Consider the following 89,408-nt stretch of genomic DNA (forward strand, 5'->3'; position numbering starts at 1 on the left):
AACTACCACTCGGCCGCCGAACTGCTGCTCTACGGCGTCGGCTGGCAGGTCTCCACCCCCACCCCCGACGACATCCTCTACAAGTCCCTCGCCGGCACCCCGGAGAAGTCCGCGATTCCCGGCTACCACCCGCAGGTCTCCTCCGAGCTGTACACCACCAACGGCGAGGCCGACGGCCACGCGGCCAACGTCAACGGGATGATGATGTTCACCCCGGAGATGTCGACCTGTCAGACGGCCTCCGCCGTCGACCCCGACGACGCCTGGCTGCCCGGTGACTGCGAGTCCATCTTCACCTTCCCGGACGACAAAAAGCTCATCCAGGAAGAGTTCGCCAAGAACATCCCGTTCGCGCTCGCCGTCGCCGAGACCGCCGAACACCCCGACCGGCCCAACTCCCCGGTCGGCATCGACGCCCCCGACTTCACCCCGGACGCCTTCACCACCTCCTACGCCCGCGGCGCCGGCCAGGAGGTCTCGGTGACCGCCCGCAAGAGCGTGCGCGGCAAGCAGCTCAACTACCGCGTCGACGGCGGCCGCACCCGCACCGCCCAGCTGGGGCCCTGGAAGGGCGGCGAGACCTACGGCGGCGAGGACAACATCCGCTTCGACCAGTACCGCGCCACGGTCAAGGGCGCGGACGCCGGCGACAAGGTGGAGGTCTGGTTCAGCGGCCGCACCGCCAAGGGCGAGCCGACCGCCAGCAAGCCCTTCACCTACCGCGTCGCCGAGCGGCCGCGCGCCGACACCCTGGTGATCGCCGACGAGGGCGGCACCACCGCGGCCCGGCACACCGCCGCGTACACCAAGGCGCTCGCCGACAACGGCCGCAAGTCCGCCGTATGGGACGTCGCCACCCAGGGCGCGCCGCACGCACTCGGGGTGTTGAGCCACTTCAAGACCGTGTACTGGTACACCGGCGCCCAGCGGCCCGGCGGCGCGACCCTGCTCGCGGTGCGCGACTTCCTCAATGAGGGCGGCAAGCTCATCACCAGCGGAGAGCGGGCAGGCGGCAGTTCCGTGGTCGGCCCGGCCGACACCGACGACTTCAGCCAGTACTACCTGGGCGCCGACCGCCGTCTGTCGCTGACGTCCCCGCCGGGCTTCCGGGGCGCCGGCGCCCTCGCGGGCACCGCGGCCACCCTCGCGGACGCCGCGGACAACCCCCTGGACGCGGCGGGCGGGTACACCGTCACCTCCGACGCGCTGCCGCCGGAGCAGTTCCCGCAGTTCCGCAGCGCGGCCGCGGGCGACTACCCGGGCGCGCGCAGCCCGTTCCAGCCGTACGACGGGGAGTGGATGGCGGCGGCGCTGCACCGGGACCGCTCCTGGATGCGGCTGTCCCGCACCGTCGACCTGACCGGGGACACCGCGGCCGACAAGCCGAGTCTGCGGTTCCGGCTCAGCTATGACACCGAACCCGGTTACGACTATGCGATTGTCGAGGCGCACACCGTGGGCCAGGACGACTGGACCACCCTGCCCGACACCAATGGCGCCACCTCCGCTACCGCCCCGGACGACTGCTATCTGACCCTGCACCCGTTCCTGGCGCACTACCTGACCCGTGGCGCGAACGCCTGTGAGGCGGGCGGGACCACGGGCAAGTGGAACGCCTTCAACGGCTCCTCGGAGGGCTGGCGGCCCGTCTCCGTGGACCTGAGCGGCTACGCGGGCAAGAAGGTCGAGCTGTCCATCTCGTATGTGACCGACTCCGGTACGGGCGGGCTCGGCGTCCTGGCCGACAGCACCGCGCTCGTCGTCGGCGGCGCCGAGCGGGACCAGGAGGGCTTCGAGACGGCGCTCGGCCCCTGGGCGGTGCCCGGCGCGCCGGCCGGCAGCCCGGCGAACTCCGCCGACTGGACCCGGTCGCGGGAGCTGTTCCACACCTCGGCCGCCGTCACCACCCAGGACACCGTGCTCCTCGGCTTCGGCCTGGAACACATCCCCAGCGCCGCCGAACGGACGCGACTCGTGGGGGCCGCGCTGCGTGCGCTGCGACGTTGACCATTCGTGACAGAAAGTGACTAACGGGTAAACCGAGGCCGTCGGTCCGTACCACTTTTCAGTGGTCGCGGGCCGACGGTGCCAATGTCACGTACGTCCCGTGATAGCGGTAGGGTCGGATGCGGTCGGGGACATCCAATAAGGCTCGCCGGCGTCCATACCGGCACACCAACGAGGAGATCGGTTCGTGACGATCCGCGTAGGCATCAACGGCTTCGGCCGCATCGGCCGCAACTACTTCCGCGCGCTCCTGGACCAGGGTGCGGACATCGAGATCGTCGGTGTCAACGACCTGACCGACAACGCCACTCTGGTCCACCTGCTCAAGTACGACACCATCCTGGGTCGGCTGAAGCAGGCGGTCAGCCACACCGACGACACCATCACCGTCGGCAACCAGACGTTCAAGACGTTCGCCGAGCGGGACCCGGCCAAGCTGCCCTGGGGCGAGCTCGGCGCCGACATCGTCATCGAGTCGACGGGCATCTTCACCAAGCGCGACGACGCCGCGAAGCACCTGGCCGCCGGCGCCAGGAAGGTCCTGATCTCCGCGCCCGCCAAGGGTGAGGACATCACCATCGTCATGGGCGTCAACCAGGACAAGTACGACGCCGCCAACCACCACGTCATCTCCAACGCGTCCTGCACCACCAACTGTGTCGCCCCGATGGCCAAGGTCCTCGACGAGGCCTTCGGCATCACCAAGGGTCTGATGACCACGGTGCACGCGTACACCAACGACCAGCGCATCCTGGACTTCCCGCACAAGGACCTGCGTCGCGCGCGGGCCGCCGCGGAGAACATCATCCCGACCTCGACCGGTGCGGCGAAGGCCACCGCCCTGGTGCTCCCGCAGCTCAAGGGCAAGCTGGACGGCATCGCCATGCGCGTCCCGGTGCCCACCGGCTCGGTCACCGACCTGGTCGTCGAGCTGGACCGCGAGGTCACCAGGGACGAGGTCAACACCGCCTTCCAGAAGGCCGCCGAGGGCCAGCTCAAGGGCATCCTCGAGTACACCGAGGACGAGATCGTCTCCTCGGACATCGTCAACTGGCCGGCCTCCTGCACCTTCGACTCCTCGCTGACCATGGCCCAGGGCAAGCAGGTCAAGGTCATCGGTTGGTACGACAATGAGTGGGGCTACTCCAACCGCCTCGTCGACCTGACCGTCTTCGTCGGCAACCAGCTCTGACCGCTGCCGAGATGAGCCAGGACAGGGCCCGGTACGACGCTGTCGTACGGGCCCTGTCCCATGAACTAGGAGTCCTCTGTGAAGACGATTGACGATCTTCAGGTCGCCGGGAAGCGGGTCTTCGTCCGCGCCGATCTGAACGTTCCGCTCGACGGCGAGACGATCACCGACGACGGCCGTATCCGCGCCGCCGTGCCGACCATCGCCAAGCTCACCGAGTCGGGCGCCAAGGTGATCGTCGCCTCCCACCTGGGCCGGCCCAAGGGCGCGCCCGAGCCCCGCTTCTCGCTCGCCCCGGTCGCCCGGCGGCTCGGCGAACTCCTCGGCAAGCAGGTCGCGTTCGCGACCGACATGGTCGGGGACAGCGCCCGCGAGGCGGTGGCCGGGCTCGGCGAGGGCGATGTGGTGCTGCTGGAGAACCTGCGCTTCAACGCCGGTGAGACCAGCAAGGACGACGCCGAGCGCGGCGCCTTCGCCGACCAGCTCGCCGCCCTCGCGGACCTGTACGTGGGCGACGGCTTCGGCGCGGTGCACCGCAAGCACGCCTCCGTGTACGACCTCCCGGCGCGGCTGCCGCACGCCGCGGGCGATCTGATCGCCGCCGAGCTGAACGTCCTGCGGCAGCTCACCGAGGACGTGAAGCGCCCGTACGCGGTGGTCCTCGGCGGCGCCAAGGTGTCCGACAAGCTCGGCGTCATCGACCATCTCCTGGAGCGGGCCGACCGCATCCTCATCGGCGGCGGCATGGCGTACACCTTCCTCAAGGCCCAGGGGCACGAGATCGGCACCTCGCTGCTCCAGGACGACCAGATCGAGGCCGTCCAGGAGTACCTGGCGCGCGCCAAGGAGCGCGGCGTGGAGTTCGTGCTCCCCGTCGACGTCCTGGTGGGCCCCGAGTTCCCGGACCTGAAGACGAAGGCCCCGGCCCACCCCCAGGCCGTCTCCGTCGCGGAGATCCCGGCCGACCGGATGGGTCTGGACATCGGCCCGGAGACCTGCGAGCTGTACGCCTCGAAGCTGGCCGACGCCGCCACCGTCTTCTGGAACGGCCCGATGGGCGTCTTCGAGCACCCCGACTTCGCCGCGGGCACCAAGGCCGTCGCCCAGGCGCTGGTCGAGAGCCCGGCCTTCACTGTGGTGGGCGGCGGCGACTCCGCGGCCGCCGTGCGGATCCTGGGCTTCGACGAGAATGCTTTCGGCCACATCTCGACCGGCGGCGGAGCGAGCCTCGAATACCTCGAGGGCAAGACGCTCCCCGGCCTGGCAGCACTGGAGGACTGAACACCGTGAGTGACCGCACCCCGCTGATCGCGGGCAACTGGAAGATGAACCTCAACCACCTCGAGGCCATCGCCCACGTCCAGAAGATCACTTTTTCGCTCACCGACAAGGACTACGAGGCCGTCGAGGTCGCGGTCCTGCCGCCGTTCACGGACCTCAGGACGCTGCAGACCCTGGTCGAGCACGACAAGCTGAAGCTCAAGTACGGCGCCCAGGACATCTCGGCGCACGACTCCGGCGCGTACACCGGGGAGATCTCCGGGGCGATGCTCGCCAAGCTGCGGTGCTCCTATGTGGCGGTCGGCCACTCCGAGCGGCGCCAGTACCACGGCGAGACCGACGAGCTGTGCAACGCCAAGGTCAAGGCGGCCTTCAAGAACGACGTCACCCCCATCCTGTGCGTCGGCGAGGGCCTGGAGGTGCGCAAGGCGGGCAACCAGGTCGCGCACACGCTCGCGCAGCTCGACGGGGGCCTGAAGGACGTCCCGGCCGAGCAGGCCGAGCGGATCGTGATCGCGTACGAGCCGGTCTGGGCCATCGGCACCGGTGAGGTGGCCACCCCCGAGGACGCCCAGGAGGTCTGCGGGGCCATCCGGGCCCGCCTGGCCGAGCTCTACGGCCAGGAGCTGGCCGACAAGGTCCGGATCCAGTACGGCGGCTCGGTGAAGCCCGGGAACGTGGCCGCGATCATGGCGCAGCCCGACGTGGACGGCGCTCTGGTCGGCGGCGCCTGCCTGGACGCGGACGACTTCGTCAAGATCGTCCGGTTCCGCGACCAGTGAGCAGACCGGTGAGTAGGCCGTAGCAGGTCACTCGTCGTACCCTGGCGGGGGTCGAGGTGGTGCGGAAGGCACTGCCCGGCCCCCGCTCCTTACCGTTCTTCACCGTCCCGTCCAAGCCCGAGAGAGTTGGTTCCAGCCGTGGTCATGGGGTTCTCGATCGCCCTCATTATTTTCAGCGTTCTGCTGATGATGCTGGTGCTCATGCACAAGGGGAAGGGCGGAGGTCTGTCCGACATGTTCGGTGGCGGTATGCAGTCCTCCGTGGGCGGCTCCTCGGTCGCCGAGCGCAACCTGGACCGGATCACCGTCGTCATCGGCCTGCTGTGGTTCGTCTGCATCGTGGTGCTCGGCCTGCTGATCAAGCTCGATTGAGCCGATAGCTGACACACCGTCGCGAGCGCGGCTTATCATGGGCTTGCGTCCTGGGGGGTACCTCCCGGCCGAAGGCCGGGGGAGGGTGTAACTCCTCTTACTGGACGCGCGTTGGGCCTTACGTAGACTGGGGCGCCCGGCAGCGGAGCTGCCTACCAATGCTTCGCGGCACCATCACGCAGGGAGTTACGACCGTGGCAAGTGGCAACGCGATCCGTGGAAGTCGGGTCGGAGCGGGGCCGATGGGAGAAGCGGAGCGAGGCGAATCGGCGCCTCGCCTGCGTATTTCCTTCTGGTGCTCGAACGGGCACGAGACCGTGCCGAGCTTCGCCAGCGACGCGCAGATCCCGGACACTTGGGACTGCCCCCGCTGCGGCTTCCCGGCCGGCAAGGACCGGGACAACCCGCCGGACCCGCCGCGTACCGAGCCGTACAAGACGCATCTGGCGTATGTGCGGGAGCGGCGGAGCGACGCCGACGGCGAGGCGATCCTCGCCGAGGCTCTCGCCAAGCTCCGCGGCGAGATCTGAGCGGCAGGCGGGACGACGCACAGTACGACGGCCCGGCCGGGCACCTCTGACGGGGGTGCGCGGCCGGGCCGTTGTCAGTGGTGGGGGCTACGGTCGTGACGTGGGGTGCCGTGCGGTTCGGGAGGGGGCGTCATGGCCACGGTGGAGGCCGGTGAGCAGGGTGCTGAGCGGGCTGTGTCGCTTGCGTGGCGGGGTGGTTTCGGGCGGCTGTGGGGGGCCGCGGTGGTGTCCCGGTTCGGGGACGCGCTGCGCGGGGCGGCGCTTCCGCTGCTGGCCGTCTCGCTGACCGACTCCCCGGTGCTGGTCTCGCTGGTGACCGCGTGCGGCTTTCTGCCGTGGCTGCTGTTCGGGCTGCTGGGCGGGGCCATCGCCGACCGGGTGGACCAGCGGCGGGCGATGTGGGCGGTGGATGTGGCGCGGGGCGTGCTGATGGCCGCCTTCGCCGTCGCCGTATGGCTGGGACATGCCACGATCGGCCTGCTGCTCGCCCTCGCCTTCGCGCTCACCACCCTGCAGACCCTCTTCGACAACGCCGCCACGGCCCTGCTGCCGTCCGTGGTGGCGCCGGATGGCCTGAGCCGGGCCAACGCACGCCTGATGACCGGGCAGGAGGTCATGGGCCGGTTCGTGGGCGCGCCGCTGGTGCCGGTGGCCCTGGGCCTTGGCGCCGCCGTGCCGTACGCGGCCGACGCGGCCACCTATCTCGCCGCCGCCGCGCTGGTCGCGTCGTTGGGCCCTGTCTCCCCGATCCCTGTGACGGTGACATCAGCGGCTGACGCCGCGGGGCCCGCGGCGTCTGATGCGTGCGATCGCAAGGCGGAGGGTCGCCCTCCGGGGGCACCTCCCGGCCGAAGGCTGTGGGCGGGCCTACTCGGGCGGGCCCGACAACGCAGCGCGGGGGCACCTCCCAGCGGTAGCTGGGGGCGCGTGCCAGGCGTCGCGGGCCCGCAGGGATCGGGGAGACAGGGCCCGAGCGGGCGGGCGCAGGCGCCGAGGCGGGAGCCCCGGGCGCCGGGGCGCACGATACGGAAGGACATGGCCGAGGGCATCGGGGTGCTGTGGCGGGACCGGCTGCTGCGGGCGCTGTGTGTGTCCACCACGCTGTGCAATGTGGGCATCGGCGCCCTCATCGCCACGCTGGTGCTGCATGTCACCGGATGGCTGGGCGCCGGGGACACGGGCTATGCGGCCGTCATCACGGTCTACGGGATCGGCAGTGTGGCCGGCGGGCTGGTGGCCGCGCGGGTGGCGGAGCGGCTGGGGCGCGGTCCCACGATCATGGTGTGCGGTATCGCGCAGATAGCCGCCCTCCTCGCCCTGGGCACCATCCGCGAGCTGCCGGCCGCCGCTGCGGCCTTCGGCGTCTTCGGCTTCGCCGGGATCATCTGGAACGTCACGGAGGTGACGATGATGCAGCAGCGCAGCCCGGCCGAGATGCTGGGCCGGGTCAGTGCCGCCTTCCGTACGCTGTCGACCGCCGGCGCCCCGCTCGGCGCCCTGCTCGGCGGGGTCACAGCCGGGGCATGGGGGCTGAACGCACCGGCGCTGGCGGCCGCCGCGCTCTTCGCCGGCGGACTGGTGGCCCTCGTCCCCGGTATGCGCTCCCCGATCAACTAGGTTGGGGCCACGGGGGCCAGGCACCGACGAGAAGTGGGCTGATTCCGAGATGAACGCAGATGGCCGCAGCAGGCTCGACCAGCTGCCGGAGTGGAACGCACTGGCCGCACACCGCCAGGAGCTGGGTGACGCACGGCTGCGCGAGCTGTTCGCCCAGGACCCCGAGCGCGCGGAGCGGTTCACCGTGTCGGTCGGCGACCTTCACCTGGACTACTCCAAGCATCTGGTGACCGACGAGACCCTGCGCCTGCTGCGGGAGCTGGCCCAGGCGACCGGGGTGGCCGAGCTGCGGGACGCCATGTTCCGGGGCGAGAAGATCAACACCACCGAGGACCGGTCGGTGCTCCATGTCGCCCTGCGCGCGCCCCACTCCGCGGTCATCGAGGCCGACGGCAAGGACGTCATCCCCGAAGTGCACGCGGTGCTCACCAAGATGGGCCCGTTCGTCGACCGGATCCACTCGGGGGAGTGGACCGGCCACACCGGCAAGCGCATCAAGAACATCGTCAACATCGGCATCGGCGGCTCCGACCTGGGCCCGGCGATGGCCTTCGAGGCGCTGCGCGCCTACACCCACCGCGAGTTGGAGTTCCGCTTCGTCTCCAATGTCGACGGGGCGGATCTGCATGAGGCGCTGCGCGGGCTCGACCCGGCCGAGACGCTGTTCATCGTCGCCTCCAAGACCTTCACCACCATCGAGACCATCACCAACGCCACCTCCGCCCGCCGCTGGCTGCTGAGGGGTCTCGAGGCGGGCCAGGAGGCAGTCGCCAAGCACTTCGTGGCGCTGTCGACCAACGCGGAGAAAGTCGCCGAGTTCGGTATCAACACCGACAACATGTTCGAGTTCTGGGACTGGGTCGGCGGGCGCTACTCCTTCGATTCGGCCATCGGCCTGTCCCTGATGATCGCCATCGGCCAGGAGCACTTCCGCGAGATACTGGCCGGCTTCCACCTCGTCGACGAGCACTTCCGCTGTGCCCCGCCCGAGGAGAACGCGCCGATGCTGCTCGGGCTGCTGGGCGTCTGGTACGGGCAGTTCTTCGACGCGCAGGCGCATGCCGTGCTGCCGTACTCGCACTATCTGTCGAAGTTCACCGCGTATCTGCAGCAGCTGGACATGGAGTCCAACGGCAAGTCGGTGGACCGTGAGGGCAATCCGGTCGACTGGCAGACCGGTCCGGTGGTCTGGGGTACCCCCGGCACCAACGGTCAGCACGCCTACTACCAGCTGCTCCACCAGGGCACCAAGATGATCCCGGCCGATCTGATCGGCTTCGCCAACCCCGTGGCCGACCTGCCCCCGATCCTTGCCGGCCACCATGACCTGCTGATGGCCAACCTCTTCGCCCAGGGCCAGGCGCTGGCGTTCGGCAAGACGGCGGAGGAGGTGGCCGCCGAGGGGGTGGCGCCGGAGCTGGTGCCGCACAAGACCTTCCCCGGCAACCGCCCCACCACCACGATCCTGGCCGCCGAGCTGAGTCCTTCGGTGCTCGGCCAGCTGATCGCGCTCTACGAGCACAAGGTGTTCGTCCAGGGCGCCGTCTGGAACATCGACTCGTTCGACCAGTGGGGGGTCGAGCTCGGCAAGGTCCTCGCCAAGCGCGTCGAGCCCGCCCTCACCGAGGGCGCCGAGGTGCCGGGGCTCGACGCCTCCACGGCGCGGCTGGTCGCCACGTACCGCTCGCTGCGCGGTCGCTGAGGCCCCATAAGACGCCGTACGGGCCGACTGGGTTTCCGCCCAGTCGGCCCGTACGGCTGTGTCTCGCGCCCCGTCAGGGCGACGCCGGGGGATACAGCTCGCGCGGCAGCCCCGACGCGGCGGCCCGGTCCAGCAGCCACAGCGTGCGGCGGCGGCCGTACGCGCCCGCGGCGGGGGCCTGGATCTCCCCGGCCCCCGACAGCGCGATCGTCACCGCCTTGGCCTTGTCCTCGCCCGCCGCCAGCAGCCAGACCTCCTGCGCCGCGCGGATCGCGGGCAGGGTCAGGGAGACCCGGGTGGGCGGGGGCTTGGGCGCACCGCGCACCGCCACCACCGTCCGCTCGGCCTCCCGTACGGCGGGCAGCTCCGGGAAGAGCGAGGCCACATGGGTGTCCGGGCCGACGCCCAGCAGCAGCACGTCGAAGGACGGCACCGCGCCGTGGTTCTCCGGCCGCGCGGCCCGGTCCAGCTCCTCGGCGTACGCCTCCGCGGCGGCCTCCACCTCGCTGCCCCACGGGCCGTCGGAGGCCGGCATCGGGTGCACCCGGGCCGGGTCCAGACCCACCGCGTCCAGCAGTGCCTCCCGCGCCTGGGTGACATTGCGGTCCGGGTGGCCCTCCGGCAGGAACCGCTCGTCGCCCCACCACAGGTCGAGCCGCGACCAGTCCACGGCGTCCCGAGCGGGCGCCTCGGCGAGCGCGGCCAGCAGGCCGTTGCCGTTGCGCCCGCCGGTCAGCACGACCGAGGCCGAGCCGCGGGCGGACTGGGCGTCCACGATCTTGGTGATCAGCCGGGCCGCCGCGGCCTGTGCCATCAGTTCCTTGTCGCGGTGGACCACGACTTGCGGAGCGGTCACGACGCCGCCTTGCCGACCGCGCCGCCCGTCCCCGCGTCACCGGCACCACCGGCCGTATGGGCCGGGGCCCCGGCCGCCTTGTGCGCAGGCTCCGGACGGGCCCCGCCACCGGCCTTACCGCTACTCCCGCTCGCAGCGGCACCGCCCCCGGAAGCGCCGCCCGCGGCACCGGCCCGCGCCGCGGGCTGTTCGGCCGCGCCGCTGATGCCCTTGCCGAGCCTGCTCACCCCGAACTTCACCGCCGAGGCGTACATCTCGTCCGGGTCCAGGCGCCGCAGCTCCTCCGCGATCAGCTCCGACTTGTCCCGCCGCTGAAGCGCGACATGCCGGTCCGGCTGCCCCGGCATCGCCAGTTCGGCCAGCGATCCGTTCGCCCGGTCCAGGCAGATCGTTCCGTCGGCCGTCTCCAGCCGCACCGCGGTCAGCCCCGGACCCTCCGAGACCTGCCGCTGCACCGGGACCCGCAGCCGCTCAGCCAGCCACAGGGCCAGCAGTTCACCGCTGGGGTTGTACGCCTCGCCCTCGACCACCGCGGAGGTGATCGCCGAGTGCTTCTGGTCGAGCGCCGCGGCCAGCACACTGCGCCACGGCGTGATACGGGTCCAGGCCAGATCGGTGTCGCCCGGGGTGTATGTCCTGGCCCGCAGCGCGAGCGTGGCCACCGGGTCCTCGGTGGCCTGGGCGTCGGTGATCCGGCGGGCGGCCAGCCGGCCCAGCAGGTCCTCGCTGGGGTGCTCCGGCGCGTCGTCCGGCCACCACAGCACCACCGGGGCGTCCGGCAGCAGCAGCGGCAGCACCACCGACTGGGCGTGGCCCGCGAGCTCGCCGTGCAGCCGCAGCAGCACCGTCTCGCCGGTGCCGCTCTCACCGGCGATCCGCACCTCCGCGTCCAGCCGGGCCATCTTGCGGTCGCGCGGCGAGCGCCCCGGCCGCTTGATGACGACCAGGATGCGCGAGGGGTGCTCCTTGGACGCCTCGCTCGCGGCCTTCAGCGCGTCGTAGTGATTGCCCTCGTCGGTGACGATGACAAGGGTGAGCACCATGCCCACGGCCGGTATCCCCGCCGCCCTCCGCGCCTGCACCAGAGCAGCGTTGATCTGGCTGGACGTGGTGTCGGTGAGATCGATGTTCATGGCCGACGCCAGCTCCGTCCGTCTCGTGCGAGCATCTCGTCCGCCGCCTTCGGCCCCCAGGTGCCCGCCGTGTACTGCTCGGGCTTGCCGTGCCCGTCCCAGTAGGCCTCGACGGGGTCGAGGATCCGCCAGGACTCCTCCACCTCCTGGTGACGGGGGAACAGGTTGGCGTCGCCGAGCAGAACGTCGAGCAGCAGCCGCTCATATGCCTCGGGGCTGGACTCGGTGAAGGACTCGCCGTAGGCGAAGTCCATCGTCACGTCCCGGATCTCCATGGAGGTGCCGGGCACCTTGGAGCCGAACCTGATGGTGATGCCCTCGTCCGGCTGCACCCGGATGACCAGGGCGTTCTCCCCGAGCTCCTGGGTGTCGGTGGTGTCGAAGGGAGAGTGCGGGGCGCGCTGGAAGACCACCGCGATCTCGGTGACCCGCCGCCCGAGCCGCTTGCCCGCGCGCAGGTAGAAGGGGACGCCCGCCCAGCGGCGGTTGTCGATCTCCAGCTTGATCGCGGCATAGGTGTCGGTCTTGGAGTTGGGGTCGATGCCCTCCTCCTCCAGATAGCCCAGCACCTCTTCGCCGCCCTGCCAGCCGTGGGCGTACTGGCCGCGCACGGTGTGCTTGCCCAGCTCTCTCGGCAGCTTGACGGCCTTGAGCGCCTTGAGCTTCTCGGTGACCAGCGCGGTGGCGTCGAAGGAGGAGGGCTCCTCCATGGCGGTCAGCGCGAGGAGCTGCAGCAGGTGGTTCTGGATGACGTCGCGCGCGGCGCCGATGCCGTCGTAGTAGCCGGCCCGGCCGCCGATGCCGATGTCCTCGGCCATGGTGATCTGTACGTGGTCGACGTACGACCGGTTCCACAGCGGCTCGAACATGGTGTTGGCGAAGCGCAGCGCCAGGATGTTCTGGACCGTCTCCTTGCCCAGGTAGTGGTCGATCCGGAAGACGTCGCTCGGCCGGAAGACCTCGTGGACGACCTGGTTGAGCTCCTGGGCGCTGGTCAGGTCGTGGCCGAATGGCTTCTCGATGACGGCGCGCCGCCAGGAGTCGCCGGGCCCGGAGGACAGGCCGTGCTTCTTGAGCTGCTGGACGACGGAGGGGAAGAACTTCGGCGGGACCGACAGATAGAAGGCGAAGTTGCCCCCCGTGCCGCGCGCCTTGTCCAGCTCGTCGACCGTCTCCCGCAACTTCTCGAACGCCTCGTCGTCGGAGAACTCGCCGGGCACGAAGCGGAAACCCTCGGCGAGCTGCTGCCAGACCTCCTCGCGGAAGGGGGTCCTGGCGTGTTCCTTGACCGCCTCGTGCACGACCTGGGCGAAGTCCTCGTTCTCCCAGTCGCGGCGGGCGAAGCCGATGAGCGAGAAGCCCGGCGGCAGCAGGCCGCGATTGGCCAGGTCGTAGACGGCCGGCATCAGCTTCTTGCGGGACAAGTCGCCCGTGACGCCGAAGATGACCAGGCCGGACGGCCCCGCGATGCGCGGAAGCCGCCGGTCCCGGGGGTCACGCAGCGGATTGGCTCCGCTCGTGGAAAGTGACAAGGTCTCTCACGCCTCCGAAGGAGCGAGGCGGCCCAGCTCCGCCTCAGTGGACTTCAGCAGGTCGTTCCAGGACGTCTCGAACTTCTCGACGCCCTCGTCCTCGAGGAGCTGTACAACGTCATCGTACGAGATTCCGACCCCGGCGAGCGCGTCGAGATCGGCCTTGGCCTGCTCGTATGTACCGCGCACCGTGTCACCGATGATCTGGCCGTGGTCGGCGACGGCCTCCAGGGTGGCCTCCGGCATGGTGTTGACCGTGCCCGGGGCGACCAGGTCGTCCACGTAGAGGGTGTCCTTGTAGGCCGGGTCCTTGACGCCGGTGGAGGCCCACAGCGGACGCTGCTTGTTGGCGTTGGCCCGGTCCAGGGCGGCCCAGCGCTCCGACGGCGGCGTCGACTTGTCGTGCGAGCCGAACACCTCCTCGTACGCCTGGTAGGCGAGTCGGGCGTTGGCCAGGGCGGCCTTGCCGCGCAGCGCCTTGGCCTCGTCGGTGCCCAGCTTGTCGAGGCGCTTGTCGATCTCGGTGTCCACGCGGGACACGAAGAAGGACGCCACGGAGTGGATCTTCTGCAGGTCGAGCCCCGCAGCCTTGGCCTTCTCCAGACCGGCCAGGAAGGCGTCCATGACCTCGCGGTAGCGCTCCAGCGAGAAGATCAGCGTGACGTTGACGCTGATGCCGAGCCCGATCACCTCGGTGATCGCGGGCAGGCCCGCCCTGGTGGCCGGGATCTTGATGAAGGTGTTGGGCCGGTCCACCAGCCAGGCCAGCTGCTTGGCCTCGGCGATGGTGGCCGCCGTGTTGTGCGCCAGGCGCGGGTCCACCTCGATGGAGACCCGGCCGTCCTGGCCGCCGGTCGCGTCGTAGACCGGGCGCAGGATGTCGGCGGCGTCCCGGACGTCCGCCGTGGTGATCATGCGAACGGCCTCGTCGACGGTGACCTTGCGGGTGGCGAGATCGGCTACCTGCTGCTGGTAGCCGTCAGCGCCGGCGATCGCCTTCTGGAAGATCGACGGGTTGGTGGTCACGCCCACCACATGGCTCTCGTCGATCAGCTCGGCGAGGTTGCCGGATGTGATGCGCTTGCGCGAAAGGTCGTCGAGCCAGACCGCGACGCCTGCGTCGGCCAGCCGCTTGAGTGCGTCTGTCATCGGGATTGCATCTCCTACTCGTCGCTACAAGGTCGTATACGGCGTCAGCGCCCGGCGGTCTCAAGCGACTCGCGGGCGGCGGCGGCGACGGCGTCCGCGGTCAGGCCGAACTCCCGGTAGAGCACCTTGTAGTCGGCGGAGGCGCCGAAGTGCTCGAGGGAGACGATGCGGCCGGCCTCGCCCACAAAGCGGTGCCAGGTCAGGCCGATGCCCGCCTCGACCGCCACCCGGGCCTTCACCGACGGCGGCAGCACGCTGTCCCGGTACGCCTGGTCCTGCTCCTCGAACCACTCGACCGAGGGCATCGAGACCACGCGGGTCGGGATCCCGGCGGTCTGCAGCTGCTCGCGCGCCTCGACGGCGAGCTGCACCTCGGACCCGGTGCCGATGAGGATCACCTGCGGGGCGCCGCCTTCAGCCTCCGCCAGGACATAGCCGCCCCTGGCCGCGTCCTCGTTGGGCTCGTACGTCGGCACGTTCTGCCGGGTCAGCGCGATGCCGTGCGGGGCCGGCTGGTCGCTGTGGCGGCGGGTGATCTCGCGCCAGGCGATGGCGGTCTCGTTGGCGTCGGCCGGGCGGACGATGTTCAGGCCCGGGATGGCGCGCAGCACGGACAGGTGCTCGACGGGCTGGTGGGTCGGGCCGTCCTCGCCCAGACCGATGGAGTCGTGCGTCCACACATAGGTGACGGGGAGCTTCATCAGCGCGGCGAGCCGGACGGCGGGGCGCATGTAGTCGGAGAAGACCAGGAAGGTGCCGCCGTAGATACGGGTGTTGCCGTGCAGCGCCACACCGTTCATGGTCGAGCCCATGGCGTGCTCGCGGATGCCGAAGTGCACCGTGCGGCCGTACGGGTCGGCCTCGGGAAGCGGGTTGTCCTTGGGGAGGAAGGACGAGGACGCGTCAATGGTGGTGAGGTTCGAGCCCGCGAGGTCGGCGGAGCCGCCCCACAGCTCGGGGAGCACCCCGCCGAGCGCCTTGAGGACCTGGCCGGAGGCCTTACGGGTGGCCACGTCCTTGCCCGGCTCGAAGACCGGGATCGCCTTGTCCCAGCCCGCGGGCAGCTCACCGGCGGAGATCCGGTCGAACTCGGCGGCGCGCTCCGGGTTGTTGTTCCGCCAGTCCTGGAGCTTCTTGTCCCAGGCGGCGCGGGCCTCGCGGCCGCGGTCGGCCAGCGAGCGGGTGTGGGCGATGACCGAGTCCTCGACCTCGAAGCTCTTCTCGGGGTCGAAGCCCATGACGCGCTTGGTCGCCGCGACCTCGTCGGCGCCGAGCGCCGAGCCGTGGGCGGCCTCGGTGTTCTGCGCGTTCGGCGCGGGCCAGGCGATGATCGTACGGGCGGCGATGATCGAGGGGCGCTCGGTCTCGGCCTGCGCCGCCTTGAGCGCCGCGTACAACGCGTGGATGTCGAAGTCGCCGTTCTCCGCCTGCTCGATGCGCTGGACGTGCCAGCCGTACGCCTCGTAGCGCTTCAGCACATCCTCGGAGAAGGCGGTCGCGGTGTCGCCCTCGATCGAGATGTGGTTGTCGTCGTACAGCGCGATCAGATTGCCGAGCTTCTGGTGGCCGGCCAGCGAGGATGCCTCAGCGGAGATGCCCTCCTCCAGGTCGCCGTCGGAGACGATCGCCCAGATGGTGTGGTCGAAGGGGGAGGTGCCCTCGGGCGCCTCCGGGTCGAACAGACCGCGCTCGTAACGGGCGGCCATCGCCATGCCGACCGCGTTGGCGACGCCCTGGCCCAGCGGGCCGGTGGTGGTCTCGACGCCGACCGTGTGACCGTGCTCCGGGTGGCCCGGGGTCAGCGAGCCCCAGGTACGGAACGACTTCAGGTCCTCCAGCTCCAGGCCGAACCCGCCCAGGTACAGCTGGACGTAGAGGGTCAGCGAGGTGTGGCCGGGGGAGAGCACGAACCGGTCGCGGCCCACCCATCCGGCGTCGGAGGGGTCATGCCGCATCAGCTTCTGGAAGAACAGATACGCGGCAGGGGCCAGGCTCATCGCGGTGCCGGGGTGGCCGTTGCCGACCTTCTGCACGGCATCCGCGGCCAGGACACGCGCCGTGTCCACGGCGCGCTGGTCCACATCGGTCCACTCGAGGTCTGTGGTAGTCGGCTTCGTGCTCACCCTGAGTCAGGGCTCCTCTCCACAATGTCTATATCCCGGCGACGATGCGCACACCGGCGTTGTCGAGCCTACCCCTGGAAGAACGCTCATCTTTTCGAGCGAGTACCCGACATCCCGGGAACGAATGCCGGAGATGCGCCATTCCCCCGAGGGCCGTGAGCTCGGCGAACACGAGCCGACCCCGGCGGCGGGCGGCGTATCCGCAACGTCTAGAGTGGCGTGGTACGCGCAAGTCTTTACCGGCTCTTCATGTCCGGTGCTTGCTGGTTCTTGCTTCTACCAGGGGTGTGCGTGACGGCCGTCGATTCCCGTCCTGCGGGGGTGCTCGATACGAGCCGGAGCCACCGGCCGCTCGGTGCCCGCGTCAAGGCTTTCGTGGCACTGACCAAGCCGCGTGTCATCGAGCTGCTGCTGATGACGACGGTGCCGGTGATGTTCCTGGCCGCCGAGGGCGTCCCGGATCTATGGCTGGTGCTTGCCACCTGCGTCGGCGGCTATTTGTCGGCCGGCGGCGCGGGCGCGTTCAATATGTATTACGACCGCGACATCGACGCGCTGATGGACCGCACCTCGCAGCGTCCACTGGTGACCGGGATGGTCTCGCCGGCCGAGTGCCTGGTCTTCGCCTTCGCGCTCGCGATCGGGTCGACGGCCTGGTTCTGGTTCCTGGTCAATCCGCTGTCCGCGATTTTGTCGCTCGGCGCGTTGGTTTTCTACGTCGTCGTCTACACGATGTGGCTCAAACGGCGTACCGCGCAGAACATCGTGTGGGGCGGCATCGCCGGCTGTATGCCCGTGTTCATCGGCTGGTCCGCCGTCACCAATACGGTCTCCTGGGCCGCGCTGATTCTGTTCCTTGTCATCTTCTTCTGGACGCCGCCGCACTACTGGCCCCTGTCCATGAAGGTGAAGGAGGACTACGCGCGCGTGGGCGTGCCGATGATGCCGGTGGTCGCGGGCAACAAGGCGGTCGCCCGGCAGATCGTCCTCTACAGCTGGGTCATGGTCATCGTCTCGCTGCTGCTCTGGCCGCTCGGTTACACCGGCTGGTTCTACCCCGCCGTGGCCGCGGTGCTGGGCGCGTTCTGGCTCAAGGAGGCGCACGGGCTCCAGGCGCGCGCCAAGGCCGGGATCACGGGGGCGAAGCTCAAGGAGATGCGGCTGTTCCACTGGTCCATCACCTATGCCTCGCTGCTGTTCGCCGCCGTCGCCGTGGACCCCTTCCTGCGCTGATTACCAGCCGGTAGCATCGGCCTTATGGGAGACATCACGCAGACGGCCCCGGAAGGCCCGTCGGACGAGTCCGCACCGGGCAAGTCCGCGTCGAGCAAGTCCGCATCGGCCAAGGCCGAGAAGCGGGCCAAGCGGCTCGCGCACCAGATGACGGCCTTCGCGCAGTCCCACGGCGGCAGCGCCGAGGGCCAGCTCGCCCATATCGGCCGGGGCACCGTCCGCGTCGCCCTCATCGGCGCCAACGGTGACTGGGGCAACCTGGTCGCCCCGTCGTACGAGACCGCCCGCGGCGCCGCGGAGACCGCGGGGATCACCCTGCACGACGACTTCGACGGCGAACTCGCCGCGAAGGTCCGCACCGGCCCGTACGAGTGGACTCGCATGGCCGGCATCCAACTCGGCGGCCCGAGCAACGCGTAGCCGGATCGCCGCGCGGCCTTTCCCCACCCCTTCCCGAACGCGGGGGCCCGCTGGGCCCCGGCCGGGCCCGCCCCTCGTCCTCCGTGCCCCAGCCGGGAGCTTCGCCCCGGCCGAGCATGCGGCGCGGCCTGCCACCCCGACCCCTTGCCCCACCGCTGGGCCCCGCCGGGTCCCCCATCCTCGCGCCCGTCAGGGGCGCTCTTGCCGAGGGCGGGCGGCGCGGGCCACGCTCGGGGGCGGGCCCGGCGACACCTCCTAACCGTTTCGCCCGTTAAGCCCTTCGATGCCCGACGGCGAGGAGGCGGCGGCGATGGACGAGGCGACGGGCACTTCGGCCGACCCGGCCCCCTCGGACGCCGCCAGTGAGTCCGTTCTGGACACGGCGGCCGTCCTGGAGACAGCGGCCGTCCTGGACACGGCGGACAGACCCTCCGCCTGGGCGAGAGCGCTGCCGCCGCTCATCGACCAGCACAGCCACGGCGCCCTCCACGGTGAGCTCGGCCTCGGCTCGTTCGAAGCCCATCTCGCCGCCGCCGCGGGCTCCCGCACCGCCGCCCCGGCGGGCACCACCTTCTTCGACAGCTGGACCGGTCTGGCCGTACGCCGCTGGTGCCCACCGCTGCTCGGCCTGGAGGCCCACTGCGCCCCCGTCCGCTATCTCGCCCGCCGCCGCGAGCTGGGCGCCTACCGCGCCGGGCGGCTGCTGTTGCGCGGCGCGGGCATCGGCGCCTTCCTGCTGGAGTCGGGGTCGCCGGGCGAGCTCACCTCGGCCGACGAGCTGGCCGCGGCCGCGGACGGCCCGGTCCACGAGGTCATCCGCCTGGAGCCGCTGGCCGAAGAGGTCGCGGACACCTCGGGCTCGGTCGACTCCTTCATCGGCAACACCGCGGAGGCCCTGTACGCCGCGGCCCAGCACGTCACCGCCTTCGCCGTGGGCGTCACCTTCTGCGACGAGACCCCGCCGGACCCCCGGGAGGTGCGGCGGGCGGCGGACCGCTGGCTCGGCGGGCGCACCCCGCGCGCCCGCCCCGCCGATCCGGCGCTGCTCCAGCATCTGCTGTGGAGCGCCGTGGCGACCGGACTGCCCGTACAGCTGCACTGCGCCGATCCACAGCCGCTCGCGGGCTTTCTGCGCGCCACCGCGGGCGCCGGAACCGACCTGGTGCTGCTGCCTTGCCGGCCGCACCACCGCCGCGCCGCCCAGCTGGCCGCCGCCTTCGCGCACGTATACGCGGACGCGGGGCCCCGGCCGGGGGAGACCCTTGGCGAGGCGCCGTTCGGCAAGCTGCTGTTCTCGACCGGGGCGCGGGCGCTGCCCGAGCTGTATGTGACCGGCGCCCGGCTGTTCGTACGGTCCATGGCGCGGCTGGCGGCCGAGTGGGTCGCCGACGGCTTCTGCACCCGGCCCGAGGCGCGGCGCATCGCCGCGCTCGTCGCGGCCGGAACCGCGCGCCGGGTCTACCGGCTGGACGCGGCGGCCTCGGCCACGGGCTGAGCGGCGGGCGCGGGGGCGGCGACCGGCGCGGGGAGCTCGGCCCGCTCGCGCTGGGAGAGCAGGACTCGCAGCGCCGCGATCCACACCAGGCAGGAGCCGAACATGTGGATGCCGACGACCACCTCGGGCAGATGCGTGAAGTACTGGACGTAGCCGACCACGCCCTGGAGGAGCAGTACCGCGAGCAGCTCCGACACGGTCCGGCGCGTGGCGGCCGGGGCCTTCACGGCCCGCAGGGTGAACCACAGGGCGGCGCTCAGGCCCAGCACGATGTAGACGAAGTCCACGTGCAGCTGGGTGATCTCCTGCCAGTCCAGCGGGATGCGGTGCACCTTGTTGGCGTCGCCCGCGTGCGGGCCCGCGCCGGTGACCACGGTGCCGATCACGATCAGCGCACCGGTGGCGCCGACCAGCAGCCAGGTCAGCTGCCGCACCGGCCGGGCGACGAGGTCGCGCGGCTCGGCGTCGCCCTCGCGGACGCGCCACCAGGTCAGCACCGCGACCGTCAACAGCGCGGTGGACAGCAGGAAGTGCGCGCTGACGATGTACGGGTTGAGGCCGGTGAGGACCGTGATGCCGCCGACCACGGCATTGCCCATGACGATCCAGAACTGGGCCCAGCCGAGCTTGGTGAGCGAGCGGCGCATCGGAGTGCGGGAGCGAGCCGCGATGATCAGCAGGCCCACGACCGCGCACAGCACATACGTCAGCATGCGGTTGCCGAACTCGATGGCTCCGTTGATGCCCATCGCGTGCGTGGGCGTCAGGCTGTCCTCCGTGCAGGTCGGCCAGGTCGGGCAGCCGAGTCCGGACTGGGTGAGCCGAACCGCGCCGCCGGTGACGACGATGACGACGGCCATCACCACGGCGGCGAGCGCGGCGCGCTCCACGAACCGCGCGGACGGCTGCCAGCGGCGGGCGATCTGCTCGAGGGGGTTCAGCGAAGAGGGCACGTCGCCCATCGTAGGCGGGCGCTTGTGCAGCAATTCACGAGGGGGGTCTGGGGGGAGTCGCTCCCCCGTGAAGACGCAGTACGAGGGGGGTCTGGGGGGAGTCGCTCCCCCGTGAAGACGCAGTACGAGGGTCCCACTACTCCCAGCGGAACCAGCGCGCCGCCGCCCCCAGCCCCAGCACCGCCCACACCGCCAGGATCCCCAGGTCGCCCCACGGCACCCCCGCCCCGTCCCGCAGCACGTCCCGCAGCCCGTCCGACAGGGCCGAGATCGGCAGCAGCTGCAGCACACCGCGCACCGCGTCCGGGAACTTGTCCAGCGACACGATCACACCGCCGCCGACGAGCAGCAGCAGGAAGACGAGGTTGGCGGCCGCGAGGGTCGCCTCGGCCTTGAGGGTGCCCGCCATCAGCAGGCCGAGGCCGGAGAACGCGGCCGTGCCGAGGAGCAGCAGCAGCGCGACGGTGAGCGGGTTGCCGTGCGGGGACCAGCCGAGGGCGAGGGCGATCACGGTCAGCAGCGCGATCTGCAGCACCTCGGTGACCAGCACCGAGCAGGTCTTGGCGGTCATCAGGGCCCAGCGCGGCAGCGGGGAGGCGCCGAGCCGCTTGAGGACGCCGTAGCGCCGCTCGAAGCCGGTCGCGATGGCCTGTCCGGTGAAGGCCGTGGACAGTACGGCGAGCGCGAGGACGCCGGGGGCGAGGAAGTCCACGGTCTTGCCGTCCGAGCCCGTGTCGACGATGTCGACGCTGCTGAACAGCACCAGCAGCAGGGACGGGATGATCACGGTCAGCAGCAGCTGCTCGCCGTTGCGCAGCAGCATCCGGGTCTCCAGGGTGGCCTGGGCGCGGATCATGCGCGGCAGCGGGGCCGGGCCCGGCTGTGGGGTGAAGGTTCCCGGGGCGGTCACGCGCGCAGCTCCTTGCCGGTCAGCTCGAGGAAGACGTCCTCCAGGGTGTGCCGCTCGACCGAGATCCGGTCCGGCATGACGCCGTTCTGGGCGCACCAGGAGGCGACGGTGGCCAGCAGCTGCGGGTCGATCTTGCCGGTGACGCGGTACGAGCCGGGGGTCAGCTCGTCGGCCGTGGAGTCGGCGGGCAGCGCCTTGAGCAGCGAGGCCAGGTCGAGCGCGGGGCGGCCGCTGAAGCGCAGCGTGTTCTCTGCTCCGCCGCGGCACAGCTGCTCCGGGCTGCCCTGGGCGATGACCTTGCCGCCGTCGACGATCGCGACGTCGTCGGCGAGCTCTTCGGCCTCGTCCATGTAGTGCGTGGTCAGCACGACGGTCACGCCGTCCCGGCGCAGATCGCGGACGAGGTCCCAGGTGGCGCGCCGGGCCTGCGGGTCGAGGCCGGCGGTGGGCTCGTCGAGGAAGACCAGTTCGGGGCGGCCGACGACGGCCATGGCGAGCGCCAGGCGCTGCTGCTGGCCGCCGGAGAGCCGGCGGTAGGTCGTACGGCCGCAGGACCCGAGGCCGAGCCATTCTATGAGGTGGTCGACGTCGAGGGGGTGGGCGTACAGGCCCGCGGTGTGGCGCAGCATCTCTTCTGCGCGCGCCCCGGAGTAAACCCCTCCGGACTGCAGCATCACGCCGATCCGGGGGCGCAGCGCGGCAGCCTGGGTGACCGGGTCGAGGCCGAGGACGCGGACCGTACCGGCGTCCGGCCGCCGGTATCCCTCGCAGGTCTCGACGGTGGTCGTTTTGCCTGCCCCGTTGGGGCCGAGCACGGCGGTCACGGTGGACCGCGCGATGGACAGGTCGAGCCCGTCCACGGCGGTCTTCGAGCCGTACCGCTTGACGAGGCCGAGGATGTCGACCGCGGGCTCTTCTCGCATGCCCGGCAGTCTACGAATCACCCGGGGGGAGTCGGCGGGCAGGGCGGGGACGGACCTTGTTTCCGCAGGCAGGCCGGGGCATCGCGGTTAGGTGTGCCTTAGTGACGCACTCCACCGGACCGCCGCCGGGACCTCGCTTGTACCTCCCCGGGGAATTAAGCAACAATGGCGTTGTGAAATACGCGAGCGAAGCTCCGGCGGGACGCGCGGTCGAGGCGGCCGCGCGATCTGCCGTGCCCGTGCCCGCGCCCGATGAGCAGCACGGCACCCGTAACAAGGTCGCCCGCTCCATCCTCGACCATGGCCCGTCCACCGCGGCCGAGCTCGCCCTGCGGCTCGAGCTGACCCAGGCGGCCGTGCGCCGCCACCTCGACACCCTCGTCGCCGACGGCGTCGTCGAGCCCCGCGAGAAGAGGGTGTACGGGGCGCGGAGCCGCGGCCGCCCGGCCAAGGTCTTCGCGCTCACCGACTGCGGGCGCGACGCCTTCGACCAGGCGTACGACGAGCTGGCCGTGGACGCCCTGCGCTGGATCGAGCAGAGCGCCGGCGGTGGCGAGGCGGGCCGGGCCGCGGTCGCCGCGTTCGCGCGCGCCAGGCTCGCCGCCCAGGCCGTGGCGTACCGCCAGGCCATCGAGGCCGCGGAGCCCCACAGCCGCGCCCAAGCCCTCGCCCGCGCACTGTCCGCGGACGGGTACGCTGCTACGGCGCGCAGCGCACCGGTCGGCGAGCAGCTCTGCCAGCACCACTGCCCGGTCGCCCATGCGGCCGAGCGGTATCCGCAGCTGTGCGAGGCGGAGACCGAGGCCTTCTCCCAGCTCCTCGGGACCCATGTGCAGCGTCTGGCCACCATCGCCCATGGCGACGGGGTGTGCACGACCTACATTCCCGGGACCGGCAAGGCCGAGAAGGCCGCCCCCAGTAAGACATCCAGCAAATCCAGCAAGACCCCCAGCAAGACCAAGACCACCACAGCATCTGCCAGCACGGCCGGGAGGAACCCCGAATGACTCTCCCCACGGAGACTGCTCACCCCGAGCTCGAGGGGCTGGGCACTTACGAGTACGGCTGGGCCGACTCCGATGTGGCCGGTGCCTCCGCCAAGCGCGGCCTTTCCGAAGCGGTCGTCCGCGACATCTCGGCGAAGAAGTCCGAGCCGGAGTGGATGCTGAAGCTCCGGCTGAAGGGCCTCAGGCTCTTCGAGAAGAAGCCCATGCCCACCTGGGGCTCGGACCTCTCCGGTATCGACTTCGACAACATCAAGTACTTCGTGCGCTCGACGGAGCAGCAGGCCACCTCCTGGGAAGAGCTGCCCGAGGACATCAAGAACACGTACGACAAGCTGGGCATCCCGGAGGCCGAGAAGCAGCGCCTCGTCGCGGGTGTCGCCGCGCAGTACGAGTCTGAGGTCGTCTACCACAAGATCCGTGAGGACCTCGAGGAGCAGGGCGTCATCTTCCTGGACACCGACACCGGTCTCAAGGAGCACCCGGAGCTCTTCCAGGAGTACTTCGGCTCGGTGATCCCGGTCGGCGACAACAAGTTCGCCTCGCTGAACTCGGCGGTGTGGTCCGGCGGCTCGTTCATCTACGTGCCGAAGGGCGTGCACGTGGAGATCCCGCTCCAGGCCTACTTCCGGATCAACACGGAGAACATGGGCCAGTTCGAGCGGACGCTGATCATCGTCGACGAGGACGCCTACGTCCACTACGTCGAGGGCTGCACCGCGCCGATCTACAAGTCGGACTCGCTGCACTCCGCGGTGGTCGAGATCATCGTCAAGAAGGGCGCCCGCTGCCGCTACACGACCATCCAGAACTGGTCGAACAACGTGTACAACCTGGTCACCAAGCGCGCCGTGGCCTACGAGGGCGCGACCATGGAGTGGGTCGACGGAAACATCGGCTCCAAGGTGACCATGAAGTACCCGGCCGTCTATCTGATGGGTGAGCACGCCAAGGGCGAGACCCTGTCCATCGCCTTCGCGGGCGAGGGCCAGCACCAGGACGCCGGCGCCAAGATGGTCCACATGGCGCCCCGCACCTCGTCCAACATCATCTCCAAGTCGGTGGCGCGCGGCGGCGGCCGCACCTCCTACCGCGGTCTGATCGAGATCGGCGAGGGCGCCGAGGGCTCCAAGTCCAATGTGCTGTGCGACGCGCTCCTGGTCGACACCATCTCCCGCTCGGACACCTACCCGTATGTGGACGTCCGCGAGGACGACGTGTCCATGGGCCACGAGGCGACCGTCTCCAAGGTCAGCGACGACCAGCTCTTCTACCTGATGAGCCGCGGCCTGTCCGAGGACGAGGCCATGGCGATGATCGTGCGCGGCTTCGTCGAGCCGATCGCGCGCGAGCTTCCCATGGAGTACGCGCTGGAGCTCAACCGGCTGATCGAGCTGCAGATGGAAGGCGCGGTCGGCTGACGCCGGACCCTTCCCCGAAACCCGCGGCGGCCCGTCCTGAGGGAGGGCCGAGGTACGTCACCAGAAAGCGAGCTGTACAGCTGCCATGGCTGCTGAAACCATTCCGGCCGGATCCACCACGGACGGTGCCATCCAGGTCGGCCAGCCCACCGATGCGAGGCTCGGCGCCATCGCGTCGTACGACGTGGCCGACTTCCCGGTGCCGCATGGCCGTGAGGAGGAGTGGCGGTTCACTCCTCTGGAGCGGCTGCGCGGTCTGCACGACGGCACGGCCGAGGCCACCGGCGGGCTGCGGGTCGAGGTGAGCGCCCCCGAGGGCGTCACCGTCGAGACCGTGGACCGTACGGACCCGCGCCTGGGCAAGGCCGGCAAGCCCGTCGACCGGATCGCGGCCCAGGCGTACAGCTCCTTCGAGAAGGCCTCGGTGGTCTCGGTCGCCAAGGAGACCGTGCTCACCGAGCCCGTGCGGATCTCCGTGCACGGCGAGGGCGGCACCGCCTACGGCCACCAGGTCGTGGAGGTCGGCGCCTTCGCCGAGGCCGTCGTGGTCATCGACCACACCGGCGACGCCACCCTCGCGGCCAATGTGGAGTTCCTGGTCGGCGACGGCGCCAAGCTCACCGTCGTCTCGATCCAGGACTGGGCCGACACCGCCGTCCACGCCGCGCAGCACACCGCGCTCGTCGGCCGCGACGCCACGTTCAAGTCCGTGGTCGTCACCTTCGGCGGCGACGTGGTGCGCCTCCACCCGCGGGTCATCTACGGCGCCCCGGGCGGTGAGGCCGAGCTCTACGGCCTGTACTTCACCGACAACGGCCAGCACCAGGAGCACCGGCTCTTCATCGACCACGACACCCCGCACTGCCGGAGCAACGTGGCGTACAAGGGCGCGCTCCAGGGCAAGGACGCCCACGCGGTCTGGATCGGCGATGTGCTGATCCGCGCCGCGGCCGAGGGCACCGACACCTACGAGCTCAACCGCAACCTCGTGCTGACCGACGGCGCGCGCGTCGACTCGGTGCCGAACCTGGAGATCGAGACCGGCGAGATCGTCGGCGCCGGCCACGCCAGCGCGACCGGCCGCTTCGAGGACGAGCAGCTGTTCTACTTGATGGCGCGCGGCATCCCGGCCGACGAGGCCCGCCGTCTTGTCGTCCGCGGCTTCTTCGCCGAGCTCGTCCAGCAGATCGGCATCCCCGAGCTGGAGGAGCGCCTGATCGCCAAGATCGAGGCCGAGCTGGAGGCGTCCGTCGCATGAGCCAGACCTTTGTACGCGCCTGCGCGCTGAGCGAGCTGGAAGACGACACCCCCAAGCGGGTGGAGCTCGACGGCGTGCCCGTGTCGCTCGTGCGCACCGAGGGCGAGGTCTTCGCGATCAACGACATCTGTTCGCATGCGAACGTCTCGCTGTCCGAGGGCGAGGTGGAGGACTGCCAGATCGAGTGCTGGCTGCACGGCTCCAGCTTCGACCTGCGCACCGGCAAGCCGTCCGGCCTCCCCGCGACGCGCCCCGTCCCCGTATACCCCGTAAAGATCGAAGGGGACGACGTGCTCGTCTCCGTCACCCAGGAGTCCTGAGGCACCCATGGCAACGCTTGAGATCCACGACCTGCACGTCTCCGTCGAGGCCGAAGGCGGCCCCCGCGAGATCCTGCGCGGTGTCGACCTGACCGTGAAGCAGGGCGAGACCCACGCCATCATGGGCCCCAACGGCTCCGGCAAGTCCACGCTGGCGTATTCGCTCGCCGGTCACCCCAAGTACCAGGTCACCGGCGGCACGGTGACCCTGGACGGCGAGGACGTGCTGGCCATGTCCGTCGACGAGCGGGCCCGCGCGGGCGTCTTCCTCGCCATGCAGTACCCGGTGGAGGTCCCCGGGGTCTCCGTCTCCAACTTCCTGCGCACCTCGGCCACCGCCATCCGCGGTGAGGCGCCGAAGCTGCGCACCTGGGTGAAGGAGGTCAAGGAGGCCATGGAGCGCCTTTCGATCGACCCCGCCTTCGCCGAGCGCAACGTCAACGAGGGCTTCTCCGGCGGTGAGAAGAAGCGCCACGAGATCCTCCAGCTCGAGCTGCTGAAGCCCCGCATCGCGATCCTCGACGAGACGGACTCCGGCCTGGACGTCGACGCGCTGCGCGTGGTCTCCGAGGGCGTCAACCGCGTCCGCGAGACCGGTGAGGTCGGCACCCTGCTGATCACCCACTACACGCGCATCCTGCGGTACATCAAGCCCGACCACGTCCATGTCTTCGCGGCCGGCCGGATCGCCGAGTCCGGTGGCCCGGAGCTCGCGGACAAGCTGGAGGAAGAGGGCTACGAGGCTTATGTGAAGGGCGGCGCGACGAGTGAGTGACGACGACAGGGGCCGTTTCGGCGGCCAGGGGTTCGGCGACGTATACGGAGGCGCAGGGACATGACACAGCTGCCGGGCCTCCTCGACACCGAGGCGATCCGCAAGGACTTCCCGATCCTGGACCGGCTGGTCCACGACGGCAAGAAGCTCGTGTACCTGGACAACGCGGCGACGTCGCAGACGCCGCGTCAGGTGCTCGACGTACTCAGCGAGTACTACGAGGTGCACAACGCCAATGTGCACCGCGGAGTGCATGTGCTCGCCGAGGAGGCCACGGCGCTGTACGAAGGCGCCCGGGACAAGGTGGCCGCCTTCATCAACGCGCCGAGCCGGGACGAGGTGATCTTCACCAAGAACGCCTCGGAATCGCTCAACCTCGTCGCCAACATGCTGGGTTGGGCCGATGAACCCTACCGCGTGGACAGCGACACCGAGATCGTCATCACGGAGATGGAGCACCACTCCAACATCGTCCCCTGGCAGCTGCTTTCGCAGCGCACGGGCGCGAAGCTGAAGTGGTTCGGCCTCACCGACGACGGCCGGCTCGACCTGTCGAACATAGAGGAGATCATCACCGAGAAGACCAAGGTCGTCTCGTTCGTGCTGGTCTCCAACATCCTGGGCACGGTCAACCCGGTCGAGGCGATCGTCCGCCGGGCACAGCAGGTCGGCGCCCTCGTCGTCATCGACGCCTCGCAGGCCGCCCCGCATATGACGATGGATGTGCAGGCGCTGCAGGCCGACTTCGTGGCCTTCACCGGCCACAAGATGTGCGGCCCGACGGGCATCGGTGTGCTGTGGGGCCGTCAGGAGCTGCTGGAGGACCTGCCCCCGTTCCTCGGCGGCGGCGAGATGATCGAGACCGTCTCGATGCACTCCTCCACCTACGCCCCGGCCCCCCACAAGTTCGAGGCCGGTACGCCCCCGATCGCCCAGGCCGTCGGCCTCGGCGCGGCCGTGGACTATCTGACCTCGATCGGCATGGACAACATCGCCCGCCATGAGCACGCGGTCACCGAGTACGCGGTGCGCAGGCTCCTGGACGTCCCCGACCTGCGCATCATCGGCCCGACCACGGCCGAGGACCGCGGCGCGGCGATCTCCTTCACGCTCGGCGACATCCACCCCCACGACGTGGGTCAGGTGCTCGACGAGCAGGGCATCGCGGTCCGGGTCGGCCACCACTGCGCCCGGCCGGTCTGCCTCAGGTACGGAATTCCCGCGACCACGCGAGCGTCGTTCTATCTGTACTCCACCCCGGCCGAGGTCGACGCCTTGGTCGAGGGCCTGGAGCACGTTCGGAACTTCTTCGGGTAGGGGCGTGCTGCGTGAAGCTTGATTCGATGTATCAGGACGTGATCCTCGACCACTACAAGCACCCGCACGGGCGGGGCCTGAGGGACGGGGACGCCGAGGTACACCACACCAATCCGACCTGCGGGGACGAGATCACCCTCCGGGTCCGTCTCGACGGCGAGACCATCGAGGATGTGAGCTACGACGGCCAGGGCTGTTCCATCAGCCAGGCCAGCGCCTCCGTGCTCAATGAGCTGCTGGTCGGCAAGGAGATCGGCGAGGCGCGCAGGATCCAGGAAACGTTTCTGGAGCTGATGCAGTCCAAGGGCAAGACCCAGCCGGACGACGCGATGGAGGAGGTGCTGGAGGACGCGGTCGCGTTCGCCGGCGTCTCCAAGTACCCGGCCCGGGTGAAGTGTGCCCTGCTGAGCTGGATGGCGTGGAAGGACGCGACCGCCCAGGCGCTGGGCGAGCGTGCCGAAGGGAAGATCGCATGAGTGACAGCGTGGAAACGGCCGTCAAGCCGGCCGGCGAGGAAGAGGTCCGCGAGGCCCTGTACGACGTCGTGGACCCCGAGCTGGGCATCGACGTGGTCAACCTGGGTCTCGTCTACGGCATCCACATCGACGACGCCAATATCGCCACCCTCGATATGACGCTGACGTCCGCGGCCTGTCCGCTGACCGATGTCATCGAGGACCAGGCGAAGTCGGCCACCGAAGGCATCGTCAACGAGCTGCGCATCAACTGGGTCTGGATGCCGCCGTGGGGCCCCGACAAGATCACCGACGACGGCCGTGAGCAGCTTCGCGCCCTCGGTTTCAACGTCTGACCGCAGCAGCACGCCTGAACAGCCCCCGCGCCTCGGCGCGGGGGCTGTTCGCGTATTCCGGGTGTTCTCGGGTGTCGGTTGCGTACGGTCGTACGCATCGTTGTGTACACTCGTACGCATGGGGTATCTGACGCTCGCCGGAGCGATTACCGCCGAGATCCTGGCCACCACCTCGATGAAGTACAGCGAAGGCTTCAGCAGGCTCTGGCCCTCACTGGCCACCGTGGCCGGCTATGTGGTCGCCTTCGCGCTGCTCGCGCAGACCCTCAAGACGGTCTCGATGGGCACCGCGTACGCCATATGGGCCGGGGCCGGGACCGCCGTCATCGCGGCCATCGGCATGGTCTTCCTCGGGGAGGCCGCCACCGCCGCGAAGGTGGCCGGGGTGCTGCTGGTGATCGCCGGGGTGATCCTGCTCAACCTCGGCGGGGCCCACTGATGGCCCGCCGCTACGACCCGGAGCGGCGGCAGCGCATCATCGACGCCGCGGCCGCCGTGGTCCGCGAGCGCGGTATCGCGGGGCTCAGCCACCGGACCGTGGCCGCCGCGGCCGATGTGCCGCTGGGCTCGACGACGTACCACTTCGCCACCCTCGACGATCTGCTGATCGCGGCGCTCCGGCAGATCAACGCGGAGTGGCTGGCGGAGGTGGAGCGCTGGGCGGAGGGCGTCGATCCGGCCGCGCCGCCCGCCGACGAGCTGGCCCGGTGGCTGGAGGAGCAGTTCGCGGGCGACCGGGCGCGGTTGGAGCTGGAGTATGAGCTGTACTTCGCCGCGCTGCGCCATGAGGGGCTGCGGCCGCTCGCCGCCGAGTGCCTGGACGAGATGGCCCGGATGCTGACGCGACTGGTGCCCGACGCCGCCGCGGCGCGCGCGGTGGTGGCTCTGATCGACGGGCTGACCTTGCAAGTGCTGCTGGCGGACCGCCCGTACGACCGGGAGGGCACCCGCGCGGTGCTGGCGCGGATCATGGCCGCGGACGGGGATGGCGGGCTGCCCGAGACCGCGCACTGAGACCGCGGGACGCCGGTGGACCGGCCGCCCGGGACCGCTCGCTGAGACCGGTTCGCCTCCCGGGCCCGGCTCCGGTTAGCGTTCTGACCATGACCGACGCAGCCATCACCACCAGCACCACCCACACCGGCGCAGCCGCCGCCGGTCTTGCCACCCTCGCCGAGGACGGCACCGTCCTCGACACCTGGTTCCCGGCCCCCGAGCTGGTCGCCGAGCCCGGCCCGGCCGGGACCGAGCGGCTGAGCGACGAGCGCGCCGCCGAGCTGCTGGGCGACACCGCCCGGGGGGCTCTCGGGCCGGACCCGCGCCGCGGGGTCGAGGTCGTGGCCGTCCGTACGGTCATCGGCTCCCTCGACGACAAGCCGCTCGACGCGCACGACGTGTATCTGCGGCTGCATCTGCTCAGCCACCGCCTGGTCAAGCCGCACGGCCTGAGCCTGGACGGCATGTTCGGCCTGCTGGCCAACGTGGCCTGGACCTCGCTCGGCCCCGTCCCCGTCGACCAGGTCGAGCGGACCCGCCTCGCGGCCCGCGCCGAGGGGCTGCAGCTGTCGGTGACCAGCGTGGACAAGTTCCCGCGGATGACCGACTACGTGGTCCCGGCCGGGGTGCGCATCGGCGACGCGGACCGGGTACGGCTCGGCGCCCATCTGGCCTCCGGGACCACCGTCATGCACGAGGGCTTCGTCAACTTCAACGCCGGGACGCTGGGCACCTCCATGGTCGAGGGCCGGATCAGCGCGGGCGTCGTGGTCGGCGACGGTTCGGACATCGGCGGCGGCGCGTCGATCATGGGGACGCTTTCGGGCGGCGGCAAGCAGACGATCTCCATCGGTGAGCGCTGCCTGCTGGGCGCCGAGGCGGGCATCGGCATCTCGCTCGGCGACGACTGCATCGTCGAGGCGGGCCTGTATGTGACCGCGGGCACCCGGGTCGCCCTGCCGGACGGCACGATCCACAAGGCGCTGGAGCTGTCCGGCGTCAACAACCTCCTCTTCCGCCGCAACTCCACCACCGGCGCGGTCGAGGCGCTGCCGCGCAGCGGCTCGTGGGGCGGCCTCAACGAGGCGCTGCACAGCCACAACTGAGCCAACTGTGGGGGCGGGCGGCCTGGGGTCAGCGGCCGCCCGCCACCTCACCGCCCGTCACCTCGCCATACACGGCCAGCAGTCCGTCGGTCAGCTCCTGGCCGCCGGGGAGCAGCGGGGCCCGGACCGGGCCCGCGGGCAGCCCGAGCGCGCCGAGCAGCGCCTTGGCGGTGACCACCCCCGGCGTGCCGGCGGCCATCATCCGCTCGATGAGCGGGGTGAGAGCCAGATGGCGCCGGGCGGCCTCGCCCGGATCCCCCGCGTCGTATGCGTCGAGCACCGCGCGTACCTGCTGACCTGCGACGTTGGCCACGACGCTGACGTAGCCGGCGCCGCCGATGGCCCGCAGCGGCAGATTCAGCTCGTCGCAGCCGGAGAAGTAGGCCAGGTCGGTGGCGGCCATCACCTTCGCCGCCTTCAGCAGGTTGTACGCGCTGTCCTTGACGGCCGTGATGCGCGGATGTTCGGCGAGCCGCAGCAGGGTGTCGGCGTCGAGCTCGGTGCCGGTGCGGGCGGGGATGTCGTACAGCATCACGGGCAGCCCGACGGCGTCCGCGACCGTACGGAAGTGCTCCGCCACGGCGTCCTGGGGCGGGCGGCTGTAGTACGGGGTGACGACGAGGAGGCCGTGCGCCCCGGCCTTTTCGGCCGAGCGGGCCAGCTCGACGGTGTGCCGGGTGTCGCTGGTGCCCACCCCCGCGGTGATCCGGGCCCGGTCGCCGACGGCTTCCACGACGGCCCGCAGCAGCGCCTCCTTCTCGGCGTCGGAGGTGGTCGGGGACTCGCCGGTGGTGCCGCTGACCACGATTCCGTCGCAGCCGCCCCGGTCCACCAGATGGGCGGCCAGGCGCTGGGCGCCGTCGAGGTCGAGGGCGCCGTCCTCGTCGAACGGGGTGATCATGGCGGCGGCGGTACGGCCGAAGGGGCCCAGGGACATGTGTGAACGCTCCGTGCGGCAGGAGGACGGGACAAGGGGTGTTTCCTGCGCTGGATTCTGGGCCCCTTCGGGGTACAGGTCTATTTAATTGTGCTGGCCCGACAGTTCAGTACTGCTACGGCTTCACCCGGACGATCTGCGGGTCGTGGTCGCTGGACTGGTCCGCGAACTCCGCGTTGATGTGCACGATGTCGTAGTCCGGGCGGCGCACGGCGTGGCTGGTCAGGATGTGGTCCAGCACCTGCGAATTGCCGTTGTGGACATAGCCGTAGCGCTCGTCCTTCGGCTCCCCGGTGACCAGGTCGGTGAGCACCCTGCCGTTGGTGAGATCGGCCAGCGCGGGCGAGAACTGGTAGTCGTTGAGGTCACCCGCGACGACGACCCGCGACTGCGGGTCCACGGTCAGCAGCTTCTTGACGAAGGCGTTGACCGCTTCGGCCTGCCCGGTGCGCTGGGTCTCCGAGCTGCGGGCCGGGGGCTGGAAGCGGCTGTCCAGGCCCTGGTCGCCGCCCTTGGAGTTGAAGTGGTTGGCGATCACGAAGACCGGGCGGCCCCGGAAGGAGAACTGCCCGACCAGCGGCTTGCGGCTGTCCTTCCAGACCGGGTTCTCGGGGTCGATACGGCCGGGGGAGGCCGACAGGCCCGCCTTGCCGCCGTCGTCCGTCACCCGCACCGCGGTGGTGGCGTCCCCGCCCGCGACATCGGTGAAGGAGACCCGCTCGGGGTTGAAGAGGAAGGCGACACGGATGTTGCCGCCCGGCTGGCCGCCGTCCTGGTCGTCGGCCGGGTCGATCTGCCGCCACTCGTACGCGGGGCCGCCGGCCGCCTTGATCGCGTCGGTGAGCTTCTTGAGCGTGGCTCCGGCGCTGGTGACCGCGTCGTTCGTCGGGCCGTTGTCGTCCTGGACCTCCTCCAGGGCGACGATGTCGGGCGAGGCGAGGTTGTCCACGAGGCCCGAGGCGAGCCGGTCGAACTTCGCCTGCGCGGTCTTGGGGGACAGGTTCTCCACGTTGTACGTGGCGATGGACAGCTCGTCGGCCCTCTGCTTACGGGTGGTCTCCCGGGTCAGGTTTCCGTCCGCGAGCTCGCCGAGCGCGGTGGCCTGGATCTCGTAGCCGCCGAAGTTGTCGTAGTCCAGCGGTCCCGCGGTGGTGCCGGTCAGCCGGTCGCCGACATCGGCGACGGGGAAGGGGCGCTGGGCGAACGGGATGAGGGAGGCGACCTTGACCCGGCCGGCGTTCGGGTCGCGGTAGGAGCTGTAGAGCGCGCCGCCGCGGACGGTACGGGCGTGGCCGGGCTCGGCGGTCACCCACAGCTCGTTGTACTGGGTGGTCGCGCCCACGACCGGGGCGTCCTTGACCGAGGCGCGCATGCCCTCCAGGGACTCATAGCGGTCCAGGGCGTAGGAGTTCGGGCGCAGCCGCAACCCTTCAATATTGCCGCCATTGCCGCCATTGCCGCCCGACGCGTCGGGGGCGTAGCGGTCGGGGACGGTGGAGGGGCCCAGCGCGTAGGCGGCGGGCAGCGCGTTGCCCGAGGACTCGACCGTCCAGGTCGCCTTGGTGAGCTCGGTGACCGACTGCAGCCCGGCGTCCGCCCCGCCCGGGTAGTACTCGCTGACCGTGCCGGAGACCCGCACCGCGTCCCCGACGGCGACCGGCGGGGTCGTCGAACCGGTGTAGACGAAGATCGCCTCGCTGGTGGCCCGGTCCCGGTCGGGGTGGGGGTCCTGGAACCAGAAGCCGCGCGAGGAGCCGAAGGCTCGGATCGCCGTGACCGTACCGGGGACCTCGGACACTTGCTTGCCCGCGAACGGGGATATTCGGGTGCTGCCCTGGATGTCATGGATCCGGATCTCGGCGGCGGCCGCCGGCTGTGGGGCGGCGAGCAGCCCGGCCGCGAGCGCGGAGGCGACGACGGCGGTGACGGTGGCGGGACCGCGCAGGGGGCGTGGGGCGCGTGGGGGCATGGTGGGGCCTCCGATGAGGGAGCGACGAGACGTTTACCAGGGGCGCACAAGCGTCTACGCGCGTCAATGTCCTTCTTTACCAGGGCAGTTGTCAAGGGATGGCTGGAGTACGGGCGGGGTCGGGGGCGTGAACCGGGGTACGGCGTGGGGGTGGGGCGCGCTCCGGCGCCCGTGGGGTCGGCCGCTCATGTCGTATGCCGGGTCGATGGCCGAATTCGCAGGCCGACGTCCCCTTGACGGCACATCGGGACGAAACAGCCCCACCTTCCGTCTAGGCTGGGACCGGTCGCGCCCCTAGCGCCGCGGCCCCTCCCGAGCACGATCCATCCCAAGAGTTCCATCACGCGCTCAACCGTTTCAATCGTTCCAGCCGTTTCAACCGCTCCGTCCGCTCCATCCGCTCCCGAGGAGATGAATCCGCCGATGCCCGGAGACCGCCCCACCCTGCCGCCCGTGCGGCTTCGCTCCGAGGCCGAACTCGCCCGGGACGCGCTCAGCGCCCCCCTGCTGGCCCGTGCGGTACGGCTCGCCCGCTGGGCCGGGCCGCAGCGGCCGGTCGCGGCGGGCGGCGTGCTCACCGAGCCCGATCTGCGGGCGGCGGCCGAGCACCTGGGCCTCGGCGCCGACGAGGACGGGCCGGGGTACGCGGCGGAGGCCTGGCAGCTGGCCGTCGACACCGGGCTGATCGAGGTCCAGGAGCCCGCGCCGGCGGCTGAGGCCGCGGCGGCCGACGGGGATGTCGACGAGGACGGAACCACGGGGATCGCCACCCCCGGCGAGGAGCTGCGGCTGATCACCGAGGGCAGCCCGCGGGACGTCCTGGACATCTGGCTCGGCGGCTTCGAGACCGTACTCGCCGATGCGGCGGCCCCCGACCTCGCCGAGATCGTCGACCAGATCGGCGACGACGGCGAGATCGACCTCGACGAGATCGACTGGAACCCCGAGGAGGAGGCCGAGTTCCTGGACGGGGTGCTGGGCAATCTGTATCTGCTGACCGCCCTGGACGAGGAGGACGCCGGCCGCGCCGTGCCGCTCCCCGCGCTCGCCGCCGCCATGATCGTCCCCGAGGACATGGAGGAGCCCACCGACGACATCCTCGAGGAGATCTCCGAGGCGATGGTCCGCCTCGACGACCAGTTCCGGATGCTGGAGCCGACCGGCCTGGTCGAGTACCAGCCCGTGGACGAGGCGCTGATCGAGGAGGTCGACGGCGAGGGCCGCTTCCCCGAGACCGCCGGATCGCCCCTCGGCTCCGACCCCCTCGGCCCCGACGAGGACGACTTCTCCCGCTACGGCATGGTCAGGCTCACCCCGCTCGGCGTCTTCGGCGTGCGCAACCGGATGCTGGACGCCGGTATCGACGCCCCGGCCGTCGGCGACCTGGCCGACAAGGGCGCGGAGGTCCTGCTGGACGCCCTGCCCGGACACCCGGAGACCGCCGCGCGCGCCGAGGCCGAGCAGTGGCTGGCCCGCCGTACGCCCGACGCGGCCGCCCGCGAGCTGCTGGCCGCCGCGCGCGGCGACGACACGAGCGCGCCGCTGCGCCGTCTGGCCTGCCAGCAGACGCTCTCGCTGGTCGGGGACGCGGCCGAGCCCGCGCTGCGCGAGGTGCTGGACGACCGGCACCTGGGCGGCCTGGCCCGGGTATGGCTGGCCGAGCACGCGATGCCCGACGTCCCGGAGCCGTCCGAGGAGATGGTGTTCTGGCTGACGGTGGACACCATCGCGGCCCAGCTCGCCGCCGAAGGCGACTCCGCCGAGCTGCGGGAGCTGGTGCGCGGTCTCGTCGAGCAGTCCGGGAGCTTCTTCGACTCGGCGTGGCGGGTGGACCACCCGGCGACCGCCGAGGTGCTGGAGGCGATGGGGCGGCTGCACCCGGACAAGAAGACCGCCAAGGAAGCGCGGAAGGCGGCCTTCAAGGCGCGCTCACGCGCCTGACACTCCACCGTCACGCGCCTGACGCTCCCGCGGGAGCCTGGCGCTGGTTCGGACTGCCCGCGTCAATCGAACCGTCGATGTCGCGTCCAGTTCAACTGTTGTTCGGCCAGGGACGGGAGCGTAGGCGCGCAGTCGGTGGACAGATCTGGCCATTCAGGAGATGAAGATGCCGCTCACCCGCAGAGACTTCGCGAAGAGTTCCGCGTATACCGGTGTCGCCCTCGTCGGCAGCGCCGGGGTGCTCGCCACCGCCCCCGGCGCGCTCGCCGCGGAGCCGTCCGAGGATCTGACCACCACCGACGCGGCCGAGCGGGGCGGTGCCCGGTTCGGCTACGGCCCGCTCGTCGCCGACCCCAAGGGCCTCCTCGCGCTCCCCGCCGGCTTCAGCTACCGGGTCATCACCCGCACCGGCCAGACCAAGCTGGAGTCCGGCGAGTCCACCCCCTCCAACCACGACGGCACCGCCACCTTCGAGGGCACCCGCGGTGCCACGCTGCTCGTCAACAACCACGAGCTGAAGGGCCCGCGGGCCGACTGGCCGCACCCCGTGCCGCTGACCGAGGGCCTGGTCTACGACCCGGCGGCCTCAGGAGGCTGCACCGTCGTCGAGGTCTCGAAGCACGGCGACCATGTCACCGAGTGGGTCGGCATCGCGGGCACCTCCACCAACTGCGCGGGCGGATCCACCCCGTGGGGCACCTGGCTGACCTGCGAGGAGACCGAGGACAAGGCCGGCAAGAACGGCATGACCAAGGACCACGGCTATGTCTTCGAGGTGGACCCGCACGACCGCCGGGCCAACCGCGACCCCGAGCCGATCAAGGCGCTGGGGCGATACGCCCATGAGGCGGTCGTCGTCGACTCCAAGCGCGGCCACCTCTACCTGACCGAGGACGCCTCCGGCCCGAACGGCCTCTTCTACCGCTGGGTCCCGCCGCGCGGCTTCGAGCACGGGCGCGGCAAGCTGCGCACCCTCGCCGATGACGCGGGTGTGCTGCAGGCCCCCAAGTGCTTCGACTCCGGCGGCAACTTCGTCGACGACCTGTCGCGCGCGACCAAGACCGGCACGGTCTACGGCGTGGACTGGGTGGACGTGCCCGACCGCGATGCGAAGTCGGTCCCGGTGCGCAAGCAGTTCGACGTCGGCCAGGTCACCCGGGCCCGCAAGCTGGAGGGCATGTGGTGGGGCGACGGTGGCGCGTACATCGTCTCCTCGTACGCCCGTGAGGAGAGCCCGGTCGCGCACGACGGCCAGGTCTGGTTCTACGACCCGAAGCGGCGCACCCTGACCCTGAAGGTGCTGCTCGGCGTCAACCCCGACCCGTCCAAGGACGGCGCCTTCGACGGCCCCGACAACATCACCGTCTCGCCGTACGGCGGTCTGGTCATCGCCGAGGACGGCGAGGGCGTCCAGCACCTCTTCGGCGCCACGGACGACGGCCGTACGTACCCGATCGCGCGCAACGAACTCAACATTGGCACCGCGGCGAAGCCGGAGTACAGCGAGTTCACGGGCGTCTGCTTCTCGCCCGACGGCCGCACCCTCTACGCCAACATCCAGACTCCCGGCATCATGCTGGCCATCACCGGCCCCTGGCGCCGCCAGCGCCCCCGCGGCTGATCACCCCTCAGCTCCGGGCCGTCCCCGTGCACCGGCGGGGGCGGCCCGTACTTTCTGCGACACCGCTGCGACACCTCTGCCCGCTCCGCTCGTTGTACGGGCTACGGGACGGCCCGGGCCGGAGCGCCGACCTTCCTCCCTCTTCGGCGGTCCGGCCTGGGCCCCCGGTGCCGGGCCCGTCCTGTATCAGCTGCTCAGTCGGCCCGGTCGGTTCAGCCGACCGAGCCGACTCAGAGCGCCTTGCCGGCGGGCTTGACCATCCCGCGGACCGTACGGGAGTCCACGTACTCGCCCATCGCGGTCATCTCCCACTCACCCGAGAACTGCTTGATGAACTTGGCCATCATCACGCCCGTACGCGGCTCGGAGTGGGTCAGATCGAAGCGGACCAGCTCCTCGCCCGTCCCCGCGTCCAGCAGGCGGCAGTAGGCCTTCGCGACATCGGTGAACTTCTGGCCGGAGAAGGAGTTGACCGTGAAGACCAGACCGGTGACCTCCGGCGGCAGCCCGCCGAGATGGACCGTGATGGTCTCGTCGTCGCCACCGCCCTCACCGGTGAGGTTGTCGCCGGAGTGCTGGATCGCGCCATTGAGAATCGAGAGCTTGCCGAAGAAGCAGGCGTCGATTTTCTTGCGGTCCACGCCGAAGGCGATCACGGACGCGTCGAGGTCGATGTCCTTGCTGCGGTAGGCGGGCTCCCAGCCCAGGCCCATCTTGACCGAACTCTGCAGCGGTCGGCCGCCCTTGACCAGCGACACCGTCTGGTTCTTCTGGAGATTGACGCGGCCCTTGTCGAGGTTGATCTTCCCGGCGCCGGGCGCCGCGGCCGCGGCTGCCGGGGGAGCGGGCGGCGGGGCGGCGGGCATCGGCGGAGGCTGGAAACCGGCGGGCGGACCGGCGGGCGGCGGCGCCTGGACGGCCGCGGGGGCGGGGGCCGCGGGCGCGGCGGGCTCCTCCACCGACACACCGAAGTCGGTGGCGATGCCCGCCAGCCCGTTCGCATACCCCTGCCCGACCGCGCGCACCTTCCACGCGCCATTGCGCCGGTACACCTCGACGACCACGAGCGCGGTCTCGGCGCCCAGCTGGGGCGGGGTGAAGGTCGCGATCACGGCGCCGTCGTCCGCGCCGCGCACGGTGGCAGTCGGCTCGGTGCCCGAGAACGTCGCCCCGGGCGCGTCCAGGCTCGCGGTCACCACGATCTTCTCGATGTCGCCCGGCACGGCGGCGGTGTCGACGGTGATCGTGTCACCCGCCCCGCCCGCCCCGGCGCGGTGGGTCACGCCGGGCCCGGCGGGCTGGTTGTAGAAGACGAAGTCGTCGTCGGAGCGCACTTTGCCATTGGCGGTGAGGAGCAGGCCCGACACGTCCAGCCGCACCGGGGCGGTGACATCCACTGCCACGCGCGCGACGGACAGGGGGAGGTTCGAGCCGGGAGTCATAGCGGTCATGCCCGGGGTAACGAACGTGCCCGCTTTACGGTTCCTTGACCTGCCTCTCGTTCCCAAGGCTCGGCCCCAAAGGGTGAACGGCCCCGTGGCGGCCACCTCACTCGTCCACCGCGTCCCGCACGATCCGGGCCCGGTCCCCCGCTTCTTCCTCCGGCCATGACGCGACGAGCTCGCGCAGCAGCTCCCGGTGCTGATCGATCAGGTGGTCGTAGGTGAGGCCGATGGCCCCCTCCACCTGGATCGACAAGTCGACAGAATGGGCGGCGCGCACCAGCACGGCGGTGACCCGCGGGTCGTCCAGACCGAAGAGCGCGTTGACCGCGTCGGCGCGCAGCTCCATGTCCGCCGACCCGTCGAAGATCAGCTCCTCGAGCGAGGCGACGACCTGCTCGTCCGGCGCCTCCCACCGTTCGAGGCACCAGCTCGCCGCGGCCACGGCACAGTCATGGACCACGTCCGGAGCGGTGTCCGCCCGCAGCGCGGCCACGATCGCTGCCGCGTCCTCGGGCTCGCCCAGTTCGTTCAGGACGTTCAGCGCGCCGGCGTGGCTCGCGCCGAACCCCGTCTCCGGGCTCAGCTCGGCCGGGGACGGCGGCTGCCGCAGGACCGCGCGAGCGACCGCGAGCACTTCCGCGGCGTGCTCGGCGTCATCGAGGCCGAAGCGGGCGATCCCCTCGGCGAGGCGGAAGTGGTCGAGCGCGATCCCCACCGCCACCGGCGACGCGCTGTGCAGCATGGTGCGCAGCGCCGACCGGTGCGCGGCCTCCCCGGTGGGGGACCGCAGCTCGCGATGCGCGTCGCGCAGCTCCGCGCTCGGCGGTTCGGCCCCTTCCCAGTACAGGCTGTGCGGACCCTCGGCGAGCGCGTCGCGGACCTCATCCGCCGCGGTGGACCGCTGGTCGGCCGACCAGCTCCGAACCAGGCGTTCCAGCAGGGGGCGGTGTGCGTAGAAGCGCGTCCCCGCCGCCAGCGCCGCGGCGGCCTCCTGCTGGACCCGCCACTCGGCGTCATCGGTCGCACGGACAAGGGACTCGGTCGCCTCCGCTCCCGGGGTTTCGCGCAGCGCGGCGACGGCCGCGACACGATCGCGGCATGCCTCCACCCGGGCGATCAGCGCGACGAGCCGTGGATCGGGAGCCCAGCCGTCTTCCTGCTCGGCTTCTTCCTCCTCGACTCCTTCCTCCGCATCTCCTTCCTCCGCGTCTCCCCGCTCCTCTTCCTGCTCGGCCTCTTCCTCCTCGTACTCTTCCTCCTCGTCCACGAGGAGGTGCGCGGCATCGAGGGCGCGCTCCAGCAGGTTCACTTCCGGCATCCGTGCCAGGATCTCGGCGATCGCGTCCGCGTCCCGGTCCTCCAGGCCACCGCGCACCAGGGCGGCCAGCGCGCTCGCGTGGTTGGCGCCCTCCTTGGCGATCGCGTCCCCGGGCCTCGGCGGCTGCGCGAGCAGCCGACGGGCGACCGCGAACACCTCCTCCGCGTGCGGCTCCAGCGGGTTGCCTCCCACATACCGGCTCGTCATCTCCGCACGGTCGTAGAAGTCCAGCGCGATGCCGCAGGCGACCGTGTCGCCGCTGCGCAGCAGCGTCAGAAAGCCCTGCTCGAACGCCTCCGGGGTGGTCGGATCATTCGTCGCCGCAAACGCGTCCCGCAGCTCTTCGTCGCGGAACTTGCGCTTCCAGTACCACGATTGGAACTCCAGCAGAAAGACGGTGAGATACACCCCGGGAGTAGACCATTCGCGCCACGCACACGCCACCGCGGCCTGGATCCGGCCCCCGGGTGGCGCCCCGCGGTTCGGCGCGGCAGAATTCGATCTTCCCGTCACAGCGGCCCGTTCCGAGGGATCACTCATGTCCGAGTACGACGAACCGTTCGAGATGGACGACGACGATGATTCGTTCGCCCTGGAGGACGCGGAAGAACTCATCGCCCAGGTCATCGACGACGGCGATACATCCCTGGAGCTCGGTCATCTGTCGCTGCCCGTCGTCCCCGCCTCGCTGGCCGAGGCCACCGCGCTGACCCGGCTGGACCTCAGCGACGGCACGTTCACCGAGGTGCCCGGCTTCCTGGGCGCCCTCACGGGGCTCACCCACCTCTCCCTCAGCGACAACCGGCTGGAGGAACTACCGGCGTCGCTGGGTAACCTCGGCGCGCTCACCGAGTTCGTGCTGAACGGAAACCGGCTCGCGGAGATACCCATATGGGTGCGGCAGCTGACCGAACTCACCGACCTCGCCCTTCGTGACAACAGGCTCACCGAACTCCCCGAGTTCCTGGGCGGCCTGAAAAAGCTCACCTGCCTCGACGTCGGCAGCAACCGCATCTCCGCCGTGCCGACCTCATTGGGCGATCTCGCCGCCCTCAGCGAGCTCGATCTGTCCGGCAACCGGCTCGTCGAGATTCCCCGGACACTCGGGAACCTGACCGCCCTCACCGAACTCAACCTGGACTTCAACCGCCTCGCCGAACTGCCCGCGTCGCTCGGGGAGCTGGCCGGCCTCACCCATCTGCTGCTGGGCAGCAACCGACTCACCCGGCTGCCCGCGGAGCTGAGCGGGCTCACCGCCCTGCGATGGCTGAACCTGGACCGCAACGAGCTGACCGAGCTGCCCCCATGGGTCGGGGGTTTCACCGGGCTGACCGGCATCAACCTCGGTTTCAACCGGCTCACCGCGCTGCCCGGAACGCTGGGCGGCCTCACCGCGCTGACGAGTCTCAGCCTCCGCGGCAACCGGCTCACCGAACTTCCGGCGTCGATGGCCGGCCTCACCGCGCTCACCAGCCTTGACCTGGGCGACAACGAACTCACCGACCTGCCCGCATGGGTGGCCGACCTCCCGGCCCTCACCTCGCTCCGGCTGGACGGCAACAGGCTCAGCCGCGCGCCGAGGTGGCTGGCAGACCACGAACGCCTCGTCGTTCACCTCGGCGAAGGCCGTGTCCTGCGAAACGATCCATGATGTGCTGCCGCGGGCGCCACGCCCTCCCGGTACGTCGGCCCGAACGCCCCCCGGTACGTCGGCCCGTACGTCCGACTGTCGGACCCGCCCGCCATCATGACCCCTATGACCACCGCACCTGACCCGCTGCACGCCCTGGCCCGCACCCATCTGCCGCCCGACCTCGCCGACCGCTGGATCGCGCTGCTGCGCCCGGCCGCCCACCTCCGGAAGGCCGAGCCCGCCGATCCGGTCGTCGGCCGGCTCGGCGGACTGCCCCGGCTGCCCGAGGGCGTGGACTGGCCGGTGTGGGAGGGGCACGGGCCGTTGCCGTTCGTGGCGGAGGTCGACTGCGCGGCGCTGCCCGGGGAGCAGTTGGACATACCGCTGCCCGCGGACGGCCGGCTCGCCTTCTTCTACTACGGCGACGACGAGGACGTCGACGCGCTGGTCGACACCGCCGACCCGGACACCTGGGCCGGTGCCCGCGTCCTCCACCTCCCGCCCGAGTCCGCCACCGCACCCGAGCGGCCCGCGCCGACGGGCCTCACCCCGTTTCCGGAGGTGCCGCTGACCGTCCGTACGGGCCCGAGCGCGCCCGACTTCGACTCGCTCGCGTTGACCGCCGCGTTCGGCGAGGACGAGCTCCCGGACGCGTTCAAGCGGGCGGTGTGGACTCACCAAAGCGGTGCCGCGCATCAGATCGGCGGCCATGCCCAGTCCATCCAGACCGCCGTGGAGATCGTGGTGGCCCATGGCGCGCTGGGCGGCGGCGACCTGTCGTGGGAGGACCCGCGGATCGAGAAGGAGGCGGAGGGCTGGGTGCTGCTCGCGCAGCTCGACTCCGACGAGGACGTGGACATGATGTGGGGCGACGGCGGCGCGCTCTACTGGCTGATCCGCCCGGACGACCTGGCCGAGGGCCGTTTCGAGAGGGCCATGTTCACCTGGCAGTGCTGCTGACCTCCGCGGCCCCTGGGCCGGATGTCACCAGTTCGGCATCATTCCCTCGGGATAGCGGGAGCCGGCCGCGCCGCGCGGCAGGATCTCCCGGATGCGGGCCAGGTCCTGGGGCGTGAGGGTGACGTGTGCGGCGGCCACGTTCTCCGCCAGGCGGTGCGGGCTGCGGGTGCCCGGGATCGGCACGATGTCCTCGCCCTGGGCCAGCAGCCAGGCCAGCGCCAGCTGGGTGACGGCGATGCCCTTGGCGTTGGCGAGGGCGGTGAGCTCCCGGACGGCGGCCAGGTTCTTCTCGTAGTTGCCGGGCTGCCAGCGCTCGTCCCAGCTGCGCATGTCGTCCGCCGGGTACTCGGCGGCGGGCTTCACCGCGCTGGTGAGGAAGCCGCGGCCCAGCGGCGAGTACGGCACGAAGCCGATCCCCAGCTCGCGTACCACCGGCAGCACGTCGACCTCAACGGCCCGCTCGAACACCGAGTACTCGGTCTGCAGCACCGACACCGGGTGCACGGCGTGGGCGCGCCGGATGATGTCGGGGCCCGCCTCGCTCAGTCCGAAGTAGCGCACCTTGCCTTCGGCGATCAGCTCGCCGACCGTGCCGGCCACGTCCTCGATGGGTACGTTCGGGTCGACCCGGTGCTGGTACAGCACATCGATGCGGTCGGTGCCGAGGTAGCGCAGGCTGTTCTCGGTGACCGCGCGGATGTGTTCCGGGCGGCTGTCCATGGCGTGTCCGACCTTGCTGGGATCGGTCAGGTCGAAGCCGAACTTGGTGGCGATGACGACCTCGTCGCGGAAGCCCTTCACGGCCCGGCCGAGCAGCTGCTCATTGCTGCCGGTACCCATTCCGTACAGCTCGGCGGTGTCGAAGAGGGTGACGCCGAGTTCATGGGCGCGGTGGATGGTGGCGATGCCGTCCTGCTCGTCCCCGGCCCCGTACGCCATCGTCATGCCCATGGTGCCCAGGCCGATCGCCCCGACTTCCAGGCCCTGGGTGCCGAGCCTCCGGTGCGGGAGGTCGGCGGGGCCGGTGGGGTTCGTGGGGTTGGTGTTGCGCTCTGTCATGCCGTCCACGTTAGGAACGCGGCTGCGGAGCGTCATGGGCCACAGGTCGCATAGGATTGCCTGATCCTCTCACGCAAAGGGTGTGTCCCATGCTCGACGAGCTCGCCGCGGCCATCGACCGACACAGTCGGGGAATGGGGTCCGAGACCGCGGTGCCCCGGCTTCTGCTGGTCGCGCTCGACGAGCCCATGGACCCCATCGATGTGCAGTACGAGCCGATGATCTGCTTCATCGCCGACGGCGCCAAGCGCTCCGTCGTCGGAGACCGCAGCCAGGTCGTTCCGTCCGGGGAGATGCTTCTGAACACGCTCGACCTGCCCGTCACCGCCGTGTTCGAGAAGGTGCCGTACCGGTCCGCGATCATGCGGCTCGACGGTGCGGTGCTCGCCGAACTGCTGCTGGAGCTCGACGGGGCCGGGCCGGGGGTGGCCGGGCCAGGGGCGGCCGGGCCGGGCGCCGCCTCGCCTGCGACCGTCGGCGGGCAGATCACCGCGCCGATGGCCCCGGAACTCGTCGACGCGGTCACCCGCTGGGTCCGGCTCCTCGAAACCCCCGACGACATCCGCCCCCTGGCCGCCCGTATCGAGAGCGAGATCCTTTACAGGCTGCTGCGCAGCCCGCTCGGCCCCGTCCTGCGCCAGTGGTCAGTGGCCGACTCCGCCGCGTCCCGGGTGCGCGCGACGGCCGCATGGATCTTCGCCCACTACACCGAACCGCTCAGCATCGACGAGATCGCCGCCGTGGCCCATATGAGCCCCGCCACCCTGCACCGGCACTTCAAAGCCGCCACTGGCATGAGCCCGCTCAAGTTCCAGAAACACCTGCGGCTGCGGGAGGCGCGACGGCGCCTGGTCGCGGGCAACACGACGGCGGCCCAGGCCGCCGAGGCGGTCGGGTACGTCAGCGCGACCCAGTTCAACCGCGAATACCGCAGCGTCTACGGACTGCCCCCCGGCCAGGACGCGGCCCGGCTACGCGCCTCGGTACAGTCCTAGCCCGCCACCGCGTCGAAGGAAGATGCATGGACCTGCCGCCGGTACCCGCCAGTGTCACCAGCGTGATCATCTCCGGAAAGCTGCCGTCGGAATTCACCGCATTCTTCACCCCTGCCGGAGAGCTGACCGACGAGACGTACTGGTCCGATGTCGCGTCAGCCGTGGCGGTGTACCTGGCGACCGCGGGCGTGGACGAGAGCGTACGAGGTGCCCTGGCGCTCGCCGGCGCGTACGGCTGGCTGGACTCCCAGGAAGACGCCACGGACCCCGACCAGATGGACGAGGACAGCGATCGGGCCATAGCACTGCTACGGGAAGCCGAAGCCCACGGCATCGACGAGGACGAGACCGAGGAGCTGTGGCGATATGCCGAACACATAGGGAGCCGCGCAGCCGAGCACCGCGACTACCTCGCGGAAATGGAAGCCTATGTGGCCAAGCACGGGGCGACCCCGCGGGGGCGGCTGGATGCGAAGTTGGGGCAGGCGCATGAGCTCTACTCCGCCGGCGAGCGGGCCGCTGCGATCGTGTTGTTCCGCGAGGTCGCCGAAATCGATCCCTGGGGCGGTGAGTTCAGCGGCTGTTTCGACCGCATCGACATCGGCTGGTGCCGTCTGCTGCACGACGCGGCCCATGTCGAGGGCCCGGAGGCGGCGCGGAAGATATGGCAGGAAGCCAGGAAGCATCACCGGGCGGCGAGGTTTCCCGTCACGATGCACGCCTGGCCGTTGGTGGAGATGCTGTTGGGCACGGGGGTGCCGGACATCATCGAGGTGATCATCCACGAGTGGCTGGACGCCGCGATAGAGGGCGGGAGGGGGGAGGAGCCGGTGACCGAGGATGAGCACCGTGTCTATGAGCTTGCCCTGGCCGAACTCGAAGGGGGCCCAGCTCCCGAGGCGGTCGCCCGCCGAAGTTCGACGAGGACCGCTGGGGCAGACCGCCGCAGCGACTATCTGAACAGCCTGAAGTGAACGGTCATTTACGGAAGCGGGCCACTCCGCGGACTCCCGGAGAGGAGATTCACTGATGAGCACCAAGCTGAGCATCGGCGTCTACGCCTACGAGCACACCGAGGCACTGCTCGACGGCCGGGTCACGGTCGACGGAGTGGACGCGACGTTCGAGACGGCACCACTCGTGTCGGACATCTTCCGCCGCGCCGTCGAGGGACACTACGACCTCGCCGAGTTCGGTCTCACCTACTTCCTGCGCACCTTCGACCTCGACGACGCGCCGTTCCTGGCCCTGCCGATCCTGCCGATCCTGCCGAACCGCAACTTCCGCCACTCGGCGATCTTTGTGAACACCGCCGGCGGGATCGTGAAGCCGCAGGACCTGGCCGGTAGGACCGTCGGCGAGTTCGCTCTCTACGGCCACGACGCCGGGATCTGGCCGAAGGGCATCCTGGCCGACGAGTACGGCGTGACCCCCGACCAGTGCCGCTGGGTCATCGGCGGCACCAACCACCCCATCCCCGCCTTCGACTGGGTCCCGCAGCCCGTCCCGGACGGCGTCGACGTGCGCCACGCGGAGGACGGCCAGACCCTGGGCGCCATGCTCGAATCCGGCGAGATCGACGCACTGATCTCCGTCGACGTGCCGCAGGCGGTGCTGGACGGCTCCCCGAAGGTCGCCCGCCTGTTCCCCGACCACGAGGCCGTGGAGCGTGACTACTACCGCCGCACCGGGATCTTCCCTCCTATGCACATCATCGCGATCCGCAGGGAACTGGCACATCGGCCGGGCCTCGCACGGGCCGTGTACGACGCCTTCACGCAAGCCAAGGTGCTCGCCGAGCGCAAGTACCTCGACGACGCCACGAAGCAGCACATGAGCGTCATCACGCCGTGGTTCAGCACGCTGTTCGAGGAGAACCGTCGGCTGCTCGGCGACGACTGGTGGCCCTACGGCGTCGCCGCGAACCGCAAGGCCATCGACACCTTCTTGCGCTACCACCACGAGCAGGGCCTGTCGAAGCGAAAGCTGACGTGCGAGGACATCTTCGTGCCGGAACTCCTCGACACCTGAGCCGAGCGGCAACGGCGTTTCGGGCTTGTCGATCCATCGTCCTCGTCGGGCTGGCGCTTGCCTTCTTCGTCGCGCGTTCGGCGTCCAAGAGGGGCGAGCCGATGCCCGGCTGGGGGAAGGGGGCGGCCGACCCTGCGCCCCGATTCCTCGGCCGGCGGGCGGCTGAGCTCACGACAGGCTCCGCTGCGCTCCGCCGCGGCTGCTGCCGCTCGGTGGCCGGACGAGGGGACCAGCGGTGCGCTGGATCGGAGGCGCGCGAGCGCGACGAACGGGCCGGCGACCGCTGGACGGCATGGTCCGGACGCCGCGTGCGGGCATCGTCTCGCGCCTTCGGCGCAAAGCGGCCAACAGCGGGAAGGGGGAGGGGCGCCGAGGCATCGTCGCCGTCCGGCCCAAGGGGTCCGGTTCGGGCCCTCCACCCACCTGCTCTTAAAAAAATGCTTGATCTGCATCAAGTACTGCATCAACCGTTTTTCTGAGAGCAGGTGGGGGGAGAGGCGATCCCGTCCCCCGGTGCCCGCCCATCCGTCGCGCTCCCGGGCCCCGGTCCAGCGCACCGCTGGTCCCCTTGCCCGGCCACCGCGCGGCAGCAGCTGCGGCGGAGCGCAGCGGAGCCAGCCTTAAGCTGAGCCAGCCACCGGGCCGAGGCGTCGGGACAACGGGCCAGCCGCCCCCCTTCCCCCTTCTCGCTGGCGCTTTGGACCCGGAGGGTCCGAGACGAAAGCCGCACCCGCCTGAGCCGAATGCCGCGAGACGGCGCACAGGCGCAGGCGAAGCGCAGCGAAGCCCCCGCGCAGCGAAGCGAAGCGCACCCATCCGCAACGCGCAGCGCAGCGAGTCGGCGCCGCCAAGCGGCACCTGAGGCGGGGCAAAGGTTCGGCATACGCCGAAGTGTTGCGGCATGATGGGGTGCGTGACCGATTCCCCTCCGCCCGCCGCACGCCTCGCCGCCCTCGCCGGCGCCATGGCCGACGAGACCCGGGCCGCGATCTGCATGGCGCTACTCGAAGGACGCACGTGGAGCGCCGGTGAACTGGCCCGGATCACCGGGGTCACGCCCTCCACCGCGAGCGGCCATCTGGCCCGCCTGCTGGACGCCGGGATCTGCGCGACCGAACGGCAGGGCCGCCACACCTACGTACGGATCGCCGACGCGGAAACCGCGCGCCTCGTCGACTCCCTCGCCTCACACGCCATCCCCGGCCGCGACGCGCCGTACACGGTGCCGGTCGTCGCCGCATCCGACCCGCTGGCCCGCGCGCGGACCTGCTACGACCACCTCGCGGGGCGGCTCGGCATGGCGGTCACCGACGCCATGGTCAAGCGCGGACTGCTGTACACGGAGGGGGTGTTCGAGCTGACCGACGCGGGGGAGGAGTGGTGCGCCCGGGTGGGCTTCGATCTGGCTCATGGGGGCCGCCGGCCGGTCGCGAGCTCTTGTCTGGACTGGACCGAGCGCCGCCGCCATCTGGGCGGGGTGGCCGGTGCCCGGCTGTGCGGTGTGGCGTTGCGCCGGGAGTGGGTGGCGCGGACGGAAGAGGGTGGGCGGGCGCTGCGGGTGACGGACGACGGGGAGGCGGCCTTCGGCGAACTGCTGGGGCTCGCGCCCGGCGCCTGGCAGTGATCGGCATAACTTTTCACAGCCGAATATTTCGGTGGACACCAAAATGTTGAGACCTTAGGCTGCCCGCATGAGTTCCCGCCTCGCCTCTCCCGGCGTCCTCACGGCCGGCGCCGCCACCTTCTCCGTGCTCGCCTGGGCATCCGCCTTCGTCTCCATCCGCAGCGCCGGGGCCGCCTACTCCCCGGGCGCGCTCGCACTCGGCCGATTGCTCGCCGCCTCGCTGGTGCTGTTCGCCCTGGTGGCGATACGCCGCGAGGGACTGCCGCCCCGGGGCGCCTGGCGCGGCATCCTGGTGTCCGGTGTGGTGTGGTTCTGCGGCTACATGGTCGCCCTGAACTGGGGTGAACGCCTGGTCGACGCCGGTACGGCGGCCCTCCTCGTCAACGTCGGGCCGATCCTGATGGCCCTCCTCGCGGCGCGGCTGCTCGGCGAGGCACTGCCGCCACGGCTGCTTGCCGGGATGGCGGTGTCCTTCGGCGGGGCGGTGGTGGTCGGCCTGTCGACCTCGTCCGGCCACGAAGGCGGCACCTCAGTGCTCGGCGTGGTGCTGTGCCTCCTCGCCGCCATGGCGTACGCGACCGGCGTGGTCGCCCAGAAGCCCGCGCTCACGTACGGGACTCCGCTTCAGATCACGGCGTACAGCTGCCTGGTCGGCACGGTGGCCTGCCTCCCCTTCGCCGGTCAACTGGCCACCGAACTGCCGGATGCCCCGGCCTCCGCGACGCTCAACATGCTTTACCTCGGCGTGGTGCCCACCGCCCTCGCCTTCACCACCTGGACCTACGCCCTGGCCCGCATGCCCGCCAGCCGCCTGGGCGCCACGACCTATGCCGTCCCGGCCATCGTGGTCCTGCTGAGCTGGGTGTTCCTGGACGAGGTGCCTGCCTGGCTGACCCTGGTTGGTGGTGCGCTGTGCCTGACCGGCGTGGCTGTGTCCCGCTCCCGCCCGCGTGCGCCCCGTGAGTCCGCCGCTGCCCCTGCTCCGCAGGCCGCCGAGCCGGAGTCCGCCGACGCGCCGTCCTGACTACGGGGTGGCGGAGTCCGACGGTTTGGCGCCGATCGAGATTTCCGCCCAGACCGTTTTCCCGGGCGCGCCGCCCCGGCGGGGCCCGACGGCCCAGCGCTCCGCCAGTTGTGAGACGAGGTAGAGGCCCCGGCCCGTTTCGGCGTCCGGGGCCGCTGTGGTGAGTGTGGGGCGCTTCTCGGCGCGGGTGTCGGATACCTCGATGCGGATCACGGGGCCGGTGTTGGTGGGTGGCGCGGTCAGGCGCACGTGGAAGTCCCGCCCGGGGACGCGGCCGTGGCGTACGGCGTTGGTGACCAGCTCGCTTGCGATGAGCGTGACGGTCTCGTTGGGGCCGGAATCGTACGGGTAGCCCCACGCGGCCAGCCGGTGCGATACGAGCCGCCGAGCGAGGCGCGCGCCGCGCGGAGTTGAGGTGAAGCGCATGGCGAACTCGCCTGGTGCTGGACGGAACTGTTCCGGGCTTGTCCCTCGTGAGGGGGCATTTTCGGTCGTCATGGGGGTCAGCCTTGTGGGCCTGCGCCTAGCCTGGCCAGGAAGCGCGCGTGTACGGACGGTGCCTGTACGAACACGCGAAGTGTGCCGGGAGGGGTGCGACATGGCAGGTACAGAGCGGTCCGCGTTCCTGAGGGGCTTCGGCAAGCAGCTGAAGCTGTTCCGGGAACGGGCCGGGCTCACCCGGGCGGAATTGGGGTCGCTTATCGGGTACAGCGTGGACCAGGTGGCGTCGGTCGAGTGCGGGCGGCGTATCCCCAAGCCGGAGCTGGTCGACAAGGCCGACGAGGTGCTGGACGCGGGTGGCGTGCTGGCGGCGATGAAGGAGGAGCTTGCGCAGGCGCGGTATCCGGCGTTCTTCCGTGATGCGGCGCGGTTGGAGGCGGTGGCGGCTGAGGTGCAGATTTACGCACATCTGGCCGTGCCCGGGCTGTTGCAGACGGAGGACTACGCGCGAGCCGTACTCGGGATGCGGCGTCCACTGCTGGATGAAGAGATCGTCGAACAGCGTGTAGCCGCGAGGATGGAGCGGCAGGCGATTTTCGGCGCACGACCGGCGCCCCTCTTGGGCTTCGTTGTCGAGGAGTCCGTACTGCGCCGGCCGATTGGCGGTGTGCAGGTACTGCGTGGGCAGTTGGAACACCTGCTCCTGGTTGGGGAGAGGCGCAACGTGGAAGTCCAGGTGATGCCTCTGGGGCGGGAAGACAGCGCTGGCCTGGACGGGCCGTTCACCCTGATGACTCCCAGGGGCGGCGAGCAACTTGCGTATCTTGAGGGTCAGGGGCGCAGCGCTCTGCTCACTGACCGGGAAGATGTCCACATCATCGCCGCCCGATATGGGATCATCCGGGCCCAGGCTCTCAACCCACGAGAGTCGTCCATCTTCATCGAGAAGTTGCTGGGGGAGCTATGAGCGGAGACATACGCGAGTTGGTCTGGTTCAAGAGCAGCTACAGCGGCAGCGAGGGCGGCGAGTGCGTCGAGGTCGCCACCCGCCCCAACACCGTCCACGTCCGGGACAGCAAGAACACCACCGGCCCGATCCTGACCGTCACCCCCGACGCATGGACCCAGTTCGTGGGGTTCGCCGCACACCGCTGACACCCCGTACGACGCGGGCCCCGCATCGGCGGAGCCCGCGTCGACGGTGTTCTAGGATTTCGATGGCAGCGTCCTGAGCAGGCAAGGAGTTCTTCGTGGGTGAGCCGCGATACGTGGTGATCGCCGGTGACCTCATGAAGAAGATCGCCGCCGGAAAGTGGCCCGTGGGGGAGTTGCTGCCCACCGAGCCCGAGTTGGCCGCCGAATACCGCGTCTCGCGCGAAACACTGCGGCGGGCGTTGAAGCGCCTGGAGCTGGCTGGGCTGATTTCGCGGCACCCGGGGACGGGCACACGCGTGGAGCGATTGGCGCCGGTGGCTGCGTTCACCGCGCAGCTGGGGAGTGTCGAGGAGCTGACCCAGTACGGCGAGGCCGCCGTGCGGAGTGTTCTGTCGGTCGAACCCGTGACCGTGGATGCGGCGCTCGCCGAGGTCACGGGCCTGGCCGAGGGGTCCAGGCAGGTGTGTGTGAGCTCGGTCCGGCGGGACCCCGACCACGCTGACGAGGTCGTTTCCTGGGCGCGGGTGTATCTGGGCCCGGAGGACGCCAAGGCGGTGGCCGGGGATCTGGAGGAGGGCCGCCAGCTGATCGCCGATCTGATCGAGGCCCGGACGGGGCGCGCGGTGGAGCGGGTGGTGCAGCAGGTGCGGGCGGTGAGTGTGTCGGCGGAGGCGGCGGCGCGTCTCGCGCTGGAGCCGGGGAGCCCGGGGCTGGAGTTCGTACGCCGCTACTACGACGCTTCCGGCGTCCTGTTCGAGGTCACCGTGAGCACGCATGCCGGTGATCGATTCGTCTACGAGACGGTTCTGCAGCGGAGGTAGTGGCCACGGCGGCCCGCCGCTCATTTTGTTTTACAGCTCTTGACACAAATATTTCCCTGAGCATCCTTGTCTAGACACAACTCATGTCTAGACAAGGATGTGCCGCATGAGATCCCAGGAGCAGCTGCTGGACGCCACCTCGCCACCCCCTGCGCCCCGCAAGCGCTGGTACCGGGGGCTCGGGGCGCAGGTCGTCATCGCGATGGCTCTGGGAGTCGCGGTCGGCTTCGCCTTCCCCGGCTTCGCGGTGGACTTGAAGATCATGGGGGACCTGTTCCTGGCGCTGATCAAGGCGGGCGTCGCCCCGTTGGTGTTCTTCACCGTCGTCATGGGCATCGCGTCCGCCGGCGATCTGAAGAAGGCCAGCCGTCTCGGATTCCTGGCGCTGATCTACTTCGAGGTCGTCTCCACCCTCGCCCTGCTCCTCGGTCTCGTGGCGGCGAACCTGTTCGGGGTGGGCAAGGACGCGGGGGGCCTCACCTCGGGCGGGGGCGGCACCGCTCCGGCACCCTCGGCCGGGGAGGGGGAGCACGGGGTCCTGGCCTTCCTCCGGGACATCGTGCCCGACAACTTCGTCGGAGCCTTCTCCTCCGGTCAGCTGCTGCAGGTCGTGCTCGTGGCTGTTCTGTTCGGCATTGGTCTGCTGGCCCTCAAGCCGCATATGCAGGAGAAGATCAACTCCGGCCTTGAGGTCGTCTCGGAGGCGTTCTTCGCCTTCGTCAACGTCGTCATGAAGCTCGCCCCGATCGGGGCCTTCGGCGCCATCGCCTACTCGGTGGGCACCAGTGGCAGCAAGATGCTCCTGGCCCTGACCGAACTCGTCCTCCAGTACTGGCTGGTCGTCGCCGTCTTCGTGTTCGGCATCCTGGGGCTGGTCTGCCTGATCGCCGGATTCAACATCTGGCGCATCCTGCGCTACGTACGCGTCGAGATGACGCTCGTCCTGGGCACGGCCTCCTCCGAGGCAGCGCTTCCCGGGCTGCTGAAGAAGCTGACCAGGATCGGATGTTCGAAGCAGAGCGTCGGCCTGGTGATCCCCACCGGCTACGCCTTCAACCTCGACGGCACATCGCTGTACATGTCCATCTGCACCCTGTTCGTCGCCAACGCGTACGGGATCCCCATGGGCATCCCCGAACAGCTCGGCCTGCTTCTGATCATGCTGCTGACCTCCAAGGGCGCGGCCACCGTGTCCGGCGGGACGTTCGTCGTCTTCACCTCCACGGTCGCGGCGACCGGGACCCTCCCCGTCGAGGGCACGGCCGTCCTCTTCGGCGTGTACCGCTTCATGTCCATGGCCACGGCGTTCTGCAACACCTTCGGCAATGTGGTCGCCACCTTCGTCCTGGCCAAGTGGTGCAAGGAGATGGACGTCGAGAAGGTCCAGCGCGCCCTGGCCGACCCCGCCGCGTTCCTCGCGCAGTCGGAGCCGGAGTCCGAGTCCGGCTCCGATGACGTGTCTCGCGCGCCCGAACCCGCCCACGCCACCCCCTCCATCGCAAAGTGAGACCGCACATGAGCAGCAGTACCGTCTTCGACTCCTTCCTCTTCCGCGACATGTTCGGCACCCCCGCCATGCGCGAGATCTTCAGCGACACCGCCTACGTCCAGCGCATCATCGACACCGAAACCGCCCTCGCCCGCGCCCAGGCCAAAGTCGGCATCATCCCCGCCGAGGCCGCTGACGACATCACCGCCAAGGCCGGTCTCGACGGCCTCGACCTGGAGCGGCTGCGCACCGAGACGGAGATCGTCGGCTACCCGGTGCTGCCCATCGTCAAGCAGGTGGCCGAGCAGTGCGGCGACGCGGGCCGCTACCTCCACTGGGGCGCCACCACCCAGGACATCATGGACACCGCGGTGATGCTCCAGTGCAAACAAGGCGTCGCCCTGCTCCAGGACCAGCTCGACCGGGTACGCCGCGCCCTCCGGCTGCTCGCGGACGAGCACGCCGCCACCGTCACCGCCGGGCGCACCCACCTTCAGCACGCCCTCCCCGTCACCTTCGGCTACCGCTGCGCCGTGTGGCTCTCCGCCCTGGACCGCCACGCCGAGCGGCTGGAACAGGCCCGCCGGCGTGCCCTGATGGTGCAGTTCGGGGGCGCCGCGGGGACTCTGGCCTCGCTCGGCCCGGGCCCGGAGGGCCTGGAGGCGCGTGCCGTTCTGGCGGCCGAGCTGGGGCTTCGCGATCCCGAGATCACCTGGCATGTCGCCCGTGACGGGCTCGCGGAGCTGGTCACGCTCTTTGCCGCGGTCGGCGGCTCGCTGGGCAAGATCGCCTGGGACGTGATGATGATGTGCTCCTCCGAGTTCGGCGAGCTCGCGGAGCCCTTCGTTCCCGGGCGCGGCGCCAGCTCGACCATGCCGCAGAAGCGCAATCCCATCTCCAGCGAGCTGATGTTCGCCGCCGCCAAACTGCTCCGCGACAAGTCCTCGACCGTACTCGACGCGATGATGCAGGACTTCGAGCGCGCCACCGGCCCCTGGCACCTGGAGTGGGCCGCCGTGCCCGAAGCCTTCCTGCTCTTGTCCAGCTCCCTCCACCAGGCCGAGTTCATGCTCTCCGGCCTGGAGGTGAACGTGGACCGGATGCGCCGGAACACCCACATCACCGGAGGGCTCATCGTCGCCGAAGCGGTCATGATGGACCTCGCGCCTGTTCTGGGCCGTCAACGGGCCCACGACGTCGTCTACGAAGCGTGTCGCACCGCCATCGAAACCGGCACCACGCTCGAGGCCGAACTCCGTACGCACGCCGAGCTGGTGGACCAACTTGGCGCCGAGCGCATCAGCGAGCTGTGCGATCCCGCCCGCTATCTGGGCAGCGCGGTCGCGATGACCCGCAGCGTCGTCGGCACGATCTAGTCGTCGGCACGATGTGAACCGACCCGACGGAGACGGCGCGGGCCACCGCTGACGCGGGCCCGCGCCGGGCCGGGGGCTCAACCCGGCGTCAGCCGAGCGTGAGCCACTGGATACCGAGCCGTTCGACCCGCGCGGTCTCCGCCGCGTCGAGCGCCGCGCGGCCGGTGGCCTTGCGCAGGAAGGTCGGCTCGTCCCAGCCCAGCTCGCGTGCGGTGTCCAACTGGCCGGACCCGAGCAGAAGTTCCCGCACGACCGTCCCGGCCTCCGCAGTCAGCCACGGTTCACATCCCAGCGCCTCCGCCACGTCCAGGCCGTGAACCGCGAGCTCGACCACCCGGGTGATCAGGAACTCCGAGAGCAGCATCGCGTCGCCGTGGCGTGTCCGTACGACACGGTTTTCCGGTTGGTCCCGGCACAACCGGTCCACCTGCTGCCACGTTGCGGCGAAGTCGTCGGCGAGAGCGGCGCCGTTGGCGCACTGTGCCGCGTGGTTGCGGGCCAGGTCGATGCGGACAGTGTTCGTCTGCGGGCTGAACCGATCGTCCGGCCGGTAGTACTCCGCCGCAGTGACCTCGGCGCTGTCCGGAGCCGGGCTGCCCAGCATCAGCGGCAGCCAGGCGATCACTACCCGGACGTGCCCCAGCAACTCGCGAACGGACCAGGGCTCACACCGCGTTGGACGATCCCATTCGGCCTCCGAAAGCCCGGCAACCGCCTTGGTGAGCTCCCCCGCTTCGAGGCGGAACGCTTCCAGCACCCGGTCCTGATCCATGCCGATCAAGCTATCAGCGGCCTCCGCGCCACCCCGGAGAGCGGGCAGCAATAGGCGAGGAGAACACTCTCCCCGCCACTTTCAACCTATAGCCCACCGGGGGCCTTGCGGCAAGGCCCCGGTCGTGGCGCAGAATCCTCGGCCGAGGCCAGAACGCAGACGTTTCATTTCGTGCCATGGGGGATTTTCGTGACTGACGTGATCATTGCCGGCGGCGGACCGACCGGCCTGATGCTGGCCTGCGAGTTGCGGCTGCACGGCGTGCATGTGGTCGTACTGGAGAAGGAGGCGGAGCCGGCCACGTATGTCCGTTCGCTCGGTCTGCATGTGCGCAGCATCGAGGTGATGGACCAGCGCGGCCTGCTGGAGCGGTTCCTCGCTCATGGCCGGCAGCACCCGGTCGGCGGTTTCTTCGCCGCCATCACCAAGCCGTCGCCCGACGGGCTGGACACCACGCATCCCTACGTCCTCGGCATCCGGCAGCCCATCACCGAGCGCCTGCTGGCCGAGCGCGCCACCGAGCTCGGCGCAGAGATCCGGCGCGGCTGTGAGCTGGTCGGGCTGAGCCAGGACGAGGGCGGGGTGACGGTCGAGCCGGCCGATGGCGCGCGACTGCGCTCGCGCTACCTCGTCGGCTGCGACGGTGGCCGCAGCACGGTGCGGAAGCTGCTCGGTGTCGGCTTTCCCGGCGAGCCCTCCAGGCACGACACGCTGCTGGGCGAGATGGAGGTGGCGGTGGCGCAAGAGACGGTGGCCGCCGTGGTGGCCGAAGTCCGCAAGACGCACCTGAGGTTCGGCCTCGGGCCCTTCGGGGGCGGTGTGTACCGCGTCGTCGTGCCCGCCGAGCGGGTGGCCGAGGACCGCTCGGCCCCGCCGACCCTCGAGGAGTTCAAGCAACAGCTGCGGGTGTTCGCGGGCACCGACTTCGGCGTGCACTCACCGCGCTGGCTGTCCCGGTTCGGCGACGCCACCCGGCTGGCCGAGCGCTACCGGACCGGCCGGGTGCTGCTGGCCGGCGACGCGGCGCATGTCCACCCGCCGCTGGGCGGGCAGGGCCTCAACCTCGGCATCCAGGACGCGTTCAACCTCGGCTGGAAGCTGGCCGCCGAGGTCAACGGCTGGGCGCCGGAGGGGCTGCTGGACAGCTACCACACCGAACGGCACGCGGTGGCCGCCGACGTGCTGGACAGCACCCGCGCGCAGATGGTGCTCATGTCCCCCGAGCCGGGCCCCCAGGCGGTGCGGCGGCTGCTGGCGGAACTGATGGACTTCGAGGACGTGAACCGCCATCTGATCGAGAAGGTCGTCGCGATCGGGGTCCGCTACGACTTCGGCTTCGGTGAGGGGCATGAACTGCTCGGCCGGCGGATGCCGGACATGGCGTTGAAGCACGGTCGCCTCTACGAACTGATGCACGGCGGCCGCGGGCTGCTGCTCGACCGGACCGGCCGGCTCTCGGTGGCGGGCTGGGCGGATCGCGTGGACCACGTCGTCGACGTCGGTACGGAGCTGGACGTGCCCGCCGTACTGCTGCGGCCGGACGGCCACGTGGCGTGGGTGGGCGAAGACCAGCAGGATCTGCTCGGCCGGCTGCCCACGTGGTTCGGCGCTGCTCTCAGCTGAGCTCGGTTGCTCATTATGCAGTCCAGCCTGTTCAGTTTCAGCTGGACAGGCTGGGCTGAGGGATTTACCGTGAAGGCATGACGGAGACCCCTCGCGGCACGTCCGCGTCCGCCGTGCGCGCCGCGCACGAGATTAGGGTCGTGGTCGGGCGGCTGCGGCGGCGGTTCAAGGAGACGTACGACAACGAAGAGCTCACCCCCACGCAGACGGCCGTGCTCAGCAGGCTCAGCAAGGACGGCCCGGCCTCGACCAGCGATCTGGCGGCGGCCGAGCGCGTTCGGCCGCAGTCGATGGCGGCCACGCTCGGCGTGCTCGACGAGCGCGGGCTGATCCGGCGGCGGCCCGATCCTGACGACGGGCGGCGGCAGCTGATCTCGCTGAGCGAGAGCGGTACGGCGTATGTCGACGACGCGCGGCGGGCGGGGGAGGAATGGCTCGCCCGGTCGCTCGAATCCGGCTACACGGAGGAGGAGCGGCAGACCATCATCGAGGCGCTGGCCCTGCTGGACCGGCTCAGCGGCGCATGATCGCGCGGCTCAGGTCGCTCGTTTCGCTCGCTTCACTCGGGCCGCTTGCTTCACTCGGGCCGTTCGGGTCGCGCGCGCGGCGGAGGGCCGGGAGGGCCGGGAGGGCCGGGAATGGGACGCGGGACGCCTTCGATCGGAGGCTGCTCGCGCCGATGATCCTGGGTTCGGTGCTGAACCCGATCAACTCCACCATCGTCGCGGTGGCGTTGGTGCCGATCGGCGTCGCGCTCGGGGCGCCGCCCGCGCAGACGGCGTGGCTGGTCTCCGCGCTCTATCTGGCCACCTCGATAGGCCAGCCCGTGATGGGGCGGCTGATCGACCTCTACGGGCCGCGCCGGCTCTTCCTCGCAGGGATGTCGCTGGGCGGGATCGCGGGGCTGATGGGGGTGCTGGCCCCGAATCTGGGCGTGCTGATCGCCGCGCGGGTGGTGCTGGGGTTCGGCACGTGCGCGGGCTATCCGGCGGCGATGTATCTGATCCGGGGCGAGGCCCGGCGGACGGGGCGGGAGAGCCCCGCCGGGGTGCTGACCGCGCTCGCGGTCGCCAACCAGACCGTCGCCGTCATCGGGCCGTCCCTGGGTGGGCTGCTGATCGGCCTGGGCGGCTGGCGCACCACATTCGCCGTCAACATCCCGCTGGCCGTGGCCGGTCTGATCCTCGGCGCCCGGCGGCTGCCCAAGGCGCCCCCGCCGGACTCGTCGGACCCGTCGGAGCGCGGCGGCGGGCGGATCAGGCTGGACCTGGCAGGGATGGCGCTGTTCGCCGCGACGCTCGTCGCGCTGCTGCTGTTCCTGATGCAGCCGCGGGCCGACCGCTGGTATCTGCCGGTGCTCGTGGCGGTGGCGGCGACCGGGTTCACGGTGCGGGAGCTGCGGGCGGCGGAGCCGTTCATCGATCTGCGGGTGCTCGGCGGCAACCGGCCGCTGGTCCTCACATACGGGCGTACCGTCCTGGCCGCCGTCGTGTCGTACGTCTTTCTGTACGGCTACCCGCAGTGGCTGGAGGAGGGGCGGGGGCTGAGCGCATCGCAGGCGGGGCTCGCGCAGCTGCCGGTGTTCCTGGTCGGGATCGCCGTGTCCACCGCCACCGGCCGCCGCCCCGAGGTGCGCGGCAAGCTGGTCGTCGGCGCCCTGGGGCAGATCGCCGCATGCGCCACGATGCTCCTGCTGCGGCCGGACAGCCCGGTGTGGCTGCTGATCGCCGTCGCGCTGCTCTTCGGCGTACCACAGGGGCTGAACAACCTGGCGCTGCAGAACGCGGTGTACCACCAGGCCGACCCGGAGCGGATCGGGTCCTCGGCGGGGCTGATGCGTACCTTCTTCTACCTCGGCGCGATCGTCGCCTCCAGCGCGTACGGCGCCTTCTACGGAACCCGCGCCGACACCGGCGGCCTGCACGGTCTGGCCTGGCTCATGCTCGCCGTCGCCGCCGTGTTCCTGGTGATCACGGCTGTGGACCGCTCGCTGGACCGGATCGGGGCCGACGACCGGTCTCCTTCTGCCTAGCGCTTTCCCTGATCACAGTGATGACAGCATTGAAAGGTTCAGTGAACGTGAACGTGCCCGAGAACACCGCCCTGCTCGTGATGGACATCCAGGAGGGCATCGTGGCCCGCGTCCACGACGACCCCGACTACCTCCCCCGCCTGGCCCGCGCCATCGACGCCGCCCGCCGGGCCGACATCCCGGTCGTGTACGTGGTCATCGGCTTCCGTTCCGGCCACCCCGAAGTGTCCGACCGCAACGCGACGTTCAGCGCCCTGCCGCCGGGCACCTTCGCCGAGGGCGACCCCCATGCGGCCATCCACCCCGACGTCGCGCCGCGGCCGGGGGAGGTCGTGGTCACCAAGAAGCGGGTCAGCGCCTTCACCGGCAGCGATCTGGAGCTGGTCCTGCGGTCCGCCGGAATCACCCGTCTCGTCCTGACCGGCCTCGCGACCAGCGGCGTCGTCCTGTCCACGCTGCGCCAGGCCGCCGACCTCGACTACCGGCTCACCGTGCTGGCCGACGGCTGCGCCGACCGCGACCCGGAGGTCCACCGGCTGCTGACCGAGAAGGTGTTCCCGGGGCAGGCCGAGGTCAGCACCGTCGACCAGTGGGTTGCGGCGGTGGGGTGAGTGCGGTCGGCGCGCGTTACGTCTCCGACGGGCCGTCCGGCGTCGAAGTGCCGTCAGATGTCGAAGTGCCGTCAGGTGTCGGAGTGCCGGGTGTTCCGGATGTCCCGGACGGCAGGATCCACACGGCGGCCCAGCAGCACCCCCGTACCACGAAGGCCCCGGCCAGCGCCCACCACACGCTGTCCACACGGACCTCGGACAGCCAGGCGATGAGATACCACACCAGCGTGTCTTGGATGAGGCCGATGACTGCCAGGATCGGCAACAGGAGCCCTTGGTACGGATCCTTGGGCGTGGCCCAGAGCGCGGTGCTGATGCCCGCGAAGAGGATGTACGCGAAGAAGTAACCGAACAGCGGGGACTCGCCCGTCTCGTCGAGCGTTATCCCCGGCAGCGCGGCGGCCAGCGCGACTCCGGGGAGCAGCCCTACCTGCTGTCTTCGAATGTCTTTCATGATCGGGACTCTGCCAGGCCGTGCGCCGCCCGGGAATACTCCGACGACCTGGAGACCGTCACATTCCGAGCGCCTCGGACATCCAGTCGGCGGCCGCGGGCAGCCAGTCCGCGTGGGCGTTGCCCAGCAGATGGTCGCCGTATGGGACGAGCAGATACTCACCGCGCGGTGCCAGGCGGGCCAGTGGCTCTCCGCAGGTCACTCCTGAGATGTCGTCCTGGCCGCCGTCGACCACCAGGAGCGGGCAGGCGATACGGGGCGCCAGCGCGGACAGGTCCACCTGGTCGGCGAAGTCGCGGGCCGCCCGGGTGCTTCCGGCGCGCCGGGTGAGGATGTTCCGGAGCGGGGGCGGCAGGGCCGGCCAGTCGAGGCGGAAGGGACCGCTCACGGTGGTGGCGGCGACCACGCGAGGCTCGTGGGCGGCGCTCTCCGCGACGTAGTAACCGCCCAGGCTGAGGCCGACGAGCCCGACCCGGTCGACGCCGAGCGCGTCCACGACCTGCCCGATCACCTGGTGGTAGTCGGGCCGGACCGTGGTGGTGGCCGCGAGTGTGCCCTGCCCGGGGCCGTCCATCGTGAACACGGCCAGGCCCCTGCGCAGCAGTGCCGAGGTGACCGCGTGGAACTCCTCCTTGCCGGAGTCCAGGCCGGGCACGACGACGACGGTGGCGTACGCGTCGGCAGGGCCGCGGAGCCAGCCGGCGAAGGCGGGTCCGTCGAGCCGGCGGGCGCCGGGTTCCAGAATCTCCAGCGCGCGGCGCATCGCGGCGTCGGCCTCGGCGGCGGACTGCGCAGCCGCCTCTGCGGCAGCCTGGGTCTCGCGGTCTGTGTACGGGCCCAGGGTGGCGAAGTGGAACCAGCGCGCGGCCACTTGGCAGTGCGCGCCGGTCGATATCGGGGAGGCGGCCTGCTCCGCGCGTACGAGGTGGCGGCGAGCGGCCCTCATGAATGCCTGTCCCCAGTCGTCGACCGAGGTCAATTCGGCGGTGACACGCTGGTATTCATGCGGGTCAAGACCGGCGGCGGTGGCGCGCGTCAGATTCTCCGCGGCGAGGTCGGCGACGTTCATGACACCACCCCCGTGGTGAGGACCGCCTTGCCGCGGATCCGGCGCTCCCGCAGGTCGACCAGGGTCTCGGCGGTCTTCGCCCAGTCCGCGGTGCGGCCGATCTCCGGATGCAGCCGCCCGTCGCGCACCAGGCGCACCAGGGTGGCCAGGTCGTGGCCATAGGGCGGGCCCGCGTAGTGGAAGTGGCGGATGACGGCGCCTTCCGGGCCGCTGAGGAGGTCGAAGAAGTCCAGCGTCGCCGGGGTACGGCTGGCCTGGCCGAACCAGATCAGCGTGCCGCCCGGGGCCAGCTCGGACAGCGCGACCGGCAGATCGGCGCCGCCGGTGGACTCCAGCACCACGTCGAACGGCCCCCGCGCCTCGGCCACCGCGTGCACGGCCGCCGCGGCGCCCAGAGCGCGCAGCCGCTCGGCGCGCGACGGGGTGGCGGTCACCACGGTGACCTCAGCGCCCGCGGCGGCGGCCAGCTCGGTGACGTAGTGGCCGACACCGCCCGAGGCGCCGGTCACCAGCAGCCGCCTGCCCGTCACGCTGCCTGCGGTGCGCAGCAGCCGCAGGGCGGTGATGCCGGCCAGCGGCAGGGCCGCGGCGTCGACGGCGCTGAGGGAGTCGGGCAGTTCGGCGAGCGAGTGGGTGGGCACGGCCGCGTACTCGGCCCACCCGCCCCGGGGCGGGTGGCCCACCACGCGGGTGCCGACCCGGGGGCCGGACCTGTCGGCGGCTGCCTGCACCACCAGGCCGGCGACGTCCTTGCCGGGCATCAGGCCCGGGTTCGGTCGTTCCAGGAGGAACGTCTCGCCTCGGTTCGGCGCGAACGCCTCGACGCGGATCAGCGCCTCGTCCGGCGCCGGGACGGGCTGGGCGTCCTCGGTGAACTCCACCGGGCGCGCCGGATCTCCCGTGGGGATCAGTCTCTGCATGCGGATCATGTAATCGGCGGTGGCACCGGACGAGCCAACAACCTGCTGGGCGAGCCGACAACCTATGGTTGTCGCCCATGGCGAGAGGCGCGTACCTCTCTGGATGGACCTCTAGGGTGAGAGCCATGGACCTCGATCTGGCGCAGGTACACGCCTTCGTTCTCGCCGCGGAGGAGGCGCACTTCGGACGGGCGGCCGAGGCGCTGTCGATCTCACAACAGGCGCTGTCCAAGCGGGTCGCACGCCTGGAGTCCGTACTGGGCACCTCGCTGTTCCTGCGCACCGGCCAAGGGGTGGAGCTGACCCGCGCCGGCCACCGCTTCCTGGAACCGGCCCGGCGGACGCTGGCCGCCGCGGACCGGGCCGTCGCCGCGGCCCTGGACGAACACCGGCCGCTGCGAGTCGATGTATGGGGCCACCTCTACGCACCCATGCGCACGCTCGCACAGGTGGCGGCGGGAAACGACGCACCACCACCGCTGGAACTCGGACACGGTCGCGATCTGCCGTCGGTGGCGGCGGCGCTGCTGCGCGGCGACATCGACGCCGCGTTCGGCCGTGTCCATCCACCGCTGCCCGCGGGGCTGACACACCGTCTGGTGCGGCTGGAGCCGGTGGACGCCGTCCTGAGTGTGGACCATCCCCTGGCGGACGAGCCCGCTCTGCGGCCCGAGCAACTGCGGAACAGCCTGCTGTGGGCCCCCGCGACGCTGGACCGACTCGACTTCCTGCACCGTTTCGCCGAGCGGTTCGGCATCCGGGACCGTGCCGAAGGCACCAACCTGGGGCTGGACGGTTTCCTCGCCGATCTGGCCGCGGACCCGCGACGCTTCTCGCTGATACCGGCCGATGTGCCGCTTCCGCACATTCCGGGGATCCGGTCCGTTCCGCTGGTCGGCCCCACGCCGCTGTACGCCTGGTCGCTGCTGTGGTGCGGCAGCGGACCCCCTCACCTGCCCACGCTGCTGAGCGCGCTCGCGGCGGAGGCGGGGCGTAGCCGCTGGCTGGAGTACGACCCGGCGCAGGACTGGCTGCCTGAGCCTCAGTCCGGGGAGGGGTGGAATCGAGCAGCCTGAGGGGCGCTGATCAACGCTGATGATCGCCGTTCAGCGCCGGTTGCGCGGGTGGTCGCGGGCGGTGCGCTCGTTGCCCCTGCGGTAGTTGCCGGTCCAGCGAGCCATCACCTCTTGCGGATCACCCGCCTCGGCCTCGGCGATGAACTGTGCCGCCCGGGAGCCGCGCAGGGTGGTCGCCGCGCGGCCGTTGTGGGCGATGACCACGCTGCCGTCGCCGCGCTGTCGGTAGGCGAAGCCGGACGGTGTGGGCATCGGTGCGCACTCCTTTCGGCCGCCGCCGGAGAGGCGTCGACCGTACCGTCCGGGAGCCGGCGGGCGCGCGTGGATTTCCGCGCTGTGTCAGGCCGCGATACGGAGCCAGGTGTCACCGGCACGAAGCCACAGAAAGCCGTCGCGCCCCTGACCGCAGCGCATGACCATCCGGCCGGGCACTCGTACCGAGCGCCGCTCGGTCACGCTCCACGTATCGCCGATCAGCTCGGCTCGGATCACTTCGGTCGACCGCTGGTTGTGGTTACGCCTGGTCAGAACCGCTCGACGGCCACGTACGGCGAATCCGTCCGGATCACGTACGGGACTGGGCCAGCTGGTCACCTCGCCCGTGGCGGGGGTGATCCGCGTCAGGAACGTGCCGCCGCGGCTGCTGCCGGAGTACCAGACCAGCCACACCCACTCACCCTCGGTGGCCGCGGTGCAGCCCTCCAGGGGTGCATCAGGAAGGCGGCCTTCCGGAGCCCATACCGCCCGGCCTTCGGCACTCCACCCGGCAAGCCCGGCCGCCGACTCCCGATGTCCTCCGTAGATCCCTTCGTCGCCGTAGGCCGTCCAGATCAACCCACCGCGGTCGGTGATCAGCACAGGAATGTCGTCACCGATGCAGAAGGAGCCCTCCTGCTCGCCCTCCGCAGACCACACCATGGCATTCGGCCCCCACGAGCCCGGCTTTTCCCCGAAGGCGCGACTGCTGGCCAGGAGGAGCCGGGAGTCCGGGAGGAGGGCGATGTGGCTGGGGCGGAGCGGTACGTCATTGAGCGTTCGGCGTTGAACGGATCCATCAGCCTGGCGAATCACCAGCATCCCCTCGAAGGGGACCTCCGGGCCCCACCCCACCCAGCCCTTGATGTAGGGGCTTTGCCGCAGCTGCCGCCGATGGACGAACAGAACAGCAAGGTCTCCCGTCGGGTCAACGGTCCACCACAGAGGACGTCGCCCTGCCCGCAGATCCGCAGTGGCCGGCCTCCAGACCTGCTGCACCTCAACGACCGCCTCCGACACCGCATCCTCCCGCTCGGAACGACCCCCATTTTGGCGGGTCGTTCCGAGCGGGGACGCACGGGGCCGGATGCGACCTCGGGTCCTGTGCCGGGTCCGGTCAGTCGGTCGCGGGGGGAAGCAAGGGCCGGGCCGGTACGGACGGCGCTGCTGGGGAGGCTTGAGGAGCGGGCCTGCCGGGGACCGTCGCGGCCGGGGGCGGGCCGGGGATCCCTGGGCGCTGGGCCGCCTGTGATGTGTCCAGATGGGCGGCAGCGGCTCCGCGCAGTTCTGCCAGAGCGGCAAGCCTCCGCTCAAGACCGTGAGGGCCGCCGACGCCACGGAACAGGCCGTCCGGGCCGACGTCATCCAGGAATTCCGCGAGCCCCATGCCCCGGACACCCGTATCGGTGAGAAGGGCCCACAGCGCCTCGGGAACGCAGCGCAGTTCGGCCCCGTCCCTCAGGGCAATGACGAGCAGCGGCATATCGGCTTCGGTCATGGTCCGCCGGTCCGCGACGACCACGACGGCGTACGGGGCGTCGGGGCCGGCCGACGCCACGATCTGCTCGCTCGTGAGCCCCGCGAGCCGCCGGTCCTCCACGGCTTCCGTATCGGCCCGCACCAGACCGCCACCCACCGGGGCGGCCACGGCCGCGCGGACGGCCCGCCAGGCTTCGTCGTCGCCGAAGTCCGTACGGAGCAGGGGAGTTGACTCGGTTTCAATCAGCACGGCTCCATGATGCTGGGCGCATCGACTCGCCGCATTGTCATTGGCTTGTCATTCGGCGATCAGTTGTTGGAGCCGCTGGCGGAGGGCGGTGGCCTGGGGGTCGGGGAAGGGGGCGAGGAGGGTGAGGGCTTCGGCGCGGTGGTGGCGGGCTTGTTCGGGCTGGTCGTTGTCGGCGTGGGCGTCGGCGAGGTGGGCGAGTGTCTGGGCCAGGTCCCAGGGCTGGGGCGGGTCGCGGAGGATGTGGGCGGCCATGGTGTGGAAGTCGATGGCTTCCTGGAGGCGGCCGAGGGCGCGCATGGTGTGGCCGATGCCGTCGTATGCCTGGGCTTGACCGAGGCGGCTGCCGAGGAAGCGCTGGAGTGTCTCGCAGGCCCAGTACGCTTCAAGGGCCTGGTCGTGACGGTTCTGTTCCCGCAGCAGGGTGGCTTGTTCAAGGCGAAGGAGGGCTTCGATTACGGAAGGGCCAGTGCGCTCCAGCAGGGCCGTAGCGTCAGTGAGGTGGCCCTCAGCCTCGGCGTGATGGCCGGCTTTCCGGGCTGCGCGGGCCAGGAGGCGTAAGGCGTCGATGTGGAGGTAGTGGTCGGCCGCAGTCTCGCGGTACACGGTCATGGCCTGGTGGGCAAGGCGGGCAGCCTCGTCGAATTCTCCGAGTCCGGCGGCTGCGTAACCGAGATTATTGAGGACCACACCAGTCCGGTCGTAGGGGCCGTACTGCCGGTAGAGAGCCAGGGCCTGCTCCAGACGGGCGCGGCTGGCAGCCAGCTCATGGCACCACGAGTGGACTACGCCCAAACCGTTGGCAGATTCGGCCACTCCAGCCCAATCGCCGATGCGGGTGCGTAGATCGAGCGCGGCTCGGTGGTGCTCGGCGGCTTGCGTCAGGCGCTTGGAGTCCTTGTACATGGCGCCCAGGGTTTCGTGTATGAGCGCCTGTGCCCGCTGATCACCCAGGCTCCGGGCGGACTCCAGTCCAGTGCGGGCCATTGCCTGCCAGTCGTCGAAAGCACCGTGGGTCACGTGAATGCCGTGCAGGGTGGCCGGCAGTTGCCAGGCGGTCTCGTCCAGCCCGGCCTGCGCGGCAGCCTGCGCGAGGCCAGGAGGTTGGCCTGCTCACTTTGATGCCAGGCAAGCGCGTCCTGCTGTCCGTGGAAGACCAGCACCGGCGCTGGGCATGTTCGCTCCGGGGGTAGGACGGAGGGGTAGAAGGATTGGGCTGCCGCGCGGGCGGTGTCGGCGGTGTGGAGGTACCAGCGGGCCAGCCGCTGTAGTGCGGCGTGCTGGTCTTCGGGGTTTTCTTCCTGATGGGCCTGGTCGGTGGCGTAGGCGCGTAACAGGTCGTGGAATTGGTACCGGTCCGCGCTGGTGGACTCGATCAGATGGGCGCCGGCCAGCAGGTCCAGTAGGCCGTGGGTCTCTCGGGGATCAAGTTCGGCGAGGGTGGCGGCGGCCTGAACCGAGAAGTCCGGCCCCGGATGCAGGCCCAGGAGGCGGAACAGGCGCGCGGCCGGGGGCGGGAGGGTGCGATAGGACCAGGCGAAGACGGTGCGTACGGCGTCGGCTTCTTCCTGGTCGGGGCTGGACAGCGCCTCCCACAGGGTCGACTCGTCACGCAGCTGGGCGGTCAGCTCGGGCAGGGTGAGTAGCGGGTGGGTGGCGGCCCGTTCGGCGGCGATCCGCAGCGCCAGCGGGAGACGCGCGCACAGCCGTGCCAGTTCGGCGATCTGGGCGGGGTCGTCGCCGGTGCGGTAGCCGCGGGTTGCTGCGGTGATCAGCTCGGCGGACTCCTGTTCGGCGAGCATGCCCAGGGTGATACGGCGGGCACCGTCGCGCACGGCCAGCCCGGAGAGGCGGTGGCGGCTGGTCACCACCGTCAGGCAGCCTGCGGTGCCGGGCAGTAGTGGGCGGACCTGGCCGACGGTGGCAGCATTGTCCAGCACCACTAGGACCTGCTTGCCCGCCAGCAGCGATCGGTACAGCTCGGCACGCTCCTCCAACCCGGCCGGGATCGCCGGGGCGGGGACGCCGAGGGCGCGTAAGAATCGCTCCAGCGCGGCCGCTGGTGCCAGCGGTGGTCCGGCGTCGTAGCCACGCAGGTTCATGAACAACTGGCCATGAGGAAACCGCCCGCTGACGCGGTGCGCCAGGCGGACGGCGAGCGAGGTCTTGCCAACCCCGGCGGTCCCGGCGATCACCACCACCGATACCCGCCCATCCGGGTCGTCGCCGTCGCCTTCGCGTAGCAGGGTGTCCAGCTCGGCGAGTTCGGCGGTCCGGCCGACGAAGCCGGAGCCATCGGCTGGGAGTTGACGTGGCACCGGAACCTCCACACTCACCGGGGCGGGGCTGTGGAAGTGAACACCGCCGAGCACCTGTCCGGCTTGCACCACATCACGCGCTGACCCTGATAGATCCGACCACACCCCACCACGCCCGGTCGAGTGCCCCGGCCCGCCGGGTAAGACATCCCCCATCCCAGCCCCTCCCCATCACCTCACCGGCGCTCGCACCACGACAAGAGCGGTATATCCCCTACCCGCCGCCCATCCTCACACACCCGCCCCCTTCGCGCTGAAGCGTGCTGTGGGCCTCGGGCACCGGCCCACAGCACCCTCGCGCGGGCTGCTCGGTTATGTCGGCATGTTGAACTCGCCGTTCCACGCGCCGAGCAGGAACGCCTCCCACCCGGCCCGGTTGAACGCCACCGACGGGCCGCTCCTGTTACGGGTGTTGCGCACGTAGGCCAGGCCCTCGTCGAAACGGACCTCCACGCACGCGCCCGTACCGTTGCTGAAGCTGCTCTTGAACCATCCCTCGTCGGGCGGCGGGAGCACCGTCATCGTGGTCATCGCCCTCCCCTTTCTCTCGGGCCGCACGCCCTGATGCAGCGGCCGGTGTCATCAGCACACCGGTGAGCAGCCAGGTGAGACCATGGTGAGAAGCCCTCACTCACGCTTCACTCACCCGGCACCAGCCCGGTCGCGGATGGGGCGGGAGTTTCTGCTGTGGCGTGCACTGCCCTCTGCTCCGACTTTTGATGCTGCGCGCTCCTGGTACGCGCCCCGTGCGCTGCCCGACCGTGGTCCTGTCAAGGACACGCTTGTTCTGGACGGAATCCGCGCGCGCCGATCCCACCCAGGGGCGTGCAACGGGGACCTGGACGGTGAGGGCACGGCGTGGACGGCATAGGCAGTGGAAGTACAGATGACGAGGGCGTGCCCGCGGAGGGGCAGGATGCGCTGGTGCGGGAGGCCGCTGCGGCGTTCGCGGCCGAACTGATCCGGTTACGCACCGGCCTGGGGCTGTCCCAACCTGATCTGGCCCGTCGTATGGGGTACGACAAGTCCTACGTCACCCATGTCGAGCGCTGTACTCAGGCCCCCAGCCAGCCGTTCGCCCGCCAGGCCGACCATGTCCTGGGTTCCCGTGAGGCCCTGACACGCCTCTGGCGCGCCTTCCACACGGCCCGTACCGCCTACCGACGACGCCCGCATCAGCCCCCGCCGCCTGCTCTGCCTGCGGATGACGCGGACACGACTGCCAGCGACACGCCTCGCGACCCGGATGCGGAAGACGGTGGGCAGAGCGCCGGCCAATCGGGGATCGACCTGCGCGGAGCGACGGGCGTGCGGATCGGCGATGGCGTGCAGATCGGCGACCACAACACCCTGCACATCACCCACCAAGCCGCGCCTCGGCCCGCCCTCGTCGCCCTGCACAGCACACTGCCCCGGGACATCGCGGCCTTCACCGGCCGCGAAAGCGAACTCCACCGCCTCCTGCGCATGGCCGAAGACGGGTACGCCCCGGTCATCAGCATCCACACCGTCGACGGCATGCCCGGCGTCGGCAAGACCGCCCTGGTCACCCACGCCGCCCACCAGTTGGCCAAGCGCTACCCGGACGGCCAGTTGTTCGTTGACCTCCACGCTCACACGGCCGGTCAGCCTCCCGCCGACCCCTCCGACGTCCTGGCCACCCTGCTCATCGGCATCGGCATCAGCCCGCAAAACCTGCCCGACACCCTGGAGGAACGGGCCGGGCTGTGGCGCGACCGCCTGGCCACTCGCAAGATGCTGCTGATCCTCGACAACGCCGCCGACTCCGCCCAGGTCGAACCGCTCCTACCGGCCTCCCACCAGTGCCTGGTCCTGGTCACCAGCCGCCGGCGCCTTATCGCCCTGGACGGCGCCGAACCGCTCCCGCTGGACATCCTGCCGCCCGACCAGGCCGCCCATCTCTTCGTCCGGTTGGCCCGCCGCAGCCCCACCGAAGTTGACCGGTCAGCGGTCACCGAGGCCGTACGGCTGTGCGGACACCTGCCCCCTGGCCATCATCCTGCTCGCCGCACGGTTGGCCCACCACCCCGCCTGGGACCTCACCACCTTCACCGACGAATTCGCCACCGCACAGGACCGCCTGGGCGAACTCGAGGCCGACAACCGCGCCGTCGCCGCCGCCTTCGACCTCTCCTACCGAGATCTCCCACCCCACCTCCAGCGCCTCTTCCGCCACCTCGGCCTCCACCCCGGCCCCGACATCGACCCCTACGCCACCGCAGCCCTCGCCGACATCCCCCTGGCCAAAGCGCGACGCCACCTGGAAACCCTCTACGCCGACCACCTCATCGAAGAACCCGCGCGCCACCGCTATTGGCTCCACGACCTCCTGCGCGAATACGCCCACACCCTTACCACCCACGACCCGGCCGACACCCGCGCTCAAGCCACTGACCGCCTACTGACCTACTACACCCACACTGCCGAAACCGCAGACCACCGCCTCAACACCACCCCACGCCCCCACACCACCCCCGCACCCGATGCCGCACCCGAACTCACCACCCACGGAGACGCTCTGGCGTGGATGCGTACCGAATACCCCAACCTCCTCGCCTGCGCTCGTCACACCGCCGGGCACACCCACCCCACCCATCTCATCGCCCTCGCTAATGCCATGGCTGTTTTTCTCCGCCAGCAAGGGCCGTGGGACCAGGCCATCACCCTCCATCGAACCGCCGCCGAAACCGCACACCTCGTCAACGACGCCCACAACGAAGCAGGTTCCTTGCGGGAACTGGGGCGGGTGCTGTGGTTGACGGGTGATAACGCGGGGGCGGCGGAGTTGGCTGAGCAGGCGCTGGATTTGTTCCGCGCCCTAGGCGACCGCAGCGGCGAGGCGAACGCCCTGTGGGACCTGGGCCGGGTGCGATTGGGGGGTGATTACGCGGGAGCGGCGGAACTGTTCGAGCAGGCGCTGGATGTGTTCCGCGCCCTTGGTGACCGTCTCGGCGAGGCGAACGCTCTGCGGGAGCTGGGTCGGGTGAGGTGGTTGATGGGTGCTTACACGGGGGTGACCGAGCTGGCTGAGCAGGCGCTGGATTTGTTCCGCGCCCTAGGCGACCGCAACGGCGAGGCAGGTTCCCTGCGGGACCTGGGGCGGGTGCTGTGGTTGACGGGTGATTACGTGGGCGCGGCAGGGTTGGCCGAGCAGGCGCTGGATCTGTACCGAGTCCTCGGCAACCGTCTCGGCGAGGCGAACGCCCTGCCAGAGCTGAGTCAGGTCCGGCAGTTGATGGGTGATTACGTGGGGGCGGCGGGGTTGGCTGAGCGGGCGCTGGATGTGTGCCGCGATCTCGGTGACCGTCTGGGCGAGGCGAACGCTCTGCGGGAGCTTGGAGAAGTCCGGCGGCTGATGGGTGATTACGTGGGGGCGGCGGGCTTGGCTGAGCGGGCGCTGGATCTGTACCGAGTCCTCGGCAACCGCCAGGGCGAGGCATTCGCGCTGCACGAGCTGGGCATGGTGCGAACCCAGGTGGGGGATTTCGAAGCAGCGTCCAAGCTGCTGGCACGGTCACACAGCCTGTTCAAGGAGGTCGGTGATATGCAGGGAGAGGTGGAAGCACTGAATAGCACCGGCGATCTTCTGGCCGAATCTGACGGGCAAGCGATTGCCGTCTATCAGCAAGCTCTCTTCCTGGCACGTCAGATCCGCAGCTTCCTTGGCGAAGCGCATGCCCTCGAAGGAATCGCCCGCTGCCAAGCACGCACCGACAGCACACACCAGGCCGCCATCGCCACTCTCCGCGAGGCCGTGGCCGTCTACCAACGCCTCGGCGCCGCCGAGGCGCCCGCGGCCACCGAGTACCTGGCCCGCCTGGAAGCCGGACAGGCCTAGCCTCGCCGGATGTTGTAGCCCAACACCCTCAGTACGGCCAAATCGGCGGGTTGGTGCAGAAGTGCCCGCCCAGATAAGCATGATCAGGGTTGCCCGGGTCGAGCTCCCCCTGCTCAGCGATGAGCTTCGCCGCGTACGGCTCCGAGTCGTCCTGCGGCTCGTAGCCCAGTGCGCGGGCTGAGGTGAGGTCCCACCACAGGCGGGTGTTGGCCGAGCTGCCGTAGACCACCGTGTAGCCGACATCCTCCGCCGTGAGGGCCGCATGGAGGAGCCGGGCGCCGTCGGCTGGGCTCATCCAGACCGACAGCATGCGCACCGACGTCGGCTCGGGGAAGCAGGAGCCGATGCGGATGGCGACCGTCTCGATGCCGTGTTTGTCCCAGTAGAAGGACGCCAGGTCCTCGCCGAAGGACTTGGACAGGCCGTAGAACGTGTCCGGGCGGCGCGGGGTGTCGATGGGGATGAGGGATTCCTCCGGCACGGGAGTGGTGGCCGGGCGGGGGGTGAAGCCGACGGCGTGGTTGCTGGAGGCGAAGACGATGCGGTGGATGCCCGCCTCGCGTGCCGCCTCGTAGAGGTTGTAGGTGCCCTCGATGTTGGCCCGCAGGATCTTCTCGAACGGGGCTTCCAGGGAGATGCCCGCGAGGTGGATGATCGCGTCGACCCCCCGTACGGCCTCCCGTAGCGCGTCCTTGTCGGCGAGGTCCGCGGTGATGGCGTCCGGCTCGCCCTCGATGGGCATGACGTCGAAGAGGCGTACCCGGTACCCGTACGTCGCGGGCAGCAGTTCGCGCATCAGGGTGCCCATGCCGCCGGCGGCGCCGGTGAGGAGAACGGTGCGGGGAGCGGGCATGTGGGGAACTCCTCCGTTAAGGGCGGAAATTCATACATAGATGCCGTTCATGAACATGGACACGCTAGGGATGGTGGCGGGGGTGCGTCAAGAGTCGTGGGAGCGGGTGGGGGCGTGTCGCGCGCGGGGCCGCGTGCGTGCAGCCGCCTTGACCCGCGCGGGCAGGCTGTCCTACCGTGGCTTCGTTCATAAATGTAGATGACGATCAGAAACATGTACGCGCCGATGAGGTGATGGCACGTCGGCGCACACGACAGGGAGAGCCCGTGACCTCAGCCTCACTCGCCGAGCGCCTTGACGGACTGCTGTTCTTCCCCGTGACCGCCTACGGGCCCGACGGCGCCCTGGACCTCGACGCGTATCGCGCGCATGTGCGCGGCGGGATCGAGGCGGGGGCGGCCGCTGTCTTCGCGTGCTGTGGCACCGGCGAGTTCCACGCGCTCACCGCCGAGGAGTTCCGCGCCACCGTCGCCGCCGCCGTCGAGGTGGCCGACGGGCGGGTGCCGGTGATCGCCGGGGCGGGGTATGGCACCGCCCTCGCCATCCAGTACGCGAAGCTCGCCGAGGAGGCCGGGGCGGACGGGCTGCTGGCCATGCCGCCGTATCTGGTCGTCGCCTCCCAGGAGGGGCTGCTGCGGCACTACACCGCGCTCGCGGGCGCGACCGGCCTCGACGTCATCGTCTACCAGCGGGACAACGCCGTCTTCACCCCGCAGACCGTGGTCGAGCTGGCCAAGGTCCCCGGCATCATCGGGCTCAAGGACGGCCTCGGCGACCTGGACCTGCTACAGCGCATCATCAGCGCGGTGCGCGCCGACGACCCCGAGGGGAAGTTCCTCTACTTCAACGGGTTGCCCACCGCCGAGCTGACCGGGCTCGCCTACCGCGGCATCGGCGTGCTGCTCTACTCCTCCGCGGTCTTCTGCTTCGCCCCCGAGATCGCCCTCGCCTTCCACAAGGCTCTGATCACGGGCGACGACGCGACGTGCAACGCACTGCTGGACGGCTTCTACCGGCCGCTGGTCGAGCTGCGCAACCAGGGGCGCGGCTACGCCGTCTCGCTCGTCAAGGCGGGGGTACGGATGCGCGGTCTGGACGTCGGTGAGGTGCGCTCGCCGCTGTCGGAGCCCAGCCCCGCCCACGTCAAGGAGCTGGCCGAGCTGATCGAGCGCGGGCTGGCCCTGGTGCCCGGGGGCAACGCCGCTACCGTAGCCGACGACCGCGCCTGACGACCGTGTCCGACGGCCACGTCTGACGACCGCCCGACGACCCCTAGGGGGAAACCGCGTTGAAAGCCTCCGCCTTCGTCTACCCCTGGGACGTCGTCGGCGATCCCGACGCCGCCCGCCGCATCGCCGACCTCGGGGTCCAGCAGGTCACCCTCGCCTCGGCGTACCACTCCACCCGCGCGCTGACCCCGCGCCACCCGCGCCACCGCATCGTCACCGCCCGGCACGCCGCCGTCCTCTACCCGCCGGACCCCGACCGCTGGGCGGGCCGGGCGCCGCGCCCGTACGAGCAGTCCTGGGTGGACGGCGCCGACCCGTACGGCGCGGCGGCCGGCGCGCTCGCCGACGCCGGGCTCGAGGTGCACTCCTGGGTGGTCCTCGCGCACAACTCCCGTATGGGTGACGAGCTTCCGCACACCTCCGTGCGCAACGCGTACGGCGACCGCTACCCCTGGGCGCCCTGTATCGCCCGCCCCGAGGTGCGCGCGTACGTGGTCGACCTGGCCGCCGAGGCGGCGGTGCGCCCCGGCACCCGCGGCACCGAGCTGGAGTCCTGCGGCTGGTACGGGGTCACACATCTGCACGCGCACGACAAGATCGGCGGGGTGCCGCTCGGCGGTGCGGCCCAGTACCTGATGTCGCTGTGCTTCTGCGACAGCTGCCACGCGGGCTACGCCTCGCTCGGCGCCGACCCCGAGGAGCTGCGGCAGGCGGTGCGGCGCGCGCTGCGGCCGATCTGGTCGGGGGAGGCGGCCCAGGGCGGCGGCGACCGGGCCGCGGAGTGGGCCGAGGTGGAGAAGCTGCTCGGCGCCGACCACGCCGCCACCTTCGCCACCTGGCGCGACCGGGTCGCGGCCGAGCTGCAGCGGGACGCCGTCGCCGCCGTACGAGGGGCGGCGAGCGGCGAGTTCCAGGTGCTGTTGCACGCCGACCCGGCGCCCCACCGCTTCGGCGCGAACGTCGGGGTGGACCCTGCGGGCATCCTCCGCCACGCCGACGGCGTCGTACTGCCCTGCACCGGGAACGACGCGGGGCGGGTCGATGTGCTGACCCCCTTCGTCCCGCACAAGACCGAACGCACCACCTTGGCGGCGAACTTCACCGTCGTCGCCGGCATGGGCGGCAGCCCGGGCACCCTCGAAGCCGACGCCACCCACGCGGTCGGACTCGGCGCGGACGAAATCCGGCTCTACCACGCCGGACTCGCCTCCGACGCGGACCTCGCCGCTGTCCGCACCGCCCTCGAACGGCTTCCCTGAGCGCACTCGACTCACCTGGGCCGCCCCGGCAATTTCGTCAGAACCGTTGACGAACCCCCGGGGCGGTCCTAATTTCATCGCGTCGTACTTCGTACGTCATATATGAGACGCGATATGTGAGATCTGAGAGCCCCATGGACATTGCGCCGAGCCCGATCCCCTCCCGTACACAGTACGTACTGGAGGCGGTCAAGCACGGGATCCTCACCGGACGGCTGCGGCCCGGCCAGCCCCTCGTCGAGACCGAGCTGGCCGCCCAGTTCGGCGTCTCCAAGACCCCGGTCCGCGAAGCGCTCAAGACCCTCGCCGGCCGGGGGCTCGTCGTGATGAGCGAGTACAAGGGCGCGACCGTACGCACCGTCGACACCGCTATGGCCCACGCCGTCTATGACGTACGCCTGCTGCTCGAGCCCGAGGCGCTGCGCCGCACCGTCACCACGCGCGCCGACCTGGCCGGCGCGAGCGCCGCCCTGGAGCGCTCCGCCGCCGCGGCCGACCCGGCCGGCCGCTCGCTGGCCAACCGCGACTTCCACCGTGCGCTGTATCTGCCCTGCGGCAACCCGCTGCTGGCCGGGATCCTCGACGAGCTGCGCGATCAGGCGGCCCTCGTCTCCGCCGTCGCCTGGCAGGCCGTTCCGTCCTGGGAGCGGGAGGCGGACGAGCACCGCGAGATCCTTGCCCGCGCGCTCGACGGTGACGCGGACGGCGCGGCCGCCGCCCTGCACGACCACATCGCTTCCTTCGTCCGGCGCGCCTTCCCGGACGTCGCGGAAGTTCCCGAACGCCCGGATGCCGCAGGCGGTTTGGCCCCGGGCGCCGCCCGGGCCGCGGAGGCCGCCCCCTAGACCGCGTGGGCGCGTGCGATGAGGGGACGGTCCCGCGCGCGCCCACGCGACCCACCCCCAACCCGCGACCGTCCCCGGCCAACAGGCCCAACCGGCCCACCGACCCCTACCGATATGCGGCTCCGCCGCGTACGGCCCGACCAGCCGTACCGGCCCGATCAGAAGGGATAGGCACCGTATGGACCACTCACCACTGAGGGCGGCGCTCGCGGACGTCGTGGCGATCCCGGTGACTCCGTACGACGCCGAGGGCGCGGTGGAACAGGACACCTACCGCGCCCTGCTGCGCCGGCTCCTGGACGGCGGCGTACGGGCCGTCACCCCCAACGGCAACACCGGCGAGTTCTACGCCCTCACCCTCGCCGAGCGCCGGTTGGTCACCGAACTGACCGTGGCGGAGACCGGCGACCGGGCCGCCGTCCTCGTCGGCGTCGGCCACGATGTGGCCACCGCGGTCGAGGCCGCCCGGCACGCCGGCGAGGTGGGTGCCGGGATGGTGATGGTGCACCAGCCCGTGCACCCCTACGTCTCCCAGGACGGCTGGGTCGACTACCACCGCGCCATCGCCGAGGCCGTCCCCGAGCTCGGGGTGGTGCCTTATCTGCGCAACCCGCTGATCGAGGGGGCCGCCATCGCCCGGCTCGGCGAGGCATGCCCCAACGTCATCGGCGTCAAGTACGCGGTCCCGGACGCGGCGCGCTTCGCCGCGGTGGCCCGCGACGCGGGGCTCGACCGGTTCGTCTGGGTGGCCGGGCTCGCCGAGCTGTACGCGCCCTCGTACTGGGCCGTCGGCGCCACCGGCTTCACCTCCGGACTGGTCAATGTCGCCCCGAAGGTCTCGCTCGACATGCTGGGCGCGCTGCGCGCCGGGGACTACGCGGGCGCGATGAAGGTGTGGGAGCAGATCCGGCCGTTCGAGGATCTGCGCGCCGCCCATCAGTCGGCCAACAACGTCAGCGTCGTGAAGGAAGCGCTTGCTGCGCTGGGCTTGTGCCGCCGCGACATCCGCCCGCCCAGCAGCGCGCTGCCCGAGCCGCAGCGCGCCGAGGTCGCCGCGCTGGTCCAGGGGTGGGCGATATGACGCCCGCGACCCCCCACACCCCCACGAGCTCCGGCAGAAAGACGCCCGAACAACTGCGCAGCCACCAGTGGTACGGCACCGACGGCCTGCGCTCCTTCAGCCACCGGGCCCGCACCCGCCAGCTCGGCTACCTCCCCCAGGAGCACCTGGGCAAGCCGGTCATCGCGATCCTCAACACCTGGAGCGATATCAACCCCTGCCACGTCCATCTGCGGGACCGCGCGCAGGCGGTCAAGCGCGGGGTGTGGCAGGCCGGCGGATTCCCGCTCGAGTTCCCGGTGTCGACGCTCTCGGAGACCTTCCAGAAGCCGACGCCCATGCTCTACCGCAATCTGCTCGCCATGGAGACCGAGGAGCTGCTGCGCTCCTACCCGGTGGACGGCGCGGTCCTCATGGGCGGCTGCGACAAGAGCACGCCCGCGCTGCTGATGGGGGCCGCCACCGCCGACCTGCCGACCGTGTTCGTGCCGGCCGGGCCGATGCTGCCGGGCCACTGGCGCAACGAGGTGCTGGGTTCGGGCACCGACATGTGGAAGTACTGGGACGACAAGCGGGCCGGGTTAATCGGCGACTGTGAGATGTCCGAGCTGGAGAGCGGCCTGGCCCGCTCGCCCGGCCACTGCATGACCATGGGCACCGCCTCGACGCTGACGGCCGCCGCCGAGGCGCTGGGCGTCACCGTCCCCGGCGCCTCCTCCATCCCGGCCGTCGACTCCGGACATGAGCGGATGGCCGCGGACTCGGGGTTGCGCATCGTCGAACTGGTCTGGCAGGACCTCAAGCTCTCCAGGATCCTCACCCGTGAGGCATACGAGGACGCGGTCGCCACCGTCCTCGCGCTCGGCGGCTCCACCAACGCCGTGATCCATCTGATCGCCATGGCCGGGCGGTCCGGGGTGCGGCTCACCCTCGACGACTTCGACCGGATCGCCCGTACCGTCCCGGTGCTGGCCGACCTCCGCCCCGGCGGCCGCTATCTGATGGAGGACTTCCACTTCGCGGGCGGCCTGCCCGGCTTCCTCGCCGAACTGGCCCAGTTGAAGGACGTCCTGCACCTGGACCGCCCGACCGTCGCCCACACCACCCTGCGCGAACAGCTCGACGGCGCCCTCGTCCACAACCCCGAGGTCATCCGCCCGCTCGACAACCCGCGGGCGAGCGAGGGCGGGGTGGCGGTGCTGCGCGGCAATCTGTGCCCCGACGGCGCGGTCATCAAGCACATCGCCTGCGAGCAGCGGCTGCTCGAACACACCGGCCCGGCCGTCGTCTTCGACGACTACAAGACGATGCAGGCCACCATCAACGACCCCGCCCTCGGCATCACCGAGGACAGCGTGCTGGTGCTGCGCAACGCCGGCCCGCTCGGCGGCCCCGGGATGCCCGAGTACGGCATGCTGCCGATCCCCGACCACCTCCTCAAGAAGGGGGTGCGGGACATGGTCCGCATCTCCGACGCGCGGATGAGCGGGACCAGTTACGGGGCCTGTGTGCTGCATATCGCGCCCGAGTCGTACGTCGGCGGGCCGCTCGCCCTCGTCCGCACCGGCGATCTGATCACCCTCGATGTCGAGGCGCGCACGCTGCGCCTGGAGGTCGACGACGCCGAGCTGGAGCGGCGCCGGGCGGCCTGGACACCGCCCCCGCCCCGCTACGCCCGCGGTTACGGCGCGCTCTACCAGGAACAGATGACCCAGGCCGACACCGGCTGCGACTTCCGCTTCCTTTCCGCCCCCGGCGTGGACCCCGAGCCATACGCGGGCTGAACTCCCCTCTGAGCAGCAATTTTTTTGCACGACATACCGAACAACATTCGGTAAGCGCTTCACCCGCCCGACCGTGCACCCCTGAGAACGGAGAAGCAGTCATGGCCGACGCCGTGGCGAAACCACCCCGGGTCACCCGGCGCCGTACCAGTGGTACCAAAGGCAAAGGCTCCGCCCGCCGCCTCCCGTATCTGCTGATCGCACCCGCAGGGCTGCTGATGCTGGGCTTCATCGCCTATCCGATGCTCAGCGTCCTCTACTACAGCCTGCAGAACTACAACGTCACCAAGCCCTGGCGGAACGGCTACGCGGGCCTGGACAACTTCACCAAGATCTTCACCGACGACCCGCAGTTCTGGGACACCCTCGCCTTCAGCGGCAAATGGGTCGTCACCGAGGTGCTGCTGCAGCTCGTCCTCGGACTCGCGCTCGCCCTGCTGGTCAACCAGACCTTCATCGGCCGCGGCATCGCCCGCGCCCTGGTCTTCTCGCCCTGGGCCGTGTCCGGGGTGCTGACCACCACCATCTGGATGCTGCTCTACAACCCGTCCACCGGCATCAGCCGCTACCTGGCGGACGCGGGGATCGGCAGCTACGGCACCTCGGTGCTCTCCGGCACCGGCACCGTCTTCTGGGCGGCCGTGCTCGCCGAACTCTGGCGCGGCGTTCCGTTCTTCGCCATCCTCATCCTGGCCGATCTGCAGTCCATCCCGAAGGATCTGTACGAGGCGGCCTCGGTCGACGGCGCGGGCCGGCTGCGGCAGTTCTTCCACATCACCCTGCCGCATCTGAAGGACGCGATCATCCTCTCCACGCTGCTGCGCGGGGTGTGGGAGTTCAACAACGTCGACCTCCTCTACACCCTCACCGGCGGCGGCCCGGCCGGGCAGACCACCACCCTCCCGCTGTATGTCGCCAACACCGGCATCGACGGACACGACTTCGGCTACGCCTCCGCGCTGACCACCGTCGCCTTCGTGATCCTTCTCTTCTGCTCGATTCTCTATCTGCGCCTGAGCAAGTTCGGAGGCGACACCAAGTGACCACCGCACTCGCGGAGAAGGGCCTCGCCCCCGCCCCCGCCACCGCTCCGGACGCACACAAGGGCAAGAAGCGCGGGCGCGGTATCGACCAGGGCGTGCCGCGCTGGCAGATCTATCTGCCGCTGGCCCTCTATCTGCTGTTCACTCTGATCCCGTTCTACTGGATGCTGCTGTTCGCGCTGCGCCCGGCCGGCTCCACCTCGCTGGTGCCGTGGCCGATGACCGGTGAGCACTTCGCCAAGGTCTGGAACGAGCGAAGCTTCGGGATCTTCTTCCAGAACAGCATGATCGTCGGAGTCTCCTCGCTGGTGATGACCACGGCGGTCGCCCTGGCCGGCGGCTACGCCCTGGCGCGCTTCGAGTTCAAGATCAAAAAGGCGTTCATGCTGGCGCTGCTGGCCTCGCAGTTCATCCCCGGCGCGCTGATGCTGGTTCCGCTCTTCGAGATCTTCAAGAACCTCCAGATGATCAACTCGCTGGGGAGCGTGGTCATCGCAGAGACGGTCTTCCAGCTGCCGCTGTCCATGATCCTCATCAGCGGCTTCATCAGGAACGTGCCGGTGTCCCTGGAGGAACAGGCATGGGTGGACGGCTGCGGCCGCTTCCGCGCCTTCTGCGCGGTGGTGCTGCCGCTGCTCCGGCCCGGCCTGATCGCGGTGGGCTCCTTCGCCTTCGTCCACAGCTGGAACCACTTCCTGTTCGCCCTGATGTTCCTGAGCTCCCAGGACAAGCAGACCATCCCGGTCGGCCTCAACACGCTGATCGGGTCGGACAGCGTCGACCTGGGCGCACTGGCGGCGGGCGGAGTGATCGCCGCCGTGCCCGTCGTCATCGTGTTCGCCTTCATCCAGAAGTGGCTGATCACCGGGTTCAGCGCGGGCGCGGTCAAGGGCTAGGCGCCAGGCCGTAACGCCGCCGCGCAGCGGCTCGGCCGCCGATCGGAGTACGACTCTCGCGGACAAGGAGGTCCGAAGATGCGCATGGCGCACCCCCAGGGACGGGGGGTTCCAGCGAAATCGCGCGCGAAGCGCACGGGGTGGACCCGGCTCGGTACGACGGCGCCGGCCGCCGCCGCGCCGGCCGCCGTGCTGATCGCGCTGGCCCTGCCCGCCGGGGCGCAGGCCGGGCCGCCCGCGCCCAGCCACGACTACGGCCGTGAGTCCGCCCCCGCCCCCGGCCGTGACCTCGGCCGTGACCTCGGCCGTGACCTCGGGCGCGAGGTGCTCGGGGCGGACGACGGATGGGCGGCGGAGGGCGCCGGGACCACCGGCGGGGCCGCGGCCGACGACGCGCGGGTGTTCACCGTACGGACCCGGGCACAGCTGGCCGCCGCGCTGGACGGCGGCAGCCCCGTACCGAAGATCATCTACGTCCGGGGGACCATCGACGCCAACACCGACGGCCAGGGGCGCCCGCTGAGCTGCGCGGACTACGCCACCAACGGCTACACCACGAAGAAGTACCTGACCGCCTACGACCCCCGCACCTGGGGCGGGCAGAAGCCCTCCGGCCCGCAGGAGGAGGCCCGCGCGGCCTCCGCCGCGCGCCAGGCGGAGCGGGTCGAGCTGGCCGTCGGCTCCAACACCACCCTCGTGGGCCTCGGCCGGGACGCCGTCCTCAAGGGCGCGAGCCTCCAGGTCAAGGACGCCTCCAATGTCATCGTCCGCAACCTCGAACTGCGCGACGCCTACGACTGCTTCCCCGTCTGGCAGCCCAATACCGGCGGCCTCGGAGACTGGAAGACCGCGTACGACAACATCTGGCTGCGCGGCGCCGGCCACGTCTGGGTCGACCATGTGACGATCAGCGACAAGGGACACCCCGACGCCGCCGAGCCCACCTACTTCGGCCGCAACTACCTGCGCCACGACGGGCTGCTGGACATCACCAACGGCTCGGATCTGGTGACCGTCTCCTGGAGCCGGTTCGCCGACCACGACAAGGCGATGCTCATCGGCAACGGCGACAGCGTCACCACGGACCGCGGCAAACTGCGGGTCACCCTCCACCACAACAGCTTCAAGGGCGTCGTCCAGCGCGCCCCACGGGTCCGCTTCGGCCAGGTCCACGTCTACAACAACGCCTACGACGTCCCCGAGGGCGCCGACTACCGCTACTCGTGGGGCGTCTCCACCGAGTCGCGGATCTACGCCGAGAACAACGCGTTCACCACGCCCGGCCACGTCGAGGCCGCCGACCTGGTCAAGAGCTGGAACGGCAGCGCCCTGCACCAGAGCGGAGCCGAGTTCAACGGCTACCCCGTCGACCTGCTGGCCATCCACAACTCGTACAACTCCGGCAGCGAACGCGACCTGGAGCCCGACGCGGGCTGGACCCCCGCCCTGCACGGCCGGATCGACGGCGCCGCGAAGGCGGCCAAGGACGTGGCGCGCGGCGCGGGCGCCGGACGGATCGGCTGAGAGGCGACCATGGAACCCACCCCCCTCGTACTCGCCGGGGCCCGCGGCCACGGCCGCTGGCACCTGGAGAACATCCGGCGGCTGACCGCCCAGGGCCTGGTCCGGCTCGCCGGAGTCTGCGAACTCACCCCCCTGACCGCCGAAGAGCTCGGCGCCAGCATCGGCACCCCCGAGCAGTCCGCCGACCTCGCCGACCTCGTCACGCGTACCGGCGCGCGGATCGCCATCATCTGCACCCCCATCCACACCCACGCCGACCTCGCCCTCGCCGCCGCCGGCCGCGGCGCCCACCTGCTGCTGGAGAAGCCCCCCGCGCCCTCGTACGCCGAGTTCACCCGCATGACCGAGGGCCTGGACAGACTCGGCACCGCCTGCCAGATCGGCTTCCAGTCGCTCGGCTCCCACGCACTGACCGCGATCCGGAAACTCATCTCCGACGGCGCCATCGGAGAGGTCACCGGCATCGGCGCGGGCGGCGCCTGGGCCCGCGACGAGGACTACTACACCCGCGCCCCCTGGGCCGGACACCGCTCCCTCGACGGCCGGGACGTCATCGACGGCGTACTCACCAACCCCCTCGCCCACGCCGTCGCCACCGCCCTGCGCATCGACGGCGCCGACCGCGCCGAGGACATCACCTCCATCGAGCTGGAGCTGTTCCGGGCCAACGACATCGAGGCCGACGACACCTCCTGCGTACGGCTGCGCACCACCGGTACGGATACGACCACCATCACCGTCGCCGCCACGCTCTGCGCCGAACAGCCCGGCGAGCCATACGTCCTGATCCACGGCGACCGCGGCCGGATCACCTTCTGGTACAAGCTCGACCGGGTGCTCCTGGAGCGCCCGGGACACGAGCCGGAGACCACCGACCACCCCAGGACCGACCTCCTGGAGAACCTGGTCGCGCATCTGCGCGACGGCACCGAACTGCTCGTCCCCCCACACCGCACCGGCGCGTTCATGCGCGTCGTCGAAGCCATCCGCACCGCCCCCGATCCGGTCCGGCTCCCCGCGGACGCCTGGCGCACCGAGCCGGGCATCGGCGCGGCGCCCTCGGCGAAGCGCCGCATCGTACCGGGCATCGACCGCCTGGTCGCCGCCGGCGCGGAACGCCTCGCCCTCTACTCGGAACTGCGCGCCCCCTGGGCCGCACCCCCCGCGGAGGTCCCCCACACATGAACCGTTCCCTGACCAACCGGCCCCCCTGCACCGTGCTGCGCTGCGACGGACGCCCCGTCGGCACCTACACCCACCGCCCGCAGCTCCCCGACATCCTCTCCCCCCGCCCGTTTCTGCACCCCGTACGGACCCTGGCCGGCATCACCGTCACCGAGTCGCGCCCCGCCGACCACCCGCACCACCTGGGCGTCGGCGTGGCCGTCCCGGACCTGGCCGGGCGCAACTTCTGGGGCGGCCGCACCTATGTGCGCGGCCAAGGCCCCACCGAACTGGACAACCACGGCTCGCAGCGCCACCTGGGCTGGCTGCTGCGCGACCCGGACGGCTTCGTGGAGGAGCTGTCCTGGGTCGCGGGCGGGCGGCAGATCCTGCTGGAGCGACGTACGGTCGCGGTGCGCGCCCTCTCGCACGGCGCCGACGGCTGCTGGGCGCTCGACTTCACCACCGCCCTCACCAATGTGACCGGGGAGACCGTCACCATCGGCAGCCCGGCCACCAACGGCCGCCCCGGCGCGGGCTACGGCGGCTTCTTCTGGCGCGCGCCGCGCCGCGCCGAGCCGCCGCGGGTCTTCAGCGCCGACGGCGAGGGCGAGGCCGCGGTGCACGGCAGACCCTCGGACTGGCTGGCGCTCGCGGCCGAGGACTGGACCCTGGTGTTCGCCGGGGCGACCGGCGACACCCGCGCCGACCCCTGGTTCGTCCGCACCGGCGACTACCCGGGCGTCGGCTCGGCCCTCGCCTGGGACCGGCGGCTGGCGATCGCCCCCGCCGACACCGTCACCCGGCGCATCGTCACCGCGGTCGCCGACGGCCGCCTGGACCGCCGGACGGCGGCCCGGATCGGGGCCCAGCTGTCCGACAAGGGGGCGACCGTATGAGCCCATCCGCGAACATATCGGCGAACACGTCGGCGAACGGGCCGGTGTGGCGGGCCGACCAGGGCGACGGCACGTACCGCAACCCCGTGCTGAACGCCGACTGGTCGGACCCGGACGCCATCCGGGTCGGCGACGACTACTACCTCACCGCCTCCAGCTTCGGCCGCGCCCCCGGCCTGCCGATCCTGCACTCCCGCGACCTGGTCAACTGGCGGCTCATCGGGCACGCCCTGGAACGCCTCGAACCCGAGGAGGCGTTCGCCGCCCCACGGCACGACTGCGGGGTGTGGGCACCCAGCATCCGCCACCACGACGACCGCTTCTGGATCTTCTGGGGCGACCCCGACACCGGCATCCACCAGATCAACGCCCCCGACCCGCGCGGCCCATGGACCAGGCCACATCTGCTCAAGCCGGGCAAGGGCCTGATCGACCCCTGCCCGCTGTGGGACGAGAACGGCGCGGCCTACCTGGTCCATGCCTGGGCCAAATCCCGCGCCGGGGTCAAGAACCGGCTCACCGGCCACCGGATGAGCCCGGACGGCACGGCCCTGCTGGACGAGGGCACACTGATCGTCGACGCGGACGCCATCCCCGGCTGGTTCACCCTCGAAGGGCCGAAGCTCTACCAGCGGGACGGCTGGTTCTGGATCCTCGCCCCGGCGGGGAGCGTGGAGACCGGCTGGCAGGGTGCGCTGCGCTCGCGGGACTTCTTCGGCCCGTACGAACACCGCACCGTCCTCACCCAGGGCCGCACCGACATCAACGGCCCGCACCAGGGCGCCTGGGTGGACACCCCGGCGGGCGAGGACTGGTTCCTCCACTTCCAGCAGCGCGGCGCGTACGGGCGCGTGGTGCACCTCCAGCCCATGGAGTGGGCCGAGGACGGCTGGCCCGTGATGGGCGACCGCGGCGAACCCGTCGCCACGTACCGCAAACCCAAGGCGGAGCCGCAGCCCTGCGAGGCCCCGGCGACCGACGACGGCTTCCCGGGCGGGCGGTACGGCCGCCAGTGGTCGTGGACGGCCAACCCGGCCCCGGGCTTGACCACCGCCCACAGCGGCGACGGCCTGTGGCTGACCTGCCATCGCACCGCGGACGCGGACGACCTGCGGCGGCTGCCGAACGTGCTGGTGCAGCGGCTGCCCGCGGAGGAGTTCACGGTGACGGTCGAGCTGTCCCTGCACAGCGAGGTGCCGGGCGCCAAGGCCGGACTCGCCCTCCTGGGCGACGCGTTCGGCTGGATCGGCCTGGAGCGTACGGCGAACGGAACCCGCCTCGTCCACCGCTTCGCCGATGTCGCCACCGAACGCGAACGAGACGCCGAACCCCCACGCGACGCCCCCGACGGCCGGGCCCACCTCCGGATCGAGGTCACCCGCGGCGCCCGCTGCCGCTTCCTCACCAACACGGGCACGGGCAACGACTGGCACCCCTCCGGCCCCGTCTTCGCCGCCACCCCCTGGCGCTGGGTGGGCGCGCTACTGGGCCTCTTCGCAACGGCCCCCAAGGGCCAGGGAACACCGGGATACGCCGAATTCAAAAACTTCCGCACGGAAGGAACAGCCCCATGAGGTTGTGGGCAATCGTCCCGCGGGGCGGGACGGGTGGGCACACCCCCACCCGCAGACGGCCACGCACAGTAAGCACAACGGCGCGAGCTCTCAGGACCACCTTCCTACTGCTGGCCACACTCCTGACGCTACTACCAGCGCTCCAAGCCCCCACAGCCCAAGCACAACCGCAAACCCCAGCCAAAATCTGGCCCGACACCCCCGACGGCTTCGCCGCCACCGCAGGCGGCACAACAGGCGGCGCCGACGGCAAAGTAGTAACCGTCCGCACCCAGCAAGACCTCACCGCGTACGCCGCCTCCCCCGACCCCTACACCATCCGCATCGCAGGCTCCATCGACGTATCCCCCTTCGGCTCCGACATCATCGTCGCCTCCAACAAGACCCTCATCGGCGTGGGCACCACCGGGGAGATCGTCCACGGCGAGCTCCACCTCAACCCCGGCACCCACAACGTGATCATCCGGAACCTCACCATCCGGGACAGCTATGTCGAGGGCGACTGGGACGGCAAGACCCAGGACTTCGACGCGATCCAGATGGACACCGTCCACCACGTATGGATCGACCACAACACGCTCACCCACATGGGCGATGGACTGCTCGACATCCGCAAGGACAGCGACAACATCACGGTCTCCTGGAACGTCTTCAAGAACCACAACAAGGCGTTCGGCCTCGGCTGGACCGACAACGTGACCACGAACATCACCGTGCACCACAACTGGTTCACCGGTATCAAGCAGCGCAGCCCGTCCGTCGACAACGCCGCCCACGCCCACCTCTACAACAACTACCTGTCCGCCCAGTACCGGGACGAGGACCCGGTGTGGACGTACGGCAACTGGTCCCGCGGCCGGACCAAGATGGTGATCGAGAACAGCTACTACGACGGGATCCGCCACCCCTACCAGGCCGACGAGACCGCCGAACTCGTCCAGCGCGGCAGCATCGCCCGCGACACCACGGGCCGCCACGACACCCGAGGCACCGCCTTCGACCCGCACGACTTCTACCCGTACCGGCTCGACCCGGCCGCCGCCGTGCCCGCCCTGGTGAAGAAGTTCTCCGGACCGCAGAACAGCCTCGGCACCGACACCGTGCTGCGCGTCGCGGCCGACGGCTCCGGCGACTTCGGTACCGTCCAGGCCGCCGTCAACGCCGTACCGTCGGGCAACGACGGCCGGATCACGATCGCCATCGCGCCCGGCACCTACCGCGAGCAGGTCCGCGTCCCGGCCGACAAGCCGCATCTCACCTTCCTGGGCACCGGACGGGACCGCGGCGACACCGTCATCGTCCACGACACCCCCGCCGAATACGGCGGCTCCACCGGCAGCGCCACCGTCCTGATCGCCGCGAGCGATGTGACCGCCCGCCACCTCACCTTCGTCAACGACTTCGACGAGGCCGCCCACGAGCTCAAGGGCGAGCAGGCGCTGGCCATGAAGACGACCGGCGACCGGATCGTGTTCACGGACACGGCCTTCAAGGGCAACCAGGACACCCTGATGACCGACAGCCCCAAGCTGACCACCGTCAGCCGCGTCTATCTCCGCGACGCGTACATCGAGGGGGACGTCGACTTCATCTACGGGCGCGCCACCACCGTCATCGAGCGCTCCACCATCAAGGCGCTCAGCCGCGGCAGCGACAGCAACAACGGCTACATCACCGCCGCGAGCACCTGGAAGGGCAATCCGTACGGCTTTCTCATCACCCGGAGCCGGATCGTCAGCGACGCGCCCGACCAGACCTTCCACCTCGGCCGCCCCTGGCACCCCGGCGGTGAGCCGGACGCCATCGCCCAGGTGCTGATCCGCGACACCTGGCTGCCCGCCGCGCTCAAGTCCTCTGCGTGGACGGACATGGGCGGATTCCCGTGGCAGGAAGCCCGTTTCAGCGAGTACCGCAACACCGGACCGGGGGCCGCCCCGTCCGCCGACCGACCGCGGATGACGGACGCCGACGCCGCGGACCACGAGGTAGCCGACTACCTCGCGGGCAGCGACGGCTGGGCACCCCAGACTCACCGCTAGGAGATGCGCACCATGCGAATAAACCCGATGAGAAAGCACCCGATACCAGCCGTACGTGGCGTCGCCGCCGTGGCCGTGACGCTCGCCCTCGCCCTGTCCGCCACCGCGTGCGGGGACGACGGGTCGAGCTCCGGGTCGGAGGGGTCCGGCAAGGGCAAGATCGTCTTCTGGGACAACAACGGCGGTCCGCGCACCGCGATCTGGAAGCAGATCATCGCCAAGTTCGAGAAGAAGTACCCGGACATCGAGGTCGAGTACGTGCCGATCCCGATCGCCGACGTCCAGTCGAAGTACGACACGGCCATCCAGGGCGGCGGTGACAGCCTGCCCGACGTGGGCGGCGTGGGCACGGCGTATCTGGCCAGCCTGGTCGCCCAGGACGCCCTGGAGCCGGTCACCGACCGTATCCAGGACAGCTCGCTCAAGGGCAAGCTGGTCAAGAACATGGTGGACAGCGTCCGCGCGGCCGGTGGCGGCGACGGCGAGGAGATGTTCTCCGTCCCGACCTCGGCCAACCAGGGCACCCTGTGGTACCGGACCGATCTGTTCAAGGCGAAGAACCTGCCCGCGCCGACCAGCTGGGACAACTTCTACAAGGCCGCTGAGGAACTGACCGACCAGGGCAAGAACAAGTTCGGCTTCACCCTGCGCGGCGGTGCCGGGTCCATCGCCCAGGCGATGGAGATGATGTACGCCCAGTCCGGGATCGACACCTTCTGGGACGGCGACAAAACCACCCTCAACGACCCCAAGAACGTCGCGGCGCTGGAGAAGTACGTCGGCCTCTACAAGAAGGTCACCCCGGAAGCGGACCTGAACAACGACTTCACGAAGATGGTCGCCCAGTTCGACCAGGGCGACATCGGCATGCTGCAGCACAACCTCGGCAGCTACACCGACCATGTGAAGGCGTTCGGCAAGGACAAGATCGCCGGTGTGCCGATGCCGCCGTCCGCCGAGGGGAAGCCGCGCACCATCGTCTCCAACCCGGTCGACGGCCTCGGCCTGTTCAAGGCGAGCAAGAACAAGGCGGCAGCCTGGAAGTTCATCGAGTTCGCGGCCTCCGCGGAGATGAACAGCCTCTGGAACGAGGACGTCGGCGCCATCCCGGCCAATGTCGACGCCGCGAACGACGCCTGGATCCAGCAGGCCCCGCCGACCAAGGCGGCGCTGCAGTCGCTCAGCGACCCGCAGACCAAGGTGGTGCAGCTGCCGTACTACCTGCCGGACTGGAACACCGTCAGCAAGGCGGACAACGAGCCGAACTTCCAGAGGGTGCTGCTCGGCAAGATGACCTCCAAGGAGTTCTGCGACAAGGTCGCCAAGGAGCTCAACGCGGCCCAGGCGGACTGGAAAGAGCACAACTGAGGCGCGTAAGCGTCGCGGGCCGGGCCCCCGAGCACCGGCGGCGCCCCCCCGCCCCCCCCCCCACCCCCAAACCCCCGCCGACCCGATTCACCCGTGCCC

At 70.6% G+C, this 89,408-nt stretch carries 80 protein-coding genes and 1 pseudogene (1 of these 81 only partly in view); 56 read left to right on the forward strand and 25 right to left on the reverse strand.

Annotation, left to right across the window (positions count from 1 at the left end; genetic code table 11):
• The 8 genes from ACFV2X_RS13085 to pgi form a co-directional block, all read left to right on the forward strand.
• Positions 1 to 2,007, forward strand: the 3' portion of a protein-coding gene (locus ACFV2X_RS13085) for a M14 family zinc carboxypeptidase (RefSeq protein ID WP_385615187.1). It extends 936 nt beyond the left edge of the window; only the last 2,007 of its 2,943 coding nucleotides appear in the window; its start codon lies off the left edge, out of view; it ends in the stop codon at positions 2,005 to 2,007.
• A 187-nt stretch (positions 2,008 to 2,194) separates the two neighbouring features.
• Positions 2,195 to 3,199 carry a type I glyceraldehyde-3-phosphate dehydrogenase gene (gene gap / locus ACFV2X_RS13090; RefSeq protein ID WP_385615189.1) on the forward strand — a complete coding sequence of 335 codons (1,005 nt, stop codon included), beginning with the start codon at positions 2,195 to 2,197 and terminating at the stop codon, positions 3,197 to 3,199.
• Between the two features lie 78 nt (positions 3,200 to 3,277).
• Positions 3,278 to 4,480 carry a phosphoglycerate kinase gene (locus tag ACFV2X_RS13095; protein ID WP_385615191.1) on the forward strand — a complete coding sequence of 401 codons (1,203 nt, stop codon included), beginning with the start codon at positions 3,278 to 3,280 and terminating at the stop codon, positions 4,478 to 4,480.
• A 5-nt stretch (positions 4,481 to 4,485) separates the two neighbouring features.
• Positions 4,486 to 5,262 carry a triose-phosphate isomerase gene (gene tpiA / locus ACFV2X_RS13100; RefSeq protein ID WP_385615193.1) on the forward strand — a complete coding sequence of 259 codons (777 nt, stop codon included), beginning with the start codon at positions 4,486 to 4,488 and terminating at the stop codon, positions 5,260 to 5,262.
• A gap of 144 nt (positions 5,263 to 5,406) precedes the next feature.
• Positions 5,407 to 5,634 (forward strand): preprotein translocase subunit SecG, encoded by a 228-nt coding sequence (secG, locus tag ACFV2X_RS13105; protein ID WP_014180602.1) that lies wholly within the window; start codon positions 5,407 to 5,409, stop codon positions 5,632 to 5,634.
• A 194-nt stretch (positions 5,635 to 5,828) separates the two neighbouring features.
• A complete protein-coding gene (locus tag ACFV2X_RS13110; RefSeq protein WP_009718803.1) occupies positions 5,829 to 6,164 on the forward strand; it encodes an RNA polymerase-binding protein RbpA in 336 nt (111 codons plus the stop codon).
• 132 nt (positions 6,165 to 6,296) lie between these two features.
• Positions 6,297 to 7,781 carry an MFS transporter gene (locus tag ACFV2X_RS13115; RefSeq protein WP_385615199.1) on the forward strand — a complete coding sequence of 495 codons (1,485 nt, stop codon included), beginning with the start codon at positions 6,297 to 6,299 and terminating at the stop codon, positions 7,779 to 7,781.
• A gap of 49 nt (positions 7,782 to 7,830) precedes the next feature.
• Positions 7,831 to 9,483, forward strand: coding sequence for a glucose-6-phosphate isomerase (pgi, locus tag ACFV2X_RS13120; protein ID WP_385615202.1), 1,653 nt, complete (start codon positions 7,831 to 7,833; stop codon positions 9,481 to 9,483).
• 73 nt (positions 9,484 to 9,556) lie between these two features.
• Here pgi and pgl read toward each other — a convergent pair whose 3' ends face one another.
• The 5 genes from pgl to tkt are packed head-to-tail and all read right to left on the reverse strand — an operon-like array spanning position 9,557 to position 16,276.
• Entirely contained in the window at positions 9,557 to 10,339 is a 783-nt protein-coding gene (pgl, locus tag ACFV2X_RS13125; RefSeq protein ID WP_385615205.1) for a 6-phosphogluconolactonase, read from the reverse strand.
• Positions 10,336 to 11,472 (reverse strand): glucose-6-phosphate dehydrogenase assembly protein OpcA, encoded by a 1,137-nt coding sequence (opcA, locus tag ACFV2X_RS13130; protein ID WP_385615207.1) that lies wholly within the window; start codon positions 11,470 to 11,472, stop codon positions 10,336 to 10,338. Before opcA ends, pgl begins: the two co-directional genes overlap by 4 nt.
• On the reverse strand, positions 11,469 to 13,004 hold the full coding sequence (zwf, locus tag ACFV2X_RS13135) for a glucose-6-phosphate dehydrogenase (RefSeq protein WP_385615210.1): 1,536 nt from the start codon (positions 13,002 to 13,004) through the stop codon (positions 11,469 to 11,471). The genes opcA and zwf overlap by 4 nt, the downstream gene beginning before the upstream one ends.
• Positions 13,005 to 13,010: 6 nt before the next feature.
• Entirely contained in the window at positions 13,011 to 14,153 is a 1,143-nt protein-coding gene (tal, locus tag ACFV2X_RS13140; protein ID WP_385615213.1) for a transaldolase, read from the reverse strand.
• 44 nt (positions 14,154 to 14,197) lie between these two features.
• Positions 14,198 to 16,276, reverse strand: a complete 2,079-nt coding sequence (gene tkt, locus ACFV2X_RS13145; RefSeq protein ID WP_385615216.1) for a transketolase — start codon at positions 16,274 to 16,276, stop codon at positions 14,198 to 14,200.
• A 375-nt stretch (positions 16,277 to 16,651) separates the two neighbouring features.
• Here tkt and ACFV2X_RS13150 point away from each other — a divergent pair, with 375 nt between their 5' ends.
• From ACFV2X_RS13150 to ACFV2X_RS13160, 3 genes are all read left to right on the forward strand, one after another.
• Positions 16,652 to 17,509, forward strand: coding sequence for a heme o synthase (locus ACFV2X_RS13150; protein ID WP_385615218.1), 858 nt, complete (start codon positions 16,652 to 16,654; stop codon positions 17,507 to 17,509).
• A 24-nt stretch (positions 17,510 to 17,533) separates the two neighbouring features.
• Positions 17,534 to 17,929, forward strand: coding sequence for a hypothetical protein (locus ACFV2X_RS13155; RefSeq protein ID WP_385615220.1), 396 nt, complete (start codon positions 17,534 to 17,536; stop codon positions 17,927 to 17,929).
• Positions 17,930 to 18,212: 283 nt separating this feature from the next.
• Positions 18,213 to 19,424 (forward strand): amidohydrolase, encoded by a 1,212-nt coding sequence (locus tag ACFV2X_RS13160; protein ID WP_385615222.1) that lies wholly within the window; start codon positions 18,213 to 18,215, stop codon positions 19,422 to 19,424.
• Here the strand turns inward: ACFV2X_RS13160 and ACFV2X_RS13165 are convergent.
• The 3 genes from ACFV2X_RS13165 to ACFV2X_RS13175 form a co-directional block, all read right to left on the reverse strand.
• Positions 19,388 to 20,377, reverse strand: coding sequence for a heme A synthase (locus ACFV2X_RS13165; protein WP_385615224.1), 990 nt, complete (start codon positions 20,375 to 20,377; stop codon positions 19,388 to 19,390). The two genes, ACFV2X_RS13160 and ACFV2X_RS13165, sit on opposite strands and share 37 nt — an antisense overlap.
• 136 nt (positions 20,378 to 20,513) lie before the next feature.
• Positions 20,514 to 21,287: an ABC transporter permease gene (locus ACFV2X_RS13170; RefSeq protein ID WP_385615227.1), complete on the reverse strand. Its 774-nt coding sequence runs from the start codon at positions 21,285 to 21,287 to the stop codon at positions 20,514 to 20,516.
• A complete protein-coding gene (locus tag ACFV2X_RS13175) occupies positions 21,284 to 22,210 on the reverse strand; it encodes an ABC transporter ATP-binding protein (RefSeq protein ID WP_385615231.1) in 927 nt (308 codons plus the stop codon). Before ACFV2X_RS13175 ends, ACFV2X_RS13170 begins: the two co-directional genes overlap by 4 nt.
• Before the next feature lie 173 nt (positions 22,211 to 22,383).
• Between ACFV2X_RS13175 and ACFV2X_RS13180 the strand changes: the two genes are divergently transcribed.
• The 11 genes from ACFV2X_RS13180 (at position 22,384) to dapD (ending at position 31,218) form a co-directional block, all read left to right on the forward strand.
• Positions 22,384 to 23,217, forward strand: a complete 834-nt coding sequence (locus ACFV2X_RS13180; protein ID WP_385615233.1) for a helix-turn-helix transcriptional regulator — start codon at positions 22,384 to 22,386, stop codon at positions 23,215 to 23,217.
• Entirely contained in the window at positions 23,214 to 24,635 is a 1,422-nt protein-coding gene (sufB, locus tag ACFV2X_RS13185) for a Fe-S cluster assembly protein SufB (protein ID WP_385615236.1), read from the forward strand. Before ACFV2X_RS13180 ends, sufB begins: the two co-directional genes overlap by 4 nt.
• A gap of 85 nt (positions 24,636 to 24,720) precedes the next feature.
• Positions 24,721 to 25,893 carry a Fe-S cluster assembly protein SufD gene (gene sufD, locus ACFV2X_RS13190; RefSeq protein WP_385615239.1) on the forward strand — a complete coding sequence of 391 codons (1,173 nt, stop codon included), beginning with the start codon at positions 24,721 to 24,723 and terminating at the stop codon, positions 25,891 to 25,893.
• Positions 25,890 to 26,213, forward strand: a complete 324-nt coding sequence (locus tag ACFV2X_RS13195) for a bifunctional 3-phenylpropionate/cinnamic acid dioxygenase ferredoxin subunit (RefSeq protein ID WP_014180620.1) — start codon at positions 25,890 to 25,892, stop codon at positions 26,211 to 26,213. Before sufD ends, ACFV2X_RS13195 begins: the two co-directional genes overlap by 4 nt.
• A 7-nt stretch (positions 26,214 to 26,220) precedes the next feature.
• On the forward strand, positions 26,221 to 26,988 hold the full coding sequence (gene sufC, locus ACFV2X_RS13200; protein ID WP_358634026.1) for a Fe-S cluster assembly ATPase SufC: 768 nt from the start codon (positions 26,221 to 26,223) through the stop codon (positions 26,986 to 26,988).
• Between the two features lie 60 nt (positions 26,989 to 27,048).
• The gene (locus ACFV2X_RS13205; RefSeq protein WP_385615242.1) at positions 27,049 to 28,305 is read left to right on the forward strand and encodes a cysteine desulfurase; all 1,257 of its coding nucleotides are present in this window, start codon (positions 27,049 to 27,051) and stop codon (positions 28,303 to 28,305) included.
• A gap of 11 nt (positions 28,306 to 28,316) precedes the next feature.
• Entirely contained in the window at positions 28,317 to 28,781 is a 465-nt protein-coding gene (gene sufU, locus ACFV2X_RS13210) for a Fe-S cluster assembly sulfur transfer protein SufU (RefSeq protein ID WP_385615245.1), read from the forward strand.
• Positions 28,778 to 29,116, forward strand: a complete 339-nt coding sequence (locus ACFV2X_RS13215; protein ID WP_385615248.1) for a metal-sulfur cluster assembly factor — start codon at positions 28,778 to 28,780, stop codon at positions 29,114 to 29,116. Before sufU ends, ACFV2X_RS13215 begins: the two co-directional genes overlap by 4 nt.
• A 118-nt stretch (positions 29,117 to 29,234) precedes the next feature.
• Complete coding sequence (locus ACFV2X_RS13220) at positions 29,235 to 29,555, forward strand: DMT family transporter (protein ID WP_385615251.1); 321 nt, start codon at positions 29,235 to 29,237, stop codon at positions 29,553 to 29,555.
• Positions 29,555 to 30,130 carry a TetR/AcrR family transcriptional regulator gene (locus ACFV2X_RS13225; RefSeq protein ID WP_385615254.1) on the forward strand — a complete coding sequence of 192 codons (576 nt, stop codon included), beginning with the start codon at positions 29,555 to 29,557 and terminating at the stop codon, positions 30,128 to 30,130. Before ACFV2X_RS13220 ends, ACFV2X_RS13225 begins: the two co-directional genes overlap by 1 nt.
• 89 nt (positions 30,131 to 30,219) lie before the next feature.
• Positions 30,220 to 31,218, forward strand: a complete 999-nt coding sequence (gene dapD, locus ACFV2X_RS13230) for a 2,3,4,5-tetrahydropyridine-2,6-dicarboxylate N-succinyltransferase (protein WP_385615257.1) — start codon at positions 30,220 to 30,222, stop codon at positions 31,216 to 31,218.
• Positions 31,219 to 31,246: 28 nt separating this feature from the next.
• Here the strand turns inward: dapD and dapA are convergent, their stop codons facing one another.
• Positions 31,247 to 32,155 carry a 4-hydroxy-tetrahydrodipicolinate synthase gene (dapA, locus tag ACFV2X_RS13235; protein ID WP_385615260.1) on the reverse strand — a complete coding sequence of 303 codons (909 nt, stop codon included), beginning with the start codon at positions 32,153 to 32,155 and terminating at the stop codon, positions 31,247 to 31,249.
• A gap of 115 nt (positions 32,156 to 32,270) precedes the next feature.
• Positions 32,271 to 34,124, reverse strand: a complete 1,854-nt coding sequence (locus tag ACFV2X_RS13240; RefSeq protein WP_385615262.1) for an endonuclease/exonuclease/phosphatase family protein — start codon at positions 34,122 to 34,124, stop codon at positions 32,271 to 32,273.
• A 423-nt stretch (positions 34,125 to 34,547) separates the two neighbouring features.
• On the opposite strand from ACFV2X_RS13240, the gene ACFV2X_RS13245 reads away from it, so the two are divergent.
• Both ACFV2X_RS13245 and ACFV2X_RS13250 read left to right on the forward strand, forming a co-directional pair.
• A complete protein-coding gene (locus ACFV2X_RS13245) occupies positions 34,548 to 36,065 on the forward strand; it encodes a hypothetical protein (RefSeq protein ID WP_385615264.1) in 1,518 nt (505 codons plus the stop codon).
• A 166-nt stretch (positions 36,066 to 36,231) separates the two neighbouring features.
• A complete protein-coding gene (locus ACFV2X_RS13250; RefSeq protein WP_385615266.1) occupies positions 36,232 to 37,686 on the forward strand; it encodes an alkaline phosphatase PhoX in 1,455 nt (484 codons plus the stop codon).
• Between the two features lie 230 nt (positions 37,687 to 37,916).
• On the opposite strand, the gene ACFV2X_RS13255 is transcribed toward ACFV2X_RS13250, so the two are convergent.
• Positions 37,917 to 39,128 (reverse strand): TerD family protein, encoded by a 1,212-nt coding sequence (locus tag ACFV2X_RS13255; RefSeq protein ID WP_385615550.1) that lies wholly within the window; start codon positions 39,126 to 39,128, stop codon positions 37,917 to 37,919.
• A gap of 106 nt (positions 39,129 to 39,234) precedes the next feature.
• Entirely contained in the window at positions 39,235 to 40,857 is a 1,623-nt protein-coding gene (locus ACFV2X_RS13260; protein WP_385615268.1) for a hypothetical protein, read from the reverse strand.
• Positions 40,858 to 40,987: 130 nt separating this feature from the next.
• Between ACFV2X_RS13260 and ACFV2X_RS13265 the strand changes: the two genes are divergently transcribed.
• The gene (locus ACFV2X_RS13265; RefSeq protein WP_385615271.1) at positions 40,988 to 42,100 is read left to right on the forward strand and encodes a leucine-rich repeat domain-containing protein; all 1,113 of its coding nucleotides are present in this window, start codon (positions 40,988 to 40,990) and stop codon (positions 42,098 to 42,100) included.
• Positions 42,101 to 42,205: 105 nt separating this feature from the next.
• Positions 42,206 to 43,042: a YwqG family protein gene (locus ACFV2X_RS13270; RefSeq protein ID WP_385615274.1), complete on the forward strand. Its 837-nt coding sequence runs from the start codon at positions 42,206 to 42,208 to the stop codon at positions 43,040 to 43,042.
• Positions 43,043 to 43,066: 24 nt separating this feature from the next.
• On the opposite strand, the gene ACFV2X_RS13275 is transcribed toward ACFV2X_RS13270, so the two are convergent.
• On the reverse strand, positions 43,067 to 44,101 hold the full coding sequence (locus ACFV2X_RS13275) for an aldo/keto reductase (protein ID WP_385615277.1): 1,035 nt from the start codon (positions 44,099 to 44,101) through the stop codon (positions 43,067 to 43,069).
• 89 nt (positions 44,102 to 44,190) lie between these two features.
• Between ACFV2X_RS13275 and ACFV2X_RS13280 the strand changes: the two genes are divergently transcribed.
• From ACFV2X_RS13280 to ACFV2X_RS13300, 5 genes are all read left to right on the forward strand, one after another.
• Positions 44,191 to 45,096, forward strand: a complete 906-nt coding sequence (locus ACFV2X_RS13280) for an AraC family transcriptional regulator N-terminal domain-containing protein (protein WP_385615280.1) — start codon at positions 44,191 to 44,193, stop codon at positions 45,094 to 45,096.
• Positions 45,097 to 45,122: 26 nt separating this feature from the next.
• Positions 45,123 to 46,070: a hypothetical protein gene (locus tag ACFV2X_RS13285; RefSeq protein ID WP_385615283.1), complete on the forward strand. Its 948-nt coding sequence runs from the start codon at positions 45,123 to 45,125 to the stop codon at positions 46,068 to 46,070.
• A 55-nt stretch (positions 46,071 to 46,125) separates the two neighbouring features.
• The gene (locus ACFV2X_RS13290; RefSeq protein WP_385615286.1) at positions 46,126 to 47,127 is read left to right on the forward strand and encodes a 4,5-dihydroxyphthalate decarboxylase; all 1,002 of its coding nucleotides are present in this window, start codon (positions 46,126 to 46,128) and stop codon (positions 47,125 to 47,127) included.
• 904 nt (positions 47,128 to 48,031) lie between these two features.
• Positions 48,032 to 48,751 carry an ArsR/SmtB family transcription factor gene (locus ACFV2X_RS13295; protein WP_385615552.1) on the forward strand — a complete coding sequence of 240 codons (720 nt, stop codon included), beginning with the start codon at positions 48,032 to 48,034 and terminating at the stop codon, positions 48,749 to 48,751.
• 67 nt (positions 48,752 to 48,818) lie between these two features.
• Entirely contained in the window at positions 48,819 to 49,775 is a 957-nt protein-coding gene (locus ACFV2X_RS13300) for a DMT family transporter (protein WP_385615289.1), read from the forward strand.
• Here ACFV2X_RS13300 and ACFV2X_RS13305 read toward each other — a convergent pair whose 3' ends face one another.
• Positions 49,776 to 50,201 carry an ATP-binding protein gene (locus ACFV2X_RS13305; protein ID WP_385615292.1) on the reverse strand — a complete coding sequence of 142 codons (426 nt, stop codon included), beginning with the start codon at positions 50,199 to 50,201 and terminating at the stop codon, positions 49,776 to 49,778.
• Between the two features lie 172 nt (positions 50,202 to 50,373).
• Between ACFV2X_RS13305 and ACFV2X_RS13310 the strand changes: the two genes are divergently transcribed.
• The 5 genes from ACFV2X_RS13310 (at position 50,374) to ACFV2X_RS13330 (ending at position 55,057) form a co-directional block, all read left to right on the forward strand.
• On the forward strand, positions 50,374 to 51,183 hold the full coding sequence (locus ACFV2X_RS13310) for a Scr1 family TA system antitoxin-like transcriptional regulator (RefSeq protein WP_385615295.1): 810 nt from the start codon (positions 50,374 to 50,376) through the stop codon (positions 51,181 to 51,183).
• A complete protein-coding gene (locus tag ACFV2X_RS13315; RefSeq protein WP_385615297.1) occupies positions 51,180 to 51,371 on the forward strand; it encodes a DUF397 domain-containing protein in 192 nt (63 codons plus the stop codon). Before ACFV2X_RS13310 ends, ACFV2X_RS13315 begins: the two co-directional genes overlap by 4 nt.
• 95 nt (positions 51,372 to 51,466) lie before the next feature.
• Entirely contained in the window at positions 51,467 to 52,192 is a 726-nt protein-coding gene (locus ACFV2X_RS13320; RefSeq protein ID WP_385615300.1) for a GntR family transcriptional regulator, read from the forward strand.
• A gap of 106 nt (positions 52,193 to 52,298) precedes the next feature.
• Complete coding sequence (locus tag ACFV2X_RS13325; protein ID WP_385615303.1) at positions 52,299 to 53,699, forward strand: cation:dicarboxylate symporter family transporter; 1,401 nt, start codon at positions 52,299 to 52,301, stop codon at positions 53,697 to 53,699.
• Positions 53,700 to 53,707: 8 nt separating this feature from the next.
• On the forward strand, positions 53,708 to 55,057 hold the full coding sequence (locus ACFV2X_RS13330) for an adenylosuccinate lyase family protein (RefSeq protein WP_385615306.1): 1,350 nt from the start codon (positions 53,708 to 53,710) through the stop codon (positions 55,055 to 55,057).
• A gap of 88 nt (positions 55,058 to 55,145) precedes the next feature.
• Here the strand turns inward: ACFV2X_RS13330 and ACFV2X_RS13335 are convergent, their stop codons facing one another.
• On the reverse strand, positions 55,146 to 55,829 hold the full coding sequence (locus tag ACFV2X_RS13335; RefSeq protein ID WP_385615309.1) for a maleylpyruvate isomerase N-terminal domain-containing protein: 684 nt from the start codon (positions 55,827 to 55,829) through the stop codon (positions 55,146 to 55,148).
• A gap of 189 nt (positions 55,830 to 56,018) precedes the next feature.
• Between ACFV2X_RS13335 and rox the strand changes: the two genes are divergently transcribed.
• The 4 genes from rox to ACFV2X_RS13355 all read left to right on the forward strand — a co-directional run bounded on the left by rox (position 56,019) and on the right by ACFV2X_RS13355 (position 60,095).
• On the forward strand, positions 56,019 to 57,452 hold the full coding sequence (gene rox, locus ACFV2X_RS13340; RefSeq protein ID WP_385615312.1) for a rifampin monooxygenase: 1,434 nt from the start codon (positions 56,019 to 56,021) through the stop codon (positions 57,450 to 57,452).
• A 77-nt stretch (positions 57,453 to 57,529) separates the two neighbouring features.
• Complete coding sequence (locus tag ACFV2X_RS13345) at positions 57,530 to 57,979, forward strand: MarR family winged helix-turn-helix transcriptional regulator (RefSeq protein WP_385615314.1); 450 nt, start codon at positions 57,530 to 57,532, stop codon at positions 57,977 to 57,979.
• A gap of 152 nt (positions 57,980 to 58,131) precedes the next feature.
• A complete protein-coding gene (locus tag ACFV2X_RS13350; protein WP_385615316.1) occupies positions 58,132 to 59,484 on the forward strand; it encodes an MFS transporter in 1,353 nt (450 codons plus the stop codon).
• 20 nt (positions 59,485 to 59,504) lie between these two features.
• Positions 59,505 to 60,095: a cysteine hydrolase family protein gene (locus tag ACFV2X_RS13355; protein ID WP_385615318.1), complete on the forward strand. Its 591-nt coding sequence runs from the start codon at positions 59,505 to 59,507 to the stop codon at positions 60,093 to 60,095.
• 16 nt (positions 60,096 to 60,111) lie between these two features.
• On the opposite strand, the gene ACFV2X_RS13360 is transcribed toward ACFV2X_RS13355, so the two are convergent.
• From ACFV2X_RS13360 to ACFV2X_RS13370, 3 genes are read right to left on the reverse strand one after another with little or no spacing between them, the layout of a single operon-like run.
• Positions 60,112 to 60,549, reverse strand: coding sequence for a hypothetical protein (locus tag ACFV2X_RS13360; RefSeq protein WP_385615321.1), 438 nt, complete (start codon positions 60,547 to 60,549; stop codon positions 60,112 to 60,114).
• Between the two features lie 58 nt (positions 60,550 to 60,607).
• Positions 60,608 to 61,618 carry an alpha/beta hydrolase family protein gene (locus ACFV2X_RS13365; RefSeq protein WP_385615324.1) on the reverse strand — a complete coding sequence of 337 codons (1,011 nt, stop codon included), beginning with the start codon at positions 61,616 to 61,618 and terminating at the stop codon, positions 60,608 to 60,610.
• Positions 61,615 to 62,538, reverse strand: coding sequence for a zinc-binding dehydrogenase (locus ACFV2X_RS13370; RefSeq protein ID WP_385615326.1), 924 nt, complete (start codon positions 62,536 to 62,538; stop codon positions 61,615 to 61,617). Before ACFV2X_RS13370 ends, ACFV2X_RS13365 begins: the two co-directional genes overlap by 4 nt.
• A 125-nt stretch (positions 62,539 to 62,663) precedes the next feature.
• On the opposite strand from ACFV2X_RS13370, the gene ACFV2X_RS13375 reads away from it, so the two are divergent.
• Entirely contained in the window at positions 62,664 to 63,614 is a 951-nt protein-coding gene (locus ACFV2X_RS13375) for a LysR family transcriptional regulator (RefSeq protein WP_385615329.1), read from the forward strand.
• Between the two features lie 30 nt (positions 63,615 to 63,644).
• Here the strand turns inward: ACFV2X_RS13375 and ACFV2X_RS13380 are convergent, their stop codons facing one another.
• The 6 genes from ACFV2X_RS13380 to ACFV2X_RS13405 all read right to left on the reverse strand — a co-directional run bounded on the left by ACFV2X_RS13380 (position 63,645) and on the right by ACFV2X_RS13405 (position 68,444).
• The gene (locus ACFV2X_RS13380) at positions 63,645 to 63,866 is read right to left on the reverse strand and encodes a hypothetical protein (RefSeq protein ID WP_385615331.1); all 222 of its coding nucleotides are present in this window, start codon (positions 63,864 to 63,866) and stop codon (positions 63,645 to 63,647) included.
• A gap of 87 nt (positions 63,867 to 63,953) precedes the next feature.
• Positions 63,954 to 64,532, reverse strand: coding sequence for a hypothetical protein (locus tag ACFV2X_RS13385; protein WP_385615334.1), 579 nt, complete (start codon positions 64,530 to 64,532; stop codon positions 63,954 to 63,956).
• A gap of 454 nt (positions 64,533 to 64,986) precedes the next feature.
• The gene (locus ACFV2X_RS13390) at positions 64,987 to 65,598 is read right to left on the reverse strand and encodes a DUF6924 domain-containing protein (protein WP_385615337.1); all 612 of its coding nucleotides are present in this window, start codon (positions 65,596 to 65,598) and stop codon (positions 64,987 to 64,989) included.
• Positions 65,599 to 65,646: 48 nt separating this feature from the next.
• A complete protein-coding gene (locus ACFV2X_RS13395) occupies positions 65,647 to 66,615 on the reverse strand; it encodes a tetratricopeptide repeat protein (RefSeq protein WP_385615340.1) in 969 nt (322 codons plus the stop codon).
• Entirely contained in the window at positions 66,612 to 67,913 is a 1,302-nt protein-coding gene (locus tag ACFV2X_RS13400) for a hypothetical protein (protein ID WP_385615343.1), read from the reverse strand. Before ACFV2X_RS13400 ends, ACFV2X_RS13395 begins: the two co-directional genes overlap by 4 nt.
• Before the next feature lie 312 nt (positions 67,914 to 68,225).
• Positions 68,226 to 68,444: a DUF397 domain-containing protein gene (locus ACFV2X_RS13405; protein ID WP_385615346.1), complete on the reverse strand. Its 219-nt coding sequence runs from the start codon at positions 68,442 to 68,444 to the stop codon at positions 68,226 to 68,228.
• A 393-nt stretch (positions 68,445 to 68,837) separates the two neighbouring features.
• Between ACFV2X_RS13405 and ACFV2X_RS13410 the strand changes: the two are divergent.
• Both ACFV2X_RS13410 and ACFV2X_RS13415 read left to right on the forward strand, forming a co-directional pair.
• Positions 68,838 to 69,848, forward strand: a pseudogene (locus tag ACFV2X_RS13410) (helix-turn-helix domain-containing protein); the annotation flags it as partial.
• Positions 69,849 to 69,870: 22 nt separating this feature from the next.
• Positions 69,871 to 71,772, forward strand: coding sequence for a tetratricopeptide repeat protein (locus ACFV2X_RS13415; protein ID WP_385615349.1), 1,902 nt, complete (start codon positions 69,871 to 69,873; stop codon positions 71,770 to 71,772).
• Between the two features lie 28 nt (positions 71,773 to 71,800).
• Here ACFV2X_RS13415 and ACFV2X_RS13420 read toward each other — a convergent pair whose 3' ends face one another.
• On the reverse strand, positions 71,801 to 72,625 hold the full coding sequence (locus ACFV2X_RS13420; protein WP_385615351.1) for an NAD-dependent epimerase/dehydratase family protein: 825 nt from the start codon (positions 72,623 to 72,625) through the stop codon (positions 71,801 to 71,803).
• A 266-nt stretch (positions 72,626 to 72,891) separates the two neighbouring features.
• On the opposite strand from ACFV2X_RS13420, the gene ACFV2X_RS13425 reads away from it, so the two are divergent.
• The 13 genes from ACFV2X_RS13425 (at position 72,892) to ACFV2X_RS13485 (ending at position 89,309) form a co-directional block, all read left to right on the forward strand.
• Positions 72,892 to 73,854: a 5-dehydro-4-deoxyglucarate dehydratase gene (locus ACFV2X_RS13425; protein ID WP_385615354.1), complete on the forward strand. Its 963-nt coding sequence runs from the start codon at positions 72,892 to 72,894 to the stop codon at positions 73,852 to 73,854.
• A gap of 59 nt (positions 73,855 to 73,913) precedes the next feature.
• Complete coding sequence (locus ACFV2X_RS13430; RefSeq protein ID WP_385615357.1) at positions 73,914 to 75,113, forward strand: hypothetical protein; 1,200 nt, start codon at positions 73,914 to 73,916, stop codon at positions 75,111 to 75,113.
• Between the two features lie 134 nt (positions 75,114 to 75,247).
• Positions 75,248 to 75,958: a GntR family transcriptional regulator gene (locus tag ACFV2X_RS13435; protein WP_385615362.1), complete on the forward strand. Its 711-nt coding sequence runs from the start codon at positions 75,248 to 75,250 to the stop codon at positions 75,956 to 75,958.
• A gap of 178 nt (positions 75,959 to 76,136) precedes the next feature.
• Positions 76,137 to 77,039 (forward strand): dihydrodipicolinate synthase family protein, encoded by a 903-nt coding sequence (locus ACFV2X_RS13440; RefSeq protein ID WP_385615365.1) that lies wholly within the window; start codon positions 76,137 to 76,139, stop codon positions 77,037 to 77,039.
• The gene (gene araD, locus ACFV2X_RS13445; RefSeq protein ID WP_385615368.1) at positions 77,036 to 78,802 is read left to right on the forward strand and encodes an L-arabinonate dehydratase; all 1,767 of its coding nucleotides are present in this window, start codon (positions 77,036 to 77,038) and stop codon (positions 78,800 to 78,802) included. The genes ACFV2X_RS13440 and araD overlap by 4 nt, the downstream gene beginning before the upstream one ends.
• Before the next feature lie 101 nt (positions 78,803 to 78,903).
• Positions 78,904 to 79,845, forward strand: a complete 942-nt coding sequence (locus tag ACFV2X_RS13450) for a carbohydrate ABC transporter permease (protein ID WP_385615370.1) — start codon at positions 78,904 to 78,906, stop codon at positions 79,843 to 79,845.
• A gap of 83 nt (positions 79,846 to 79,928) precedes the next feature.
• The gene (locus ACFV2X_RS13455; protein ID WP_385615555.1) at positions 79,929 to 80,741 is read left to right on the forward strand and encodes a carbohydrate ABC transporter permease; all 813 of its coding nucleotides are present in this window, start codon (positions 79,929 to 79,931) and stop codon (positions 80,739 to 80,741) included.
• Positions 80,742 to 80,819: 78 nt separating this feature from the next.
• Positions 80,820 to 82,265 (forward strand): polysaccharide lyase family 1 protein, encoded by a 1,446-nt coding sequence (locus tag ACFV2X_RS13460; protein ID WP_385615373.1) that lies wholly within the window; start codon positions 80,820 to 80,822, stop codon positions 82,263 to 82,265.
• Positions 82,266 to 82,274: 9 nt separating this feature from the next.
• Positions 82,275 to 83,450: a Gfo/Idh/MocA family protein gene (locus ACFV2X_RS13465; RefSeq protein WP_385615376.1), complete on the forward strand. Its 1,176-nt coding sequence runs from the start codon at positions 82,275 to 82,277 to the stop codon at positions 83,448 to 83,450.
• A complete protein-coding gene (locus tag ACFV2X_RS13470) occupies positions 83,447 to 84,328 on the forward strand; it encodes a PmoA family protein (protein ID WP_385615379.1) in 882 nt (293 codons plus the stop codon). The genes ACFV2X_RS13465 and ACFV2X_RS13470 overlap by 4 nt, the downstream gene beginning before the upstream one ends.
• Positions 84,325 to 85,902: a glycoside hydrolase 43 family protein gene (locus ACFV2X_RS13475; RefSeq protein ID WP_385615382.1), complete on the forward strand. Its 1,578-nt coding sequence runs from the start codon at positions 84,325 to 84,327 to the stop codon at positions 85,900 to 85,902. The genes ACFV2X_RS13470 and ACFV2X_RS13475 overlap by 4 nt, the downstream gene beginning before the upstream one ends.
• A complete protein-coding gene (locus ACFV2X_RS13480) occupies positions 85,899 to 87,941 on the forward strand; it encodes a pectinesterase family protein (RefSeq protein ID WP_385615384.1) in 2,043 nt (680 codons plus the stop codon). Before ACFV2X_RS13475 ends, ACFV2X_RS13480 begins: the two co-directional genes overlap by 4 nt.
• 27 nt (positions 87,942 to 87,968) lie before the next feature.
• Positions 87,969 to 89,309, forward strand: a complete 1,341-nt coding sequence (locus ACFV2X_RS13485) for an ABC transporter substrate-binding protein (RefSeq protein WP_385615387.1) — start codon at positions 87,969 to 87,971, stop codon at positions 89,307 to 89,309.
• Positions 89,310 to 89,408 lie beyond the last annotated feature (99 nt).

Origin of the sequence: Streptomyces sp. NPDC059679 (genome assembly GCF_042734105.1) — a bacterium.
Lineage (GTDB): Bacteria > Actinomycetota > Actinomycetes > Streptomycetales > Streptomycetaceae > Streptomyces.

Excerpts from the sequence above, each read along its gene's own strand:
- ACFV2X_RS13335 (WP_385615309.1), bottom strand. The coding sequence starts at position 55,829 with ATGGATCAGGACCGGGTGCTGGAAGCGTTCCGCCTCGAAGCGGGGGAG.
- ACFV2X_RS13350 (WP_385615316.1), top strand. The coding sequence starts at position 58,132 with ATGATCCTGGGTTCGGTGCTGAACCCGATCAACTCCACCATCGTCGCG.
- ACFV2X_RS13345 (WP_385615314.1), top strand. The coding sequence starts at position 57,530 with ATGACGGAGACCCCTCGCGGCACGTCCGCGTCCGCCGTGCGCGCCGCG.
- ACFV2X_RS13270 (WP_385615274.1), top strand. The coding sequence starts at position 42,206 with ATGACCACCGCACCTGACCCGCTGCACGCCCTGGCCCGCACCCATCTG.
- ACFV2X_RS13310 (WP_385615295.1), top strand. The coding sequence starts at position 50,374 with ATGGCAGGTACAGAGCGGTCCGCGTTCCTGAGGGGCTTCGGCAAGCAG.
- ACFV2X_RS13465 (WP_385615376.1), top strand. The coding sequence starts at position 82,275 with ATGGAACCCACCCCCCTCGTACTCGCCGGGGCCCGCGGCCACGGCCGC.
- ACFV2X_RS13290 (WP_385615286.1), top strand. The coding sequence starts at position 46,126 with ATGAGCACCAAGCTGAGCATCGGCGTCTACGCCTACGAGCACACCGAG.
- ACFV2X_RS13275 (WP_385615277.1), bottom strand. The coding sequence starts at position 44,101 with ATGACAGAGCGCAACACCAACCCCACGAACCCCACCGGCCCCGCCGAC.
- sufC (WP_358634026.1), top strand. The coding sequence starts at position 26,221 with ATGGCAACGCTTGAGATCCACGACCTGCACGTCTCCGTCGAGGCCGAA.
- ACFV2X_RS13305 (WP_385615292.1), bottom strand. The coding sequence starts at position 50,201 with ATGCGCTTCACCTCAACTCCGCGCGGCGCGCGCCTCGCTCGGCGGCTC.
- ACFV2X_RS13385 (WP_385615334.1), bottom strand. The coding sequence starts at position 64,532 with ATGGTGTGGTCTGCGGAGGGCGAGCAGGAGGGCTCCTTCTGCATCGGT.
- ACFV2X_RS13245 (WP_385615264.1), top strand. The coding sequence starts at position 34,548 with ATGCCCGGAGACCGCCCCACCCTGCCGCCCGTGCGGCTTCGCTCCGAG.
- ACFV2X_RS13375 (WP_385615329.1), top strand. The coding sequence starts at position 62,664 with ATGGACCTCGATCTGGCGCAGGTACACGCCTTCGTTCTCGCCGCGGAG.
- secG (WP_014180602.1), top strand. The coding sequence starts at position 5,407 with ATGGGGTTCTCGATCGCCCTCATTATTTTCAGCGTTCTGCTGATGATG.
- ACFV2X_RS13405 (WP_385615346.1), bottom strand. The coding sequence starts at position 68,444 with ATGACCACGATGACGGTGCTCCCGCCGCCCGACGAGGGATGGTTCAAG.
- ACFV2X_RS13370 (WP_385615326.1), bottom strand. The coding sequence starts at position 62,538 with ATGCAGAGACTGATCCCCACGGGAGATCCGGCGCGCCCGGTGGAGTTC.
- sufD (WP_385615239.1), top strand. The coding sequence starts at position 24,721 with ATGGCTGCTGAAACCATTCCGGCCGGATCCACCACGGACGGTGCCATC.
- ACFV2X_RS13295 (WP_385615552.1), top strand. The coding sequence starts at position 48,032 with ATGGGGTGCGTGACCGATTCCCCTCCGCCCGCCGCACGCCTCGCCGCC.
- ACFV2X_RS13160 (WP_385615222.1), top strand. The coding sequence starts at position 18,213 with ATGCCCGACGGCGAGGAGGCGGCGGCGATGGACGAGGCGACGGGCACT.
- ACFV2X_RS13460 (WP_385615373.1), top strand. The coding sequence starts at position 80,820 with ATGCGCATGGCGCACCCCCAGGGACGGGGGGTTCCAGCGAAATCGCGC.
- ACFV2X_RS13330 (WP_385615306.1), top strand. The coding sequence starts at position 53,708 with ATGAGCAGCAGTACCGTCTTCGACTCCTTCCTCTTCCGCGACATGTTC.
- araD (WP_385615368.1), top strand. The coding sequence starts at position 77,036 with ATGACGCCCGCGACCCCCCACACCCCCACGAGCTCCGGCAGAAAGACG.
- ACFV2X_RS13420 (WP_385615351.1), bottom strand. The coding sequence starts at position 72,625 with ATGCCCGCTCCCCGCACCGTTCTCCTCACCGGCGCCGCCGGCGGCATG.
- tal (WP_385615213.1), bottom strand. The coding sequence starts at position 14,153 with ATGACAGACGCACTCAAGCGGCTGGCCGACGCAGGCGTCGCGGTCTGG.
- ACFV2X_RS13300 (WP_385615289.1), top strand. The coding sequence starts at position 48,819 with ATGAGTTCCCGCCTCGCCTCTCCCGGCGTCCTCACGGCCGGCGCCGCC.
- ACFV2X_RS13215 (WP_385615248.1), top strand. The coding sequence starts at position 28,778 with ATGAGTGACAGCGTGGAAACGGCCGTCAAGCCGGCCGGCGAGGAAGAG.
- dapA (WP_385615260.1), bottom strand. The coding sequence starts at position 32,155 with ATGTCCCTGGGCCCCTTCGGCCGTACCGCCGCCGCCATGATCACCCCG.
- ACFV2X_RS13365 (WP_385615324.1), bottom strand. The coding sequence starts at position 61,618 with ATGAACGTCGCCGACCTCGCCGCGGAGAATCTGACGCGCGCCACCGCC.
- ACFV2X_RS13315 (WP_385615297.1), top strand. The coding sequence starts at position 51,180 with ATGAGCGGAGACATACGCGAGTTGGTCTGGTTCAAGAGCAGCTACAGC.
- ACFV2X_RS13155 (WP_385615220.1), top strand. The coding sequence starts at position 17,534 with ATGGGAGACATCACGCAGACGGCCCCGGAAGGCCCGTCGGACGAGTCC.
- ACFV2X_RS13225 (WP_385615254.1), top strand. The coding sequence starts at position 29,555 with ATGGCCCGCCGCTACGACCCGGAGCGGCGGCAGCGCATCATCGACGCC.
- ACFV2X_RS13255 (WP_385615550.1), bottom strand. The coding sequence starts at position 39,128 with ATGACTCCCGGCTCGAACCTCCCCCTGTCCGTCGCGCGCGTGGCAGTG.
- ACFV2X_RS13205 (WP_385615242.1), top strand. The coding sequence starts at position 27,049 with ATGACACAGCTGCCGGGCCTCCTCGACACCGAGGCGATCCGCAAGGAC.
- ACFV2X_RS13485 (WP_385615387.1), top strand. The coding sequence starts at position 87,969 with ATGAGAAAGCACCCGATACCAGCCGTACGTGGCGTCGCCGCCGTGGCC.
- ACFV2X_RS13480 (WP_385615384.1), top strand. The coding sequence starts at position 85,899 with ATGAGGTTGTGGGCAATCGTCCCGCGGGGCGGGACGGGTGGGCACACC.
- ACFV2X_RS13250 (WP_385615266.1), top strand. The coding sequence starts at position 36,232 with ATGCCGCTCACCCGCAGAGACTTCGCGAAGAGTTCCGCGTATACCGGT.
- sufB (WP_385615236.1), top strand. The coding sequence starts at position 23,214 with ATGACTCTCCCCACGGAGACTGCTCACCCCGAGCTCGAGGGGCTGGGC.
- ACFV2X_RS13280 (WP_385615280.1), top strand. The coding sequence starts at position 44,191 with ATGCTCGACGAGCTCGCCGCGGCCATCGACCGACACAGTCGGGGAATG.
- ACFV2X_RS13285 (WP_385615283.1), top strand. The coding sequence starts at position 45,123 with ATGGACCTGCCGCCGGTACCCGCCAGTGTCACCAGCGTGATCATCTCC.
- pgi (WP_385615202.1), top strand. The coding sequence starts at position 7,831 with ATGAACGCAGATGGCCGCAGCAGGCTCGACCAGCTGCCGGAGTGGAAC.
- ACFV2X_RS13435 (WP_385615362.1), top strand. The coding sequence starts at position 75,248 with ATGGACATTGCGCCGAGCCCGATCCCCTCCCGTACACAGTACGTACTG.
- ACFV2X_RS13440 (WP_385615365.1), top strand. The coding sequence starts at position 76,137 with ATGGACCACTCACCACTGAGGGCGGCGCTCGCGGACGTCGTGGCGATC.
- ACFV2X_RS13115 (WP_385615199.1), top strand. The coding sequence starts at position 6,297 with ATGGCCACGGTGGAGGCCGGTGAGCAGGGTGCTGAGCGGGCTGTGTCG.
- ACFV2X_RS13265 (WP_385615271.1), top strand. The coding sequence starts at position 40,988 with ATGTCCGAGTACGACGAACCGTTCGAGATGGACGACGACGATGATTCG.
- ACFV2X_RS13195 (WP_014180620.1), top strand. The coding sequence starts at position 25,890 with ATGAGCCAGACCTTTGTACGCGCCTGCGCGCTGAGCGAGCTGGAAGAC.
- ACFV2X_RS13450 (WP_385615370.1), top strand. The coding sequence starts at position 78,904 with ATGGCCGACGCCGTGGCGAAACCACCCCGGGTCACCCGGCGCCGTACC.
- ACFV2X_RS13360 (WP_385615321.1), bottom strand. The coding sequence starts at position 60,549 with ATGAAAGACATTCGAAGACAGCAGGTAGGGCTGCTCCCCGGAGTCGCG.
- ACFV2X_RS13380 (WP_385615331.1), bottom strand. The coding sequence starts at position 63,866 with ATGCCCACACCGTCCGGCTTCGCCTACCGACAGCGCGGCGACGGCAGC.
- ACFV2X_RS13220 (WP_385615251.1), top strand. The coding sequence starts at position 29,235 with ATGGGGTATCTGACGCTCGCCGGAGCGATTACCGCCGAGATCCTGGCC.
- ACFV2X_RS13470 (WP_385615379.1), top strand. The coding sequence starts at position 83,447 with ATGAACCGTTCCCTGACCAACCGGCCCCCCTGCACCGTGCTGCGCTGC.
- ACFV2X_RS13475 (WP_385615382.1), top strand. The coding sequence starts at position 84,325 with ATGAGCCCATCCGCGAACATATCGGCGAACACGTCGGCGAACGGGCCG.
- ACFV2X_RS13325 (WP_385615303.1), top strand. The coding sequence starts at position 52,299 with ATGAGATCCCAGGAGCAGCTGCTGGACGCCACCTCGCCACCCCCTGCG.
- ACFV2X_RS13240 (WP_385615262.1), bottom strand. The coding sequence starts at position 34,124 with ATGCCCCCACGCGCCCCACGCCCCCTGCGCGGTCCCGCCACCGTCACC.
- ACFV2X_RS13175 (WP_385615231.1), bottom strand. The coding sequence starts at position 22,210 with ATGCGAGAAGAGCCCGCGGTCGACATCCTCGGCCTCGTCAAGCGGTAC.
- opcA (WP_385615207.1), bottom strand. The coding sequence starts at position 11,472 with ATGAACATCGATCTCACCGACACCACGTCCAGCCAGATCAACGCTGCT.
- ACFV2X_RS13355 (WP_385615318.1), top strand. The coding sequence starts at position 59,505 with ATGACAGCATTGAAAGGTTCAGTGAACGTGAACGTGCCCGAGAACACC.
- dapD (WP_385615257.1), top strand. The coding sequence starts at position 30,220 with ATGACCGACGCAGCCATCACCACCAGCACCACCCACACCGGCGCAGCC.